This window comes from Microbacterium esteraromaticum, assembly GCF_017303215.1.
GTDB lineage: Bacteria > Actinomycetota > Actinomycetes > Actinomycetales > Microbacteriaceae > Microbacterium > Microbacterium esteraromaticum_C.
On record NZ_JAEMWU010000003.1, the window covers coordinates 1 to 114577 of the forward strand.

104 protein-coding genes, 1 tRNA gene, 1 rRNA gene and 1 riboswitch (1 of these 107 cut by a window edge) are annotated in these 114577 nt (G+C 68.4%); of the genes, 67 read left to right on the forward strand and 39 right to left on the reverse strand.

Annotated elements, in window-relative coordinates:
* Position 1 precedes the first annotated feature (1 nt).
* A 5S ribosomal RNA gene (rrf, locus tag JF543_RS12810) occupies positions 2 to 118 on the forward strand.
* A 78-nt stretch (positions 119 to 196) separates the two neighbouring features.
* Here the strand turns inward: rrf and JF543_RS12815 are convergent.
* Positions 197 to 979: an IclR family transcriptional regulator gene (locus tag JF543_RS12815; RefSeq protein WP_431522703.1), complete on the reverse strand. Its 783-nt coding sequence runs from the start codon at positions 977 to 979 to the stop codon at positions 197 to 199.
* A 57-nt stretch (positions 980 to 1036) separates the two neighbouring features.
* On the opposite strand from JF543_RS12815, the gene hutH reads away from it, so the two are divergent.
* The 4 genes from hutH to JF543_RS12835 all read left to right on the forward strand — a co-directional run bounded on the left by hutH (position 1037) and on the right by JF543_RS12835 (position 6228).
* Entirely contained in the window at positions 1037 to 2578 is a 1542-nt protein-coding gene (gene hutH, locus JF543_RS12820; RefSeq protein ID WP_206824633.1) for a histidine ammonia-lyase, read from the forward strand.
* Complete coding sequence (gene hutU / locus JF543_RS12825; protein ID WP_206824635.1) at positions 2571 to 4229, forward strand: urocanate hydratase; 1659 nt, start codon at positions 2571 to 2573, stop codon at positions 4227 to 4229. Before hutH ends, hutU begins: the two co-directional genes overlap by 8 nt.
* A gap of 133 nt (positions 4230 to 4362) precedes the next feature.
* Positions 4363 to 5541: an imidazolonepropionase gene (gene hutI / locus JF543_RS12830; RefSeq protein ID WP_206824637.1), complete on the forward strand. Its 1179-nt coding sequence runs from the start codon at positions 4363 to 4365 to the stop codon at positions 5539 to 5541.
* Between the two features lie 39 nt (positions 5542 to 5580).
* On the forward strand, positions 5581 to 6228 hold the full coding sequence (locus JF543_RS12835; RefSeq protein WP_206824639.1) for an NAD(P)H-binding protein: 648 nt from the start codon (positions 5581 to 5583) through the stop codon (positions 6226 to 6228).
* Positions 6229 to 6234: 6 nt separating this feature from the next.
* On the opposite strand, the gene JF543_RS12840 is transcribed toward JF543_RS12835, so the two are convergent.
* Together JF543_RS12840 and JF543_RS12845 are read right to left on the reverse strand one after the other, a co-directional pair.
* Positions 6235 to 7140: an agmatinase family protein gene (locus tag JF543_RS12840; protein ID WP_179410239.1), complete on the reverse strand. Its 906-nt coding sequence runs from the start codon at positions 7138 to 7140 to the stop codon at positions 6235 to 6237.
* A 4-nt stretch (positions 7141 to 7144) separates the two neighbouring features.
* A complete protein-coding gene (locus JF543_RS12845) occupies positions 7145 to 8422 on the reverse strand; it encodes a DUF445 domain-containing protein (protein WP_206824641.1) in 1278 nt (425 codons plus the stop codon).
* Positions 8423 to 8481: 59 nt separating this feature from the next.
* Between JF543_RS12845 and JF543_RS12850 the strand changes: the two genes are divergently transcribed.
* From JF543_RS12850 to JF543_RS12875, 6 genes are all read left to right on the forward strand, one after another.
* Positions 8482 to 8754, forward strand: a complete 273-nt coding sequence (locus tag JF543_RS12850; RefSeq protein WP_179410241.1) for a metal-sensitive transcriptional regulator — start codon at positions 8482 to 8484, stop codon at positions 8752 to 8754.
* Between the two features lie 135 nt (positions 8755 to 8889).
* Positions 8890 to 10050 (forward strand): ABC transporter ATP-binding protein, encoded by a 1161-nt coding sequence (locus tag JF543_RS12855; RefSeq protein WP_179410242.1) that lies wholly within the window; start codon positions 8890 to 8892, stop codon positions 10048 to 10050.
* A gap of 51 nt (positions 10051 to 10101) precedes the next feature.
* Positions 10102 to 11283, forward strand: a complete 1182-nt coding sequence (locus tag JF543_RS12860) for a polyamine ABC transporter substrate-binding protein (protein WP_206824643.1) — start codon at positions 10102 to 10104, stop codon at positions 11281 to 11283.
* Positions 11276 to 12160, forward strand: coding sequence for an ABC transporter permease (locus JF543_RS12865; RefSeq protein WP_179410244.1), 885 nt, complete (start codon positions 11276 to 11278; stop codon positions 12158 to 12160). The genes JF543_RS12860 and JF543_RS12865 overlap by 8 nt, the downstream gene beginning before the upstream one ends.
* On the forward strand, positions 12157 to 13014 hold the full coding sequence (locus tag JF543_RS12870; protein ID WP_179410245.1) for an ABC transporter permease: 858 nt from the start codon (positions 12157 to 12159) through the stop codon (positions 13012 to 13014). The genes JF543_RS12865 and JF543_RS12870 overlap by 4 nt, the downstream gene beginning before the upstream one ends.
* Before the next feature lies 1 nt (position 13015).
* A complete protein-coding gene (locus tag JF543_RS12875) occupies positions 13016 to 14671 on the forward strand; it encodes an amidohydrolase (RefSeq protein ID WP_206822044.1) in 1656 nt (551 codons plus the stop codon).
* A 15-nt stretch (positions 14672 to 14686) separates the two neighbouring features.
* On the opposite strand, the gene JF543_RS12880 is transcribed toward JF543_RS12875, so the two are convergent.
* Complete coding sequence (locus JF543_RS12880) at positions 14687 to 15550, reverse strand: helix-turn-helix domain-containing protein (protein WP_206824645.1); 864 nt, start codon at positions 15548 to 15550, stop codon at positions 14687 to 14689.
* A gap of 93 nt (positions 15551 to 15643) precedes the next feature.
* On the opposite strand from JF543_RS12880, the gene JF543_RS12885 reads away from it, so the two are divergent.
* Complete coding sequence (locus JF543_RS12885; RefSeq protein WP_206824646.1) at positions 15644 to 18949, forward strand: DUF5107 domain-containing protein; 3306 nt, start codon at positions 15644 to 15646, stop codon at positions 18947 to 18949.
* A 72-nt stretch (positions 18950 to 19021) separates the two neighbouring features.
* Here the strand turns inward: JF543_RS12885 and JF543_RS12890 are convergent, their stop codons facing one another.
* From JF543_RS12890 to JF543_RS12900, 3 genes are all read right to left on the reverse strand, one after another.
* Complete coding sequence (locus JF543_RS12890) at positions 19022 to 20392, reverse strand: aspartate aminotransferase family protein (RefSeq protein WP_179410249.1); 1371 nt, start codon at positions 20390 to 20392, stop codon at positions 19022 to 19024.
* A 105-nt stretch (positions 20393 to 20497) separates the two neighbouring features.
* Entirely contained in the window at positions 20498 to 21658 is a 1161-nt protein-coding gene (locus tag JF543_RS12895; protein ID WP_206824647.1) for an acyl-CoA dehydrogenase family protein, read from the reverse strand.
* Positions 21659 to 21681: 23 nt separating this feature from the next.
* Complete coding sequence (locus JF543_RS12900; RefSeq protein ID WP_179410251.1) at positions 21682 to 22890, reverse strand: MFS transporter; 1209 nt, start codon at positions 22888 to 22890, stop codon at positions 21682 to 21684.
* 407 nt (positions 22891 to 23297) lie between these two features.
* Here JF543_RS12900 and nrdH point away from each other — a divergent pair, with 407 nt between their 5' ends.
* From nrdH to JF543_RS12925, 5 genes are all read left to right on the forward strand, one after another.
* Positions 23298 to 23531, forward strand: coding sequence for a glutaredoxin-like protein NrdH (gene nrdH, locus JF543_RS12905; protein ID WP_179410252.1), 234 nt, complete (start codon positions 23298 to 23300; stop codon positions 23529 to 23531).
* A 36-nt stretch (positions 23532 to 23567) separates the two neighbouring features.
* Entirely contained in the window at positions 23568 to 24002 is a 435-nt protein-coding gene (nrdI, locus tag JF543_RS12910) for a class Ib ribonucleoside-diphosphate reductase assembly flavoprotein NrdI (protein ID WP_179410253.1), read from the forward strand.
* Positions 23984 to 26143 carry a class 1b ribonucleoside-diphosphate reductase subunit alpha gene (gene nrdE / locus JF543_RS12915; protein ID WP_206824648.1) on the forward strand — a complete coding sequence of 720 codons (2160 nt, stop codon included), beginning with the start codon at positions 23984 to 23986 and terminating at the stop codon, positions 26141 to 26143. The genes nrdI and nrdE overlap by 19 nt, the downstream gene beginning before the upstream one ends.
* 39 nt (positions 26144 to 26182) lie before the next feature.
* The gene (gene nrdF / locus JF543_RS12920) at positions 26183 to 27163 is read left to right on the forward strand and encodes a class 1b ribonucleoside-diphosphate reductase subunit beta (protein WP_179410255.1); all 981 of its coding nucleotides are present in this window, start codon (positions 26183 to 26185) and stop codon (positions 27161 to 27163) included.
* Between the two features lie 170 nt (positions 27164 to 27333).
* On the forward strand, positions 27334 to 27789 hold the full coding sequence (locus tag JF543_RS12925) for a hypothetical protein (RefSeq protein WP_206824649.1): 456 nt from the start codon (positions 27334 to 27336) through the stop codon (positions 27787 to 27789).
* A gap of 56 nt (positions 27790 to 27845) precedes the next feature.
* Here JF543_RS12925 and JF543_RS12930 read toward each other — a convergent pair whose 3' ends face one another.
* Positions 27846 to 29222, reverse strand: a complete 1377-nt coding sequence (locus JF543_RS12930; RefSeq protein ID WP_206824653.1) for a DHA2 family efflux MFS transporter permease subunit — start codon at positions 29220 to 29222, stop codon at positions 27846 to 27848.
* Positions 29223 to 29337: 115 nt separating this feature from the next.
* Here JF543_RS12930 and JF543_RS12935 point away from each other — a divergent pair, with 115 nt between their 5' ends.
* Complete coding sequence (locus JF543_RS12935; protein WP_179410258.1) at positions 29338 to 29895, forward strand: helix-turn-helix domain-containing protein; 558 nt, start codon at positions 29338 to 29340, stop codon at positions 29893 to 29895.
* An 83-nt stretch (positions 29896 to 29978) separates the two neighbouring features.
* On the opposite strand, the gene JF543_RS12940 is transcribed toward JF543_RS12935, so the two are convergent.
* Positions 29979 to 30647 carry a DsbA family oxidoreductase gene (locus JF543_RS12940; protein WP_206824656.1) on the reverse strand — a complete coding sequence of 223 codons (669 nt, stop codon included), beginning with the start codon at positions 30645 to 30647 and terminating at the stop codon, positions 29979 to 29981.
* Complete coding sequence (locus JF543_RS12945) at positions 30644 to 31615, reverse strand: NADP-dependent oxidoreductase (protein ID WP_206824657.1); 972 nt, start codon at positions 31613 to 31615, stop codon at positions 30644 to 30646. Before JF543_RS12945 ends, JF543_RS12940 begins: the two co-directional genes overlap by 4 nt.
* A gap of 100 nt (positions 31616 to 31715) precedes the next feature.
* Here JF543_RS12945 and JF543_RS12950 point away from each other — a divergent pair, with 100 nt between their 5' ends.
* Positions 31716 to 32294: a TetR/AcrR family transcriptional regulator gene (locus tag JF543_RS12950; protein WP_206824659.1), complete on the forward strand. Its 579-nt coding sequence runs from the start codon at positions 31716 to 31718 to the stop codon at positions 32292 to 32294.
* Between the two features lie 460 nt (positions 32295 to 32754).
* On the opposite strand, the gene JF543_RS12955 is transcribed toward JF543_RS12950, so the two are convergent.
* Positions 32755 to 33273 (reverse strand): CarD family transcriptional regulator, encoded by a 519-nt coding sequence (locus tag JF543_RS12955; RefSeq protein ID WP_206824662.1) that lies wholly within the window; start codon positions 33271 to 33273, stop codon positions 32755 to 32757.
* Positions 33274 to 33441: 168 nt separating this feature from the next.
* Entirely contained in the window at positions 33442 to 33987 is a 546-nt protein-coding gene (locus tag JF543_RS12960) for a TetR/AcrR family transcriptional regulator (protein ID WP_206824664.1), read from the reverse strand.
* 76 nt (positions 33988 to 34063) lie between these two features.
* Between JF543_RS12960 and JF543_RS14670 the strand changes: the two genes are divergently transcribed.
* Both JF543_RS14670 and JF543_RS12970 read left to right on the forward strand, forming a co-directional pair.
* Positions 34064 to 34564 (forward strand): FBP domain-containing protein, encoded by a 501-nt coding sequence (locus JF543_RS14670; protein ID WP_423494931.1) that lies wholly within the window; start codon positions 34064 to 34066, stop codon positions 34562 to 34564.
* 346 nt (positions 34565 to 34910) lie between these two features.
* Positions 34911 to 37457, forward strand: a complete 2547-nt coding sequence (locus JF543_RS12970) for an FG-GAP repeat domain-containing protein (RefSeq protein WP_206824669.1) — start codon at positions 34911 to 34913, stop codon at positions 37455 to 37457.
* 15 nt (positions 37458 to 37472) lie between these two features.
* Here JF543_RS12970 and JF543_RS12975 read toward each other — a convergent pair whose 3' ends face one another.
* Genes JF543_RS12975 through JF543_RS12995 form a run of 5 tightly spaced genes read right to left on the reverse strand, consistent with a single transcriptional unit; the run spans position 37473 to position 42040 of the window.
* On the reverse strand, positions 37473 to 38399 hold the full coding sequence (locus tag JF543_RS12975; protein WP_206824670.1) for a proline iminopeptidase-family hydrolase: 927 nt from the start codon (positions 38397 to 38399) through the stop codon (positions 37473 to 37475).
* Between the two features lies 1 nt (position 38400).
* Positions 38401 to 39204: an alpha/beta hydrolase family protein gene (locus JF543_RS12980; protein WP_206824672.1), complete on the reverse strand. Its 804-nt coding sequence runs from the start codon at positions 39202 to 39204 to the stop codon at positions 38401 to 38403.
* Positions 39201 to 40538: an aminotransferase class I/II-fold pyridoxal phosphate-dependent enzyme gene (locus JF543_RS12985; protein WP_206551651.1), complete on the reverse strand. Its 1338-nt coding sequence runs from the start codon at positions 40536 to 40538 to the stop codon at positions 39201 to 39203. Before JF543_RS12985 ends, JF543_RS12980 begins: the two co-directional genes overlap by 4 nt.
* Complete coding sequence (locus JF543_RS12990) at positions 40528 to 41361, reverse strand: carbon-nitrogen hydrolase family protein (protein ID WP_206824674.1); 834 nt, start codon at positions 41359 to 41361, stop codon at positions 40528 to 40530. The genes JF543_RS12985 and JF543_RS12990 overlap by 11 nt, the downstream gene beginning before the upstream one ends.
* Positions 41354 to 42040, reverse strand: a complete 687-nt coding sequence (locus tag JF543_RS12995; protein WP_206824676.1) for an RraA family protein — start codon at positions 42038 to 42040, stop codon at positions 41354 to 41356. Before JF543_RS12995 ends, JF543_RS12990 begins: the two co-directional genes overlap by 8 nt.
* Before the next feature lie 386 nt (positions 42041 to 42426).
* Between JF543_RS12995 and JF543_RS13000 the strand changes: the two genes are divergently transcribed.
* The 4 genes from JF543_RS13000 to JF543_RS13015 all read left to right on the forward strand — a co-directional run bounded on the left by JF543_RS13000 (position 42427) and on the right by JF543_RS13015 (position 47699).
* A complete protein-coding gene (locus JF543_RS13000) occupies positions 42427 to 44139 on the forward strand; it encodes a dipeptide ABC transporter ATP-binding protein (RefSeq protein WP_206824678.1) in 1713 nt (570 codons plus the stop codon).
* Between the two features lie 64 nt (positions 44140 to 44203).
* Entirely contained in the window at positions 44204 to 45808 is a 1605-nt protein-coding gene (locus JF543_RS13005; protein ID WP_206824680.1) for a peptide ABC transporter substrate-binding protein, read from the forward strand.
* Positions 45809 to 45870: 62 nt separating this feature from the next.
* Entirely contained in the window at positions 45871 to 46791 is a 921-nt protein-coding gene (locus tag JF543_RS13010) for an ABC transporter permease (RefSeq protein WP_206551655.1), read from the forward strand.
* The gene (locus JF543_RS13015; RefSeq protein ID WP_206551656.1) at positions 46788 to 47699 is read left to right on the forward strand and encodes an ABC transporter permease; all 912 of its coding nucleotides are present in this window, start codon (positions 46788 to 46790) and stop codon (positions 47697 to 47699) included. The genes JF543_RS13010 and JF543_RS13015 overlap by 4 nt, the downstream gene beginning before the upstream one ends.
* A 33-nt stretch (positions 47700 to 47732) precedes the next feature.
* Here the strand turns inward: JF543_RS13015 and thiC are convergent, their stop codons facing one another.
* The 4 genes from thiC to JF543_RS13035 all read right to left on the reverse strand — a co-directional run bounded on the left by thiC (position 47733) and on the right by JF543_RS13035 (position 51651).
* Complete coding sequence (gene thiC, locus JF543_RS13020; RefSeq protein WP_179410274.1) at positions 47733 to 49538, reverse strand: phosphomethylpyrimidine synthase ThiC; 1806 nt, start codon at positions 49536 to 49538, stop codon at positions 47733 to 47735.
* Positions 49535 to 49642: riboswitch (TPP riboswitch) on the reverse strand. It overlaps the preceding gene by 4 nt.
* Before the next feature lie 46 nt (positions 49643 to 49688).
* Positions 49689 to 50678, reverse strand: a complete 990-nt coding sequence (locus tag JF543_RS13025) for a M56 family metallopeptidase (RefSeq protein WP_242519755.1) — start codon at positions 50676 to 50678, stop codon at positions 49689 to 49691.
* A complete protein-coding gene (locus JF543_RS13030) occupies positions 50675 to 51064 on the reverse strand; it encodes a BlaI/MecI/CopY family transcriptional regulator (protein WP_206824682.1) in 390 nt (129 codons plus the stop codon). Before JF543_RS13030 ends, JF543_RS13025 begins: the two co-directional genes overlap by 4 nt.
* Positions 51061 to 51651 (reverse strand): hypothetical protein, encoded by a 591-nt coding sequence (locus JF543_RS13035; RefSeq protein ID WP_179410277.1) that lies wholly within the window; start codon positions 51649 to 51651, stop codon positions 51061 to 51063. Before JF543_RS13035 ends, JF543_RS13030 begins: the two co-directional genes overlap by 4 nt.
* A 139-nt stretch (positions 51652 to 51790) precedes the next feature.
* Here JF543_RS13035 and JF543_RS13040 point away from each other — a divergent pair, with 139 nt between their 5' ends.
* The 4 genes from JF543_RS13040 (at position 51791) to JF543_RS13055 (ending at position 55735) form a co-directional block, all read left to right on the forward strand.
* The gene (locus JF543_RS13040; protein ID WP_347401165.1) at positions 51791 to 52471 is read left to right on the forward strand and encodes a DsbA family protein; all 681 of its coding nucleotides are present in this window, start codon (positions 51791 to 51793) and stop codon (positions 52469 to 52471) included.
* Positions 52472 to 53359, forward strand: coding sequence for a cytochrome c biogenesis CcdA family protein (locus tag JF543_RS13045; protein WP_206824686.1), 888 nt, complete (start codon positions 52472 to 52474; stop codon positions 53357 to 53359).
* Between the two features lie 4 nt (positions 53360 to 53363).
* Complete coding sequence (locus JF543_RS13050; RefSeq protein ID WP_206824689.1) at positions 53364 to 54515, forward strand: hypothetical protein; 1152 nt, start codon at positions 53364 to 53366, stop codon at positions 54513 to 54515.
* Positions 54516 to 54706: 191 nt separating this feature from the next.
* Complete coding sequence (locus JF543_RS13055; RefSeq protein WP_206824841.1) at positions 54707 to 55735, forward strand: fatty acid desaturase family protein; 1029 nt, start codon at positions 54707 to 54709, stop codon at positions 55733 to 55735.
* On the opposite strand, the gene JF543_RS13060 is transcribed toward JF543_RS13055, so the two are convergent.
* Entirely contained in the window at positions 55710 to 56207 is a 498-nt protein-coding gene (locus JF543_RS13060; RefSeq protein ID WP_206824691.1) for a hypothetical protein, read from the reverse strand. The genes JF543_RS13055 and JF543_RS13060 overlap by 26 nt on opposite strands.
* A gap of 58 nt (positions 56208 to 56265) precedes the next feature.
* Here JF543_RS13060 and JF543_RS13065 point away from each other — a divergent pair, with 58 nt between their 5' ends.
* Positions 56266 to 57591 (forward strand): cryptochrome/photolyase family protein, encoded by a 1326-nt coding sequence (locus JF543_RS13065; RefSeq protein WP_206824693.1) that lies wholly within the window; start codon positions 56266 to 56268, stop codon positions 57589 to 57591.
* 11 nt (positions 57592 to 57602) lie between these two features.
* On the opposite strand, the gene pgi is transcribed toward JF543_RS13065, so the two are convergent.
* Positions 57603 to 59285: a glucose-6-phosphate isomerase gene (gene pgi / locus JF543_RS13070; RefSeq protein ID WP_206824698.1), complete on the reverse strand. Its 1683-nt coding sequence runs from the start codon at positions 59283 to 59285 to the stop codon at positions 57603 to 57605.
* A 62-nt stretch (positions 59286 to 59347) separates the two neighbouring features.
* Here pgi and JF543_RS13075 point away from each other — a divergent pair, with 62 nt between their 5' ends.
* A complete protein-coding gene (locus JF543_RS13075; RefSeq protein ID WP_206824699.1) occupies positions 59348 to 60190 on the forward strand; it encodes a sulfurtransferase in 843 nt (280 codons plus the stop codon).
* Positions 60191 to 60232: 42 nt separating this feature from the next.
* Complete coding sequence (locus JF543_RS13080; RefSeq protein ID WP_206551668.1) at positions 60233 to 60622, forward strand: PLDc N-terminal domain-containing protein; 390 nt, start codon at positions 60233 to 60235, stop codon at positions 60620 to 60622.
* A 4-nt stretch (positions 60623 to 60626) separates the two neighbouring features.
* Here JF543_RS13080 and JF543_RS13085 read toward each other — a convergent pair whose 3' ends face one another.
* From JF543_RS13085 to JF543_RS13105, 5 genes are read right to left on the reverse strand one after another with little or no spacing between them, the layout of a single operon-like run.
* Positions 60627 to 61580, reverse strand: a complete 954-nt coding sequence (locus JF543_RS13085) for an epimerase (RefSeq protein ID WP_206822102.1) — start codon at positions 61578 to 61580, stop codon at positions 60627 to 60629.
* Positions 61577 to 62194 (reverse strand): DUF4166 domain-containing protein, encoded by a 618-nt coding sequence (locus JF543_RS13090; protein ID WP_206824705.1) that lies wholly within the window; start codon positions 62192 to 62194, stop codon positions 61577 to 61579. The genes JF543_RS13085 and JF543_RS13090 overlap by 4 nt, the downstream gene beginning before the upstream one ends.
* Before the next feature lie 34 nt (positions 62195 to 62228).
* Positions 62229 to 63146: an NYN domain-containing protein gene (locus JF543_RS13095; RefSeq protein ID WP_206824706.1), complete on the reverse strand. Its 918-nt coding sequence runs from the start codon at positions 63144 to 63146 to the stop codon at positions 62229 to 62231.
* A 2-nt stretch (positions 63147 to 63148) separates the two neighbouring features.
* Positions 63149 to 64138 carry a Gfo/Idh/MocA family protein gene (locus JF543_RS13100; protein ID WP_206824707.1) on the reverse strand — a complete coding sequence of 330 codons (990 nt, stop codon included), beginning with the start codon at positions 64136 to 64138 and terminating at the stop codon, positions 63149 to 63151.
* Positions 64139 to 64171: 33 nt separating this feature from the next.
* Positions 64172 to 65479, reverse strand: a complete 1308-nt coding sequence (locus JF543_RS13105; RefSeq protein WP_242519756.1) for an O-acetylhomoserine aminocarboxypropyltransferase/cysteine synthase family protein — start codon at positions 65477 to 65479, stop codon at positions 64172 to 64174.
* Between the two features lie 165 nt (positions 65480 to 65644).
* On the opposite strand from JF543_RS13105, the gene JF543_RS13110 reads away from it, so the two are divergent.
* The 8 genes from JF543_RS13110 (at position 65645) to JF543_RS13145 (ending at position 74231) form a co-directional block, all read left to right on the forward strand.
* Positions 65645 to 67279, forward strand: coding sequence for a TIGR04028 family ABC transporter substrate-binding protein (locus tag JF543_RS13110; RefSeq protein WP_206824709.1), 1635 nt, complete (start codon positions 65645 to 65647; stop codon positions 67277 to 67279).
* Complete coding sequence (locus tag JF543_RS13115) at positions 67279 to 68262, forward strand: ABC transporter permease (protein ID WP_206824712.1); 984 nt, start codon at positions 67279 to 67281, stop codon at positions 68260 to 68262. Before JF543_RS13110 ends, JF543_RS13115 begins: the two co-directional genes overlap by 1 nt.
* Positions 68259 to 69179, forward strand: a complete 921-nt coding sequence (locus JF543_RS13120; RefSeq protein ID WP_206824714.1) for an ABC transporter permease — start codon at positions 68259 to 68261, stop codon at positions 69177 to 69179. The genes JF543_RS13115 and JF543_RS13120 overlap by 4 nt, the downstream gene beginning before the upstream one ends.
* Positions 69176 to 70804, forward strand: a complete 1629-nt coding sequence (locus tag JF543_RS13125; RefSeq protein ID WP_206824716.1) for a dipeptide ABC transporter ATP-binding protein — start codon at positions 69176 to 69178, stop codon at positions 70802 to 70804. The genes JF543_RS13120 and JF543_RS13125 overlap by 4 nt, the downstream gene beginning before the upstream one ends.
* Complete coding sequence (locus tag JF543_RS13130) at positions 70801 to 71838, forward strand: putative FMN-dependent luciferase-like monooxygenase (RefSeq protein ID WP_206824718.1); 1038 nt, start codon at positions 70801 to 70803, stop codon at positions 71836 to 71838. Before JF543_RS13125 ends, JF543_RS13130 begins: the two co-directional genes overlap by 4 nt.
* A complete protein-coding gene (locus JF543_RS13135) occupies positions 71835 to 72455 on the forward strand; it encodes a CMD domain protein (protein ID WP_206824720.1) in 621 nt (206 codons plus the stop codon). The genes JF543_RS13130 and JF543_RS13135 overlap by 4 nt, the downstream gene beginning before the upstream one ends.
* Positions 72452 to 73045: an alkylhydroperoxidase domain protein gene (locus JF543_RS13140; protein ID WP_206824722.1), complete on the forward strand. Its 594-nt coding sequence runs from the start codon at positions 72452 to 72454 to the stop codon at positions 73043 to 73045. Before JF543_RS13135 ends, JF543_RS13140 begins: the two co-directional genes overlap by 4 nt.
* A gap of 304 nt (positions 73046 to 73349) precedes the next feature.
* On the forward strand, positions 73350 to 74231 hold the full coding sequence (locus JF543_RS13145) for an endonuclease domain-containing protein (protein WP_206824724.1): 882 nt from the start codon (positions 73350 to 73352) through the stop codon (positions 74229 to 74231).
* A gap of 201 nt (positions 74232 to 74432) precedes the next feature.
* Here the strand turns inward: JF543_RS13145 and JF543_RS13150 are convergent, their stop codons facing one another.
* Positions 74433 to 75377: a quinone oxidoreductase family protein gene (locus tag JF543_RS13150; protein WP_206824726.1), complete on the reverse strand. Its 945-nt coding sequence runs from the start codon at positions 75375 to 75377 to the stop codon at positions 74433 to 74435.
* A gap of 38 nt (positions 75378 to 75415) precedes the next feature.
* Complete coding sequence (gene hrpA / locus JF543_RS13155) at positions 75416 to 79393, reverse strand: ATP-dependent RNA helicase HrpA (protein ID WP_206824730.1); 3978 nt, start codon at positions 79391 to 79393, stop codon at positions 75416 to 75418.
* 86 nt (positions 79394 to 79479) lie between these two features.
* On the opposite strand from hrpA, the gene JF543_RS13160 reads away from it, so the two are divergent.
* From JF543_RS13160 to JF543_RS13205, 10 genes are all read left to right on the forward strand, one after another.
* On the forward strand, positions 79480 to 80859 hold the full coding sequence (locus tag JF543_RS13160) for a hypothetical protein (RefSeq protein ID WP_206824731.1): 1380 nt from the start codon (positions 79480 to 79482) through the stop codon (positions 80857 to 80859).
* 60 nt (positions 80860 to 80919) lie between these two features.
* On the forward strand, positions 80920 to 81501 hold the full coding sequence (locus JF543_RS13165) for a heparan-alpha-glucosaminide N-acetyltransferase domain-containing protein (protein WP_206824733.1): 582 nt from the start codon (positions 80920 to 80922) through the stop codon (positions 81499 to 81501).
* Positions 81441 to 81986, forward strand: coding sequence for a hypothetical protein (locus tag JF543_RS13170; RefSeq protein WP_206824735.1), 546 nt, complete (start codon positions 81441 to 81443; stop codon positions 81984 to 81986). The genes JF543_RS13165 and JF543_RS13170 overlap by 61 nt, the downstream gene beginning before the upstream one ends.
* 57 nt (positions 81987 to 82043) lie before the next feature.
* Entirely contained in the window at positions 82044 to 82808 is a 765-nt protein-coding gene (locus JF543_RS13175) for a CPBP family intramembrane glutamic endopeptidase (RefSeq protein ID WP_206824737.1), read from the forward strand.
* Position 82809: 1 nt separating this feature from the next.
* Positions 82810 to 83496, forward strand: a complete 687-nt coding sequence (locus JF543_RS13180) for a hypothetical protein (RefSeq protein WP_206824740.1) — start codon at positions 82810 to 82812, stop codon at positions 83494 to 83496.
* Complete coding sequence (locus JF543_RS13185) at positions 83489 to 83782, forward strand: transcriptional regulator (protein ID WP_206551688.1); 294 nt, start codon at positions 83489 to 83491, stop codon at positions 83780 to 83782. The genes JF543_RS13180 and JF543_RS13185 overlap by 8 nt, the downstream gene beginning before the upstream one ends.
* Positions 83783 to 83857: 75 nt before the next feature.
* The gene (locus tag JF543_RS13190; RefSeq protein WP_206824747.1) at positions 83858 to 84694 is read left to right on the forward strand and encodes an aldo/keto reductase; all 837 of its coding nucleotides are present in this window, start codon (positions 83858 to 83860) and stop codon (positions 84692 to 84694) included.
* A 118-nt stretch (positions 84695 to 84812) separates the two neighbouring features.
* Positions 84813 to 86600, forward strand: coding sequence for a thioredoxin domain-containing protein (locus tag JF543_RS13195; protein WP_206824748.1), 1788 nt, complete (start codon positions 84813 to 84815; stop codon positions 86598 to 86600).
* Entirely contained in the window at positions 86597 to 86977 is a 381-nt protein-coding gene (locus tag JF543_RS13200; RefSeq protein ID WP_347401166.1) for a GyrI-like domain-containing protein, read from the forward strand. Before JF543_RS13195 ends, JF543_RS13200 begins: the two co-directional genes overlap by 4 nt.
* An 84-nt stretch (positions 86978 to 87061) precedes the next feature.
* Entirely contained in the window at positions 87062 to 87988 is a 927-nt protein-coding gene (locus tag JF543_RS13205; RefSeq protein ID WP_206551693.1) for a DUF808 family protein, read from the forward strand.
* A 13-nt stretch (positions 87989 to 88001) separates the two neighbouring features.
* Here JF543_RS13205 and JF543_RS13210 read toward each other — a convergent pair whose 3' ends face one another.
* A complete protein-coding gene (locus tag JF543_RS13210) occupies positions 88002 to 88220 on the reverse strand; it encodes a hypothetical protein (protein WP_206551694.1) in 219 nt (72 codons plus the stop codon).
* Between the two features lie 79 nt (positions 88221 to 88299).
* Positions 88300 to 88521, reverse strand: coding sequence for a hypothetical protein (locus JF543_RS13215; RefSeq protein ID WP_206551695.1), 222 nt, complete (start codon positions 88519 to 88521; stop codon positions 88300 to 88302).
* A gap of 584 nt (positions 88522 to 89105) precedes the next feature.
* Here JF543_RS13215 and JF543_RS13220 point away from each other — a divergent pair.
* Complete coding sequence (locus JF543_RS13220) at positions 89106 to 90026, forward strand: hypothetical protein (protein WP_206824751.1); 921 nt, start codon at positions 89106 to 89108, stop codon at positions 90024 to 90026.
* 547 nt (positions 90027 to 90573) lie between these two features.
* Here the strand turns inward: JF543_RS13220 and JF543_RS13225 are convergent.
* Complete coding sequence (locus JF543_RS13225; protein WP_347401167.1) at positions 90574 to 92118, reverse strand: dolichyl-phosphate-mannose--protein mannosyltransferase; 1545 nt, start codon at positions 92116 to 92118, stop codon at positions 90574 to 90576.
* A 35-nt stretch (positions 92119 to 92153) separates the two neighbouring features.
* Between JF543_RS13225 and rsmI the strand changes: the two genes are divergently transcribed.
* The 4 genes from rsmI to JF543_RS13245 all read left to right on the forward strand — a co-directional run bounded on the left by rsmI (position 92154) and on the right by JF543_RS13245 (position 96130).
* Complete coding sequence (rsmI, locus tag JF543_RS13230) at positions 92154 to 92969, forward strand: 16S rRNA (cytidine(1402)-2'-O)-methyltransferase (protein WP_206822137.1); 816 nt, start codon at positions 92154 to 92156, stop codon at positions 92967 to 92969.
* Positions 92966 to 93574: a class I SAM-dependent methyltransferase gene (locus JF543_RS13235; protein ID WP_179410314.1), complete on the forward strand. Its 609-nt coding sequence runs from the start codon at positions 92966 to 92968 to the stop codon at positions 93572 to 93574. The genes rsmI and JF543_RS13235 overlap by 4 nt, the downstream gene beginning before the upstream one ends.
* Positions 93575 to 93642: 68 nt before the next feature.
* Positions 93643 to 95235: a methionine--tRNA ligase gene (gene metG / locus JF543_RS13240; protein ID WP_179410315.1), complete on the forward strand. Its 1593-nt coding sequence runs from the start codon at positions 93643 to 93645 to the stop codon at positions 95233 to 95235.
* A 19-nt stretch (positions 95236 to 95254) separates the two neighbouring features.
* A complete protein-coding gene (locus JF543_RS13245) occupies positions 95255 to 96130 on the forward strand; it encodes a TatD family hydrolase (protein ID WP_206824752.1) in 876 nt (291 codons plus the stop codon).
* Positions 96131 to 96133: 3 nt separating this feature from the next.
* Here JF543_RS13245 and JF543_RS13250 read toward each other — a convergent pair whose 3' ends face one another.
* Complete coding sequence (locus JF543_RS13250) at positions 96134 to 97414, reverse strand: MFS transporter (RefSeq protein ID WP_206824753.1); 1281 nt, start codon at positions 97412 to 97414, stop codon at positions 96134 to 96136.
* Positions 97415 to 97472: 58 nt separating this feature from the next.
* Here JF543_RS13250 and rsmA point away from each other — a divergent pair, with 58 nt between their 5' ends.
* The 5 genes from rsmA to JF543_RS13275 are packed head-to-tail and all read left to right on the forward strand — an operon-like array spanning position 97473 to position 103685.
* Positions 97473 to 98354, forward strand: a complete 882-nt coding sequence (gene rsmA, locus JF543_RS13255) for a 16S rRNA (adenine(1518)-N(6)/adenine(1519)-N(6))-dimethyltransferase RsmA (protein ID WP_206824754.1) — start codon at positions 97473 to 97475, stop codon at positions 98352 to 98354.
* A complete protein-coding gene (gene mgrA / locus JF543_RS13260) occupies positions 98351 to 99415 on the forward strand; it encodes an L-glyceraldehyde 3-phosphate reductase (RefSeq protein WP_315900927.1) in 1065 nt (354 codons plus the stop codon). The genes rsmA and mgrA overlap by 4 nt, the downstream gene beginning before the upstream one ends.
* Positions 99416 to 99455: 40 nt before the next feature.
* Positions 99456 to 100388, forward strand: coding sequence for a 4-(cytidine 5'-diphospho)-2-C-methyl-D-erythritol kinase (locus tag JF543_RS13265; RefSeq protein WP_206824755.1), 933 nt, complete (start codon positions 99456 to 99458; stop codon positions 100386 to 100388).
* A 53-nt stretch (positions 100389 to 100441) separates the two neighbouring features.
* The gene (locus JF543_RS13270; protein WP_179410320.1) at positions 100442 to 101836 is read left to right on the forward strand and encodes a threonine/serine exporter family protein; all 1395 of its coding nucleotides are present in this window, start codon (positions 100442 to 100444) and stop codon (positions 101834 to 101836) included.
* A 40-nt stretch (positions 101837 to 101876) separates the two neighbouring features.
* Positions 101877 to 103685 (forward strand): ABC-F family ATP-binding cassette domain-containing protein, encoded by a 1809-nt coding sequence (locus JF543_RS13275; protein WP_206824756.1) that lies wholly within the window; start codon positions 101877 to 101879, stop codon positions 103683 to 103685.
* Between the two features lie 16 nt (positions 103686 to 103701).
* Here JF543_RS13275 and JF543_RS13280 read toward each other — a convergent pair whose 3' ends face one another.
* Both JF543_RS13280 and JF543_RS13285 read right to left on the reverse strand, forming a co-directional pair.
* Positions 103702 to 104640, reverse strand: a complete 939-nt coding sequence (locus JF543_RS13280) for a pseudouridine synthase (RefSeq protein ID WP_206822149.1) — start codon at positions 104638 to 104640, stop codon at positions 103702 to 103704.
* Between the two features lie 16 nt (positions 104641 to 104656).
* Complete coding sequence (locus JF543_RS13285; protein ID WP_179410323.1) at positions 104657 to 105151, reverse strand: MarR family winged helix-turn-helix transcriptional regulator; 495 nt, start codon at positions 105149 to 105151, stop codon at positions 104657 to 104659.
* A 99-nt stretch (positions 105152 to 105250) separates the two neighbouring features.
* Here JF543_RS13285 and JF543_RS13290 point away from each other — a divergent pair.
* The 6 genes from JF543_RS13290 (at position 105251) to JF543_RS13315 (ending at position 110766) form a co-directional block, all read left to right on the forward strand.
* A tRNA-Gln gene (locus JF543_RS13290) sits at positions 105251 to 105322 on the forward strand.
* Between the two features lies 1 nt (position 105323).
* A complete protein-coding gene (gene glmU, locus JF543_RS13295) occupies positions 105324 to 106754 on the forward strand; it encodes a bifunctional UDP-N-acetylglucosamine diphosphorylase/glucosamine-1-phosphate N-acetyltransferase GlmU (protein ID WP_179410324.1) in 1431 nt (476 codons plus the stop codon).
* A 10-nt stretch (positions 106755 to 106764) separates the two neighbouring features.
* Complete coding sequence (locus JF543_RS13300; RefSeq protein ID WP_179410325.1) at positions 106765 to 107799, forward strand: ribose-phosphate diphosphokinase; 1035 nt, start codon at positions 106765 to 106767, stop codon at positions 107797 to 107799.
* A 35-nt stretch (positions 107800 to 107834) separates the two neighbouring features.
* Positions 107835 to 108305, forward strand: coding sequence for an FMN-binding protein (locus JF543_RS13305; RefSeq protein WP_179410326.1), 471 nt, complete (start codon positions 107835 to 107837; stop codon positions 108303 to 108305).
* Between the two features lie 9 nt (positions 108306 to 108314).
* A complete protein-coding gene (locus tag JF543_RS13310; protein ID WP_179410327.1) occupies positions 108315 to 109160 on the forward strand; it encodes an FAD:protein FMN transferase in 846 nt (281 codons plus the stop codon).
* Positions 109161 to 109215: 55 nt separating this feature from the next.
* Positions 109216 to 110766, forward strand: coding sequence for a flavodoxin reductase (locus tag JF543_RS13315; protein ID WP_206824757.1), 1551 nt, complete (start codon positions 109216 to 109218; stop codon positions 110764 to 110766).
* Here JF543_RS13315 and JF543_RS13320 read toward each other — a convergent pair.
* Entirely contained in the window at positions 110760 to 112256 is a 1497-nt protein-coding gene (locus JF543_RS13320; protein ID WP_179410329.1) for a sensor histidine kinase, read from the reverse strand. The two genes, JF543_RS13315 and JF543_RS13320, sit on opposite strands and share 7 nt — an antisense overlap.
* Before the next feature lie 9 nt (positions 112257 to 112265).
* Positions 112266 to 112994 carry a response regulator transcription factor gene (locus JF543_RS13325; RefSeq protein WP_179410330.1) on the reverse strand — a complete coding sequence of 243 codons (729 nt, stop codon included), beginning with the start codon at positions 112992 to 112994 and terminating at the stop codon, positions 112266 to 112268.
* A 123-nt stretch (positions 112995 to 113117) separates the two neighbouring features.
* On the opposite strand from JF543_RS13325, the gene JF543_RS13330 reads away from it, so the two are divergent.
* A complete protein-coding gene (locus JF543_RS13330) occupies positions 113118 to 114347 on the forward strand; it encodes an FAD-binding oxidoreductase (protein ID WP_206824758.1) in 1230 nt (409 codons plus the stop codon).
* A 71-nt stretch (positions 114348 to 114418) separates the two neighbouring features.
* On the opposite strand, the gene gndA is transcribed toward JF543_RS13330, so the two are convergent.
* Positions 114419 to 114577, reverse strand: the 3' portion of a protein-coding gene (gndA, locus tag JF543_RS13335) for an NADP-dependent phosphogluconate dehydrogenase (protein WP_179410332.1). It continues 1296 nt past the right edge of the window; only the last 159 of its 1455 coding nucleotides appear in the window; its start codon lies beyond the right edge, outside the window; its stop codon occupies positions 114419 to 114421.

Consider the following 114577-nt stretch of genomic DNA (forward strand, 5'->3'; position numbering starts at 1 on the left):
TTACGGCGGCCATAGCGTGAGGGAAACGCCCGGTCACATTCCGAACCCGGAAGCTAAGCCTCACAGCGCCGATGGTACTGCAGGGGGGACCCTGTGGGAGAGTAGGACACCGCCGGACTCCTTTTAAACGAAAGAGCCACCCAACGCTGGGTGGCTCTTTCGCGTTAACACGACAACGACTCAAAGGCCGCGCGGCTCACGCGCGGCCTTTGCTGTATCCGAGGTGCTTTTCCAGCGTGCGCGCCGCGGCGCGGACAGCATCCGCCGCCTTTGGGTCTCCGCGCTGTTCCCACGTGACGGCGACGGCCGCCGCGGGCCACCCCGCGTGGTCTCGCACGGCGACGGCCACCGAACGGAACTCTGGCGTCACCTCGCCGTCCTCTGATGCGATCCCTGTGGTCCGGGCTTCTCGCAGCACCTCGCGCAACTCCGACGGTCGCGCCGGCCCGTGCCCGGTACGGTCGGTGAACGCCGCGGCATCGGGGTAGAGCGCACGTACCTGACTCTGAGGCAGCATGCTGAGCATCGCGCGCCCGGTTGCGGTGAGGTGAGCCGGGAGCCGCACGCCGACGTCGGTGACGAGAGCGGGGCGTCGAGCCGCGCGTTCCTCGACGATGTAGAGCACGTCGCGTCCACTCATCACCGCAAGGTGAGCGCTCTCGCCCACCTGGTCGGCGAGGGCCGCGATCACGGGCCTTCCCAGCCGCGCGAGCGGCTCCTGTCGCGCGTAGCCACCGGCGAGTTCGAACGCGCTCGTCCCGAGACCCCAGCGTCGCTCCTGGGGGAGGTGCACGACGAAGCCGTGCGTCTCGAGCGTCGCGAGCAGGTGATAGATGGTCGACCGCGGAATGCCGAGATCCCGGGCCAGCGACGAAGCCGCGACCGGTGCAGGCCGTCGCGCCAGATGGCGCAGGACGCGCAACGTCTGATCCGCCGCCGGCACCTGAGGTCGGTGGGCGTCGCTTTTGTCTGGGATCACAGACACAGTCTCTCACCGCAGCACCCGTTCGTGCCCCGGAGCGGGTGGAATCGATACATGCAGTCATCTTCCTCCGTGATCATCGGCGATGCGCCGCTTGCACCCGCACAGGTCGTCTCCGTCGCGCGCGGCGGCGCACCCGTTGAGATCAGTGACGGCGCGCGAGCGCGCGTCGCCGCTGCCCGTGCCGTCATCGACGACCGGGCCGCCGACCCGCATCCGCATTACGGCGTGTCCACCGGTTTCGGTGCGCTCGCGACGACCTTCATCGCCCCGGAGCGGCGTCGTCAGCTGCAGGCGAGTCTGATCCGTTCGCATGCCGCAGGTACGGGTGCCGAGGTCGAGACCGAGGTGGTGCGCGCACTGCAGCTGCTGCGGCTGCAGACACTCGCGTCCGGTCACACCGGCGTGCGCCCGGTAGTCGTCGACACGTACGCCGCGATGCTCAACGCCGGCATCACGCCGGTCGTGCGCGAGTACGGTTCGCTCGGCTGTTCCGGCGACCTCGCGCCGCTCGCGCATGTCGCGCTGGCCGCGATGGGCGAGGGCGATGTGCGGGATGCGCACGGTGAGCTGATGCCCGCGGCGGATGCCCTGTCGGCAGCATCCATCGAGCCGCTCGTGCTCGTCGAAAAAGAAGGTCTCGCCCTCATCAACGGCACTGACGGGATGCTGGGCATGCTGCTGCTGGCGCTGCACGACCTCGAGACCCTTGTGACCACCGCCGACCTCGCAGCGGCCATGTCGATCGAGTCGCAGCTGGGTACGGACGCCGTGTTCGCCGCCGACCTCATGGCACTGCGACCGCAGCTCGGGCAGGCCACCAGTGCCGCCAACCTGCGTGCGTTCCTGGGGGACTCGCCGATCGTCCACTCGCACAAGGGCCCCGAGGACGGCCGCGTGCAGGATGCATACTCGTTGCGGTGCTCGCCACAGGTGCACGGTGCCGTGCGCGACACCATGGCGCACGCCGCACTGATCGGTGAGCGCGAACTGGCATCCGTCGTCGACAACCCCGTCGTGACCACCGACGGGCGCATCGCCTCGAACGGCAACTTCCACGGCGCACCGGTCGCCGCAGTGCTCGACTTCCTGGCCATCTCGGTGGCCGACCTCGCCTCGATCTCGGAGCGGCGCACCGATCGCGCGCTCGACCCGGCGCGCAGCCACGGGCTGCCGCCCTTCCTCGCTCACGAAGTGGGCGTCGACTCGGGGCTGATGATCGCGCAGTACGCCGCTGCCGGAATCGTCTCCGAGCTGAAGAGGCTTGCCGTTCCAGCATCCGTCGACTCCATCCCGTCGTCGGCCATGCAGGAGGACCACGTCTCGATGGGCTGGGCGGGTGCGCGCAAGCTGCGCCGCGCCATCGACGGGCTCGCGCGGGTGCTCGCGATCGAGCTGATCACCGGCGCCCGCGCGCTCGATCTGCGTGCGCCCCTGAAAGCGGGGCCCGCCACGGGCGCCGTGCGGGATCTCGTGCGCACGGTCGCCGCAGGTCCCGGGCCCGACCACTTCCTCTCACCCGACATGGAGGCCGTCACCGAGCTCGTGCGCTCGGGCGCGGTCGCCCGCACTGCGAAGGAGCACGCCGATGTCTGACACCACCACCCGTACCGTCCGTGCCGCGCGCGGCAACGAGCGCACCGCCAAGACCTGGGGCGCCGAGGCCGCCAAGCGGATGCTGATGAACAACCTCGACCCCGAGGTTGCCGAGCATCCCGAGGATCTCGTCGTCTACGGCGGAACGGGACGGGCCGCCCGCAGCTGGGAGGCGTACGACGCGATCGTGCGCACCCTCGACGAGCTCGAACCCGATGAGACGCTGCTGGTGCAGTCCGGCAAGCCCGTTGGCGTGTTCCGCACACACGAGTGGGCGCCGCGGGTGCTGATCGCCAACTCGAACCTCGTCGGCGACTGGGCGACCTGGCCCGAGTTCCGTCGCCTGGAAGCACTCGGACTGACGATGTACGGGCAGATGACGGCCGGGTCGTGGATCTACATCGGCACCCAGGGCATCCTGCAAGGCACCTACGAGACCTTCGCCGCGGTTGCACGTTCGCTGGGCCGGGACTCGCTCAAGGGCACGCTCACCCTCACCGGCGGTGCCGGCGGCATGGGCGGCGCGCAGCCGCTGGCAGTCACCCTCAACGAGGGCGTGGTGCTGATCGTCGACGTCGACGAGTCGCGTCTTGAGCGTCGCGTGGCGCACGGCTATCTGGACGAGTACACCACTGATCTCGATGCGGCCATCGCGCGCGTCGTCGCCGCCAAGGGGGCCGGCGAGGCCCTCTCGGTGGGCGTGGTCGGCAATGCGGCCGAGGTGTTCCCCGAACTGCGTTCGCGCGGCGTGCCGATCGATGTCGTCACCGACCAGACCAGTGCGCACGACCCGCTTGCCTACCTGCCGCTGGGCATCGCGTTCGCTGATTGGAAGGCCGAGGCCGAACGCGACCCAGAGGCGTTCACCCGCCGCTCCCGTGAGTCGATGGCCGCGCACGTGGCCGCGATGGTCGCGTTCCAGGACGCAGGTGCGGCCGTGTTCGACTACGGCAACTCCATTCGTGCCGAGGCGAAGCTGGGCGGATTCGACCGGGCGTTCGAGTTCCCCGGGTTCGTGCCGGCGTACATCCGCCCGCAGTTCGAGGAGGGGCGCGGACCGTTCCGCTGGGCTGCGCTGTCGGGCGACCCTCAGGACATCTATAAGACCGACCGGGCGATCGCCGAGCTGTTCCCCGAAGACGCTGCGCTGCACCGCTGGCTGGACAAGGCCGGCGAGAAGGTGCACTTCGAGGGTCTGCCTGCGCGGATCTGCTGGCTCGGGTACAAGGAGCGCCACCTGGCGGGTCTGAAGTTCAACGAGATGGTCGCCTCGGGCGAGCTCTCGGCGCCGATCGTGATCGGCCGCGACCACCTCGACTCGGGATCGGTCGCGTCTCCCTACCGTGAGACCGAGGCGATGAAAGACGGATCGGATGCCATCGCCGACTGGCCCCTGCTGAATGCGCTGCTGAACACGGCGTCCGGGGCGAGCTGGGTGTCGCTGCACCACGGCGGCGGCGTCGGCATCGGCCGGTCGATCCATGCCGGGCAGGTGACCGTCGCCGACGGCAGCGAACTGGCCGCCCAGAAGCTGGAGCGCGTGCTGACCAATGACCCGGGTACCGGTGTCATGCGGCACGTGGACGCCGGGTACGAACACGCCCGTGATATCGCCCGCGAGCGCGGCCTGAACATCCCGATGGGCCTGTAGTCGCCCCGCACTCGCGTACCCTCCCCACGAGGGGTCAAGAAACGTCGTGTCACCCCGCGCGAACCCGACAGAATTTGACCCCTCGTGGGGTGGGGTGGGGAGAGGGAGACGGAGAAAGGGAGAGAGGATGCTGATGACGAGGACGCTGATCACCAACATCGGGGAGCTGACGACCAACGACCCGGCGGTCGACGGGACGGCGACCGGAACCATGCGCGACGCCGCCGTGCTCATCGACCACGGCCGCATCGAGTGGGTCGGCGCGGCCGACGCGGTTCCCACGACACCCGAGGGGTATCTGGAAGTGGATGCCCGAGGCCGGGCGCTCATCCCCGGATTCGTCGACAGCCACAGTCACATCGTGTTCGGCGGGGACCGCGCCGCCGAGTTCGAGGCGCGCATGGCCGGGCAGAAGTACGCCGCCGGGGGCATCCGATCGACGGTGGCGGCTACGCGCGCGGCATCCGACGACGATCTGCGCACGCGACTGCGCGGGTTCCTCGACGAGATGCTCGCGCAGGGCACCACCACCATCGAGATCAAGAGCGGCTACGGGCTCGACGTCGAGACCGAGGCGCGCCTGGTGCGCCTGGCCGCCGAGGTGACCGACGAGGTGACGTTCCTCGGGGCGCACGTCGTGCCGGCCGAGTACGCCGATCGCGGCGACGAATACGTCGACCTGGTCGTCGGCGACATGCTCGACGCATGCGCGCCGCACAGCAAATGGATCGACGTGTTCTGCGAGACCGGTGCGTTCACGGTGCCCCAGTCGCGTCGGGTGCTCGAAGCGGGCATCGCGCGTGGCCTGCAGCCTCGGGTGCACGCCAGTCAGCTGGGCCCGGGGGAGGGTGTGCAGCTCGCCGTCGAGCTGGGCGCAGCCTCGATCGACCACGGCACCTACCTGGCCGAGGCGGACGTGGCCGCGCTCGCCGCATCCGAGACCGTGCTCACCCTGCTGCCCGGTGTGGAGTTCTCGACCCGGCAGCCGTACCCCGATGCGCGTGCGCTGATCGACGCGGGGGTGACGGTGGCGTTGGCCTGCGACACCAACCCAGGGTCGAGCTTCACCTCGTCGATGCCGTTCTGCATCGCCGTGGCCGTGCGGGACATGGGTATGACAACGGCCGAGGCGGTTTGGGCAGCGACGGCGGGAGGTGCGCAGGCGCTGCGCCGCGATGACATCGGTGTGATCGCCGTCGGCAAACGGGCCGACCTCGTGCTGCTCGATGCTCCCACGCGCGTGCACCTGGCGTACCGGCCCGGCGTGCCCCTGATCGCGCACGTCTGGAAGGACGGTGAGCGGATCCGCTGAGACGGCCCTGCCATTGGTGGACGCGGGTAGCGTGGGGGCATGGCTCGAATCCTCATCATCGGCGGTCACGGAAAGATCGCGCTGCTGCTCGCTCCGCTCCTCGTCGCGCGTGGTGACGAGGTCTCGGCGGTGATCCGCAACCCGCAGCACGCCGAAGACGTGCGCGCGACGGGTGCGGTACCGATCGTCTTCGACGTGGAGCACGAGGGGCAGGCCGCGCTGGCGCGCGTCATCGCCGGGCACGACGCCATCGTCTGGTCGGCTGGCGCGGGCGGCGGCAACCCGCAGCGCACGAAAGCCGTCGACCACGACGCCGCGGTGCGTTCGATGGATGCCGCGGCGGATGCCGGAGTACAGCGCTACGTCATGGTCTCGTACTTCAACGCCTCACCGGATCACGGCATCGACCCTGCGGACGGGTTCTTCGCGTACGCCGAGGCCAAGGCCGCCGCGGATGCGCACCTGCGGGCATCCGCACTGGATTGGACGATCCTCGGGCCGAGCCGTCTGACGCTCGCCGCCCCGAGCGGCCGCATCGACGCGACGGCCGAGGTGTCGGGGGAGGTCTCGCGCGCGAATGTCGCCGAGGCGATCGCCGCGACCCTGCACGACCCCTCGACGATCGGTCGCACGATTCGGTTCAACGACGGGGAGACGCCGATCGCGGAGGCGATCCGCGGCCGCTGACCCGGCCTACCCCCGATCGACCAGCCCGGCGAGCAGTTCCAGCACGCACAGGGCGGCCAGGCGAACGGTGCGCCCGTCCGGGGCATCCGCGGTCGCGTCGACCTCGGCGATGTCGGCGCCGACCACCCGGGCATCCGATGCGACACGGCGCGTCAGCGCCCGCAGCTCCCACGCGGCGAGGCCGCCGGGAACGCTGGCAGGGCACCCCGGCGCCACCGAGCGGTCGCAGACGTCGACGTCGATGTCGAGGTGCACGCGGGCATCCGCCCCGGCACCCGCCACCTCGAGCGCTTCCGCCGCGACGTCGTCGATGCCGCGCCGGCGCACCTCGTCGAGAGTGATGACACGGATGCCCCAGTCGGCCGCGCGCTGCGCGTAGAACGCAGAGTTCGCGAAGTCGGCGATCCCGATCTGCACGATGCGCCGCGGATCGATCCGTTGCGCCTCGGGGGCATCCTCGACGAGTCGGCGCACGGGGGTGCCGTTGGAGACGCCGTCGCGCAGGTCGAAGTGCGCGTCGAACGTGATCAGGCCGGTCGCGGAGACACCGCGGGCGACCGAGTAGGTGAGCGAGTTGTCGCCGCCGAGGGCGATGACCCGGCGAGCGGATGCCGCCAGCTCGGCCACCCGGTCGACCGTGCGCTCGGTGCCCGCGGCGGAGTCCGGGTCGTCGATGTCGCCCGCATCGGCGATGCGCAGCGCTGCGCCGAGGTCGATCGCCGGCGGGCCCATCAGCGTCGGGCTGTATCGGGCGAGAGCGTCGCGGATGGCTCCAGGGGTGGCATGGGCCCCGGTGGGGGACAGCGAGGTGCTGTGCACCGGAACGCCGAGCAGCGCGGCATCCACGCGCTCGCCGTCGAACGCGGGCCAACTTCCGGCGCGGGGCCAGGACGGATCGTGCGAGAGTGCCATGCGTTCAGACTCCGGGGATCAGGGCGTGCGCGATCGCGAAGATCGTCACGCCGGCGAGGGCACCGACGACGGTGCCGTTCAGGCGGATGTACTGCAGGTCGCGGCCCACCATGAGCTCGATCTTCTCGGTGGTCTCGGCCGGATCCCAGCGTTCGACGGTGTCGGTGATGATCGAGGCGATGTCGTGCCGGTAACGGTCGACGAGGAACACAGCGCCCTCGGTGGCCCAGCCGTCGACGCGTCGCTGCAGGGCCGCATCCGTCGTCAGGCGTCGGCCGATGTCTTCCAGCGCCGTGGTCGCGCGCAGCCGCAGACCGCTCTGCGGGTCGGCGAGGGCCGCGAGCAGCCCGGCCTTGGCGGTGTTCCAGGCCTGAGCGGCGAGCTCGCCGACACGGGGGCTGTCGAAGACGCTCGCCTTCGCCCCCTCCAGACGTGCACGCATTGCCGGGTCGTGCTGCAGTCCGTCGGCGAGGCGGGCCAGGTAGCCGTCGACGGCGAGACGCGCCGGATGCTGCGGATCGGCCTGCACGGCGCGGATGAACTTCACGGCTTCGGCGTACGCGGTCTCGTCGACGAAGCGGTGCGCGAGGTGCGGAACCCAGGCGGGAAGACGTCGCGAGATCAACCCTTGGAACGCGGTGGAGTTGTTGTCGAGCCAGCCGGCGATGTTGTCGACGGCGAGGTCGACGGCGCCACGGTGGGCGTCGGCCTGCACGATCTTCTCGAGCCATGCCCCTGCGGGCGGGCCCCACTCCGGTTCGACCAGGTGGTCGTGGGCGAGGTCGGCGATGAGATCGCGCACATCGTCGTCGCTGAGCGCGCGCAGCACTGCTGCGGCGATCGTCGAGCCCTCGGCGGCGACGCGCTGCGCGTGCGCGGGCTGGGACAGCCAATCGCCGAGGCGATGCGCCACCGCGGTCGAGGACACCTTCTGCCGCACGACCTCGGCGGAGAGGAAGTTCGTCTCGACGAACTCTCCCAGTGACCGGCCGATCTCATCCTTGCGGTTCGGGATGATCGCGGTGTGCGGGATGGGGAGCCCGAGGGGCCGGCGGAACAGAGCGGTCACGGCGAACCAGTCGGCCAGCGCCCCGACCATGCCGCCTTCGGCCGCCGCGCGTACATAACCGAACGCGGGGTAGCGGCCCTGGAGGGCGAATGCGATCACGAAGACCACCGCCATCAGCAGCAGCGCGCCCAGCGCCACCGCCTTCATGCGGCGGAGCCCGCGGAGTCGCTCCTGGTCGGCGGGTGAGAGCAGTGCCATCGGTGTGCGCGGCATGTGGTCATCCTTTCACGCGCACCGGCGCGAGCGTGTCAGGGCGGACTACGCTCGGAGATGTGATCGAAGACATCCAGAAGCGCGCCCTGCACCGCACCAGCATCCTCGAGGGTCAGCTGCGCGGCATCACCCGGATGATCGAGAACGAGGAGTACTGCATGGACATCATCACGCAGTCGCGTGCCGTGCAGCGCTCGCTCGAGTCGCTCAACCGACTGCTGCTCGAGAACCACCTGCGCACGCACGTCACGCACATGTTCGAAGCCGGGGGCGAAGAGCGCGACCAGGCGGTCGGCGAGCTGCTCAAGGCCTTCGATTTCGATCGAAAGTAGGTTCATTTCCGTTGTCAAGCATCATTCTGACAACGGATATCGTCGCGCTATCCGGTAAATTCTTCGCTTTTCGCTGTACCTCCCCGCTGAGTTGTGGTTGACTATCGGCACGTCAGAACTCAACGTGGAGGTTCCATGGCCGATTCCGCACCGGCGGCGACCGCACCCGATACCGGCAACACGACCGGGGGTGTCGAGATCGTCGGCGTCACCAAGCGCTACGGCGACTCCATCGCCGTCGACAACCTCTCACTCTCGATCCAGCCGGGGGAGTTCCTCTCGCTGCTCGGCCCGTCCGGCTGCGGCAAGACGACGACCCTGCGCATGATCGCCGGGTTCGAGCATCCCGACAGCGGCGACATCAGCATCTCGGGACGCAGCGTGCTGGGGCTGCCGCCGTACAAGCGTGAGGTCAACACCGTCTTCCAGGCCTACGCGCTGTTCCCGCACATGTCGGTGGCCGAGAACGTCGCATACGGTCTGCAGCAGCGCGGCGTGCCCAAGGCCGAGCAGCGCCAGCGGGTCGCCGAGGCCCTCGACATGGTGCAGCTGCGCCGATTCGCTGACCGCAAACCCACGATGCTCTCGGGCGGTCAGCAACAGCGCATCGCGCTTTCGCGGGCACTGATCAACCGGCCCAGCGTCCTTCTGCTCGATGAGCCTCTGGCGGCGCTCGACCGACAGCTGCGCGAAGAGATGCAGGTCGAGTTGAAGCTGCTGCAGGCACGACTGGGAACCACCTTCGTGTTCGTCACCCACGACCAGGGCGAGGCGCTGTCGATGAGCGACCGCATCGCCGTCATGCGGGCCGGGCGCATCGAGCAGCTCGACGGCCCCGAGCAGATCTACGCGGCGCCCGCGTCGGCGTATGTGGCCTCGTTCATCGGCCAGCAGAACTTCGTGCAGGGCACCGTCGCTGCTGACGGCGCGGCCATCGACACCGACCTCGGTGTGATCGCCGGACCGTGGGGCGGAGAACGGGTATCTCCCGGCGGATCGGCCGTCGCCGCCATCCGCCCCGAGTTCATCCGCCTCGAATCCGCGGGCTCGACCGCGAACGGCGCAGACGCCCGCGTGCTCAGCGTGTCGTACCTGGGCGAGACGCTGCAGGTCGTGGTCGGCGCCGGCGAGCAGACCCTGCTCGTGCGCACGCCCGCACCGACGGCACCCTCGGTCCGCGTCGACGACGACGTGCGCTGCGTCTGGTCACCCGACGATGTGCGGCTGTTCGCCACCGATGGCGCGCCGCTGGCATCCACCCACGTCATCACCCTGCCCGACCGCTCCGGCACCTGACCGCGCGGTTCCCACCCCACGCACCTACCCGACGCACGAAGGAGTGCACTCATGAACGACAGCAACAGCATCCGCATTCTCGCCGACAGCACCATCGCGCCCCTCGTGCGCCGCCAGCTCACCCGCCGCGGCTTCATCGCCGCGGTCGCCGCCGTCGGCGCCGCCGGCGTCCTCACCGCCTGCTCACCCGGCGGATCCAGCGCGCCCGCACCGGGCGCCACCGGAGGGGCCACCGAAGACCAGTTGTCGATCTACAGCTGGGGAGAGTACGACTCTCCCGACGTCGTCGAAGCGTTCACCAACGAACACGGCGCCAAGGTCATCATGGACACCTTCGCCTCGAACGAAGAGATGATCGCCAAGCTCATCGCGGCCAAGGGCACCAGCGGGTTCGACCTGGTCGTCCCGACCGGCATCTTCATCCCGCAGATGATCGAGAACGGACTGCTCGCCAAGCTGAACCTCGACCTCATCCCCAACATCGAGTACATGGACCCCGCGTTCCTCGGCCGCGCCTGGGACCCGAACAACGAGTACTCGATCTGCAAGGCCTGGGGCACCACCGGCTTCGTCTACGACAAGACCGTCATCACCCGCGAACTGAAGACGTGGAACGACTTCATCGACGCCGCCCAGAACGAGGCCTCGGGCAAGACCTCGGTGCTCGATGACCCGGCGCCCCTCGGCGGCATCTACTACTGGGCCAACGGCATCGACTGGAACACGACCGATCCGGCCGACCACGACGCCTGCGAGAAGTTCCTCGTCGAAGAGCTCGCCCCGCACATCTCGGCCTTCGATTCGTACCCGGGCGGCGCCGCGATCCCCCAGGCCTCGCACGCACTCATGCAGGTGTGGAACGGTGACGCGCGTCTGGGCATCATGGAGTCATCCGACCCCGACCGCTGGCAGTGGGTGCTCGGTGCGCCCGACACCGAGCTGTGGATGGACAACTGGGCACTCGCCGTCGGCGCGCCCCACCCCGAGGCTGCCCACGCGTTCCTGAACTTCATCCTCACGCCCGAGAACCAGCTGCTGCAGGTCGACTACATCGGCTACGACACCGGCGCCAAGGACATCCGCGCCGCCGCCGAGGACGCCGGACTCGAGATGCTCGACATGGTGTTCTTCGACGAGGCGCAGGTGGCGACCATGCACGAGGGCAAGGTCACCGAGTCGCAGGCGCGGATCGTCGAGATCTGGAACAAGACGAAGGCCGCTGCCGGTGCGTAGTCCGCGCTTCGGGCTGGCCGTTCCCGCCTGGGCATGGCTGGCCATCTTCTTCATCGCGCCCATCGCGATGGTCGTCTGGTTCAGCTTCGGCTACAAGCCCGGAATCTTCGGCACGCACGCCAACGACGTGCTGTCGCTGGACCGATACGCCGAGGCGATGTCACCGACGTTCTTCGCGACGTTCCAGAACACCCTGTGGGTGGGCGTGATCGGCACGGTGCTGTGCCTGGCGATCGGAGCCCCGGTCGCCTACTGGATGGCCGTCAAGGCTCCGCCCTCGCGGCGCGGTCTGCTGATCGCGCTGGTGATGGTGCCGTTCTGGACCAACTTCCTGGTGCGCACCCTGGGATGGCAGGTCATCCTCGCCCCCGAGGGCTGGCTGTCGTCGGCGCTGCAGGGCATCGGGCTGCTCGACGGGCCGCTCGACATCCTGTACTCCCGCGGGGCGGTGCTCATCGGTGTCGTCTACAACTACCTGCCGCTGATGATCCTGCCGCTGTACGTCGCCTTCGACCGCGTGGGCACCCCGCTGCGCGAGGCGAGCAAAGACCTCGGCGCCAGCTCGGTGCGCACCTTCCTGCGCGTCACCGTTCCGCTGGCGCAGCCGGGCATCGTCGCCGGTGTGCTGCTGGTCTTCATCCCGCTGATGGGCGACTACATCACCGCCACCGTGCTTGGCGGGGCCCAGGGCAACATGGTCGGTCAGCTTGTGGCGAGCCAGTTCGGCACCGCGCAGAACTGGGCGCTTGGCTCGGCGATGGCGGTGCTGCTCATCCTCATCATCATGCTGACGATCGGCGTCGCCGCGGCCATCCTGTGGCTGGTCACGCTGCCGTTCCGTCGGCGCAACCGTCTCGTGCTCGGGGAGGCCTCATGACCGACGTGCGCATTCGTCGCCGCGGCACGGGCGACCGGATCCTGGGGATCTGGTCGGTGCTCGTGTACGCGTTCCTGTTCCTGCCGATCATCGTGATCGTGCTGTCGTCGTTCAACTCGGGGCGCCTGCTGGTCGCCTGGGACGGCTTCAGCCTCGAACCCTTCGCCGCCCTGTTCGAGAAGCCCGTGATCCGCGACGCCGTGATGGTGTCGCTGCGCACCGGTCTGATCGCGGCGCTGCTGGCATCGGTGCTCGGCACGCTCGCCGGAGTCGCGATGGCCAGACGCCCCGGCCGCTGGGTGTGGTGGTTCCTGATGCTGCTGCTGCTGGTCGCTGTCACGCCCGAGATCGTCGACGCGATCGCCCTGCTGCCGTGGATGGTCTTCCTGGGGCAGGACCTCGGCATCGGCATCTTCAACGACGGCACCATGCGATTGGTCGTCGGTCACTCGCTGTTCTCGGTGGCGATCGTGTCGTACATCGTCCGCTCGCGGCTGGTCGGCCTTGACGAGAAGCTCGAAGAGGCGTCGGCCGACCTGTACGCGCCACCGCTGCGCACCTTCCTGCGGGTCACCCTGCCGCTGGCCATGCCGGCCGTGCTCGCCGGGTTCTTGCTGTCGTTCACCCTCAGCCTCGACAACACGGTGGTGTCGGCGTTCGTGCAGGTCTCGGGCACCACGCCCTGGCCGGTGTACGTGCTGAGCTCGCTGCGCAGCGGACTCCGCCCCGAGATCGCCGCGGTCTCGACGGTCATGCTGCTGCTGACCCTGGTGTCGTTGGCGCTCGTGGCGCTGGTTCTCAAACGCGCCGGCGACTCGGCGACGGATATTGCTCGAACGATGGGAGGCGGCTGAGTTGGCTCACGCAGATCTGGTTTTCACCGGTGGTGCATACGGCGGGCGGGTGTTCTGTGCGGACTCCAGCCGGGGACGCGCCGATAGCGTCGCCGTCCGCGGCGGGCGCATCGTCGCGCTCGGAGCCGAGGCGACCGCGTTGATCGGTCCCGATACCGAGGTCATCGATCTCGACGGTCGGCTGCTGATCCCCGGCTTCCAGGACGCGCACGTGCATCCGCTGTGGGGCGGCCTCGACCTGCTGCGCTGCGATCTGTCTGACCTGTCGACGGCGGACGCCTACCTCGAACGCATCCGTGGCTACGCGCAGGCGAACCCAGGCGACGACTGGATCCTCGGCGGCGGCTGGCAGATGTCGGCTTTCCCCGGTGGTACCCCGACAGCGGCGGCGCTCGACGCGGTCGTCGCCGATCGCCCGGCCTTTCTGCCCAACCGCGATGGACACGGCGCCTGGGTGAACAGCCGCGCCCTGCAGCTGGCGGGCGTCACCCGCGATACCCCCGACCCGGCCGATGGGCGCATCGAGCGCGATGCCGACGGCAACCCGACGGGCACACTGCACGAGGGCGCGATGACGCTGGTGAACCGGCTGCTGCCCGAGGAACCGCACGAACGACTGCGTGAGGCGCTCGCCGTCGGCCAGGCGTACTTGCACTCGTTCGGGATCACCGCCTGGCAGGACGCCATCGTCGGCACACAGTACAGCGATGCCGGAGACCCCCTCCCGGTGTACATCGCGGCGGATGCCGCCGGTGAGCTCACCGGGCGCGTGGTGGGTTCGCTGTGGTGGGACCGCACCCGCGGGCTCGAGCAGATCGATGACCTCGTCGCGCGGCGCGAGAGCGCCCGGGGCGGGCGGTTCGCCGCGACCAGCATCAAGATCATGCAGGACGGCGTGGCCGAGAACTTCACCGCGTCGATGCTGGAACCGTACTGCGATGGGCACGGGCATCCCACCGAGAACGCGGGGATCTCGTTCGTTGAACCCGAGATCCTCAACGAGGCCGCTGCGCGTCTGGACGCTCTGGGATTCACCCTGCACTTTCACGCCATCGGCGACCGGGCGGTGCGCGAGTGCCTCGACGCCGTGGAGTCGGCGCTGCGCCGCAACGGGCCCCGTGGCAACCCGCATCACATCTCGCACATCCAGGTCGTGCACCCCGACGACGTGCCGCGGTTCCGCAGGCTCGGCGTGACGGCGAACATGCAGATGCTCTGGGCCGCTCTGGAACCCCAGATGGTCGACCTCACGCTGCCGTTCCTCGGAGAGGCGCGGTCGAGCTGGCAGTACCCGTTCGGTGACCTGCTGCGTGCGGGGGCCGCGCTCGCCGCCGGAAGCGACTGGTCGGTGTCGACACCGGATCCGATGGCGGCCATCCACACGGCCGTGAACCGGCGTTCGGCGCCCTCGGAGTGGGAGGGCGACTACCCGGCGTTCCTTCCGGAGCAGGCGATCGACCTCGGCACCGCGTTGCAGGCGTACACGGCCGGCTCGGCGCGGGTGAACTCGCTGCCCGAGACTGGCACGATCAGAGTGGGGATGCTGGCCGACCTCGCGCTGCTCGATCGGGATCCGTTCGACGGCCCCCTCGACGAGATCGGCGACACCCGGGTGATCGGCACGTGGGTCGAGGGGAAGCGGGTGTACGAGGGCTGACGGCCTCGGCGGCGGTCACCCCTTGCGGAGCCGGCGGTAGTCGCTCGGGCTCGTACCGTGCACGCGCCGGAACTGACGCGAGAAGTAGAACGGGTCGGTGTATCCGAGCCGGTCGGCGATCTCGGTGATGTTCAGCGTCGTGGTGTCGAGAAGTCGTCGCGCCCGTGCCATCTTCAGATCGCGATGGTAGGCGAGTACTCCGCCACCCGTTGCCGCTCGGAAGAGCGCCCCGAGGTGAGAGGGTGAGACGCCCACGAGCCGGGCGAGTTCAGAGACGCGGATGCTGCCTTCGGCGCGTTCGTCCAGGACGCGCATTGCCCGTTCCAGCGGTTCGCTGCGTTCGGCGAGGCGGCGATCCGCGGCGAGCTGGGTCATCAGATGCCAGGCGAGTCCGGTGGTGACGAGCAGACGGGGTGGCGAATGATCCCGTTCAAGTGCGGCGACGATCTGTTCGACCAGCGTCGTGATGCGTTCGGGGGACTGCAGCGGGAAGACGGCGGCCGGCTCTTCGGAGCCGATCGCGTGCCAGAGATGGTCCAGATCCTCGCCCTGCAGATGACACCACCAGATCGTCCAGGGATGATGAGTCTGCGCGCCGTAGGAATGCGGTGTGCCGCGAGGGATGAGGGCGGCGGTTCCAGGCTCGACCGTGATGCGGCCGTGCCCCACGTCGACCCACCCCTGCCCGTCTGTGCAGACCAGAAGTACCGTCTCAGGCGCTCCATGCGGTCTGACGCGCAGGTGATCCCGAGCCTCGGGGAACCAGCCTGCGTCGGTCACGAGCATACTGCTGGTGACCGGTCGGGTGAGGGCGTCCGTGACCACGGGACGCGGGATGACGCAGAGCCGCTGGCGTGCGAACCCCTCCCTGCGCTCCATGCAATTGAGCATGCCATAGATCAGCGAAACGTCCAGGTATGCGCCGAGAACGCCCATGGTCGTGCCGCAACCGGCGAGCCTAGCGTGGAGGACATGACCTCTTCACCTCAGTCGATCGTGCTGCCGGACCCGCCGGCGTCGGAGCGCGCCATCCTCGAAGCGGGCGGCGTCGCCTGCTGGGAACAGCCGATCACGATCGATACCTACGCCGCCGCCGAGCCCGATCGGTACCCTGCCTTTCTCGACCGCCGGGTCTATCAGGGCTCCAGCGGACGTATCTACCCGATGCCGTTCGTCGACCGCATCGAGAAAGAGGCGGCGCCGCGGACCTGGCGCGCGATCCACCTCGAGAATCAGTGGGTTCGCCTGGTCATGCTGCCCGAGCTCGGTGGGCGCATCCACGTCGGCTACGACAAGACCTGTGACTACGACTTCTTCTACCGCAACAATGTCATCAAGCCCGCACTCGTGGGCGTCGCGGGGCCGTGGGTATCGGGCGGTGTCGAGTTCAACTGGCCCCAGCATCACCGTCCCGCGACCCATCTGCCCGTCGAGACGCGTGTCGAACGGCGTCAGGACGGAACGGTCATCGTCTGGCACAGCGATCTCGACCCCCTGCAGCGCATGCGCGCCACCCATGGCATCAGCCTGCGGGGCGACTCCGCGCTGATCGGGCTCGAAGCACGCCTGGTCAACCGCACCGATGTGCCGCAGACCTTCTTGTGGTGGGCGAACGTCGCGGCACGTGCGCATGATCGGTACCAGTCGTTCTTCCCGACCGACGTCGGCTATGTCGCTGATCACGCCCGTCGTGCGATCACGGCGTTCCCGGCAGCCGATCGGCCGTACTACGGGGTCGACTACGCGGCTCTGGCACAGCAGACACCGGGGGCGGACCGTATCGATTTCTACGGCAACGTGCCGGTTCCGACCTCGTACATGATCACCGACACCGTCGACGATTTCTTCGGCGGCTACGACCACGATGCGCGCGCCGGGTTCGTGCACTGGGCGGATCGCGCGATCGCGCCGGGCAAGAAGATGTGGACGTGGGGAAACGGTCCGGTCGGCCATGCGTGGGATCGTCACCTCACCGATCACGACGGTCCGTACGTCGAGCTGATGGCGGGGGTCTTCACCGACAACCAGCCGGACTTCACGTGGTTGCGCCCCGGCGAGACACGATCGTTCGCGCAGTACTGGTACCCGATTCAGCGGATCGGTCCTGCCGTGCAGGCGACGCGTGAGGCGGCCATCGGTCTCGAGGTGGATGATCGCCGCGTGCGCGTGGGGGTCGCCACGACCGGCGTGCACTCCGCGGTGCGGATCTCCGTGCGCCGCGAGGATATGACGATCGTCGAGTGGACGTCGCCCGTCTCGCCCGGCGCGCCGTTCGTCGATGAGGTGCTGCTGACGGCGCCCGCGACCCGGGAGGACATCGAGGTCGTCGTGACCTCGGCAGACACCGGTGTGCATGAGCTCGTGCATTGGCGCGCGCACGATGCGGCTGTCGTCGAGCCGTGGGTGGCGAGCGAGCCGCCGGAGCCGGCGGGTATCGAATCGAACGACGAACTCGTCGTCACGGCACGCCACCTCGTGCAGTACCGCCACCCCACCCGCGCGGCGGAGCCCTACTTCCGCGAGGCCGTGTGCCGCGACCCCGGCGATGCGCGCGCACATGAGGGCCTCGCCCGCCTGTGCTTCTCCCGTGGGGAGTACCTGGCCGCTCTCGAGCATCTCGATGCCGCGCAGGCCCGCGAGACACGACGAAACCTTAACCCCGAGCACGGTGGCGTCAGCCTGTTGCGCGGTCTCGTGCTGGAGAGGCTGGAACGGTGGAGCGACGCCGCGGATGCCTTCGGCAAGGCGAGTTGGGACAGCGCTCTGCGCACCCCGGCGGCCCTGGGGCGCGCTCGGCTCGCTCTGCGGGCGGGCGATGCACAGCGCTCGCTCGAACTCGCCGAGCAAGCGGCAACGCACGATCCATTGAGCACGCAGCTCCTCGCGGCGCGCGTGGTCGCCCTGCGCGCCCTCGGTGCGGACCAGCGCGCCCGCGATCTGCTCGCGTCCGCCCGCGACGCCGATCCGCTGGACCCCCTGCTCGCGGCGCTCGACGATGCGCTCGACCCGCTCGATCCGCGTACCCTGCTCACGATGGCGCACGAGGTGCACCGGTACGGCGACCACGCCCGCGGCATCCGACTCGCCGAGCGGGCGGCCTCGGCGGGGCCGAGTGCCTTCGGCAACCCGGCCCCGATGGCGGCGTATGCGGTCGCCGCCTTCCTGGATGGCGCCGGAGCGCACCGCGAGGCTGCGATGGCGCGCGGGCGTGCGCGTGCTGTCGGTGCCCGACTCGCATTCCCCGCGGGGCTCGACGACCACGATGTGCTCTGCCGCGCCCTCGCCGCGGAGGCGGATGATGCGCGGGCGAACGGGATGCTCGGATGCTGGCTGCTCGACGCCGGGCGCACCGGCGCAGCGCTCGAAGCCCTCGATCGTGCGATCGAGCAGGGCGCTGAAGACCCGGTTGTCTGGCGCAACGCCGCGGTCGCCCTGGTGAACGCCGGCGGCGACCTCGATCTCGCCGACGCGCGCTATGCCTCGGCGCTCGAACGCAGCGGAGCCGCGGACGCTCGGCTCGTGTACGAGCGGGATCAGCTCGCCGGACTGCGCGGCGTCGACCCGGCCGATCGGCTGGAGGCGATCGAGCGTGCCGGAGCCGAGGTGCTGATCCGCGACGATCTCATGGTCGCCTATCTCGGCTTGTTGGTCGATCTCGACCGGGCCGAGCAGGCGCTGGAGGTGTTGCAGCGGCGGGAGTTCCAGCCGTTCGAAGGCGGCGAGGGCACGGTGCTCGCCGTGTTCGACCGGGCATCGGCTGCCGTCGCGCGCGAGGTGCTCGCACGGGATCCGGAGCGCGCCAGACGGTTGCTGCGGGCCGGGGTCGTGCCTCCGCAGAACCTCGGAGAGGGCCGTCACCCCGCTGATATCGTCGCGGAACGGTTCGTGCTCCTGGGAGACGCCGAGGCGGCGCTCGGTGATGACCGGGCCGCGGCGGTGTCCTGGTGTCGGGCGACAGCAGTTGACACGGCGTTGGCGGCTGAGGGGCATCGCATCACTGCGAGCGATGTCTGGATCGGTCGGGCGCATCTGCGTCTGGGGGAGTGGGCGCAGGCCGCGCGCGTGTGGGACGCGCTTGAGGCGCGTGCCGCGGAGCTGGAAGCGGCAGCGGATCGCAGCGATTACTTCGCCACCTCGATGCCCGAGCTGCTGCTCTTCTCTGTCGATACGGTCGAGCGTCGCCTCCAGGAGGCTCGGGCGCTGCGCGATCTCGCCGCCGAGGGACGTCGCGAGGCAGCGGCGGGCGGAGGATCCGGCACGATGCGCGCGGCCCCCTGACACCCCCACTTCGCGCCGAGACCCCCTGCTGCAGACGTCTGCAGCAGGGGGTCTCGGCGCTAGCTGGGGGTGTCAGAGGATGCGCGCCGCCTCGGTGAGCACACCGCGCAGGATGCTGCCGATCTCGCGGAACTCCGCCGGGCCGATCGTCAACGGCGGGGCGAGCTGGATGACGGGGTCGCCGCGGTCGTCGGCACGGCAGTACAGCCCCGCGTCGTAGAGCGCCTTCGAGAGGAACCCGCGCAGCAGACGCTCGGATTCGTCCTCGTCGAAGGTCTCCTTGGTGGTCTTGTCCTTGACCAGCTCGATGCCGAAGAAGTATCCGTCGCCGCGCACGTCGCCGACGATGGGCAGATCGAGCAGGGTCTCGAGCTCGGCGCGGAACAGCGGAGAGTTCTCGCGCACGTGGGCGTTCAGTCCCTCCTCATCGAAGATGGCGAGGTTCTCGAGCGCCACAGCGGCCGAGACCGGATGCCCGCCGAAGGTGTAGCCGTGCGGGAAGTACGTCTGCCCTTTCGAGAACGGCTCGTAGATGCGGTCGGAGATGATGGTGGCTCCGATGGGGGAGTATCCGCTGGTCATGCCCTTGGCACAGGTGATCATGTCGGGGACGTACCCGTACGCGTCGCACGCGAAGGTGTGGCCGATGCGGCCGAAGGCGCAGATGACCTCGTCCGACACCAGCAGCACGTCGTGGCGATCGCAGATCTCGCGGACACGCTGGAAGTAGCCCGGGGGAGGCGGGAAACAGCCGCCGGAGTTCTGCACCGGCTCGAGGAAGACCGCCGCGACCGTGTCGGGTCCTTCGAAGAGGATCATCTCTTCGATGCGGTTCGCCGCCCACCGGCCGAAGGCCTCGGGATCGTCGGCGGGCCCGCCCATCTCGGCGGCGCGGTAGAAGTTCGTGTTCGGCACGCGGAACCCGCCGGGGGTGAGTGGCTCGAACATCTCCTTCATCGCGGGGATGCCGGTGATCGCCAGGGCCCCCTGCGGGGTGCCGTGGTACGCGACCGAGCGCGAGATCACCTTGTGCTTTCCGGGGCGGCCCCGCAGCTTCCAGTAGTGCTTGGCGAGCTTGAAGGCGGTCTCGACGGCCTCACCACCGCCGGTGCTGAAGAAGACCCGGTTCAGGTCGCCGGGGGCCTCATCGGCGAGCCGGTCGGCCAACTCGATCGCCGCGGGGTGCGCGTACGACCACAGGGGGAAGAACGCCAGCTCTTCGGCCTGCTTCGCTGCAGCCTCGGCCAGCCGGCGGCGACCGTGTCCGGCATTGACGACGAACAGCCCGGCCAACCCGTCGATGTACTTGCGGCCGTCGGAGTCCCAGATGTGGTGTCCCTCGCCCTTGACGATCACCGGCACTCCAGAGGACTCCATCGTCGACTGACGAGTGAAGTGCATCCAGAGATGGTCCTTCGCTTTCTGCTGCAGTTCGGCGTTCATGTGTCGATATTGACACTGAACGTTACTGTTGGCAACAGAATTCGCAGGGAAAATGCCGCAGATGCTACGAAATCAGCATCCGCCCCTCGTGGGTGCCTCGACGCCTCAGGCGTCGAGCGGGCCCAGCCACGCGCTCGCCGCCGTCGCGTGCGCCGATTCGGGGTCGGACGGGTGGAACATGCCCGCCAGCACATCGCGGTACAGCCGCGACAACTCGTTCGACGAGAAGTACGAGCCGCCGCCGGCGACCAGCATCGCCTCATCGACCACCTGCTTGGCCATCACGACCGCGCGGTGCTTGACACCGGAGAGCAGGGTGAACCAGCGGGCGCCGTGATCCGCGCCGGCATCCACGTCTCGGGTGAGGGCTGCGATCTGCGGGGGCAGGGCGTCGTAGGCCAGTGCCATGTCGGCGATCCGCCAGCGGATGTCGGGGTCCTGGCTGTACGTCGTGCCGCTCTTCTTCGACGTGCGCTTGTGCGCGGTGGCGACGGCCAGATCGAGGCCGCGCCGGGCGATGCCCGTGTACACCGAGGCGAGCAGCAGCTCGAACACGCTGAAGATGCCGAACACGATCGGATCCGGGTTCGGGCCCGGGTCGATGCGGCGCACGATGCGCTCCGGCGGCGCGACGGCGCCGTTCAGTCGGGTCGTGCGGCTCTGCGTGCCGCGCATGCCGAGGGTGTCCCAGTCGTCTCCGGTCACGACCGCATCGGTGCGGTCGATGAAGGCGAACACCAGTTTCGGCGCGTCGGCGCTGGTCGTGTCGAGGCCGTGCAGACCCAGGCGGGTCCACACCGGCGCCAACGAGGTGAAGATCTTCGTGCCGGTAAAGGCATACCCGCCGTCCGGCTGTGGAGCGGCATCGGTGTCGCTGCCGAACAGCACGAGATCGTTGCCGCCCTCGCTGATGCCGAACGCGAAGACCTCGCCGGCGACGGCGCCGTCCTGCACGAACTCCAGGCCCGCGACGCCGCGGTCGCTGAACACCTTTGCCACGCCGGTCCAGACGAGGTGCATATTGATCGCCAGAGCGGTGGCGGGGGATGCCGTCGCGAGGCGCTGCTGCAGCAGCGCCGCCTGCTCCAGGCCCAGCCCCGCGCCGCCGCGCTCGGCGGGCACGAGGATCGACAGATAGCCGGCGTCCTGCAGCTCGTCGAGATCGTCCTGCGGGAAGGTGTTCTCGCGATCGTGGATGCCCGCGCGCTCGCGGATGCGCTCGAGCAGTGCGTCGGGCAGATACAGGGACGGGTCGAACGCGCTCATGCCTCCACAGTAGATGCGAGGCGTCAGGGCTGGGCGGTCGTGATCGGTTCGGTGTCGGGATGTGGCGAGGGATCACGGTCGCGCAGATCGGGGAAGAACCGCACGAACACCACCGAGACGAGCAGGCCCGCGGCGGCGAACAATGTGGCGGCGAGGTAGGCGCCGGTCGGGCCGTTGAGATCGATGAGGATGCCGGCGATGGCCGACCCCAGTGCGGCCCCGATCAGCTGCCCGGTGCCCGCCCACCCGAAGGCCTCGGCCGTCTCGCTGAACTTCACGCTGGCCGTGGTGATCGCGAAGAGGACGGCAAGGGCGGGCGCGACGCCGAGTCCGGCCAGCAGCAGTGTGCCGCCGAGCCAGAAGACGTTCAGCGACAGCATCGTCAGGCACAGGCCGACGGTCACGATGAGCAGGCGGCGTGCCATCGCCCACGGGCCGATCGGGATGTGCCCGAAGGCCAGTCCGCCGACCAGGCTTCCCACCGAGAAGACAGCCAGCACCAGCCCTGCCTCCAGGCCGTCGTGACCGAAGGTCGCGACGACGCCGACCTCGACAGCCGACGCGGCGCCGATGAGCAGGAAGCCGATCGCGGTGGCGAGCATCACCGGCGGTTTCAGGACGACCCGGCCGAATGCGCGTCGGCTGCGCGGGATGCGTACCCGGCCCACCTCGGGCGAGAAGATGAACCAGGCGCCGCCGAACAGCAGGATCGTGGCGACCAGCAGCAGCCCCTCGACCGTGCCGACCTGGGTGGAGACCACGGTGATCACCACGGGGGCGACGATCCAGATGATCTCCTGCAGAGAGGCGTCGAGTGAGAACAGCGGGGTGAGCTGCCCGGAGTTGACCAGCTTCGGGTAGATCGTGCGCACGGCCGCCTGCACTGGGGGCGTAGAGAGGCCCGCCAGCAGGGCGAGCGCCATGTAGCCGGGAACATTCAGCGGCAGCAGCGCGAGACAGAGCAAGGCGACGACGCAGACCAGCGCGGTGAGCGTGAGCACCCGGCGCATGCCCCAGGCGCCCATCCATCGGCTCGTGACCGGTCCGGCGACAGCCTGTCCGACCGATGCCGCCGCGAGGACGATGCCCGCCGCGCCGTACGATCCGGTCTGCTGCTCGACATGCAATAGGATCGCCAGACTCAGCATCCCGCTGGGGAAGCGCGCCACCAATTGCGCTGCGATCATGCGCGCCACTCCGGGCGTGCGAAGAAGGTCCCGGTATCCCGCCACGAGACGAGATTAGTCCCCTTTGGTATCCGCGCGCGCGTACGCGCGGCGCGACGCGCGGGGCGTGCGAACGGCGTCGTGGGCGACACGCCCGCGACACGCCGAAGCGCGCTCTCCACAGGAAATCGGATGTCGGTGGGGGCAGCTAGCGTGCCGCCTGTGGATGGATCCGCAACCGGGTCGACAGACCCGCGTGAATCCGCGGTTCGCGACCCGTCAGAGGTGCCGCCGGCCTGTGGAAGAAAGCGTGGACAAGCTGTGTTGAACCTGGGGAGGACGGTGGAAAACTACACGGATGTAACTACTACCCCTTGTGGTCACCCCCAATGTCCGTCCCCATATGTAGTATTGATACTCCCGGCGGGGGGTCTGTCGGAGAACATCGGATTAGAGGGGAATCAGTCGTCATCATGTCGATCACGGTCTACACCAAGCCTTCCTGCGTTCAGTGCAACGCCACCTACCGCGCCCTCGACGCCAAGGGCATCGAATACGAGATCCACGACCTCTCCGAAGACGCCAACGCCCTCGAGCAGGTCAAGGCTCTCGGCTACATGTCGGCACCCGTCGTCGTGACCGACGAGGGCCACTGGTCGGGCTTCCGTCCCGACAAGATCGACGAGCTCGCAGCGCGCCTGTCCTGACCTGGCGACAGGCGCAGACACCAAAGGGAGTGGATCATGAGCGCGGTCGCCACCGAGGTGCCGCTGCTGGTGTTTTTCTCGAGCGTCTCGGGTAACACCGCACGGTTCATCGAGAAGCTCGATCTGCCCGCGCGGCGCATCCCGTTGCTTCGCACCGACGAGCCGCTCATCATCGATGAGCCGTTCGTGCTGGTCACCCCCACGTACGGAGGTGGGCAGGGTCGCGGCGTCGAGAAGGGCGCCGTGCCCAAGCAGGTCATCCGGTTCCTCAACGACGAGCGCAACCGGCGAAACATCCGCGGGGTGATCTCGGCGGGAAACACGAACTTCGGCGATGCGTTCTGCCTCGCCGGTGAAGTCATCAGCCGCAAGTGCAACGTGCCGCACTTGTATCGGTTCGAGGTATTCGGCACGCAGGACGACGTCGATCGCGTGAGCGACGGATTGGAACGATGGTGGAAGCTACAGTGACAGACGCAGTCGAGTTCAAGGTGAACCCCGCCTTCGAAGGGCTCGACTACCACGCCCTCAACGCGATGCTGAACCTGTACGACGCGAACGGCAAGATCCAGTTCGACGCCGACAAGCGCGCAGCACGCGAGTACTTCCTGCAGCACGTCAACCAGAACACGGTGTTCTTCCACTCGCTCAAGGAGCGTCTGGACTACCTCGTCGAGAAGCAGTACTACGAAGGCGCGGTCATCGACCAGTACTCCTTCGAGTTCATCCAGAAGCTCAACGACTTCGCGTACTCGAAGAAGTTCCGCTTCGAGACGTTCCTCGGCGCGTTCAAGTACTACACCAGCTACACGCTCAAGACGTTCGACGGCAAGCGCTACCTCGAGCGCTTCGAGGACCGCGTCGTCATGACGGCCCTCGCCCTCGCCGAAGGTGACGAGCAGGTCGCGATCGAGCTCGTCGACGAGATCATCTCGGGCCGGTTCCAGCCGGCCACGCCCACCTTCTTGAACGCCGGCAAGGCGCAGCGCGGCGAGCTCGTCAGCTGCTTCCTGCTGCGCATCGAAGACAACATGGAGTCGATCGCCCGCGGCATCAACTCGTCGCTGCAGCTCAGCAAGCGCGGTGGCGGTGTCGCTCTGCTGCTGAGCAACATCCGTGAGTCGGGTGCTCCGATCAAGCAGATCGAGAACCAGTCCTCGGGCATCATCCCCGTCATGAAGCTGCTCGAAGACAGTTTCAGCTACGCCAACCAGCTGGGCGCGCGTCAGGGCGCCGGTGCGGTCTACCTGCACGCGCACCACCCCGACATCATGCGCTTCCTCGACACCAAGCGTGAGAACGCCGACGAGAAGATTCGCATCAAGACGCTGTCGCTGGGCGTCGTCGTGCCCGACATCACCTTCGAGCTCGCCAAGAAGGGCGAGGACATGTACCTGTTCTCGCCGTACGACGTTGAGAAGGTCTACGGGGTGCCGTTCGGTGACATCTCGGTGACCGAGAAGTACCACGAGATGGTCGACGACGCGCGCATCAAGAAGACGAAGATCAACGCGCGCGAGTTCTTCCAGACGCTCGCCGAGATCCAGTTCGAGTCGGGCTACCCGTACATCATGTTCGAAGACACGGTGAACAAGGCCAACCCGATCAAGGGTCGGATCAACATGTCGAACCTGTGCAGCGAGATCCTGCAGGTGAACACCCCGACGACGTACAACACCGACCTGTCGTACGACCAGATCGGCAAGGACATCTCGTGCAACCTCGGCTCGATGAACATCGCGCTGTCGATGGATGCCGGTGACCTCGGCAAGACCGTCGAGGCCGCGATCCGTGCGCTGACCGCGGTCAGCACCCAGAGCCACATCAGCTCGGTGCGGTCGATCGAAGACGGCAACGACCGTTCGCACGCGATCGGCCTCGGGCAGATGAACCTGCACGGGTACCTGGCTCGCGAGCGGGTGTTCTACGGCTCTGAAGAGGGCATCGACTTCACGAACATCTACTTCTACACGGTGTTGTTCCACGCGCTGAAGGCATCGAACAAGCTCGCCATCGAGCGCGGCGAGACCTTCGAGGGCTTCGCCGACTCGACCTACGCGTCGGGTGAGTTCTTCGACAAGTACATCGACCAGGTCTGGGCTCCCGAGACCGAGAAGGTCAAGGAGCTCTTCGCCGGTCACCGCATCCCGACGCAGCAGGACTGGGCCGAGCTGAAGGAGAGCGTGCAGCAGCACGGCATCTTCAACCAGAACCTGCAGGCCGTGCCGCCGACCGGTTCGATCTCGTACATCAACAACTCGACGTCGTCGATCCACCCGATCGCGTCGAAGGTGGAGATTCGCAAGGAAGGCAAGCTCGGTCGCGTGTACTACCCGGCGCCGTTCATGACGAACGACAACCTGGAGTACTACGAGGACGCCTACGAGATCGGGTACGAGAAGGTCATCGACACGTACGCCGCGGCGACGCAGCACGTCGACCAGGGACTGTCGCTGACGCTGTTCTTCAAGGACACCGCGACCACCCGTGACATCAACAAGGCGCAGATCTACGCATGGCGCAAGGGCATCAAGACGATCTACTACATCCGTCTGCGTCAGCTGGCGCTTGAGGGCACCGACATGACGGAGTGCGTCAGCTGCATGCTGTGACGCGCTGACCAGGGACTTTTTCAGAATAGGAATGGCAAGATGACTCCCTCTCCGAAGCTCACGCTGGTCGACCACGTGCAGGCGATCAACTGGAACCGCATCGAAGACGAGAAGGACCTCGAGGTCTGGAACCGTCTGACGGGCAACTTCTGGCTGCCTGAGAAGGTGCCGCTGTCGAACGACGTGCAGTCGTGGAACACGCTCACCGAGCAAGAGCAGCTGATGACCATGCGCGTGTTCACCGGCTTGACGCTGCTCGACACCATTCAGGGCACGGTGGGCGCGGTCTCGCTGATCCCCGACGCGCTGACCCCGCACGAGGAGGCTGTGTACACCAACATCGCCTTCATGGAGTCGGTGCACGCCAAGAGCTACTCGTCGATCTTCTCGACCCTCGCGTCGACGAAGGAGATCGATGAGGCCTTCCGCTGGTCGGTCGAGAACCAGAACCTGCAGAAGAAGGCGCAGATCATCGTCGACTACTACCGTGGCGATGACCCGCTCAAGCGCAAGGTCGCCTCGACCCTGCTGGAGTCGTTCCTGTTCTACTCGGGCTTCTACCTGCCGATCTACTGGTCGTCGAAGGCGAAGCTGACCAACACCGCCGACCTGATCCGGTTGATCATCCGCGACGAGGCCGTGCACGGCTACTACATCGGCTACAAGTACCAGCGCGGGCTCGAGACCGAGACGCCCGAGCGGCGTGAAGAGCTCAAGGACTACACGTTCTCGCTGCTGTACGAACTGTACGAGAACGAGGTGCAGTACACGCAGGACCTCTACGACGGTGTCGGACTGACCGAGGACGTCAAGAAGTTCTTGCACTACAACGCCAACAAGGCGCTGATGAACCTGGGCTACGAGGCGATGTTCCCCTCGACCGTCACGAACGTGAACCCGGCGATCCTCTCGGCGCTGTCGCCCAACTCAGACGAGAACCACGACTTCTTCTCGGGGTCGGGCTCTTCGTACGTCATCGGCAAGGCCGAGGCCACCGAAGACGACGACTGGGACTTCTGAGTCGGTGTGTGCGGCGTCACAGATCGTGGCGCCGCACACCATGCGTCCGAGGATCGCGCTGGATTCCGCGTTCCGCGCGCTGGTGGGCGAACGTGCGGTGGCGACATCAGCTACTTCACTGCGTCGCGGGCACCCAGTCGCGGTCGGGTGGCTTCGCTACGGTAGCGGGTATGACCGCCATCTCTGCCCTGCGATTGATCGTCCCCAGCGTCTGGATCGGGCTGATCCTGGGACTGTCCTTCATTGAGGCACCACTGAAGTTCATGGCGCCGGGCATCACCGTTCCGCTGGGGCTGGGGATCGGGCGGCTGATGTTCTGGGCGCTTGCCATCGGTGGATTTGTCTTGCTTCTCGTGCTGACGGCGAGCGCGGTGCTTCGGCCACGTGTGCCTGTGGGTGGATGGGCGTTGATCGGATGCCTGTGGGTGCTGATGCTCGTGCAGTCCTTCGCCATCCGCCCGGCGCTCAGTGCTCGTAGCGACATCGTGATCGCTGGCGGTGACCCCGGGCCGTCAGTGCTGCACTACGTGTACATCGCTACGGACGTGGCGATCCTCATCACACTTGTGCTGTGGATCGTCATCACTGTCCGGTCGAGCCGAACAGCGCCGATGCAGCACCGTTGACGAGCGGCTCACCCACACGGGCACGTCCATCCCAGCATCCGAGCGAATAGGCCGCGTCAACGGTGCTCGGGGCGCGCCGGCGCGAGGGCGGCGACGCCGAGCAGGACCGCACCGCAGGCGGTGATGATGATCCATCCCGACACGAATGACTCCGACGCGGCAATGGTGCCTGCCAGGGCGATGCCGAGGGCCGTGCCGACCTGGCGTGCGGTCGAGGTGACGCCGCCCGCGACGCCCGCCCGGTCGAGGGGCAAGCTGTTCACAGCGGTGTTGGTGATGGGCGGATTTCCGAGACCGACACCCAGGCCGATGAGCAGAAACGCCACCAGGAGCGCCGTGAGGTTCATCCCAGCGGCGAGTGTCGTCAGCAACGCCCCGCCGAGGGTGAGGAGTGCGCCCGCAACCAACAGCGGGATTCTCGGCCCGGCCCGCCCGACGAGGTAGCCGGAGAGTGGGGCGCCGACGATCGCCCCGATTGCCATCGGCAGCGTCGCTGCGCCGGCTGCCAGGGGCGTCCAGCCCTCGCCGCCTTGCAGAAGAACTGTAGTCAGCAAGAGCGTCACGCTGAACCCGACGAAGAGAGCGACGGCACCTGCGACTGCTCCGGCGAACCCGGGATGCCGGAAGAGGTGCGGGTCGATGAGCGGCTGACGGCTGCGTGACTCGGCCCAGAAGAAGCCGAGCGCTGTCAGGAGCACGGCGCCGATCCCGAGAATCACGACCGGTGAGGTCCATCCGACGTGAGGCGCCTCGATGAGCACAGCAACCATCCCGCCGATGAGAAGCACGAGCAGTACCTGGCCGCGAATGTCGAGTCTGCGTGCATGAGCAGCGCGGGACTCCGGCACCAGGACGGCTACGAGGATCAGCGCGACGAGCACGACGGGCACGTTGATCCAGAACACCGCACGCCAGTCGAACGCGGCGATGAGTGCCCCACCGGTCAGCGGACCGGCGGCCAGGCTCACCCCGAACACTGACGCCCAGATGCCGATGGCCTGTGCCCGCTCTCGCGGGTCAGTCATGACGCCCACGACGATGGCAAGGGCGACGGGCGTGAGCATCGATGCTCCCACCCCCTGGAGGGCGCGCGCCGCGATCAGCCACCCGAGTGAGGGTGCGGCGGCGCCGGCGAGGGACGCGACGGCGAACACGACCAGCCCGATCTGGAAGACCCGTCGCCGTCCGAACCGATCCGCCAGCGCGCCCGCGGTGATGAGCAGGCTCGCGAACGGCACCGTGTACGCGTCGATCACCCATGCCAGGCGATCCACATCGAGGCCGAGGCCCAGCCCGATCTGCGGCAGCCCGATGCTGACTATGGTCGTGTCCAACCCGACCAAGAACAGCGCCGATGCGCACACCGCGAGTATTGCCCATCGGCGTCGTGCGCTGAGCGCGATCGTGCCTCTCGCTGCGTCGGTAGCTGTCATGTCGGCCCGCCTTCTCTCTGCAAGACGCGGGCCGAAATGCCGCGCGCGTGTTCGATGATCCCCGGCCGCGGCGGCACCTCGCGACGTTCCTTGCGAATTCTGCAAAGATCGAGGCATGAATGCGGACGTGACGGGAATCCTCGAAGCCATCGGTCCGCGTCTGCGTCGGCTCCGCCGCGAGCGGAAACTGACGCTCGCCGCGGTCGCCGAGCGGTCTGGGCTGTCTATCAGTGGGCTATCGCGGCTGGAGACCGGGCATCGTCAACCGACGCTGGAGCTCTTGATCCCCCTCGCTCGCGTGTATGGGGTGTCGCTGGGTGTGCTGGTCGGGGCGCCAGAGACCGGCGACCCACGCGTGCACCTCGAGCCGCGGCGCTTGCGGCATGCCGGCGTCATCATTCCCCTCACCGAGTATCCCGGCCGGGTTCAGGTGTTCAAGCAGGTGCTCGGGCCGCGCCGGGTGCGCATGAGCAGCCATCGAGGCAGTGCCTGGCTGTATGTTCTTGCCGGCCAGTTGCGCCTGCTTCTCGGCGATGAGGAACGTCTGCTCGAGCCGGGTGAGACAGCACGGTTCGACCCCATGACGCCACACTGGTTCGGCCCCGCAGATGGCACCACGGTCGAGCTACTGCATCTGTTTGGGGCTGACAGCGAGCACCCTGTCGCACTGTGATCTGCGCGCGTCGCCCGACGGCATAAGGCGATCTCGGTCGCCTGCTCGTACCGTCTCCGCGGTGGTGGCATGGTTGTCGTGGGTCATGGTCGGTCGCCCGCTGCCTGCTCCAGGGCGCGCTCGAAGATGCCCGGGCTCTGCGCGCCCGACACGCCGTACTTCTCGTCGATGACGAAGAAGGGGACGCTGTTGATGCCGAGCTGACCGGCGCGGGCGATGTCCGCGTGCACGGCGGGGAGGTACTCCTCGGTGGTGAGCGCGTGGCGGATCGTGTCCGGGTCGAGGCCGATCTCGGCGGCGAGGTCGACGAGTTCGTCGAGGTTGCCGACGTCGCGGCCGTGTTCGAAGTACGCCGCGAGCAGTCGGTCGTTCATCTCGCTCTGCTTGCCGTGGGCCTTCGCGAAGTGGATGGCCTGGTGGGCGAGGAGGGTGAGCGCGGGCTGCAGCCTGTCCCAGTCGAACGTGAGCCCGAGTCCTTCGCCGACCTGGTCGATCATGGCGAACCTGTCACGAACGTGCTGTTCGGTGAGGTTCATGACGTCGGTGAGGTATTCGGCGTAGCGGCCGCCGTACTCGACGGGCGGGTTCTGGTCGAGCTGGTATGAGTGGTACTCGACTTCCACGGGGATTCCGCTGCTGCTCGTGAACCGTTCGCGGCCGGTCTCGAACTTGCGTTTGCCGATGTGGCACCACACGCAGGTGACGTCCGACCAGATGTCCACTTTGAGTGGGGTCGTCGATGGGGCGCTCATTGCGGCACCGTGACGACGAGCTTGCCGACGGGGTGCTCGCCCACGAAGTCGACGTAGGCCTGGACTGCATCATCGAGCGTGTAGACCTTCGCGATCACAGGACGGATGCCGTCGTCGAGCGCGAGCTGCGCGAGCTCGATCATGCCGCCGAGGTCGGCGTTCGCGTCGGCGACGTAGGTGACGGTGATGTCTTGGCGGGGGATCTGCTCGGGGTTCGGCGGCGGCGGCACGATTGTGAAAAGCCGTCCACCGGGCTTGACCGTGGCAATCAGGTCATCGAGCGAGTTCCCGGGAAGAGCAACGTTCAGGATCACATCGACATCGGCGGGATACTCGGCCGGGTCGAAACCGATCACATGGTCCGCACCGAGCGCGGTGATCGCGTCGGCGTCCGCCGGCATGGCGGTCGCGGTGATCTGGGCACCGGAAGAGCTGAGGATCGTCATCAGCGCGGTGCCGACCGCACCGGTCGCGCCGACCACGAGCACACGCTCGCCCGGCTGAACGTCTGCGGTGAGCGCGAGAGCGCGCGCCGTGAGACCCGTGGTCGCGAGGGCGGCGGCATCCTTGACGCTCAAGCTCGCGGGTCGGTGCGCGACGAACGGGGTGTCTGCGCGGACCGTGAGGTACTCGGCCATCGATCCGGTCCCGGTCGGTGAGTTCGGCCCACCGAACGCGGCCATGGCGGCGGAGGTCGTGTAGCCGAACACCTCATCGCCCACCGCGAAGCGGGACACACCATCGCCGACCGCGGTGACGGTGCCGGCGAAGTCCGCACCGAGCACGTGCGGCAGCGGCAGCTGTACGAACTGACTCAGATCACCGCGGGCAACCCGCAGATCGGCCATGTTCACCGCCGACGCGGCGACCCGCACCAGAATCTCGCCCGCGGCAGGTTCCGGTGCATCCACCTCGACCACCTGATAGGTGTCGGGCTGTCCATAGTCATGCGCGACAAGCGCCTTCATTCTCACGTATCCACTCCCTTTAAACGGACCATATGGTCACCTTGCGCGGGAAGACTACGCGAAACGGACCGTATGGTCAAGTTCGGCTAGGCTCGAGGGCATGACCGATGTGAGAGCTCCCCGTGCGGATGCCGTGCGCAACCGTGCCCGGCTGCTCGACGCGGCCGAGCTTGAGTTCGCCGATCGCGGGTTGGACGTGTCCGTCGCTGACATCGCCGCGCGTGCGGGCGTGGGCAAGGGAACCGTCTTCCGGCACTTCACGACCAAAGAAGACCTCCTGGCCACCGTCGTCGTGCACCGACTCGAGAGGCTCATTGCCGATGGAGAGCGGCTGGCCGACACCTCTCCCGCCGAGACCGCGCTTTTCGAGTTCGTCACCCTCGCAGCCGGCCAGCAGCAGGACGAACTGTCCGTCCTCACCGCGACCGACACCGTCAACGATCAGCTCGACGATGCGCAGTCGCGCCTGTTCGCACTCATGGAGCGGCTGGTTGCCGATGCGCGCGCCGCCGGCGTCCTCCGCCCCGACGTCACCGGCGAAGACGTCGCTCTGCTGATCTGCGCTCCCGGCCACGTCGCAGGCTTCGCGCCCGGCCGAGGCCCCGACCTCTGGCGGCGCTACCTCGGCATCATCCTGGACGGACTCCGACCCGAAGGTGCACACCCCCTGCCCCACTGAGTTCGCTGCGGCGGGCAGCATCGAGGGGTCCTCCCCATCGGAGTGACGTCGGCAGGACCCCTCAACTTAGCTCCTGAAGGTCCGTCAGCGCGCGGACGCGGGGCGGTCGGTGATGGGGCACGCGTCATGGAGGAACAACCGGTCCGAACGTTCAGTTGGTCCTCAAACGCCTCGCCCTGTGCTTGTCGCATGCGCTGGAGCGCGCAGCAACCGCGCCGTGACCGTGCCCATCGGGTTCATCGACGGATTGCCTGTCGGTGTGCAGGTCGCCGGCCCGTGGCGGTGTCTGCCAGCCCCACAAGCGCCGTGCTCAGCGCTGCGGCGGTTTGAAGAATCGCCTCGACGCCTGCGTGGGTCTCTGACAATCTTCACCCTCACGGGCTACATGAAGAGACCGTCATGGGCAAGCATCAGGCGACCACGCGCATCGCGGCCGCGGCCAAGGCGCGCGCCTCCGGCATCATGCCGTGGCGCGCTCCCGGTGCCGGGGCTCTGCGTGGATGAGTCCGTCGACGAAGGCGATCGCCTCGCCCTCGTCAGCGAACTGCGGCATCAGCGAGAGTTCGGCGATGAGGTTCGTCTGCGCGCGGGTGAGCATGCGCTTCTCGCCCGGCGAGACGCCGCGGTCCACATCGCGGCGGCTGATGTCGCGAACGACCTCGGACACCTGCACGATGCTGCCGCTCGCCACCTTCTGCTCGTAGGTCTTGAAGCGGCGAGACCAGTTCGCCGGTTCATCGGTCATCGTCTCGCCGAGCGCGGCGACGACAAGGCTGAGGGTCGCGTCGCTCATCACCGGGCGGATGCCCACATCGTCGATGCGGTCGATGGGGATCCGGATCGTCAGGCGGTTGACGAGGGAATGCAGGACGATGCACTCGGTGGGCTCTCCGCGTACCACGCGCACCTCGCGTCCGACGACAGTGACCGCCCCGTGATGGGGGTGGATGAGGGTGGCGTTCGGAGCGAGAGAGAGCATCGGGTTCCCTTTCCAGGGGCGGTGGTTGTCTGCGTTGCCCGGCGGGGCCCGGGAAGACTACAGATGCATCCGCCAAGGGGCAAACGCGAGGAGGGGCCTCCGCCGAGTCGCCGATGCTGGCGTTTGTGCGTGTTCGAAGCGGCGCGCGCTCGGTCGCTGGGCGCCCCTTCAGTCGTCGGAGGGTGTCGCGGCGTCGGCGATGATGTCGTCGACGACCTCAGGGGGGTAGCGCTCGGGCGAGATGCGCCTCATGCCAGCCAACGCCACGGCAAGAAGCATGTATCGCTGAGCCTCTATGGCCCCCAGTTCGGGCGACGAGCTTTGCAGTGCTGTGACAACGACGTCGAGGCTATCTGCATAGGTTGGCGCGAAGTCAGGCACGCGCAGAGCGTGCGCCCACGCGTCGGCCCACAAGTTGAGGTCTGGCGCTGATGGCGAGGCGCGGTGGTTGGCGAAGAACTCCAGTACGGGATTCGTCGTCGGAGTCCGCGTAGCGGTAGTGAAGCCGTCAACTTGTTCAGCCACATAGGTTCGCCACGCCGCCGCCTGCAGTTCCACCATGCTCGCGAAATGCTGATGGATCAGCCCAGGGGAGCCGCCGACCTCCTGACCGACCGTGCGTGCGGTGATGCCGGCCAGGCCGGAGCGTCGCGCGACGCGGAGTGCTGCGTCGACGATTGCGGCGCGGCGCTGTTCGCGCGGGAGATAGGCCATGGCGATTCATTCTAGGGTGCGCCGGCGTAGATCATTTGCTAATTTGTACACCTGTACAAATTGAGTGGAGGTCGTGATGCAGAAGAGAAGTCTCGGTGAGCTGCGCCGTGCCTTGCAGAACGTGAGCGAAGCAACTCGCCGAACAGTTCGGATGCCGAAGTCGTGGGAGGCGGGCTGGCAGAACCTGGACTACCTCGGGTGGAGGGACCCCAGTGCGCGCCAACGCGGCTACCTTTTCGTTGAGCGAGAAGGGCAGCTTCAGGGCATCATGCTGGAACGCGCTCGGCTTGCTTCGGCGCCCGCGCGCGCTGTCATGTGCACGTTGTGCAGGATGCCAAGGCGGTTCGAGCAGGTGATCCTGTTCACGGGGCGGTCGGCCGCGTCCGACCAGAGTCGTTCATCGCGCGGGAGTTACCTCTGTGCAGAACTGGACTGCAACAGCAGAGTGAATCGACTGCTTCCCAGCTCGATGTTGGAAGGGAGCGCGGAAGAGTTTGTCGCTGGCCGCAGGCAGGGGCTGCGTGAACGAGCGCACTCGTTCGTGGCGGAGGTGCTGCGGGGCGCTCCGAGCGCCTAGATTCGGCACGCTCTCCACGTTGTTGCTTTCGGCATCATGACGTGCCGGCGGGCCAGCCGATCGAGAAGCCCTTGCGCACTGTGTGAGGTTTCGGAATACTGGCGCCATCTTTTCTGTGGGTAGTCGAGCGCTGCCGAATACGTGCATGCGCATCTGGGGTGAGTGACGGGACCAACGGAGGTGCCGCGTGTTGCGTAGAGTCGGCGTTCTTGTCGTATCGGGCTTGGTAGTAGCAGGAGCGGCGGCGCCCCCAGCGGCAGCGGTGCAGCCCGCATCCCCACCACCCGGAGTCTCGACGGCGAAGCCCTCGGATCCGGGCGCGACCTCATCGAACGCGGAGCAACCGGTGTACGCGCAGCCGACGTGGGCGGACGGGGGATGGGGGTCATCGGAGGACTACGAGACGATCCAGACCGCTGACCTCGACGGCGACGGGGATCACGAGCTTGTGGGCCGGTCGTCCCCCGGACTCGAGGCATGGGACTTCGACGTCACATCGGGCCAATGGCTCCCGTTGGTGCCGCCCTGCCTCGGTGATGACTGCGAGATCGCCTGGACGGATGCGAAGGGCTGGCAACGGAAGGAGTTCTTCCGCACGATCGGCACCGGCGACATCACCGGCGACGGCAAGGAAGAGATCTTCAGCCGGGCACCGAACGGCATCCAGGTCGCCGAGTACATCCCCGCGGGCCCCGGAACGGGCTCCGGATGGCATGAGCTCGATCTTGTGAACTTTCCCGATGGGCAGAACGACGACATCTGGGGACAGGCAAGCAGCTACGAGACGATTCAGGCGGCCGACCTCGACGGCGATGGTAGTGCCGAGATCTTCGGGCGTAGCCCCACGGGCGTCGAGATCCTGAGCTTCGACGGCACCCGATGGAGCAATTCGGGTTTCGCCGGATTCACCGACTCCGACGGCTGGTCCTCCCGGGAGTACTACACAACGATCCAGGCGGCGGACCTCTTCGATACCGGCAGCTCTGTGATCTTCGGTCGTGGGCGCGACGGTCTGGAGGTGTGGAGCCTCGTGGGCGGCAAGTGGCAAGCACTCGATATCGCGGATGCACCGTTCACGAACGCGGAGGGCTGGACCGCTCCTGAGCACTACGAGACGATCCAGACCGCGGATCTGGACGGCGACGGCGATCTGGAGGTGTTCGGTCGAGCAAACGCGGGAATCGAGGCCTATGCCCTCTCTCTCGTGTACGCGAAGAACGGCGGAATCACCGTGGAGTGGTCGGCATGCGGCATCCTCGATGCGTTCAGCAACGCGAACGGCTGGACGACGCACGACAATTACGCCACCATCCAGGCGGCGGATGTCGACGGTGATGGCCGCGAAGAAGTCATCGGAAGACACGGGTCGGGGATGACGGTGTGGGGCCTGCAACCAGCCGTCAAGAACTGCTCGCAGCAGAAGAGTCAGGGCAAAGCGGCCTGGGTGAACGAACAAGACGTGGCGGGACCGGGATTCACCAATGCGCTGGGATGGAACAACGCGAGTCAGTACGCGACGATTCAGGTCGCTGATGTCGACGGGTACATGCCGAACGGGTCTCCCGGTGCCCAGGGTGCGACGCGCGCCGAACTGATCGGCCGCGGCCCGACCGGCATTCAGACGTACCGGTTCGATGCGAAGGCAGGGTCGTGGGGGTCGCCTTCGGCGACGTGGCCGACCTGGTCGGGGAACGCCCAGACCGCCTACGAGGAACTCAGCCAGGACGCCACACCGCAGTCGTGTCCGGGCGCCGGAGAGCCCTGCGACATCCGCAGCCTCTACGGAACCCTCAGCTCAGCATCCGCTTACCAGCTCAAGAAGAACCTGCCCAAAGCGCCAGCGGCGGGCATCCCGCCGGCGGTGTGGGACGACGTCAGGGCGCAGCTCACGCTCGAGCTGACCTGGGTGTATTGGGTGGCTCAGATGCGCGAAGCGAACTACTCGATCATTCAGGACACATTCGCCGACGAGGCCACGAACACGACGGCCAAGCATCTGTGGAAGGCCGCAACCGATGACGCCTACGACAAGACCTCTCATGCGATTGTCGCCGACGGTGTGCAATTGATCGCGGGGATCGCCGACGCCGCGTCCAACCTGGCGCCGGGGGGTGAGGAAGCGGCAATGGTGGCGTTCGGAATCATCGACGCGGCGGTGTCGTACGGAATGTCGTTGAACGACGGCGCGTCGACGTTCTCCGGAGACCTCGAGAAATTCACCGGTGATTCGAACTGGCTGGGCAAGTGGCGCCAGACCGCGCAGGATACGAACGAGAAGGTCGCCGCCCAGATCGCATCTGACTACGGACTCCTGCAAGCGGTGGGGGAAACGTACAAGAAGGAGGTGTGGACGATCCCCGATGCCAGTGCGTCAGGTCCTACGAGACTCGCCGCAGACCGCGCCTACAGCACCTGGCTGTGGCAGTCGCTGACACCGTCGATGCCTGCACCCTGCGATGTCCTGCTGAACGTGAGCTGTGGTGGGTGGGTCATCGCATCCTGCGACACCGGCCAGACCTGCCTCCCCGGCTTCTCGTATGGGCTCACCGACCTCGCCTGCCCGTCACCTGTCGGAGTCGCCTGCAGCACCCGATCAGACGTCCTTCCCGGCCCCGTGGTTCTGACATCGAGCGATGGACAGATCTACGGCGTGAACGCCGCGCCGAAATACCTCATGGACCAGATGCTCGACGAGCCGAGCCAGTCCTGTCTCACCCGGAAGTGGGACGAAGGGTGCAACCTTGGCGTCTCCGCGTTCGATGTCGCCGCCGGCTTGAACGGATGGCAGTACTCGTGCTCGCTATCGGTTCCGGACTCCTCACCGCCGAGCGACTACCCGGAGCGGGTCTGCACCGAGCTCTTCGAACTGCGCGACGCGTACGGGTCACGCTAGGAGACACGCTCAGACTCACTCGTCCCGGTCGAGGAATGCGCTGACGACCCGCATGAACTCGTTCCGCTCCTCCCAGTGGGGCATGTGGCTTGACTGGTCGAACCGCACCCATTCGGCCTGGGGGATGAACTCGACGAACGGGTGCACGACAGCATCCGTCGCCTCGTCGTACGCGCCGTTGATGACGAGGGTGGGCACGTCGATGCGATCGAGGCGGTCGATCACCGACCACTCGCGGAGCGAGCCGATGACCATGAACTCGCTCGGGCCGTTCATCGCGTGATACACCGTCGGATCCTCGGCCAGCAGATCGAATGTGCGCTGTACCGGACCGGGCAGCGGAGAGATCCGGCACACGTGGTGCGCGTAGAACACATCGGATGCTGCGGCGTACTCCGCTGACGTGAAGTCGCCCGCCGCCTCGTGCCGGGCGATGACCTCGCCCGCCGAACCCGGGAGCGCATTGCGAAGCTCGACGGCTGCCGCACGCCACTGCGGCATCGACGCGGGGGAGTCGGCGATGATCAGGCGCCGCAGTCCGCGCGGGCGCCGAACGGCATGCTCTGATCCCAGCATTCCGCCCCACGACTGACCCAGCAGGTCGTACTCGGTGATGCCGAGGTGGCGCAGCAACAGCTCGAGTTCTTCCAAGAAGAGGTCAACGGTCCAGAAGTCACTCGGCGCACCGGGAAGATGCGTCGAGCGCCCGCTGCCCAGTTGGTCGTAGTACACGACGGTGCGCTGCCCGGCGAGGTCGTCGAGGCTCAGCAGGTAGTCGTGCGTGCAGCCCGGTCCGCCGTGCACGGCGAGCAACGGCACAGCCGAGCCGTCCGCATCGGGCGACCCGCCGGAGGGGCGGGCGACGCGGTAGTACGTGCTGCCGGCATGCCACGAGAAGCGTCCTTCGGTGATCTCGACGTCTGCGGCGGTATGAGTAGTCATGTCAGTTCCCTTCCCGGGCGTCGGAGAAGCCGTCCGCCCGGCGGACGCGGTCGAAGAACGCCTGTGCCCGGGGCGCGAGAGGCGCAAGCTCGTGTGCGGCACCGGCGACGATCTCGAACGTCGCCGGCACGCCGTGGTCGTGCCAGTTCTGTGCCAGGTGGCGGGCGCGGTCGACGCGCGTGCGGCCGGCGTCGTTGGCTCCGGCCCGCCAGCGGGACTCATGCTCGCCGACGTGGATGACGCCGGAGCCGTCGTCGTCCGCGCCGACCAAGACGTGCACGGGCAACGCCTGGAGCCGGGCGTGATCGCGCTCACGCCCGAACACCGCGGCGAAGTCGCCCACGCCCGGCCACCAGGCATGCTCGGAACCCAGCAGGGTCACGTTTCCGGGGGCCGCGAACGCCGCCGCCGACCAATCCGACGGATGCACGAGAGCCAGACGATGGGCGAACTGCGCGCCACCCGAGAACCCGAACAGCTCGAGCCGGTCGACGTCCAACAGCTCCCGTTCGATGAAGGCGTCGAGCGTCCACTGCAGAACGTCATCGAAGTGCGTGTCACCCGACCGCAGCTGCTTGTACCCGTTCGCGTCGCCCGCATCGGGCACGCCGGCGGGGAACAGCGGTGCCAGCAGCGCAGTGCCGGTGCGCTCCGCCCAGTCGAGGAACTCCCGGCGCATGCCGACCGGATCGCGATCACTGCCATGGATGAGCACCGCAACCGCCCCACAGGGTGACTCCGGCACGGCGCTCCACCAGCTGAACCGCGGGTCCTTCACGAGTGCGGTGCCGGTTCCGAACCTCATCGCGTCACCTCACCGGTGCGCACCAGCGCATCGGCGATCGCGTCGGCGTCCTCGACCGGGAGGCGTGACGTGGCGATGCGCACGTGCGGCGGGTTGGGGGCCGACCAGGACGACTCGCCGCGCAGTGCGACCACGCCCTGCAGCGCGAGCGCCTCGATCGTGCGCCCTTCGTCGTGCACGGGCACCCATGCGCAGAACCCGTCGTCGGAGTCGACATCGACACCTCGCGCGCGCAATGCCTCGGTGAAGGCGTCGAGACGCGCCCCGTACTCGGCGCGCGCGCGTTGCACCTGCTGTTCTGTGGCGCCGTCGCGCAGCATCCACAGCAGGGCCGACTGCAGAATACGCGAGGTCCACTGCCGGGTGAGGCGGATCTCGGCGTGCGCGCGCTGGATGACCTCGTCGGGTCCGCCGATGACCGCCAGGCGCAGGTCGGGACCGTACGACTTCTCGTACGAGCGGATGACGACCGTGTGCGCGGGGCGCAGCTCGGCCGTCGACCAGTACTCGCGGCGCGAGAGCGGCCCGAGGTCGTCGTATTCGATCACCAGGGGCTGGTGGCGTCCGCTCATGTGCGAGACGATGCGGTCGCGGTTCTCGCGCGTCATCGAACGCCCGGTCGGCGCCTGTGAACGCGGTTGCAGGAACACTGCGGCGGGCAGCGTCTGCAGCGCATCGCGCAGCGCACGCTCGTCGAGACCGTCGGGCCCGTACGGCACCGGCACGATGCTCAGCCCGAGATCGACCATCAGGCTGATCAGCTGCGGCTGCGTGGGCATCTCGACGACGACACGGTCACCCGGGACCGAGTGTGCGTGCAGCACCGCCCAGATCGCGTCGGCGCCGCCGTTCGCCACGGCGAAGCGATGGGAGCGCACCGGCCACGTCGGGGCGATGGCCGTTTCGAGCTCGGGCAGGATCGGGGAGTCGTAGTACTCGTTGAGATTCGGTTGCTGCGCGGCCCCGATCAAGGCCTGGTCCAGGGCCGGCAGCAGCGAGACGTCCGGATGCAACAGACGCAGATCGCGTGTGCCCGGCACCGTCGACATCAGCTCGAGTCGGCGCACCTGACCGCTCGCGCTCGTGACCCGCACTCCGGACTTGCCCGTACCGGCGATCAGACCGCGCCGCTTGAGCAGACCCCAGGCCGCAGAGATCGTCGAGGGACTCACCCGCAGCTCGGCCGCGAGGTCGCGCACCGTGGGCAGGGCTTCGCCGGGGGCGATGACATCATCGCGGATGGACGTCGCGATCGACGATGCTATGCCGCGGGGCGTCACATCGGGGAAGACATCGCGCCGGGCCCAGGCCGGCATCGCACCGTTACCCGTCATGGCGGCGGACCCCGGTGACGAGCTCGGGCGAACGAGGTACGAGATCGAGGTCGAATCGACGCTGCGCGAGCAGCGGGAACGCCGTGCGGGCAGCATCCACCCGGGCGCGATCGAATTCGGTGACCAGCAGCGTCTGCTCGACCCCGGCCGAGGCCATCGTCGTGCCGTCCGGCGCCACGATCATCGAGCATCCGATCCGAGTGCCGCCGGTCTGACCCGCCCCGATCACGAAGCAGGTCGACTCCAGGGCGCGCGCTGCGCAGAACGTGCTCCAGTGCGCCTCTTTCAAAGGCCCGCGCACCCACGACGTCGGCACGGCGAGAACGTCGGCCCCCTGCAGGGCCAGCGCGCGCGCCGTCTCGGGAAAGCGGATGTCGTAGCAGGTCATCACGCCGACGCCGAAGCCGCCGACGTCGATCACCGGGGGAGCGTGCTCGCCCGGGCGGATCGCATCGGATTCGCGCATGCCGGCCGCGTCGTAGAGGTGGAGTTTTCGATAGACCGCGCGGATGCCCGTGGCATCGACGACCACGACCGTGTTGAACGGGCGATCGCCGGCCGACTCGGTGATCCCGGCGATCACTGTCAGACCGCTGCCGTCGAGCGCCGCGATCAACGACTGCACGAACGGACCGTCGAGCGGTTCGGCGACTGGTGTCTCGGCAGGGTCGTCCGTGCGGCTGGACGCCGACTCGGGCAGCACCAGAAGATCCAGAGCGGCCTTGCGTGCCGCGGCGATCCACTCACCGCACTGCACGGCGCATTCGGCGGGCGAGAGCGGGGAGTGCAGCTGGACGGCGCCGACCCGCAGACGCTCACCCATGGTTCGCCTTGTACAGGGCGCTCGCGCCGGTGATCGAACCGAGCGGAGTGCCCGCACGCACGGCATCGCGCAGACCCAGGATCACGGGGTCGGCATCGAGCTCTTCGAGGGTCTGCAGGATCCGCTGCGCGTCCGTGCGCGGAATCACACAGACACCATCGGCGTCGCCGAAGACGACATCACCGGGCAGCACGGCGACACCGCCGACGCTCACGGGGTCGTTGATGCGGCCCTCGAACCCGTGGAGCCGCGTCGTCAGCGGAGTCGCGCCGCGCGAGAACAGCGGGAAGCCGAGCTCGGCGATCTCGTCGATGTCGTTGGTACGGCCGTTGCTGATCGCGGCGACGACGCCCGCATCGGCCGCGATGCCGGCGAGCGTACCGCCGAAGGATGAGCGCGCGTCATCGCCGGACTGATCGATGACGAGCACGTCGCCCGGCTGCGCCAGGCCCAGGGCATGGTGCACGGCCGTGGAATCGGCATGGGGGATGCGCACGGTGAGCGCGCTTCCGACGAAAGACGACCGGATCGGGGCGATGGCGGTCAGTCCGCGTACGAAGCCGAGATCGGTCAGATGGCCGAGCGTCGCGGTCGACGACGCACGCAGCCGGTCGACCAGCTGCTCGTCGAGGCGGGGTGCCATCGCTCCGGTACGGAAGAAGCGTGCCCCGCGGGTCATGACTTGCTCCCGGGGGTACTGGGGGTACTGCGCATCACGGATGTCGTGCCTCTCTGCATGTCGACTTCGCCTGGAGGTGCCCGCGGGGAGCGTGATCCGTTCAGGGGAACTCGTCGGTATCGATCTGAGCGCCCAAGCTCAAGGGATCTGATGCTGACTGGTTCCCAGCATAGGAACGCGGTTTGTCGAATAACAAAGATTTATGTTCGTGAACAAAAGTTGCGAAAAGAAGCGCAGATCAAAGGGGTTTTCGCTGAGGGGGTCGGATGCTGTCGGTGCGCAGGCAGTGCTGATTTCGCGCGTTTCGTGTTTGACATGCACCGGGACGATTTCCCTATGCTGAACCCGGCGCCCAAGCTCCTCACTCAGCTCATCGAGGAGCATCCATGTCCCCCCAATGGACCACCCCGCCATCAGGAGACCCGCACCGCGAACACACGGACGGGCAGACGGTTCTCGACGTCGTCGACCTCGCCGTCTCGTACGGCGACCGCGAGGTCGTGAGCGCCGTCGACTTCCGCCTTCGGGCGGGCGAAACCGTCGCCATCGTCGGCGAATCCGGCTCGGGCAAGACGACCGTCATCAACGCCGTGCTCGGCCTGCTTCCGCGCAACGCCCGCACCTCGGGCAGCGTCGTCCTGCAGGGGCGCGAGATCCTCGGCGCCGACGAGAGCGAGATCCGTCCGCTGCGCGGCACCGCGCTCGCGTACGTTCCGCAGGACCCGATGTCGAACCTCAACCCCGTCATGCGCGTCGGCAACCAGGTGGCCGAAGCGGCCAGCGTGACCCGCGACGCCACAACCGCGGTCTACCGCGAGCGCGCGATCGATGCGCTCGGCAGGGCCGGCCTCGATGACGCGCGGGAACGCTACCGTCTCTATCCGCATCAGTTCTCGGGCGGCATGCGTCAGCGTGCGCTCATCGCGGCCGGTGTCGTCAACGCACCCACCGTGCTGATCGCCGACGAGCCGACCTCGGCGCTCGATGTGACGGTGCAGCGGGTGATCCTCGACAACCTCGCCGAGCTCACCGCCGAGTCGGGCACCGCGGTGCTGCTGATCACGCACGATCTGGGGCTCGCCGCCGAACGGGCCGACCGCGTGATCGTGATGCACCACGGGCGCATCGTCGAGCAGGGGGCCTCGCGAGACGTGCTGTTCGCGCCGCAGGCCGAGTACACGAAGGCGCTCGTCGCCGCGGCTCCGTTCGCCGTGGCCAGTCGCTTCGGCGACGGAGAACGGGCATCCGCAGCGCCGCGCGGCAACGCGACCGCGCAGCCGTCGACGGACACGGCCCCGGCGCTCCGCGTCGACGGACTGTCAAAGGTGTATCCGGCTCGCGGCTGGGGCAAGAACCGTCGCCCACCCTTCACCGCGGTCGAGGACGTGTCCTTCTCCATCCCCGCCGGTCGCACGCTCGCGATCGCCGGGGAATCAGGATCTGGCAAGAGCACCACCGCGCAGATGGTGCTGCAGCTGCTGCGCCCGACCAGCGGGGCCATCGTCTTTCAGGGACGTGACACCGGCTCGCTGTCGAAACGGCAGATGAAGGGCTTCCGTCGCGCGGTGCAGTCCATCTTCCAAGACCCCTACGCATCACTCGACCCGTTGTTCTCGATCGAACGCAGCCTGCGCGAGCCACTCGACGCGTTCGCCATCGGAACGCCGGCCGAACGCGATGCGCGCGTCCTGGAACTGCTCGACCTGGTGCAACTGCCCCGCACGGTGCGATACCGCACGGCCAGTGAGCTCTCGGGAGGGCAACGCCAGCGCGTCGCGATCGCCCGCGCGCTCGCCCCGTCACCCGAACTCGTCGTGTGCGACGAACCCGTCTCGGCGCTCGACGTGCTGGTGCAGGCGCAGATCCTCGACGTGCTCACCGAGGCGCAGCGCGAACTCGGCGTCTCCTACCTGTTCATCTCGCACGACCTGAGCGTGATCGCCGAGATCTCCCACGACCTGCTCGTCATGCGCAGAGGAGCGGTCGTCGAGCACGGCGCCACTGCCGACGTTCTCGGTGATCCGCAGCATCCGTACACCCGAGAACTGATCGATGCGATCCCCGGACGCGCGCTGTTCCGCGACGCCGTCGGCGCGTAGCGCCATCCTCTCCCGCTTTTCCCTCACCCCTCACCACCACCCACCCGAAAGGACGAGCACACCCATGTCTCGACTCTCCTCCCTCCGACGAGGGGGCCTCATTGCCGCGGCCCTCTCGATCTCGCTGATCGCCACGGGATGCACCCCGTCGCAGAGCTCCGCCGACGCCGCCGACGGCGACGCGGTGCTGCGCGTCGGCATCCAGAAGCCGACCAGCCTCATCCCCGGCAACAGCACCGGGCTGTTCGCCAACACTGTCGTCGGCGCGGTGTTCGACGGTCTCGTCGCCTTCGACCCGGTCTCGGGGCAGCCCCAGAACCTCGTGGCCGAGACGATCGAGTCCGACGACCAGCGAGTGTGGAAGATCACCCTCAAGGACGGCTGGACCTTCCACAACGGCGAAGCCGTCGACGCCGAAGCATTCGCGCGAGGATGGAACGCCGCCGTCGCGCCCGAGAACGCCTGGGTACAGGCCAAGCAGTTCGCCAACATCGTGGGATACGACGCCGTCGCCCCCGCCGAAGGCGAGCCCACGGCGGAGGTGTTGGCGGGCGTCACGGTCGACGGCCCGCTGCAGCTGACCGTCGAGCTCGTCGAACCCGACAGCCAGTTCCCGTTCCTGCTCGCCAAGTCGTACTACTCGCCGATCCCGCAGGCAGCGCTCGATGACCCCGAGGGCTTCGCGAAGCAGCCGATCGGAAACGGCGCCTACCGGGTGACCGAGCCGTGGACCGGCGGCGCCGAGATCATCACCGAGCGCTACGACGATTACGCCGGCGGCGACGTGCTCAACGGCGGCGTGGTGTTCCAGGTCTACACCGGCAACGACATCGCCTACACCGACTACGAAGCCGGTTCGGTCGACATCGTCTCGCTGAACCCGGCCGACATCCCGACCGCCGAGGCGTCCTACCCCGACCTCGTGCGCCGGGCCGCCGTCGACGACTGGCGCAACTACCTCAGCCTGCCGACCTACCTGCCGGGCTACGACGACCCGCAGATCAGGAAGGCACTGTCGCTGGCCATCGACCGCGACGCCATCATCACCTCGCTGCTCGACGGCGAGGCGCACGTCGCCACCGACGTCGACATCCCGGTTAGCGTCGGCTACCGCGACGACGCCTGCGGAGAGCTGTGCCAGTACGACCCCGAGCGCGCCAAGCAACTCTGGGACGAGGCCGGTGGCATCCCCGGAGAGCTGCGCATCGCCTCGGTGACCGGCACCGGTCGTGAGATCTGGGCAGAGGCCATCGCCCGACAGTGGAGCGACGTCTTCGGCGTCGAGGTCAAGCTCGATCAGGTCGCCTCCGAGAACACGTGGCCCGGCATCAAGAGCCGCGAGGTGCAGTCGCCCGTCACCCTGGGCGCACCGGCCGGTCACCCGTCGCCGATCGACACGCTCGGACCGTCCTACTCGTCGAGCGGAAGCGTGAACGGCTCGTTCTATCACAACGACGCATTCGACGCCCTGCTGCAGCAGGCGGCCGCTACCGGAGACGTCGAAGAGCAGAAGGCGCTCTACAACGAAGCGAAGGACCTGGTCATCGACGACATGCCCTCGATTCTGCTGTGGACCTACCCGAGCACGTACGTCGTCTCGGAACGCGCTCAGGCATACGAGCCCGACGCCTTCAACAAGGGCGAGTTCTCGCAGGTCGCGGTGAACTGACCCCGTTGGGGCCCGCCGACGACCTCGGCGGGCCCCACCCGGCCCCGAAAGGGATCCTCCTCATGACGTACTTGTTCACCCGACTCCTGCAGGGAGTCGTGGTCTTCTTCGGCACCTCGCTGCTCGTCTTCCTCGCGGTGTTCGCACTGCCCGGCGACCCCCTCGGAGCGCTGGCGGGAGACGCCGAGCTCAGCGAGACGGTCGTGCGCAACCTCGAGGCGCGCTACCACCTCGACCAACCGGTGCTCGTGCAGTACTGGTACTACATCACCGGGCTGCTGCAGGGAGACTTCGGCACCACCGTCACCGGCGAGAACGTCAGCGACATCTTCGCCCACGCCTGGCCCGTGACAATCCAGCTCGCCCTCACCGCATGGGTGCTCGAGCTGATCATCGGCGTGACGCTCGGCATCGTGGCCGCGCTGCGACCCGGCGGCATCGCCGACCGCATGGCGACGTCGGTGGCGATCCTCGCGCTCGCCATCCCCACCTTCGTGCTGGCCTTCTTCCTGCAGCAATGGTTCGGCCTGTCACTGGGATGGTTCCCCGTGGCCGGCGTCTCGGCGGGCTGGCCCCTGGCTTACCTGTTGCCCGCGTTCTGCATCGCCATGCTCGGTGTCGGTCCGATCGCGCGGCTGATGCGCACCAGCCTGCTCGAGACCGTCTCGGCCGACTACGTGCGCACCGCGAAGGCGCGGGGCATCAGCCCGCTGCGACTCAGCGGCCGCCACGTGTTCCGCAACGCCCTGGTGCCCGTCGTCACCTATCTGGGAGTCGACCTGGGGGCACTGCTGGGCGGCGCGGTCGTGGTTGAGGGCATCTTCAACCTGCCCGGGATCGGACGCGCGCTGTTCACCGCGATCAACACCCAGCAGGGTTCGGTCGTGGTCGGCATTGTCACCGCGGGCGTGCTCGTCGTGCTCGTGATGAACATCCTCGTCGACATCGCTCACAAACTCCTCGACCCCAGGATCGCGCCATGACACTCACCACCTCTCCCGACTCCACGGCCGTGATCGCGCTGGCCGAGACCCGGCCGACCATCTGGCACAAGCTGCGCCGCAACCCCGAGTTCTGGATCGGCGGAGTGCTCGTGGCCGCGTTCGTCGTGATGGCCGTGTGGCCGGCGGCGATCGCCGGGCTCTTCGGCAACGGCGACCCTGCGGCCTGCGATCTGAGCAACTCGCGCGTCGGTCCGGGCACCGAGCCCGGGCATCCGCTCGGCTTCTCGGTACAGGGCTGCGACCTGTTCACGACCGTGGTCTACGGTGCCCGCAACTCGGTGATCGTCGGCACCGTCGTCACCCTCGGCACGTCGTTGATCGCGGTCGTTCTCGGTGTGCTCGCCGGCTACTACGGCGGTTGGCTCGACGCCCTGCTCTCGCGTCTGTCCGAAGTGGTCATCTCGGTGCCGCTGCTGCTGGGAGCCGTACTGGTGCTCAACTCGGTCGAGGTGCGCAGCGTGTGGATGGTCTCTCTCGTGCTCATCCTGTTCTCGTGGCCGACCGCGATGCGCGTCATGCGCACCTCGACGATCTCGGTCGCCGGCCGTGGCTTCGTCACGTCGGCGAAATCACTCGGCCTGCCCACCTGGAAGATCCTCGGCACGCACGTCGTGCCCAACACGATCGGTCCGGTGATCGTGCTGGGCACCCTGCAGGTCGGCGCCGTGATCGCCACGGAGGCCACCCTGACCTACCTCGGCATCGGACTGCAGGCGCCGGCGTTCTCGTGGGGGCTTCAGCTCTCTCAGGCCGAACCGTACTTCGCCTCGGCGCCGCACCTGCTCTACGTTCCCGCGGTCGCGCTGACGCTGTGCGTGGCAGGGTTCGTGCTGCTGGGCGAGTCGATCAGGCAGGCCGGGTTCCAGACGACGCACGGCGCCGCCTGAGGCGGCCGCGCACCGTCTGGACCCCGTCGGGGATCAGACGGTGCGCATCGCCGGGTCGGGCAGGTAGACCTCGCCGCCCGCGGCGAGGAACTCCTGACTCTTGGCCTGCATTCCGGCGATCGCGGCCTGCGCCTCGGCGCTGCCGTACGTGTCGCGGATGTCCTGCGAGATGCGCATCGAGCAGAACTTGGGTCCGCACATCGAGCAGAAGTGCGCGGTCTTGGCCGGCTCGGCCGGCAGGGTCTCATCGTGGAACTCCTGCGCCGTGACCGGATCGAGGCCGAGCGCGAACTGGTCGTTCCAACGGAACTCGAATCGGGCCTTCGACAAGGCATCATCGCGTTCGGTCGCCCCCGGATGCCCCTTGGCGAGGTCGGCGGTGTGCGCGGCGATCTTGTACGTGATCACGCCGGTCTTGACGTCATCGCGGTTGGGAAGCCCGAGGTGCTCCTTCGGTGTGACGTAGCAGAGCATCGCCGTGCCGTAGCGGGCGATCTCGGCTGCGCCGATCGCCGAGGTGATGTGGTCGTAGCCGGGGGCGATATCGGTGGCCAGCGGTCCGAGAGTGTAGAACGGCGCGCCGTGGCACAGTTCCTGCTGGCGTTCGACGTTCTCGCGGATCTTGTGCAGCGGCACGTGACCGGGCCCCTCGACCATGACCTGCACGTCGTACTCCCAGGCCCGCTGCGTGAGCTCGGCCAGCGTGTCGAGCTCGGCGAACTGCGCGGCGTCGTTGGCGTCGGCGATCGAGCCGGGGCGCAGGCCGTCGCCGAGCGAGAACGCTACGTCGTAGGCCGCGAAGATCTCGCACAGCTCATCGAAATGGGTGTACAGGAAGTTCTCCTGGTGATGGGCGAGGCACCAGCCGGCCATGATCGATCCGCCGCGCGAGACGATGCCGGTGACGCGCTCGGCAGTCATCGGCACGTAGCGCAGCAGCACGCCGGCGTGGACGGTCATGTAGTCGACGCCCTGCTCGCACTGTTCGATCACGGTGTCGCGGTAGATCTCCCAGGTGAGGGCGTTCGCGTCACCGTCCACCTTCTCAAGGGCCTGGTAGATCGGCACGGTGCCGATGGGGATCGGCGAGTTGCGGATGATCCACTCCCGCGTGGTGTGGATGTCGTTGCCCGTCGACAGATCCATGAGAGTGTCGGCGCCCCACTTCGCGGCCCACTCGAGCTTCGCGACCTCTTCGCTGATCGAGCTGGTCACGGCGGAGTTGCCGATGTTCGCGTTGACCTTGACCAGGAACGCCTTGCCGACGATCATCGGCTCGGATTCGGGGTGGTTGACGTTGTTGGGAATGATCGCGCGGCCCGCGGCGATCTCGCTGCGCACCAGCTCGACGTCGCACTGTTCGCGCAGCGCGACGAACCGCATCTCGGGGGTGATGATGCCCCGGCGGGCGTAGTGCATCTGCGTCACGCGGTGGCCGGCCTTGGCACGGACCGGTACCGGTGTGCGCCCCTGCCATTGCTGCGAGGGTGCGCCGCGGCGCACGGCCGTGCGGCCGTCGTCTTCGAGGCGGTGCCCGCGGGCGGCGTACGTCTCGGTGTCGCCGCGCTCGGCGATCCAGGCGGACCGCCATGGTGCGAGCCCCTCCTCGGGGATGCTGCCGGGACCCATCGTGCGGTACACCTGCAGCGGGGGATTGGCCGAGCCGTCGGGCGAATCACTCTGCTGGATCTCGGTGACCGGAACGCGGATCCCGTGGGTCGCGTCTTCGAGCCAGGCGAGCCGGTGGGCGGGATGCTGCTCACTCGACTGCGGCGTCGCCGATGTCGAGGCGGCGGATGCCGAGGACGGGACTTCGGATTTCGGGGTGCGTGCAACCACGGAACTCTCTCACTTCCTACGCCGGTATCAACCGGATCAGGTTCGACGGTCTCAAGCGCGTCAGCTTGATCTCAGCCCTTCTCAGGGCACCCGTGTGGACAGTCCATGTGTACTACGGACGACGAAGGTGGGCAAATCCGGGTCGGCCACTCAGGTCGCGAGACGGCAGCCGGTGAGGATGACCGACAGATATGGTCCGTGCACCACGACGGCCATCAGGGCGAACGCGGCGGTCGCCGCGCCGAGCGCGATCGCGGGAACGAGCGACGCGCCGATGCGCGCGGGGGAGACCAGGTGCCCGATGCGATCGGGCCCTGCGGCATGCAGCACGACCCGATGGGGCGTCGGAGCGTGAGCGCCGACCGTGCCGCCGAGTTTGAGCAGTGCGCTGGCGAGGGCCGGGGTGCCCGCTCGGCGCGAAGCGGCCCGGTCGGCGGCGATCTCGAGGTACAGCGGCACGGCATTGCGGATCGCGGACATCAGCGGGAGCCGGTGCAGAGGAGCGATCACGGTCTCGAGCACGCCGAGTGCGAGGTGATGGCGTCCGTGCACATGCTCGCGCTCGTGAGCGATCACCGCGGCGAGCTCATCGGGGTGCAGGACTTCGAGAAGCCCGCGGGAGAGGACGATACCGCCGTGTCGGTGCGGCAGTGAGAACGCGGTCGGGCGCAGGTCGCGCGTGAGCATCACGCGGTGGCCGCCGACGATGCGAGAGTCGGCGCGAGCGGCGATATCGCGCGCGGTGGCCCGTGTCGCGCGGAGTCTGCGCACCCCGCGGAAGATCGCCGTCGCCACCAGAACCAGCGCCCCCGCGACAGGAAGCGCGATGAGCAGCGCGACGGGGACCACGGTGTCGACGAGGTCGACCGCGGGGAAGGGGGACGACGCGTCCAGGCACCGTTGGCACACGCCGGCCATGCCGCTCGGCAGCACGGTGGGGCCGCTGAGCACCCACGCGAGCAGCAGGCTGAGGGCGGCGGCCGCCACCAGCCAGAGTGCGCCTACCGCCAGCAGCAGCGTGACGGCGGCACGCGGTGCGCGCATGAGCGCCGGTGCCGCCGCGCGTATCACGAGCGGTCCCGCGACGGCGGTGGTCAGCAGCGCGACCGCCAGCACAGCCGGTACGAGCAGCGCTGTCATCGGTCGGGTTCTCTGCGTGCGAGGTAGTCGCGCAGCAGATCGCGTTCGCGTTCGTCGATCGCGTCGAAGAAGTGCAGGATCGCGGCGTCCCTGTCGTGGCTGGTGTCGAGCGCCTGCTCCATGAGCCGTGCAGCATGCAGCTCGCGCGTGCACCGGGCCGTGTACGTCACCGCGCGCGCTCGCCGCTCGGGGACCACCAGTTGCTTGCGCTCGAGGTTGCCCAGCACGGTGGCGATGGTCGTGTAGGCATGCTTGGCGCCGAGCCGTGTGATCACCTCGCGGATCGACAGCGGGCCGTCATCCCAGAGCGCGTCCATCACCTGCTGCTCCAACGCGCCGAGCCGCAACGGCCCACACGGCTGTGCCGCCGACCGATCCGGGCTCATGCCGTCACCGCTTGTGCACGTGGGGCGGGGAGCGGGCAGGCGACCTGGCCGCGCAGTCGCCAGACGGCGGCGACGGTGGAGAGGATCAGGGCGGCCGCGGCCAGCAGGGGCTGAGCGGGAGCGAACCATGTGAGCGCGCCGGTGTAGCCCAGGGCGATCAGGGCGATCTTGTTGCAGACGGGGCAGCCGACGGCGAACCAGGCGAGCATGCCGCCTGCGACCGCGAATCGACCGGTGCGGCGCTCCTCGCGCGATGAAGCGGCGCTCCCGGAACCCTCGTGCGATGCGTCGGGGGTGGGCGCTACGACATCGGCCGCCGAACGCTGCGGTTGGACGTAGGTGCCGATCAGCAGGCCGGTCACGGCCGAGGTGATCAGCCAGACCGGATAGTTCCACCAGACGGGTGGTATCTCGCGCGTGAACAGTCCGTTGGGAATGAGCACGGTGGCCACTCCGAGCACGATCGCGACCGCGACCGCCGACGCCGTCGCGATCAGGATCTGCCGCGTGCTCCACGACCGCAGTGCCTGCCAGGCGAGGGCGAGCGATTCTCGCAGAGCGGCGATTCGCCGACGGTTCCGGTGCATGTCTCTACTATGCCCGATAGGTTACTATCCTGCATAGTCGACTATGCAGGATAGTTGACGAGAGGAAGGGTGGCCGATGGGCGGGCATACGCAGAGATCACGACAGTCGGCACGAGGTATCCGCAGCTGGATCGCACCGGTGGGGATCCTGCTCATCGCTGGACTCCTGATCGCGCTGGTGATCCTGCAGATGCGACCGGACGCGGCGTCGGATGCCGGTGAACCGGCCACCGACGGCATCACGGTGGTGCCGGACGGGCTGCCTGACCTTACGCAGTTCGAGTACCGCGACGCCGACGACGTGCAGGCCGCCGGCCCGGTCGACGCCCCGGTCGGCCTCGTGGTGTATTCCGACTACCAGTGCCCGTTCTGCGCGAAGTGGGCGCAGAGCACGCTGCCGCGGATGATGGAGTACGCCGACGCGGGCGACCTGCGCATCGAGTGGCGCGACATCAACATGTACGGGGCGCCGTCCGAGCGTGCCTCGCTTGCCGCCCGCGCCGCGGGTCTCCAGGGCGAGTACTGGGCTTTCCACGACGCGCTCTACCCCGACGGCGAGATCCGCACCGAGGCAGAACTGAGTATCGAGGCACTCACCGGCCTCGCGGAGCAGATGGGGCTCGATGTCGATCGATTCTCGTCGGACATGGCCTCCGACGAGGTGAAGCAGATCGTCGCCGAACGGGCGCACGAGGCGCGGACCATCGGTGTGACGGGCACCCCGAGTTTTCTTCTCGACGGGCGTCCGATCGTCGGAGCGCAACCGACCGACATCTTCATCGATGCCGTCGAGAACGCACTGATCGAGGCGGACCGATAGATGGAGATCGGCTTCGTCACGGCACTGTTGGGTGGGATGCTGGCACTGCTGAGCCCGTGCAGCGCGCTGCTGCTTCCCGCGTTCTTCGCCTCGACCGTCGGTACGCGGCTGCAACTGCTGGCTCACGGCGGCGTGTTCTACCTCGGGCTCGTCCTCACACTGGTGCCTTTCGGGCTGGGGCTCGGGGCGCTCGGCTCGGTGCTGATCTCAGAACGCGGGCTGGTCATCGCGATCACCGCCGCCGTGCTGGTAGCCCTCGGCCTCATGCAGGTCTTCGGCATCGGGTTCGACCTGGCCCGGATCGTGCCGGGCATGGACCGCATGCAGCGGGGTGCCTCCACGCGCACGGGCTTCCTGCGCACGCTTCTGCTGGGAGCGGTCGGCGGGGTCGCCGGGTTCTGCGCAGGCCCGATTCTCGGCGCCATCCTCACGCTGGCGCTCGCGCAGGGCAGCCCGTGGGGTGCCGGCGCGATGCTCGCTGTCTACGGTGCGGGAATGGTCGGGCCCCTGGTGGTCATCGCCGCGCTCTGGCAGCGGATGGGCGACCGTGCGCGGCGGATGCTGCGCGGGCGCTCGTTCACCATCCTCGGACGGCAGTTCCACACCACGTCGGTGATCACCGGCACGATGATCGTCGCGGTCGGGGTGCTGTTCTGGACGACGAACGGTCTGGTCGCGATGCCCGCGCTCATCCCCACCGATGTGCAGTCCTGGATTCAGGAACGCGGCGCGTTGCTCGCCGACCCGCGGGTCGATGTCATCGCGATCGTCGTGGTGACAGGCATCGTGCTCACCGTCTGGGCGCTTCGCCATCGACGACGGTCGGAGCCTGCACACGAGCGGGACGCCGACGCGTCGCGACCGGTGCCGAGCACCAGCAAGCGGTGACGAGGTGCGCCGACCCCTGAGCATTGCGCTCACCGCCGGAGCCCTGATCGTCGCAGCGACCGCGTGCGCTGCGCCGCTCGGACCCTCGCGCCTCGAGTCGGCGCCGCGTCCGGTGGGGACGGCGGCGCCGGAACTGCCGGGTGCCCCGCTCGTGCTGCCGCCGCCGTTCGAGGGGATGCGGGTGATCGACCCCGGGTGGGATGCCCCGCCGCAGGCGGAGGACGGCATCTATCTGGCGCTGCGCGCCGAGCAGGACAGGATCGTGTTCTCTGCCGTCTCGGACCGGGGAACGGTGCTCTGGACAGCAGAGCGGCCGATGCTGTGCTCAGCGTTCGTCGTCTCTGGGGGAGCCGATCGCCCCCTCGCGATCCTGATGGACGTGGATGCCACAGAAGACGGGTTCGCCGGATCGAGCATCTCGGCGTACGACCTGCGTACCGGCGAGGAAGCTTGGGGGCCGGTCGCCGTGCCCGGGCCGCACATCGGTCCGGGGCTCGTGTTCGCCGCACCCCCGCCAGAAGCGATGGGACGCAGCGGGCCGCGAGTGGCCATCGACCCGGCAACCGGCGCGACGCTGGCCGACGAGTCCGACGAGAGCGTCAGGATCCTGGGCGAACGCGGTGGCATCGTGCTGCTCGGCGATCGCACCCGGGTCATCGCGCGCACGGCTGACGACCGTGAGCTCTGGGCCATCCCGCGGGAACAGCTCGGGTTGCCCGAGGGCCTGCAGCCCGCGTCAGCCGCCCTCGTGATCGACGGCGACACCGCGCTGCTCGGCGCGCACGAGCGCGGCCCCGACGACGGCGCCGTGCTTGTGGACCTCGAGACAGGAACCGTACTCTCGCGCACGGCACGGGCGACCGTCGTCGACGAGTCGATGGGCGTCCGCATCGTGCTCGAGCACGGGCTGCGTGCCATCGCGCCGACCGGGGAACAGCTCTGGGCGCGCGCGGCCGATGAGGGCGCAGCGCTCGTTTCCGCCGGACACGGTGCGGTGCACGTCCGCACCGACGAGGGCATCCGCGTGCTCGACACGATGTCGGGGCGGCGCCGGGCCCTGCTCGACGCCGACGCCGTCATTCCGCGGCAGATCTCCCTGTCGGGAAGCGGCGTCGTCGGCGACCACGACCGACCGCTGCTCATCATCGCGCGCTGACACAACGTATGCCGCATCGCGTATACCGCCCTGCGTAGCCTGAGACCAGCGATCGGCATCCGCCCTTGGCTTCCTGGCTCAAGGGCTCCGATCGGCAGGAGAACACCATCTCTCTCACTCAGGTCGACACGACCGAGACCATCCGTGGTCGCATCCGCCAAACCTACTCCGGCACAGCCGAGTTCCCGCCGATGGCGCGCGCCTACAAGGACGTGCTGCACGTCGTGAAAGAGACCGGGCTGCTGCATCGCACGCCGGTGTTCTACAGTCTCGTCGCCGCGGCGCTCGCCCTGGCGTTCGCCGGAGCGATCACCGGGTTCCTGCTGCTTGGCGACAGCTGGTTCCAACTGTTGATCGCGGCAGCACTCGGCATCCTGTTCACACAGGTCGCGTTCCTCGCGCACGAGGCCGCGCACCGGCAGATCCTCAGTTCGGGACCGGCGAACTTCCGACTCGCCCGCATCCTCGCCGGCATCGTCGGCATGAGCTACTCGTGGTGGGACTCCAAGCACACCCGGCATCATGGCAACCCGAACAAGGTCGGCAGCGACCCTGACATCGAGGTCGACACGATCTCGTTCCTCGACGACGACGCGGCGCGCTCGCGCGGCGTCGTGCGGTGGATCACCCAGCGCCAGGGCTGGCTGTTCTTCCCGCTGCTGACGCTCGAGGGGCTCAACCTGCACAGGCTGAGCTTCGCGCACCTGTTCTCGCGAGGCCCTGTCAAGGGGCGCTGGCTCGAGCTGAGCATCATCACCGTTCGGTTCGCCGTGCTGCTCGTGCCGCTGTTCCTGTTGCTCCCCGTCGGCATGGCCTTCGCCTTCTTCGGCGTGATGGTCGCGGTCTTCGGCGTCTACATGGGGGCCTCGTTCGCGCCCAACCACAAGGGCATGCCGATCATCGCCCGCGACGCGCGCCTGGACTTCTTCTCGAAGCAGGTGCGCACCTCGCGCAACATCTCGGGCGGCTGGTGGGCGACATGGCTGTTCGGCGGTCTCAACTACCAGGTCGAGCACCACCTGTTCCCGAGCATGTCGCGCCTGCATCTGTCGAAGGCGCGCGAGATCGTGCGCGACTACTGCTCGGCCAATGACGTGCCGTACACCGAGACGACCGTGCTGCGTTCGTACGGCATCGTCATCCGCTACCTCAACACCGTCGGCCTCGCAGCCCGCGATCCCTTCGACTGCCCGATCACGGCTCAGTACCGTCCCTCCTGAGCTCGTCGTCCCACCCGCGGGCGAGACGCCTCAGCCGTGCCACGCGCCATCGCCACATCACCCACAGCACCGGCGCCATTGGCACGGCGAACGCTCCGCCGATCCGCAGCTCATCGCACCAGCGGGCACGCCCGTCCGGTGCGTCGATGACTGTCATCTCGTGATTCCAGGTGCGCAGCAGCGCGAGCGGCCCCGACAGCGGGCATCCGGAATCGCGCATGGTGCGGCGGCCGGGCGCTGCCGGCACCAGATCGTCGACGGCGATCAGCTGCGAACCCACGGGGATCGCGCCCAGCAGACGCAACGAGACGCGCACACGGTCTCCTGAGGTGAACCGTTCGGGCGGTGCGCCATCCAACGGAACCATGCGCAGCAGCGGCGCGTACAGTCGCGCGGCAACGGCCGGGCGATGCGCGGCAGCCCACGCCGCATCGGCAGAGCAGTCCAGAGCGGTGTCGACACGAATGCGCATGACTTCATTGTCGCCGAGCGGCGATCCCCGTCGTCGGAGCGCTCGATAGCATGGGGCGATGACGACCCTGGTCTGGTTCCGCGACGATCTGAGAGTCGCCGACCACCCGGCACTGCACGCGGCCGCCGAATCGGGCGATGCGATCGTCGCCCTGTACATCCTCGAGGACGCCTCCGAGCACATCCGCGCCCACGGCGGCGCGGCGCGCTGGTGGCTGCACCACTCGCTGCGGGCGCTCGCCGACGCGCTCGCCGAGCGCGGCGTCCCGCTGATCCTGCGGCAGGGAGCGACCGAGGGCGTACTGGCGGATGTGGTCGCCGAGAGCGGCGCGCGCACCGTGCTGTGGAACCGTCGCTACGGGCAGGGCCGGCATCACGACGCCGCCCTCGTCGAGGCCCTCGGTGCGGACGGCATCCGTGTGCGCACCTTCATCGGCGACCTGCTCTTCGAACCTCACACCGTCGCCACGCAGGATGGCGGGGCCTACCGGGTGTACTCGGCCTTCTGGCGCGCCTGCACCGCCGAGCGGGAACCAGCCGGCCCGCTGCCCGCTCCGCGAGAGCTGACGCCCGCCCCTTCTCAGCCGCGCAGCGATGCGCTCGACGAATGGGCGCTGCTGCCGACATCACCCGACTGGTCGGGAGGCCTTTCCGAGCGCTGGACGCCGGGCGAGGCGGGGGCGCAGCGGCGGCTGGACGAGTTCCTGTCGCATCGTGCGGGACGCTACCGCGCTCGCGACTTTCCCGCGGAGGACAACTGCTCGGAGCTCTCGCCCCACCTGCGCTGGGGCGAGATCAGCCCGCGCTCGGTGTGGCATGCGGCGGTGGACGCGACCGGTGACATCGGCCTGTTCCTGTCAGAACTCGGCTGGCGCGAGTTCGCAAAGCACACCGCGTTCCACTTCGGACCGTTGCACGCGAGGAACCTCAACCGCCGCTTCGACGCGTTTCCCTGGGTGACCGACTCGCACGGCGAGGTCGCCGCATGGCAGCAGGGGCGCACCGGGTTCGGCCTGGTGGATGCCGGAATGCGCGAGCTCTGGCAGACGGGCTTCATGCACAACCGGGCGCGGATGGTGACCGCCTCGCTGCTGACGAAGAACCTGATGACCCACTGGCGGGTGGGAGAAGCCTGGTTCTGGGACACCCTCGTCGATGCCGATGAGGCGAGCAATCCGTTCAACTGGCAGTGGGTCGCCGGGTGCGGCGCCGACGCCGCACCGTACTTTCGGATCTTCAACCCCGAGCTGCAGCAGCAGAAGTTCGATTCGGATGGTCACTACGTGCAGCGATGGGCGCCCGACAGTGACGCCGTGCTGCGGATCATCGACCTGAAGGCGTCCAGAGCGCGAGCCCTGGACGCCTACCAGTCGCTCAGCGGCTGAGCCCGGGCGTCCTACGCCGTGCGGTGCGCGCGGTAGTAGTCCAGCAGCGCGCGCGTGGACGGGTCCTGTGCGGCCACGGCATCGGTATCGCCCGCGATCGCCGGGGCGATCTGCAGCGCCAGCTGCTTGCCGAGCTCGACACCCCACTGATCGAACGAGTTGATGCCCCACACCGTCCCCTGCGTGAAGGTGATGTGCTCGTACAACGCGATCAGCTGACCGAGCACCGCCGGGGTGAGCGCCGGGGCGAAGATCGACGTGGTCGGCCGGTTGCCCTCGAACGTGCGCGCGGCGACCAGGGCCCCGGTCGTGCCCTCGGCCTCGACCTCGGCGGCGGTCTTGCCGAACGCCAGTGCCTTGGTCTGCGCGAGGAAGTTGGCCAGGAACAGGGCGTGTACGTCCTGCCCGTCGTCGCTCAGCGGGTACGCGGGGTTCACGAACGCGATGAAGTCGGCGGGGATCAGCCGCGTGCCCTGGTGGATCAGCTGGTAGAAGGCGTGCTGGCCGTTGGTGCCGGGCTCGCCCCAGAAGACCTCGCCCGTATCGGTGGTCACCGGGGTGCCGTCCCAGCGCACCGACTTGCCGTTCGATTCCATCGTCAGCTGCTGCAGGTACGCGGGGAACCGGCTGAGCTGCTGCGCATACGGCAGCACGGCGTGGGTCTGCGCGTCAAGGAAGTTGACGTACCAGATGTTGAGCAGCCCCATCAGCACCGGTACGTTGCGCTCCAGCGGGGTGGTGCGCACGTGCTCGTCGACGGCGTGGAACCCCGCGAGCAGTTCGTCGAACGCATCCGGGCCGAGCGTGATCGCCAGTGACAGTCCGATCGCCGAGTCGACCGAGTACCGTCCGCCCACCCAGTCCCAGAAGCCGAAGGCGTTGGCCGGGTCGATACCGAACTCGGCGACCTTGTCGAGTGCGGTCGACACGGCGACGAAGTGGTGCGCGACAGCATCCGTCCGGCTCTCGTCGCTACCGTCGATCGCGTCGGATGCTGTCAGTCCCGCCCACAGCCAGTCGCGCGCGAGGCGCGCGTTGGTCAGCGTCTCGAGGGTGGTGAACGTCTTCGAGGCGACGATGAAGAGCGTGGTCTCGGGGTCGAGATCGGCGGTTTTCTGGGCGAGGTCGGTCGGGTCGATGTTCGACACGAAGCGCGCCTCGATCCCCGCGTTGGCGTAGGGCTTGAGCGCCTCGTACACCATGACGGGGCCGAGGTCGGAGCCGCCGATGCCGATGTTGACCACATGCGTCACCCGCTTGCCGGTCACACCCCGCCACTGACCCGAACGCACGCGGTCGGCGAACGCCGACAACGCACCGAGCACCTCATGCACGTCGTGGTCGATCTGTTGGCCGTCGACGACAAGGGTCGGCTCCGCACCGACCGGCCGACGCAGTGCGGTGTGCAGCACGGCGCGGTCCTCACTGGTGTTGATGTGCGCGCCGGTGAGCATCGCGGCGTAGCGGTCGGCGACACCGGTCTGCTCGGCCAGGGCGACGAGCGCGGCGAGCACATCATCGGTGACGAGGTTCTTCGACAGGTCGACATGCAGGTCGGCCAGCGGCAGCGAGAGCCGCTCGGCGCGCTCGGGGTCGTCGGCGAACCAGCCGCGCAGGTCGGGTGAGAAGCCGTCGCGGAGGGCCGCGAGGTCGGCCCAGGCGGGAGTGGTGACGGGGTCGATCGGCGCTGTCATGCTCCCCACGTTAGCGCCAGCCGTACGCCGCATCGTCGGTGTTGCACGCTAGCGTTGAGCCCATGACGCGCGCCCCCGGTACCCCGTTGATCACCGTCGACGAGCTGCGTGAGCACCTCGATGCCGTGCACGTGCTCGACGCCCGCTGGCAGCTCGGGCGCAACGACGGCCGCGAACAGTACCTGGCCGGCCACATCCCCGGCGCCGTCTTCATCGACGTCGAAGGCGATCTCTCGCGACACGGCGAGCCCCACGAGGGGCGCCACCCGCTGCCCGCGGATGCGGCGCTCGCGGCGGCGGCACAGCGCTGGGGCATCGACGAGGGCGACACTGTCGTCGTCTACGACGACCATCGGATGCTGGCGGCCTCGCGCACCTGGTGGGCACTGCGCCGTGCGGGACTGACCGATGTGCGCGTGCTCGACGGCGGATGGCCGGCCTGGCTGGCTGCCGGCGGCGCGACCGAGACCGGAGACGTGGTCGTGGCACCCGGAGACGTGCGGCTGGAGCATCCCGCCGATCGCGGAACCATCGACACCCGTTCAGTGGCCTCGTGGCCCGATGCCGGCGTGCTGATCGACGTGCGTGTCGCCGAGCGCTACCGCGGTGAAACCGAGCCGATCGACCCGATCGCCGGGCACGTACCGGGTGCGAAGAACCTGCCGATCGGCAATCTGCTCACCGGCGACGGGCGCTTCCTGCCGGCATCCGACATCGCGGACGCGTTCGACGCGGTCGGCGCCACGGGTGCCGTGCCCATCGCGTCGTACTGCGGATCGGGAATCACCGCCGCACAGTTCGCCTTGGCTGGAGCCATCATCGGCCGCGACGTCACCGTGTACCCGGGGTCGTGGAGTGCCTGGTCGAATACTCCGGGTGCGCCGGTCGCGACCGGCGACGCCTGAGAACCGATCCGATACGGCACGTCGCCGGGATACCCTGAGACCATGCCGATCCTGTTCTCGCTGATCACCATCGGACTGATGGTGTTCGCCGTCGTGGACATCATCCGCCGCGACGACTCCGACGTGCGGTACCTGCCCCGCATCGTGTGGCTGCTGCTGGTGATCCTGCTGCCGTTGCTGGGCAGCGTGCTGTGGTTCGCGCTCGGGCGGGTGTACCCCGAGGGCGGTATCCGTCTACCGCGCCGCCGGCCCAAGCCATCGCAACAGCAGGCGCCGGCTGCGCCGGCCATGCCGATCGACACGCGCACCACCGAGCAGCAGATCGCCGACCTCGACCGCGAGATCGAGGAATGGCGGCTGCGCGAGGAGATCGAGAAGCGCAAGAAGGAGCACGGCGGCTCCTCGACCGGCCCGGAGACGCAGGAGGGCTGAGCCCTCACCCCTCCGAGAACGACGCGCGCAGCGCCTCGTCGAGATCCGGATGCCGGAACGTGTACCCCGCTGCGCTGAGCTTCGCCGGCAGCGCCCAGCGGCTCTTCAGGATCAACTCGGTCTCGGTGCGGATGCCCAGGGCGCCGATCTCGAGCATCCACCGCGGCGTCGGAGGACCGAAGCGCACCCCGAGCGCGCGGCGCACAGCCGCCATGAAGGCGCGGTTGTCGACCGGCGCGGGTGAGGAGGCGTTCACGGGGCCGTCCAACTGCGGCTGCTGTTCGAGGAAGTCGATGATGCCGAGCACATCATCGACGTGGATCCAGCTGAACCGCTGACGCCCGCCGCGGGCGCCGGGATCGTGGGCCGTTCCCGCCTCTCGCCGCGCACGCGAGACCGGCCACCAACCGTCGAGCTGCGTGCCGCCGAGCCCGACGCGGGCGAGCCGGCGCAGCGGGCCCAGCACGCCCGCATCGCCCAGCACGATCGCCGTGCGCAGGGCGACGCGCCGGGTGTGCGGCAGATCCCGCTCGTACAGCGCACGCTCCCAGGCCTTGGCAACCTCGACCGAGAAGCCGGTGCCGAGCTCGCCGTCGTCCTCGGTCATCGGACGGTCCTCGGCATGACGGTAGATCGTCGCCGTCGAGGAGTTCACCCACAGGGGCGGGGGAGCGGATGCCCGGGCGATCGCTGTCCCCAGCGCAGCCGTGGTCTCCAGACGCGAGCGGAAGATCTCGGCGCGGTTGGCGGGCGTGTAGCGGCAACTCACGCTCTTGCCCGCGAGGCCGATGACCAGACCGGCACCGTCCACCGCGGCGTCGATTCCGGGCTGGTCGTCCCAGGTGAGGTCTGCGCCCGAGCGCGAGATCGTGACGACCTCTCGCCCCTCGGCTCGGTACGCGTCTTGCAGATGTCGGCCGATGAATCCTGTCGAACCGCCGATCACGACCCGGCTCATGCGACGCGCTCGATGCGATAGGTGAAGACGCCCTCGTACTCGTAGATGCGCCCGATCAGCGGCATATCGACGGTGAGCGCGACGCGTTGGTTGCCGGCCTGCTTCTCGGCGCTCTCACGCAACCGCACCACCGGGGCGATCAGACGGGGAAGACGCACACGCACGCGGCCCAGACGGATGCCCACCCTGCGGCTGCGCAGCGCCAGCGCATCCTCATCGACCGACACGTCGAACACCGCCGAGAGCGTCACGGGCTCACCGAGTTGGTCGAGCACGCGACCGTGTGCGCCGGCCGAGACCGAGTCGGTCATCGTCCAGTCGCCGTCGGGCAGATGCAGCGTGCGCTCGCTGACCACCCGGCCGGCGACGCTGAGGTTGCGGATCGTGAACGGCACATCGTGATGCCAACCGGCGTGCACGACACCGTGACGCTGCAGCATGCGCAGCACCGGCCACAGCCACCGCTTGGGCGTGCCCACGCGTGAGAAGGTGCCCTTACCGACGCCGACCTGACCGCAGGGCGTCGCCGCGAAGTACATGCGCAGAGCGGGATGCAACGCCCCGCGCTGCCCGCCCAAAGCCCGCAGGTACGGTGAATGCGGAACGTGTTCCATGCTTCGAGCGTAGCCCGGTGTCAGAGGTGACCTCTCACGCCTCGCGCAGGCGGATCATGCGCTCGTGACCTTCTTCGGACAGCTCAGAGACGTCGTTGCGCGACTTGAGGAAGTCGTTGAACGACCGGAACCCGAGCGCCTTCTCGCTGAACGAGGGATCCATCCGTCGCATCTGCGTCTTCACCGCAGACGCGTGCAGCCACTCATCGGCATCCGCCTTGTCGTGGCCGAGTCGCAGCGCCCGCTCCAGCAGCGCGGTGGCCTCGGTCTGCTCGTCGGTCTTCGCCGACGAACGGGCGCGACGTGTCTTGGCCGCGGCCTTCGTTTCTGGACGGCTCTTGGCGTCCTTGGCCGTGGCGCCGGCGGCAGCATCCGCCTTCTGCGCGGGACGCACGACGCCGGGCAGAGAATCGTACGAATCGAACTCGTCGCATGCCGCGGCGAGCGATTTCGCCGTCGACCCGGCGACCCCCACGCCGACGACGTACCGGCCCAGTCTCCGGCACCGCTGCGCCAGCGGCACGTAGTCGCTGTCACCGGCGACGATCACCACATGGGTGAGATCGGGCAGCCGGAACATGTCTTCGACGGCGTCGACCGCCAGACGGATGTCGGCGCCGTTCTTGGCGTACGCGGCCGCGGGGAAGAGCTGTACGAGGTCGACAGCCCTGGCCACCAGCTGAGAACGGTACTCGGCGTTGATCGGCGACGACCAGTCGGCGTAGGCCCTGGTCAGCACGAGCGTGCCGAACGACGAGGCGTAATCGATGATCGCACCGACCTCGATCGCCGCCTGCTTCAGCCGCTCGGCCACCTCGGGGTCGTTCGGGTTCTCGGCGATGCGCTGGCGATCCTTGCCGTAGGCGTTGCGGCCGTGCACCCGGTCGTACCAGCCGATGACGATGTTGTCGAAATCGAGGTAGACGGCGACGCGTCCGCTGCTCTCGGCCATGATCAGCGCTCGCTCGGGTAGGTCACGCCGATCTGGCGGCGGATCTCATCGAGTGTGCCCATGATGGCGACGCTCTCGGCGACGGGCAATGCCAGGATCGAACCGGCCGGTTCTCCGTGTGCGACGGCGTCCTCGGCCGCGAAGGCCTGGTACTGCATCCCGCGTCCCTCGACCTGCGAGACGTACTCCTCGATGACCGTGCCGTCCGGCGCGATGACCCGGAAGGTCGTGGGGGCGTAGAAGATCCGGTCGATCTCGATGCGGGCATCCGTGCCGACGATCGCCGCGGTGTTCGGGCCGGCCGCGCGCGAGGACGAGACGCTCGTCGATACCGCGCCCCCGGCGTGCGTCATGAGCGTGGCGACCTCGGCATCGGCGCCGGTCTCGATCAGACGCGCCGTCGCCTGGATCGACTCGGGTGCGCCCAGCACATCCCAGATGAATGAGACCGGGTAGATGCCCAGGTCGAGCAGCGCGCCGCCGCCCAGCTCGAGCGCGTTCAGGCGGTGTGCGGGGTCGGTGGGCAGCTTCTGGGTGTGGTCGGCGAACACCGTGCGGATCTCACCGAGAGTGCCCGCGGCGAGGATCTCACGGATGCGCACCATGTGGGGCAGGTAGCGGGTCCACATCGCCTCCATGACGAGCAGGCCCTTCTCAGCGGCGAGCGCCTGCAGGTCTTCGGCCTCGGCGCGGTTCACGGTGAACGCCTTCTCGACCAGGGCGTGCTTGCCGTGCTCGAGCGCGAGACGGGCGTCGGCATGGTGCATCGGATGGGGCGTTGCGACGTAGATGATGTCGACTTCGGGGTCGGCCGCGAGTGCCTCGTACGACCCGTGTGCGCGGGGGATGTCGAAGCGTGCGGCGAACGCGTCGGCCGACTCCTGACTGCGCGAGCCCACCGCGACGAGGTCGAGACCGGCGGTGCGCAGGTCGGATGCGAAAGCGGCGGCGATGCCGCCCGTGGCGAGGATGCCCCAGCGAAGTCCAGTCATGGGTTCAGCGTACCGGGGTGGGCACGCGGTGCGTCAGGCCAGCGCGAGCGCTCGATCGAGGTCGGCGATGAGGTCGGCCGGGTCTTCGAGCCCGGCCGAGACGCGGATCGTGGTCAGCGAGATACCCGCGGCGGCGCGCTGGTCGGCGGTGAGGTGGCCGTGGGTCATGGATGCCGGGTGCGCGACCAGGCTGCGGGCGTCGCCGATGTTCGCCACCAGGCGGAAGACGCGCAGCGCGCCGAAGACCTCGGCGACCCGGTCGAACGAGGTCTCATCCTGTGGCCCGGCGAGGTCGAACGAGAACACCGAGGGTACTCCGCGCGGCAGGTAGCGTTCGGCGAGCGGATGCCACGGGCTGCCCGGCAATCCGGGATGGTGCACGGCGCTGACCGCGGGGTGTGCGGCCAGGTGCTCGGCGACCCGCTGCGCGGTGGCGCTCTGACGCCCGACGCGCAGGTCGAGGGTCTCGATGCCCTGCAGGATCTGCCACGCGTTGAACGGTGAGATCGACGGGCCGAGGTCGTGCACGTACTTCGATTTGACCAGCGCCGCGAACGCCTGGCCCTGACCGAAGCGGTCCCACAGCACCATGTCGCCGAAGCGGGAATAAGGGCCGGTGAACTGCGGCCAGCGGGCAGCATCCGCACCGAAGTCGAACGTGCCCAGGTCGACCACGACACCGCCGAGCGAGCTGCCATGCCCCGAGAGGAACTTCGTCGCCGAATGCACCACGAAGTCGGCGCCGTGCTCACCCGGTCGGATCAGGTGCGGTGTGCCGACGGTGCTGTCGATCACCAGGGGCACCCCCGCCTCGTGCGCAATGTCGGCGACCGCGCGAACATCGAGCACCTGGGCGATCGGGTTGGCGACCGTCTCGGCGAACACCACCCGCGTCTGCGGCGTGATCGCGTCGCGCCACGCGTCGAGGTCGTCCTGGTCGACGAACGTGACGCCGATGCCGAAGTCGTCGAGCGTCTCCTGCAACAGGTCGATCGTGCCGCCGTACAGCTGATGCGCGGCGACGATGTGTCCACCGCGATGCGCCAAGGCCAGCAGTGTGACAGCGACGGCAGCCTGCCCCGAAGCGACCGCGACCGCGCTGACGCCGCCTTCGAGCAGAGCCACGCGCTCTTCGAGGATCTGCTGGGTGGGGTTGGCGTTGCGGCTGTAGATGATGCCCGCCTTGCGCAGCGCGAACAGATCGGCCGCCTCGGCCAGTGACGAGAACTCGTACGCCGCCGTCTGATGAATCGGCGGCACGGCGCCTACGGCAGTGGATGCCGCATAGCCGGCCTGCACCTGTGCCGTGGCGAAACCCGTCGGCGCATCGAGAGTGGTCATGGCTCCCATCATCTGTGCGCACCCGCGTATGACACGGGTCGTGTTACCCCGGGTTACCGCACATGACGGGTGGTGTCGTCACGTGACGTCATCACTCGCGCGGCGGCATCCGACTTCTCTAGCGTGATCGTCGTTCCACCCCGTCACCGCACCCAGGAGGTCTGCATGAACCGTCGCATCGTCCGCGCTACAGCCGTCGCACTGCCGCTCGTCATGATGGCTGGCCTGGCCGCATGCTCGTCGTCACCGGCCCCCGCCGACGTCGCCGCCTCCGACGGTGAACCGGTCACGGGCGGAACGCTCACCTACCTCGAGCACCAGACGTACACGAACCTGTACCCGCCGCAGGCGGGTTTCTACCCGAACGGCGGCATCGTGGGCAACATCGCCGCACGGTTGACCTGGCAGGACCCCGAGACGCTCGAGATCGAGCCGTGGGTCGCCAGTGGTTGGGAGGTGAACGCCGACGCCACCGAGTACACCTTCGACCTGCGTGATGACGTCACCTTCTCGGACGGCACGCCCGTCGACGCCGCCGCCGTGAAGAAGAACTTCGACACGTACGGCCTCGGCGACGCCGACCGCGGGCTGACCGTGTCAGAGGCGATCAACAACTACGCGAGCAGTGAGGTGATCGACGACGACACCGTCGTCTTCCGCTTCTCGGCCCCGTCGCCCGGCTTCCTGCAGGCGACGTCGACGATCAACTCGGGACTGCTCTCGCCCGAGACTCTCGACGGCACCATCGAGGACTTCGGCGCCGGCAACGCCGAAGACATCATCGGTGCCGGTCCCTTCACCATCGGCGGCGAGAAGCTCGGCACCGAGTACACCCTCACGGCCCGCGAGGACTACGACTGGGCGCCCGAGAGCGTGCCGAACCAGGGCCGCGCGTACCTCGACGCCGTCCGCGTCATCGTCACCCCCGAGGACTCCGTGCGCATCGGATCGCTGCTCTCGGGCCAGGCCGATTACGTGCGCTACGTGCAGGCCTTCGACGAGGCACGGGTCGCCCAGGCCGGAATCGAGCTGTACGCACCGCAGACCCGCGGGGTCAACAACAACCTCTCGCTGCGGTTCACCAACCCGCTGCTCTCCGACATCCGGGTGCGGCAGGCGCTCGTGGCGGCGACGGACGCCCAAGAGGTCGTCGACACGCTCTTCAGCGAGAACTACCCCGTGGCGACCTCGGCGCTGTCGTCGTCTGCGACGGGGTACAAGGACGAATCGGCGCACTACGTCCACGACGAGAAGAAGGCGGCCGAACTACTTGACGCCGCAGGGTGGGAGCCGGGCGCGGACGGCATCCGCGAGAAGGACGGCGAACGGCTGGCACTGACCATCTTCGAGTCCAAGCCGCAGCCGCAGTCCAAGCAGACGCTCGAACTGGTCGCGCAGCAGTGGCGGGCCGTCGGCGTCGAGCTCAACGTCAAGCCCGGCGACGCCGGCAGCCGCGCCGCCGACATCCTCGACCCGCTCAAGACGCCTGTATCGCAGGACATGGTCGGCCGAAGCGACCTCGACGTGATCAAGAGCGAGTACCACACCGAGAACCGCAACGTGCTGCTCTCGAACGACGCCGAACTCGACCGGCTGCTGGAGGTGGTGGCCTCCGAAGCCGACACCGACAAGCGCATCGCCGCTTCGCAGGCGGTACAGGACTACCTCGCCGAGCAGGCCTACGTGATCCCGCTGTTCGAAGAGCCCCAGGTCTACGGTGCGGCACCCCACGTGCGTGGCATCGACTACGAATCGGTCGGGCGCCCCTCGTTCTTCGGCGTGTGGCTCCAGGAGCACTGATGCCCTTCCTGCTTCGGCGGGCCGGACAGGCGGCGATCGTTCTGATCGCCGCCTTCACGGCCACGTTCTTCCTGCTGCAGCTCCTGCCCGGCGATGCCGTGCTGATCAAGTTCACCGACCCGAGCCTCGGGTTGTCCGCGGCGCAGATCGACGACATCCGGGCCACGTACGGCGCGGACCTGCCGTGGTGGCAGCAGTACCTGCACGCGCTCGGCGGGTTCCTCGTCGGCGACTTCGGGTACTCGACCCAGTACGGCACCCCCGTTGCGGCGATGCTCGCCGAAGCGCTGCCGCAGACGCTGCTGCTGGCGGGCCTCGGTCTGGTGCTCGCGGTTCTGCTGGCGGTCGCCATCGCGGCGCTGTCGACGCTTGCACCGTTCGGCTGGCTGCGTAACGCGATCCGACAGGCGCCGGCGCTGTTCGTCGCCGTACCGGTGTTCTGGCTCGGCATCCTGCTCATCCAGGTGTTCTCGTTCGGACTCGGCTGGGTGCCCGTGATCGGCGCCGACCCGGCCGCCGCCCTCATCCTGCCCGTGCTCACCCTGGCGGTGCCGATCTCCGCACCCCTTGCACAGGTGCTGGTGCGCTCGATCGATCAGGTGCAGTCCGCGCCGTTCATCGCCGTGGTGCGCGCCAAGGGCGCCTCGCCTGTGTGGGTGCTCACCCGGTCGGTCGCACGCAACGCGAGTCTGCCCGCACTGACCATCGCCGGCGTGCTGTTCGGTGAGTTGATCGGTGGTGCCGTGGTCACCGAGACGGTGTTCGGGCGCACCGGCATCGGGCGACTGACCGAACAGGCCGTCACCAACCAGGACATCCCGGTGCTGCAGGCGATCGTGCTGCTGTCGGCACTCGGCTTCGTGATCGTCAGCCTCGCCGTCGACCTCATCGCCCCCGTGATCGACCCGCGCCTGCGCCCGCCCGCGCGGCGCGCGTCGCCGGCCGCAGCGGTGACGGCGCGCACCCAGGAGGTGATCGCATGAGCGCCCCCGTGCTGCACACGTCCGAGAGCGCGGAACCGAACGCGACCCGCGGCCGCAACGAGCAGGCGGATGCCACCGTGAACGCCGCGTCCGTAGCATCCGATGCGCCCCGCCGGCGGCGCCGGGTGCCGTCGCCGACGTTGGTCCTCGCGATCGCCGTCGTCTCGATCGCCGTGCTGTGGGCGATCGTGCCGGGTGTCTTCGCCCCCGGGGACCCCCTCAGCGGGGTGCCGGCGCAGAAACTGCTGCCGCCGAGCGCCGAACACTGGTTCGGCACCGACATCCTCGGGCGAGACCTGTACGGCCGCGTCGTCCACGGTGCCGTGCAGTCGCTCTCGGGCGCACTGATCGCCGTGACCGTCGGCCTGACTCTCGGCGGCATCATCGGCCTGCTCGCCGGCACCATCGGCGGACTCCTCGACGACATCCTCATGCGCATCGTCGACGTGCTGCTCGCGATCCCCGGCCTTCTGCTGTCGCTGTCGGTGATCATCCTGCTCGGGTTCGGCACCGTGAACGCCGCGCTCGCCGTGGGCCTCGGCAGCGTGGCGGTGTTTGCACGGCTGATGAGATCCGAGGTCGTCAGGGTGCGTCGCACAGACTACGTCGAAGCCGCCCTCGGCAGCGGCGCCACACTCCTCACCGTGCTGCGCCGGCACGTGCTGCCCAACTCGCTCACACCGGTGCTGGCCCTGGCCGCACTGCAGTTCGGCACGGCGATCCTCGCGATCGCCACGCTGGGCTTCCTCGGCTACGGCGCCCCGCCGCCGACCCCCGAATGGGGGCTGCTCATCGCCGAGGGACGCAACTACGTCGCCACCTCGTGGTGGCTCACCGCGCTGCCGGGACTTGTCGTGGTGGCCGTCGTGCTCAGTGCCAATCGGATCAGCCACGGCCTGGGAAGGAACGCCTCATGAGCGTGCTCACCATCGATGGGCTCCGGGTGTCGTACGCGGCCCCCGAAGGACGACGTGCGGTCGTGCACGGTGTCTCGCTCGAGATCGGCGAGGGAGAGACCCTCGCCCTCGTCGGCGAATCCGGGTCGGGCAAGTCGACCACCGCGCAGGCCGTGCTCGGCCTGCTACCGCACGGCGGACGGACGGACAGCGGCCGGGTGCTGCTGGGCGGGCTCGATATCTCGGGCTGGTCCGAACGGGCCCTGCGCACGATCCGCGGCACCCAGGTGGGCTTCGTGCCCCAGGACCCCGTGACCTCGCTCGATCCCGTGCGCACGATCGGCGCGCAGGTCGGCGAGGCGCTGCGGCTGCACGGCCACCGTGACCGCAGGGCACGTCAGGCCCGCGTGATCGAACTGCTCGACCGCGTGGGCATCGACGACCCCGACCTGCGCGCCAGGCAGTACCCGCACGAGCTGTCGGGCGGCATGCGGCAACGCGTGCTCATCGCCAGCGCCGTCGCGCTGCGCCCACGGCTGCTGATCGCCGACGAGCCCACCAGTGCGCTCGACGCGACCGTGCAGCGCCGCGTGCTCGACCTGATGGACGAGCTGCGGACGCAGGAGGGCACCAGCATCCTGCTCGTGACCCACGACCTCGGTGTCGCCGCCGACCACGCGCAGCACCTCGTCGTGCTGCAGGGCGGTCGTGTCGTCGAGCAGGGGAGGAGCGCCGAGGTGCTCAGCGCCCCGGCCGACGGCTACACGCGTCAGCTGCTCGCCGACGCCCCGGCGTTCGCCAGTGGATTCCGCAACGCGCAGGCGCCGAACTTCCTGCGCGACGCGGCCGTGGCCGCGGCAGAGAACCCGAATGCGATCACCGCGACGGGGCTCGTGAAGAGCTTCGAGAGCCGCGGGCGAGCGCCTTTCCGCGCCGTCGACGACGTGTCGTTCCGCGTGCGCAAGGGCACCACGCACGCGCTGGTCGGGGAGTCCGGTTCGGGCAAGACGACTACGGCGCGACTGATCACCCGCTTCCAGCATCCGGATGCCGGTGCCATCACGATTGACGGGACCGACGTCACCCACGCCGCGGGCAAGGACCTGCGCGCGCTCCGCCGCCGCATCCAACTCGTCTACCAGAACCCGTTCGCCTCACTGGATCCGCGCCAGCGGATCGAGGACATCGTGGCCGAGCCGCTGGTCAACTTCCGCATCGGCACGAAGGCGGAACGGCGCGACCGCGCCGTCGACCTGCTCGAGCGGGTCGCGCTGCCCTCCGATGTCGCGCGGCGCACGCCCCGCGAGCTCTCGGGAGGGCAACGACAGCGCGTCGCCATCGCCCGCGCGCTCGCGATCGATCCCGACATCATCGTGCTCGACGAAGCGGTGTCGGCGTTGGACGTGACCGTGCAGGCACGCATCCTCGAACTGCTCGCCTCGCTGCAGTCCGAACTCGGCCTCACCTACCTGTTCATCTCGCACGACCTCGCCGTCGTGCGCGGCATCAGTTACACCGTCTCGGTGATGCGGCACGGACGCATCGTCGAGGACGGCCCCACTCAGCGGATCTTCGAAGACCCGCAGCACGACTACACCCGGGAACTGCTCGCGGCGGTTCCCGGCCGATCGGAGGTACACGCATGACCGCCCCCACACTCGGGTTCTTCACGCGGCTGCTCGACGACGCCGCGCCACGACAGCGCTACACCTACGCGCTGGAGCAGATCCAGCGCGCCGAACGACACGGCATCGGCCGCGCCTGGGTGGCGCAGCACCACTTCCACGCGGCCGAAGGCGGACTGCCGTCGCCGTTGGTGTTCCTCGCCCACGCCGCAGCGCACACCTCGCGCATCCGCCTGGGTACCGGCATCATCACGCTGCCGATCGAAGACCCGGTGCGCGTCGCCGAGGACGCCGTGGTCGCCGACCTGCTCTCGGACGGACGCCTCGACCTGGGACTCGGCAGCGGGGGAACGCCCACGTCATTCCCACCCTTCGGGCAGGACGTGCGCGACAAGACCGCCGTCTACGACGGCAAGCTCGCCGCGCTGCTGAACGCGCTGCGCGGTGGTGACGTCGGCGCCGGCAACGCCCTGTATCCGGATGCCGCAGAGCTAGCCGACCGCATCTGGCAGGCCACCTTCTCGTCGTTCGGCGGACACCGCGCCGGCGAACACGGGCACGGACTGCTGCTCTCGCGCACCCAGCCCCGCCGCGGTGTCGACCCCTACACCCCGCTCGCGCAGGTGCAGGATCCGATCATCGACGAGTACCTCGCGGCGCTGCCGGAAGGGGCGACGCCCCGCATCACCGCGTCACGCACCGTGTTCGTCGCCGACGACCGCGCCGAGGCCCTGCGCTTCGCCGAGGTCGGCCTACGGCGCGGAGCTGAGAGCCTGCGCCGGCAAGGTCAGGAGTTCCCCGACGACTCGCTCGAAGCGCTCATCACGCTCACCGACACGCACTTGGGCACCCCCGACGAAGTGGCAGCCTCGCTCGCCCAGGACCGCACCCTCGACCGCGCCACCGAGGTGGCCTTCCAGGTGCACTCCGTCGACGCCCCGCATGAGCACGTGCTGCGGTCGATCGAACTGATCGCCGACGAGGTTGCGCCCGCACTCGGGTGGAGCACCGGGCTGCAGACCGTGGGCGCACACGATGAGGAGGCCGGCGCATGACACTCGATGTGGTCGACACCATCGCGGGCACCTCACCCGCCGTCGTCGCGCTGCGCGCCCGCCGTCCGCAGACCCGCGCGCAGCTGCAGGCGAGTTTCGACGCCCTGTTCTCACCGGTGTCGACGGCGCATGTCACGCAGCTCGAGCGCGAGCTCGTGGCCGCGTTCGCCACGCGCCTGACCGGTGTGGATCGCACCTCGTCGTTCTACGCCGCGCGAGCGCTCGCCGCCGATGCCGCCGTCGCCAGGATCGTGATCGACCAGGCGGTTCACGCGACGACCACGGGGCCGTTCGGCTCGTACATCGAGGTCGGTCTGCAGGGGGAGAACACCGACGGAGAACGGTACGCACCGGGCCCGGACGTCGTGCACGCGCTTGGCGGTCGGCTGGCCGCCGCGCTCGCGCACACGCACCTGCTGGTGTACCGCCCGCGCGAAGCCGGCGCCGACGATCTCGATCGGCTGCTGCAGGCCGGTTGGGACGAGAACGGCATCGTCACGCTGTCGCAGCTCGTGGCATTCCTGGCGTTTCAGCAGCGGGTGGTGTCGGGACTGCGGGCACTCGACGCCGTCGGTGTCGGCATCGTCACCGATTCAGACGAGGAGGATGCCGCATGACCGGCACACTGACCGACGACCGTCCGCACCCCGAACGGTTCACCCGCGCCGAGGTCGGCTGGACGCCGCACATCGCGCCGCTGGCCGAGGACGAGCTGACCGAGCGGCACCTCGACGGTCTGGTCGATGCCGCGCGCGCCAAGAACGAGTACTTCCGGTTGCTCGCGCGTGACCCCGAGGTTCTGAGGGCGCGCACGCTGGTCGACAAGGACATCTTCTACAACACCGCCGAGGGGCTGCCGCGTGCCGACCGAGAACTCTCGGCCACGGCGGCGTCGCGTCACAACGGCTGCGTGTTCTGCGCGTCGGTGCACGCTCGGTTCGCCGCGCACTTCTCGAAGCGTGCCGACGATGTTGACCGGCTTCTCGATGAGGGGGTCACGGCCGATCCCGGTGAGCGGTGGGAGGCCGTCGTCTCAGCATCCGCTGCTCTCACAGACACCCCGAGCGCGTTCGGGGAACTCGACATCGCGCGTCTGCGCGAGGCGGGCCTTGATGATCTGGAGATCGCCGACGTCGTGCACGGCGCCGCGTTCTTCAACTGGGCGAACCGCCTGATGCTCTCGCTCGGACGGGCCGTCGCCCCCTGACCGGTGCTCGCGCTGCCTCTGCCTCCCTCCACGAGGGGTCAAAACATGTCGCATCCAACGCCCCACATGCCTCATTTCTTGACCCCTCGTGGAGGAAGGCGCTGCGCCCCTTCTCAAGAGGGGTCAGGAAATGTCGGGTTGAGGGGTGGGAACTGCGCGTTTCTTGACCCCTCGTGGGGCGGGGGAGGTCGTGGGGTGCGGGCGCGGGGCTCACTCGTCGTGCACAACGAAGGAGTTCGCGCGGACTGGCCCGCGGGCTGTGGAAAGCGGGCGCGGGAAGAGAATCGGATGCCAGCATCGGGCGATGCACCCCGCTCCGCTTCCGCCCGGTACCCCGCGTACATTCACCGTTGACGAAGCAGCCGCGCGCGGCATCACGCCCGGCAGGTTGCGTGCCAAGGACCTGTCGAGCCCGTTCCACGGGGCCCGAGCGCGCGTACCCCTCGAGAAGCGCGAAGCGTTGGAGCTATTGCTGAAGGTCATCCCCGACCGGGCGTTCTTGTGCGGAATCACCGCGGGTGCCGTGCTCGGCCTGCCTCTGGCGCGTGACGACGAACACGATGCCTGGGGCAGACCTCGGATCGGTGTGCCGCATGACAGCACGCGCATCCGTCGTCCACAGGTGCGTCCGCACCGGCTTGTCGTCGTCGACGAGGACATCGTCATGGTCGACGGCCTGCCGACCTTGTCGCCGCAGCGCGCCTGGATCGACCTGTCGCGCTCGCAGCCGCTCGGCCGATTCGTGGCGATCACCGACGCCCTGTTGCGCGCCTACCCGTTCGTCACCGGCGAAGAGCTCGCCGAACTCTCGGCGAGATTCGTGCGGGGCCGGGGAGCACGCCTGAGAACAAGAGCGCTGGATCTCAGCGACGTTCGTGCGGAGTCACCACGCGAGTCGATGGTGCGAGTGATCCTCGTCGAAGCCGGACTGCCACGCCCGGAGTGCAATGTCGACATCTTCGACAACGGCCGGTTCGTCGCCCGTGTGGACATGCTGTTCCCCGAGGCGAAACTGATCGTCGAGTACGACGGCGACTACCACCGCGATCCGGATCAGTGGAGTAAGGACCAGATACGCCGCGCCGAACTGGAGGCGCTCGGCTACCGGGTGACGGTCGTCACCCGTCGTGACTTCGACGATCCGACGGCGCTCGTCACTCGCATCCGACGCCTGCTGCGCGCCTGAGCGCGCCCCCTCCCACGACGCCCCCGCTCGCCCCGCCCGCGCACCCCGCGGGCGCCCCCACGCCCATGCACCCCCGCACACCCCCACGAGGGGTCAAGAACTGTCGGGTGCGGGGGCGTGAACACGACAGAATTTGACCCCTCGTGAGGAGAGGAGGTGGGGCGGGAGAGGGGAGCGGAAGAGCGCGTGAAAGCGAGAACGTCAGGGCACGAGGACGATCTTGCCGCGGGCGGCGTGCTGCTCGATCAGTTCGTGCGCGCGCGACGCCTCGGCGAGCGGCAGCTCGGGCCCCAGCTCGACCTGCAAGTCGCCGGCCTCGATGAGATTCACCGCCAGCGGCACAGCCTCGTCGCGCCACGCGAGCTCCTGCTCGGTCAACGGCACCGGGCTGCCGCCCGAGAACGCGCGGATGCCGAAGTCTGCGGCATCCGGTCCGCGCACGATCGTGGCGATGCGGTCGCGGTCGGCGACCAGCTGCAGCGAGGCCTGGATCGCCTCGTCGGTGCCGATGCAGTCCAACGCGACCGTGATGCCGTCCGGCGCCGCCTCGCGCACCCGCTCGACCAGCCCTTCGCCGTATGCGACGGGGATGGCGCCGAGGGCGCGCAGCTGCTCGAAGCGCGCGGGGCTACCGGTCGCGATCACCGTCGCGCCCCACAGTGCGGCGAACTGCACAGCGGCCTGCCCGACGGCGCCCGAGCCGGCGTGCACGAGCAGAGTGTCGCCCTGGCCGACGCCGAGCGAGCGCAGGCACTGGTAGGCCGTGCCGATCGGGATGCCAAGACTCGCGCCCTCGGCCATCGTGACGCCGTCGCTCAGCCGCACCAGCCGCGAGACCGGAACGGACAACGCGGTGGAGTAGGTACCGAGAACGTTGTTGATGGCGACGCGGTCGCCGACGGCAAAGCCGGTCACCCCGTCGCCGAGAGCGGCTACGACTCCGGCACCGTCGAAGCCCACCCGGCGCGGCTCGACGATCGGCGGCGAGGGGCGCGCGCCGCGGCGCAGTTTGGCATCGAGCGGGTTCACCCCCGCGGCCTCGATGCGCACGACGACCTCGCCCGGCGCGGCTACCGGGTCGGGGATATCGACGAGGTGAAGAACGTCAGGGGTACCGATCTCGGTGTAGACGATTGCGCGAGCCATGCCGCCAGGCTACCGATGTGGCACAGATCGGCAACTTCTCAGCGTCCGGCGGTCAGCGCTTTCATGATGCGCTGCGGCGACACCGGCTGTGCGGTGCCGAGGCGCTGGGCGAACACGCTGATGCGGTACTCCTCGAGCAGCCAGCGCACCTCGACCAGCGCGGCGGGTGCGTCGGCCGGCAGCGGGATCGTGCCGCCCGCGTCTTCGAAGACCTTCTGCATGCGTTCGTACTCGGTCATGCGCGTGCGGTCCTTGCCCGGCTCGTTCGACAGCGTCTTGAGCCGGTCTAGCATGCCGTCGAGGTAGCGCGGCAGGTGGCTGAGCCGCTCGACTCCGGTCGACGAGATGAAGCCGGGCCGGATCAACCCCGCCAGCTGGGTGCGGATGTCGTTCAGCGGACCGAGCAGAGCCAGCGAATTCTGTGCTTTGATGCCGCGTTCGACGTCGCGACTCTTGGTGAGGATGCGGGCGACCAGCGATACGCAGGCGAACAGGCTGTCGACCAGTTCGGCGTTCACCGCATCGCGGACGCGCGTGTACTCGGCCTGGTTGCGTGTCACACCGCCCGGCAGGTGCTGCTCGATCAGGGCGCGCACGACCGCAACGCGGGAGTCTTCGATCAACGCCGCAACCGACGCATACGGTGACGCGGCCAGTGCCAGCTTCTCGGGTGCGGTGAGGTGGCTCTGCACGTACGACGCGGGGGAGGGCAGGTTCAGCAGCACCAGGCGCAGCACGCCCTCGCGGGTGGCTGCTGTCGCAGCATCCGCCGTCGCCTCGACCCGCACCGACACGGATGCGCCGCGGTCGATGACCGCGGGGTACCCGCGCACGGTGCCGCCGGCGACTTTCGTGTCGAGTACGTCGGGCAGGTCGCCGAAGGTCCAGTCGGTGAGGTCGTCGCGCTCGATCGGAGCGCGGACGGATGCTGCCGCGACGGCCTTCGCATCGTGCGCGGAGCCCGCACGCGGCGCGGGCCGCTGCAGCGACCGTGTGACGCTCTGCCGTGAGCGGTCGGACAGCTTCTGCTGCAACTCACCCAGGTCACGGGCCGAGCCCGCTACCCGCCCGCGTTCGTCGACGGCGCGGAAGTTCATCTGCAGGTGCCCGGGCACACGGGTGTCATCGAAGTCGGCGGCGCTGACGGGCTGGTTCGCGAGGGGCTGAATGAGTCGCGCAAGAGCCTCTTTCAGCGACCGCGTCGGCGTGCCCAGGTGGTGTTCGGGTGCCTCGGCGGCGAGCTCGGCGCCGAACTTCTCGGCCCAGTCGGCCGCGGGCACGACGTGCCGCCGGATGGCCTTCGGCAGCGCGCGCAGCAGCGCGGTGATCAGCTCGGCGCGCAGTCCTGGCACCTGCCAGTCGAAGCCGGTGTCGCGGATCTGTTGCAGCAGTGCCAGGGGCACGACGACGCTCACGCCGTCATCGGCGGCGCCGGGCTCGAAGCGGTACGCGAGTCCGAGCACCTGATCGCCCTGCGTCCACCGCGTGGGGAACTCGCCCTGGTCGGTCCGCCCGTCATCGTCGAGCAGGTCGCTCTCGCGCATCACCAGTAGCTTCGGGGTGGATGCCAGCGCTTCGCGCCACCACTTCTCGAAGGAGCGCACGTCGAACACGTCGCGGGGAATGCGCTCGTCGTAGAAGGCGTACACCGCCTCGTCTCCGGCCAGGATATCGCGGCGCCGTTCGCGCTCTTCGAGCTTCTCCAGACGTCGCCGCAGCTCGGTGTTCGCCCGCCAGAACGCGCTGACCCGCTTGTCGATTCGGCTCGGATCCCATTCGCCCTCGACCAGGGCGTGACGCAGGAAGAGCTCACGTGCGCCGGCGCGGTCGATCCGCGCGAACTGCACGCGGCGACGCGGGATGATCTCGACTCCGAACAGCGTCACCTTCTCGAACGCGACGGCAGCACCGGCATCCTTCGACCAATGCGGTTCCGAGACCTGGCGCTTGGCGAGGTCGCCGGCGAGCGACTCCGCCCAGGCGGGGTCGATCGCGGCGACGGTGCGGGCGAAGGTGCGCGAGGTCTCGACGATCTCGGCGGCCATCACCGCCTGCGGGGACTTCTTGCGCAGACCAGAACCGGGGAAGATCGATAAGCGGATGCCACGGGATCCGCGGTACTCGGTGATGCGGCGCTTTTGCTCCTTCGACGGAGTCTTGTTCACGCCCTTCGCCGCGGTGCGCTCGTCGAGGATGCCGATCTGTGAGAGCAGGCCCGAGAGAATCGCACGATGCACGGCATCCGGATCGGCGGCCGCCTCACCCCGGTCCTGGGGCTTTGCCGTCTTCACCAGCGTGCGCAGCTGCCGGTGCACGTCGAACCACTCGCGCACGCGCACGTAGTTGAGATGCTCGGTGCGGCACATGCGGCGGAATGCGCTCGATCCCAGTTCCTTTTGCTGCTCGCGCAGGTGGTTCCACAGGTTCAGCAAGGTGAGGAAGTCGCTGGTCGGGTCGATGAAACGCGCGTGTGCGCGCTCGGCGGCCTCACGCGCCGACGGCGGCGCATCGGCGCTCGGTCGCTCACGCACATCCTGGATCGACAGGCCGGCGACGATCGGCATGACCTCGTCGATCACGCCGGTGCGGCCGGCCTCGACCAGCATCCGCGCGAATCGGGGATCCATCGGCATCCGCGAGATGTCGCGTCCGATCCGGGTCAGACGCGGTTCGGCTCCGCGGGTCGTCTCGACGGCCCCGATCTCGGTGAGCAGGTCGAACGCGGCCTTCACGCCGCGCGAGTCCGGGGGAGTGAGGAACGGGAAGGCTGCGATGTCGCCGAATCCGAGCGACAGCATCTGCAGCACGACCGAGGCCAGCGAGGTGCGCAGCACCTCGGGCTCGGTGAACTCCGGGCGGCGCTCGAAATCCTCTTCGCTGTACAGGCGGATGGCGATGCCGGAGCTGGTGCGGCCCGCGCGACCCGAGCGTTGGTTGGCGGATGCCTGCGACACGGCCTCGATGGGCAGCCGCTGCACCTTCGAGCGGGCGCTGTAGCGCGAGATGCGGGCCGTGCCGGTATCGATGACGTACTTGATGCCGGGCACTGTGAGGCTGGTCTCGGCCACGTTCGTGGCCAGGATCACTCGCCGGCGTACTCCGGCGACCTTCGACGGCTCGAACACGCGGTGCTGCTCGGTGGCAGACAGTCTGCCGAACAGCGGCAGCACCTCGATGGGCGCGGTCGCCGAGCGGTAGGCGCCGCGCACCGCGTCGGCGGCGTCGCGGATCTCGGCTTCGCCGGGCAGGAACACCAGCACGTCACCGGCCGGTTCGCGGTCGAGTTCGCGCAGTGCGGTGACGATCGCCGAGACCTCGTCGTCGGGCTCGGACTGTTCGGAACTCCGGAGATTTCTGCCCGACCGGGCCGGATTCGCGGGGGTGGGCCCGTCTTCGGCGGATTCTTCCGGAGTTGTGAGCGCGCGGTAGCGCACCTCGACCGGATATGTGCGTCCGGAGACCTCGATGATCGGTGCCGGTTCGCCGTCGGCATCCGCGAAATGGGCGGCGAAGCTCTCGGGATCGATGGTGGCCGAGGTGATGATCACCTTCAGATCCGGGCGCTCCGGCAGGATCCGGCGCAGGTACCCGAGCAGAAAGTCGACATTCAGCGAGCGTTCGTGCGCCTCATCGATGATGATCGTGTCGTAGCGGCTCAGCAGCCGGTCGCGGTGGATCTCGTTGAGCAGGATGCCGTCGGTCATCAGCGCGATGCGCGTGGACTTCGAGACCTGGTCGGTGAAGCGCACCTTGTAGCCCACGAGGTCGCCGAGCTCGACGTGCAGTTCTTCGGCGACGCGTTCTGCGATGGTGCGGGCGGCGAGGCGCCGGGGCTGGGTGTGCGCGATGTGCTCGCGGCCGAGCTCCAGGCAGATCTTCGGCAACTGGGTCGTCTTGCCCGAGCCGGTCGCGCCGGCGACGATGACGACCTGATGGTCGCGGATGGCGTCGGCGATCTCGTGCCGAGCGGCGCTGACGGGCAGCTCGGACGGATACGCGATCACCGGTGTGGACATGACCCTTCATCGTATTCCGCTTCGGCGGCGCATGTCGGTTCGTGGCGTACGCGGGTTCGGCGCCGGGAGCTGAGTACGATCTATCGGTGACCAGCACTGATCTCTCCGCCGCCGTTCCCGCTCCCGTGCGGTGGTGGCGCACATTCGGGCGCCTTCCGCGCATCATGGGCCTTGACGTGGCGCGCGCTCTGGCCCTGCTGGGAATGGTCGGTGCGCACCTCGGCGTCGGCGGCCTTGTGGACGGTCGTTCCTCGATCCTGTTCGCGGTGCTCGCGGGCGTCTCGGTCGCGCTGATGACCGGCCGCACCCAGGTGCCCGAACCGCACATGCTGCCGGTGCTGCGGCTGCGGCTTCTCGGGCGGGGTGCGGCGATCTTCGTGATCGGTGTGGCGCTTGAGGCGCTCGGCACGCCGATCGCGGTGATCCTCACGGTGTACGGCCTGCTCTACGTCGCGGCGATCCCATTCCTGCGCTGGGGCGCCACCCGGCTGCTCATCGCCGCAGGCGTGCTCGCCGTCGCGGCACCGCCCCTGCTGGCTGGACTGCACGCGGTGAATCTGTCAGCCAGCGCCCCGGGGCTGGATCTGGTGCTGTTCGGCACGTATCCGATCACGGTGTGGCTCGCGCTCATGCTGGGGGGAATGGCCCTGGGCCGTCTGCGGCTCGACCGTGTGCGCACCGCGGTGTGGATGCTGGTGGTCGGCGTTGTGCTCGCGGCCATCGGGTACGGCGTGGGGGCGCTGGCCGAGAGCCAGGGCGGGGATGACACGGCGACGGACTCGTACTCGTCGTATTCGTCGTTCTTGTACGCCGATGACGCGGATGCTGGAATGTACGGCGTCCCCGCCGAGGAGTTCGACTTTAGCGGCAAGGTCTGCGACGACTGGGGTGGCGGTGAGATCTACTGCTATGCCGACGGTGGAGACGAGATTCTCGTCGATGACGAAGGGGAACTCGGCGTCGATGAGGAACAGTCGGGGTGGGCGACCTACCCGACGCAGCTGGCCGAGATGCAGCCCGGAGTCATGATGTTCGACGCCCTCGTGGCTGTGTATCCGCACAGCGGTGGCACCGCCGAGATCGTCGGTTCGGGAGGGTTCGCGGTCGTTGTGATCGCGCTGTGCCTGCTGGTCACTCGCTGGCTGCGTTGGGTGTTGCTGCCCCTGGCCGCACTCGGCTCAATGCCCCTGACGGGTTATTCGGCACACATTCTGGTCTTCCTTGTCGTGGCGGGACCGATGGCGATGCCGTTCGACACCTCTGAATGGTGGGGGTGGTTCAGCCTGGCGATGGTCACGGCGGCGACAGCGTGGTCGATGTTCTTCGGACAGGGCCCGTTGGAGCGTCTGGTCGCACGGGCCGCGTCGGCGATGGCATCCGGTGCCCGCGCATCGCAGGGCGACACCTCGGGGGTCTCCGCACCTGCGAGTGACGCGTCCGAGGCGGCGGGCGCGCCCCGGCCGTAGGACGGCGCGACACGGTCATCCCGTGGTGACAGCGCGCGCTGTGCTCAGTACCGTCGAGGCATGACCGGTACACGGGCGCCCGCGGCGCCTGGAGTCGCGCACTGGTGGCGCTCGTTCGGCCGGCCGCAGCGCGTGATGGGTCTCGACGTGGCGCGTGCGCTCGCCATCATCGGAATGATGGGCGCGCACGTCGCCGGGATCGATGATGCGTTCGCGTTGTTCGAACCGCGCAGCTGGGCCGGTATCGTCAACGGCTACCCGTCGCTGCTGTTCGCGCTGCTCGCCGGATTCTCGATTGCGCTGATGACCCAGTGTGGCCAGGTTTCCGACGCGGAGATCGCGTCGGCGCGTCTTCGGATGCTGGGGCGCGGCGTGACGATCTTCGTGATCGGCCTGCTGCTGGAGGCCTTCGATACCGCGATCGCCATCGTGCTCACGCTGTACGGCGTGCTGTACCTGGTGCTGATCCCCGCGCTGCGCTGGCGAACGCTCTCGCTCGCGCTCTGCGCGGCGGTTCTCGGTCTGCTCGGGCCCGTATGGCTTGCCGTGCTCGCGGGGCTGCCCGAGGATGCGATGGGCCGGTGTGGGAGTTCTTGCTGCGCGGCTCGTACCCGATCACGGTGTGGCTGTTCCTCGCGCTGATCGGGATGGCGCTGGGCCGTTTGTCGCTGCACAGGTCTGCGACGGCCTGGGGTTTCGTCCTGGCAGGTTCGGTGCTGCTGGTCGCGGCGCATCTGGTGGCGCTCGTGCCGGTGTCCGACCGGCTGCTGCAGGCGGCCGTGTTCGATATCTCGCCGCATTCCGGGGCGATGGTCGAGCTCGTGGCCGCTCTGGGACTCGGGCTGCTGGTGGTCGGGGTCTGCCTGGGGGCGTCTCATCCGCTGCGTTGGCAGCTGCTGCCGGTGGCGGCTCTCGGGTCTATGCCGCTGACTGCATACACGCCCCATGTGGTGTCGTACTTCGTGATGGCGCGGCCGGATGGTCGGCTCGCCGAGTCACAGATCCTGCTCTGGTCGACAGCCATCCTGCTCGTCGCGTGCGCGCTGTGGTCGGCGCTGATCGGGCGCGGACCGCTGGAGACGCTGGCCGCGCGCGCCGGCGACGCCGCGGCGATGCTGCGCCCTTGAGAGGGTGCGCGCACACAGAGCGTTGATTCGCAAAGTACTTTGCGTTACAAAGTAGACATGACGACGACGCAAGCGCGAACCGCCGACAGGTGGACGATCGGCCTGCCGCTGCTGCGGATCGGGCTCGTCGCGGTCGCCTCGACCATCGTCTGGCTGCTGGCCGGCGCACAGCCCGAGGCGTTCCCGCCGTCGCCGTTGCTGTCATCGGTGGCGATGCTGCCGGTCAACATCGTCTGCCTCGCCGTCGTCGACCGCCTGGTACGACGGGACGGCGGCAGCCTGCGCGAGATGCTCGGCTGGCGCCGCGATCGGGTATGGCGAGATCTCGCCTGGGGTGTGCTGTGGCTGACAGTGATGTATCTGCCGTTCGTCGCGGTGATGATTGGCCTGATGGCGCTGAGGTTCGGAGCCGACGTCTTCGAGTCGTTCGAGACGGTCTTCGTCAGTGGCACGCTGCCCGAGCTGCCCGCCGCGGTCTGGGGCGTGCTCGGAGTCGTCGCCGCGCTGACGTTCGCGCCGCTGAACGCCCCGGCTGAGGAACTCGTGTACCGCGGCTACGTGCAGGGAGGGCTCGCCAAGCGGATGCCCGTGGCGCTGGCGATCACCATCCCCGCGGTCCTGTTCGGTGTGCAGCACATCTGGTACGCACCGACCCCCGACGCGGTGGTGATCTTCGTGTGCTGTTTCACCGTGTGGGGGCTCATCTCGGGGCTGATCTACCGGTGGCAGGGGCGCCTGATGCCGCTCGTGTTCGCGCACGGGCTCGTGAACCTCTTCTTCACCCTGCCCGCCCTGTTCATCCCGTTCATGATCGGAGCCTGAGTTGACCACGCCTGATGACACTTCCGATGACGATGCCGCGCTGAGCCCCGAACGGATGCTGTCGCTCGTGCACCGGCAACAGCAGCAGGTGGCCGCCCGCACCGCGGCCTTCACGCCGTGGATCCTCGCAGCGTGGGGCGTCGCCTGGCTCGCCGGTTTCCTCGTGCTGTGGGCGGATGCCCGACAGCATCCCGACGAGCCGCTGCCGTCTCTCGCAGCCGGCGTCACCTTCGCTGCCCTCCTCATCGCCGCGGGCGTGCTCTCGACGGTGCTCGGTGCGCTCTCGGGGCGAGGGCTGCGTGGCACGCACCAGGCCGCCTTCGTCGGGATCGTGTACGGCAACACCTGGTGGGTCGGCGGCATCGTGCTGTTCGTGATCGGGCAGGCGCTTGCCGCGCACGGAATGTCCGATGCGCTGCTGGTGGTCTTCTACCCGAGCGTGTTCATCTTCTTCAGCGGCATCATGTACCTGATGGCCGGGGTGATCTGGAACGCCGCCCCGATGCTGGCGCTCGGCATCTGGTCGGTCATTCTCGCGGCCGTGGGTGCCAGTCTTCAGCATCCGACAGCATTCCTCGTCTACGCGATCGCCGGAGGTGGTGCGTTCCTCGTTGTCGCCGCGTGGAGCGCCTGGTGGCGCCGCGGCGCGCGGCGCAGTCTCGCGCAGGCGGGGGCACACGGTGCCTGACCTCGACCCGGTGATACACGCACAGGCGCGGCTGCGCATCGTCGCGGCGCTGGCGACGCTCGCCGCGAGCGACTACGTCACCTTCCCGCGGCTGCAGGAACTGCTCGACATGACGGCGGGCAACCTCGCCACCCACCTGCGCAAACTCGAGGATGCCGGGTACATCGTCATCGAGAAGACACACCGGGGTCGAACGCCGGTGACGTATCTTGCACTGAGCGTGACCGGACGCCGCGCGTTCGAGGACTACACGGCGCAACTGCGCGCTCTGCTGGGCTCGAGCTGACGGTGCAACGCAGAGTTACGAAGCAGAGCTACGAAACAGTGCCGACCTGTCATGACAACCCCTAGGCTGGGGGACATGACCATCCCCACTCTCGAACTCAATGACGGACACACGATTCCCCAGCTCGGCTACGGCGTCTTCCTGGTGCCGGCAGACGACGCCGAGCGCGCGGTCAGTGACGCACTCGAGGTCGGCTACCGCCACATCGACACGGCGGCGATCTACGGCAATGAAGCCGGTGTCGGTGCGGCAATCGCCAAGAGCGGCATCCCGCGCGACGAGCTGTACGTCACCACGAAGCTGTGGAACGACCGGCACGACGGCGACGAGCCGCGCAAGGCCATCGCCGAGAGCCTCGACAAGCTCGGGCTCGACCAGGTCGATCTCTACCTGGTGCACTGGCCCACTCCGGCGCACGACAACTACGTGCACGCGTTCGCGAAACTGATCGAACTGCGCGAGGCGGGCCTGACCAAGAGCATCGGCGTCTCGAACCACCTCGTCGAGCACCTCGAGCGCGTCGTTGCCGAGACCGGCGTCGTGCCCGCCGTGAACCAGATCGAGCTGCATCCCGCCTATCAGCAGCGCGAGGTCGTCGCGTGGGGTGCTCAGCACGGCATCCGCACCGAGTCGTGGGGTCCGCTCGGGCAGGGCAAGTACGACCTGTTCGGAACCGCCCCGGTGGCGGGGGCCGCCTCTGCGCACGGTAAGTCGCCCGCCCAGGTCGTGCTGCGCTGGCACCTGCAGAAGGACTTCATCGTCTTCCCGAAGTCGGTGCGTCTCGAGCGCCTGCGTGAGAACCTCGACGTGTTCGACTTCACGCTGACCGATGCCGAGATGGCGGCGATTGATGCCCTCGACCCGCTCGACGGTTCCGGCCGGGTGGGCACGCACCCGAACGAGTTCAACTGAGCACACCGCCGACACCCCCACGTCGCGCCGACACCCCCAGGTGCGGACGCGTGCACGTGGGGGTGTCGGCGGCATCCGGGGGTGTCGGCGGGCCGGAACCGGCGCGTAGCGTGGGGGCATGAGCAACCGGCTGGCCGAGACCCGCAGTCCGTACCTGCGCGCCCACGCCGAGAATCCGGTCGACTGGTATCCCTGGGGGCCCGAGGCGTTCGCCGAGGCGCAGCGGCGCGACGTGCCCCTACTGATCTCGATCGGATACTCGACCTGCCACTGGTGCCACGTGATGGCGCGCGAATCGTTCGCCGACGCGGCGACCGCCGAACACATGAACCGCGACTACGTGTCGGTCAAGGTCGACCGTGAGGAGCATCCCGACGTCGATGGCGCCTACCTGTCGGCGGCCTCGGCGTTCACTCAGAGCTTGGGCTGGCCGCTCACCGTCTTCGCCACGCCCGCGGGGCGCACCTTCTATGCGGGCACCTATTTCCCACCCGCCGCACGAGGCGGCGTGCCCGCCTTCGGTGACGTGCTGACCGCGGTCACCGAGGCATGGACCGAGCGTCGGGGTGAGGTTCTCGCCTCATCGGATGCTGTCGCCGACGCCCTGCGCGATGCCGCCACCCGCACGCCGTCCCCGCCGCCGGATGCCGAGGCACTGCGCGCCGTTGCCGCGACGATCCTCGATCGGGAGGATCGCGTGTTCGGCGGCTTCGGTGGCGCACCGAAGTTCCCGATGGCCACCACACTGCGCTTCCTGCAGCATCCGCTGATCGGCGGCGACAAGGCGGTGCGGCGAGCGCTCACCGCCATGTCGGGGTCGGAGCTGCGCGATCCCGACGGCGGGTTCTTCCGCTACGCGACCGGGCGTGACTGGACCGTGCCGCACTACGAGCGGATGCTGACCGACAACGCCCAGCTGATGCAGGTGGCGCTCGATGCGGGGCGTGACGATATCGTGCGCGGTATCGCCGACTTCCTGCTGCGGGTGCTGCGCCGGGGTGACGGCGCGTTCGGTGCGGCGCAGGATTCCGAGTCGTGGATCGACGGTGAGCGCAGTGAGGGCGGCTTCTACCGTCGCGATGCCGCGGAGCGCGCCTCGCTGGAGCCCCCGGCGGTCGACGGCAAGGTGCTGACGGGGTGGAACGGGCTGGCGATCGGCGCGCTGTCGCGGGCCGGGGCCGTGCTCGGCGAGCAGGAATGGGTGGATGCTGCCGCGGCGGCGGCAGCCGTCGTACTCGCGATCAACCGCGGGCCGCGCGGTGAACTCGTGCGCTCGTCCCTCGACGGGGTCGCGGCTCGTGCGGTGGCGACGGCGAGCGATCTGGGGCTGTTGGCCGACGGGCTCTTCGCTCTCGCGCTGGCGACCGGTGATGCGGACTGGGCGACGATCGCACTCGACGTGCTGAGCGACAATGCGGCCCCTGATCCTGTGCTCGCGGCGCACGACATCCCGGCGGGCGCGGATGAGAGCGATGGTGATCTGCCGTCGGGTACGGCGGCGGTGGCATCCGCCCACCTCACCGCATGGTGGCTCGGCGCCGGTGAGTCGCACCGCGAGCGCGCCGAGCAGATGGTTGCCGGCCTGGTGGCCAGGGCGCTGCAGCAGCCGCTCGCGTTTGGTGCACTGCTGCGCGTCGTGAGCGGGCTGCAGGAGTCGCCGAGGCATATCGTGGCGGTGGCATCCGATCGTCGCGGCGCGCTGGCATCCGCCGCGCTCGATGCCGACGCCGACGTGATCGCGGTGGTCTCGCCCTCGCAGGCCCGCGCATTCTCGGATGCCGGGTTCGCCCTGTTCGATGAGAAGGATGCCGCAGACGGGGTCGTCTACGACTGCCTGGCGTTCGCATGCCGGTTGCCGGTGTCGGATCCCGCCACGGTGCATCGCGAGAGGGGATCCGCAGCGTGACGAAAGTCGACTTCAAGAAGAAACTCGACCGGTACCGCAGTGCGCCCGGTGAGTTCCGGGTGCTTGAGGTGCCCGCGACGCGCTACCTGATGATCGACGGTGAGGGCGACCCGAAGAAGGCGCCGCCGGCGCGGCTGGACGAGGATCGGCTCGAGACGCTGACTGAGGGGCTCTGCGTGCATACTCTGCACGTCGGCGCGTTCGACGACGAGGGGCCGCTGCTGGCGCGGATGCACGACGAGTTCGTCCCCGGCGCCGGGCTGCGGATGACGGGCAGGCATCACGAGATCTATCTCTCGGATCCCCGCCGCACGGCACCTGAGCGGCTCAGAACGCTGCTGCGGCAGCCGGTGCGTGCCGCATCCGACACCGCGTGAGGCTGCACGCGCGTCACCACCGCCCAGTAGTCTTGTCGCCTGCGGTGCGCTTCGTCTGTTCACGGGCCGCGGGGAGGAACCCACATGTCGGTTGGTCTGCTGGCGGTCGTCGACGACATTCTCAGCGCTGCTCTGAAGGCGTCGTCGAAGGCGGCCGGTGTCGTGATCGACGACGCCGCAGTGACGCCGCAGTACGTGCAGGGCCTCACGCCTGCACGCGAACTGCCCGTTGTCGGCAAGATCGCTCTCGGCTCGATCGGCAACAAGTTCCTGATCATCATTCCGATCGCCCTGCTGCTGACCGCGTTCGCCCCGTGGGTGCTGCCGTACCTGCTGATCATCGGCGGCACGTATCTGTGCTTCGAAGGCGCCGAGAAGGTGCTGGAGTGGTTCGGATTCGCGCATGGACACGCCGACAAGGGCGAGCGCAACGAGAACCGGCTGATCTGGGGCGCCATCCGCACTGACCTGATCCTCTCGACCGAGATCATGCTCATCTCGCTCGCCAGCCTCGACAAGGGCATGGGCCTGTGGCAGACGCTGGGCGTACTCGCGGTGATCGCCGTGCTGATGACCGTCGTGGTGTACGGCGCCGTCGCACTGCTGGTCAAGATCGACGATGTCGGCCTCAAGATGGCGAAGAACCCGGTGCGTCGCGTGCGGCACACCGGCACACGCATCGTGCGCTCGATGCCAGCAGTGTTCCGGGTGATCAGCGTGATCGGCACCGTCGCGATGCTGTGGGTCGGCGGTCACCTCGTCGTCGTCAACCTCGGCGAGGTCGGGCTGCACTGGCTCGCTGACCTGCTGCACGGCGTGGAAGAGCTGCTCGCCGGCTTTGGCGGATTCGTCGTGTGGCTCGGTGGCACCGCACTGTCGGCCGTGGTCGGGCTCATCGTGGGACTGGTGGTTGTAGGCGTGGTGCTCGGCATTGGTCGGATGCTGGGCAAAAAGCCCAGCTTCGATGAAGGTCACCGCATGCCGAAGGCGACGGCCGGCGCGCAGCACTGAGGCCGCGAGAGATTCAGCGCTTGTTGCGGGGATGCTGGCGGGCGGTGCGCTCGTTGCCGCGGCGATAGTTGCCCGTGAGGCGCGCCATGAGCAGCTGCGGATCCTCGGTTTCGACACGATCGAGGAAGTCCGCAGCCTTCGCCCCGCGAAGAGTCGCGGCTCGGATGCCATGGTGCAGGATCACCACGTCGTCTCCTCTGACGATGTGCTCGAAGCCGTGGGGAGCGGGCATGCGTCCATTCTGATGTGTCGTGACGGCATTCTGTGCCTAGTTCGCCTCGCTGGTTGCCGAGGGCGCAGCGGGTGGACTGCTATCGGTGCGCGTGCGTCTCGGTGATCTCGTCGACCGAGACCGTTCCTTCCACAGCAGCCACAACGCAGCCGACGTTGTCGCCGTACCCGCCACCGCCACGGATGCGGTTGCCGACCTCGACGATTCCGAATTGCTCGTTCTGGACCGATGTCTCATCGCCGCCGAGGGTGGTGCCAAACGGCCACTCGATGAGCCAGTTGCCCGTAGCGGAGACCAGCACGAAGCAACCATCTCGAAGTTCTACGACGCCGTCGACTTCTGCTTCTCGGAATGCTGACGGGGGCGTGTCAGGAACGAGAACGACGGGCTTCCCGTCGTCGGGCGAAGTAACCGTCCTGTCGCTATCTGTCGTGCAGGCGGCAAGAAGGAGCGTGAGCACAGCCGCTGCACCAAGGACAGAGAATATCTTCCTCATGCGCTGATGATTGCACGCCGCTTGGCCAGAGGCTAGGCTCTGGCCACTTTGTACTAAACGGTGAGGAGGAATCAATGATGATTGCACGATACAGATCCCTTGCTCTTGGCGCATGCGTCGCCCTTGCGGCAGCGCTTGTGGTCGGTGTCGGCCCGGCGACAGCCGACGATTCGGCCGGTGAAGACGGCGTCACGGTGGTAACTTGAGGCGCACTAGAAGCGTCCGCCTCAAGCCTGCTGCCTGAGGACGCACGCGCACTCGCTGACGATCTGAGCATCAGTGAAGACGAGGCTCAGCGTCGATTCGCGGGCCAGCAAGAGTTCCTCGAAGCGCTGACGAAAGCCATCGACGGAGTGCCGCACCGATACTCAAGCTCGGAATGGGGGCCCGTGGGTGAAAGCGCCGCATGGGTCTCGTTCACCGGCGCAGAGGACAGCAAGATCGTTGACCTCTTCGCTGATCTTCCCATCAAGGTTGAGGTCCGGTTTGGCGCGGAGCTTTCGGAGTCCGAGGCGGAGGATATTCGCCACGACGCAATGTCAGATCTGATGGCCACGGGCGCGTTCTCGCAGCTTGTTGGCGAGGCAGACCCGACTGCAGGCACCGTAAGTATTCGGTATCAGGTCGAGCCTGGGCAGGAAATTGACTCCTATGTGGCCGGAGCTGTTAGTGCGGTTATGAAGTCCAACGGTAGAGCCGACATCGATGTCATCGAGGCGACGGAAGACATCTCGATTGACCCGGAGCTCATCCGCGGCGGTGCGAGTATTTCTGGCTGCACAGCAGGCTTCAACGTTCGTATCCTCGGAAGTCCTCAGTACAAGGGTTTCGTCACTGCGGCCCACTGCCCCAATGCCGCCGGAACGCCGTCAGGAAGTACGTACGGCACTGTTTATCGGGGGCAGCACGCGGGTGCGTATGGGGAGGTTCAGAAGCACTCTTCGTCCGACCCGTTGATCGGAAACACGATCATCATCGCTCCCTCCACGTATCGCTCAATCACAACCGTCGTCTACCCCACCGCGGGGCAGTCGGTCTGCAACTATGGGAAGACCCGCTCGGCCCATAGTTGCACAACCGTTCGGAAGGTCGGACTCGCCTTCTACGCTGACGTCGATGGGACGGACCTGTACATCAGTAGGATGGTGCAGTCCAACGGGACGTTCACGAACGGCGGAGACAGCGGTGGCCCCTGGTTCATCAACAACTCGGCCGTGGGGATCCACTTTGGGAAGTCGGGTGGCTACTCAACCTTTAGCCAGGCAGGATTTGCGCAATCCATCCTTAACATCGCGATCATCACGAGTTAGGTGCGCGGATAGTGTCGACGGCTTGAATGAGAGCGATGCGTCCCTGCATTCCCCGGCTTCTTCGTCATCGCCCGTCGCCGCAGGTGCGAGCGCTCCCGTGTGGCGGCACTGCAACAGAAACCCTCCCGTGGCGTTAAACATCAACGTGAGCGCATGGGCGCAAAGACCCACGTACGAAGTCGCCGGCGAAGAGCGCACGACAACGGCCAGAGTTTCACTGAGAGCCTCGCCGCTCCCTGACAGAACTTCGCCTTACGTGCCGAGAACGCGTTCCGCGGCAATGGTCTGAAGACGGACGCCGAGCTGTGATTACTGCGCAGTAAAGCGGTGTGGTCATGACGGTAGGCGACGTGTGCCTCCCGATGATGCTGGTACCGTGCTCATCAAGTGATGTGCTCGGGTGTTGCGTGGCGTGAAAACTCGCTGCGTTCGCGCAGTCCATGGCTCAGCATCTTCCCGAGGTGTCGAGCCACAGCGACCGGGGACACGGTAGCGGGAGCCGATCCGCTCTGGGTGCGGAACGGATCCGTGTTCGTTGCGGGCATGATCAGATCCACCCGGGCAGCCAATTGTGGATCAGCCAGAAGTCGTATGGCACGCTCACGCCGGTCCAGACAGGGTAGAAGAAGGCCGAGACCAGCACGGTGACGACGAGGAATACGGCGACGGTGCGCTGCCCGGCCTGGCGTCGGTGCAGGGGATCGTCGGCGCGGCCGGCCAACTCGCGCAGCGCGACGGCGAGGGCGAGCACGAGGAACGGCACCATCACCACCGTGTAGAACTGGAAGATCGTGCGGTTCGGCACCAGCAGCCAGGGCACGTAGGTGGCCAGCAGTCCCACGAGCGGATAGGTGAGCCGCGGGCCGACGGGGGAGCGCTCGATGAGTCCCCGCACGAATCGGTACAGCAGATACAGGCACGCGGCCACCCCGCCGTACCAGATCAGCGGATTCGGCACCGACGAGATCACCGCGATGCAGTGGTCGGTGCCGCACGGAGCCGGATCGTCCGCCACCCAGATGGCCGTCGGGCGCAGCAGCAGTGGCCACTGCCACGCCGGGCTCGCGTACGGATGTGGGCTGGCGAGAGCCACGTGGAAGCCCAGCATCGACGCGTGATAGTCCCACAGCGCCATCAGCGGATGGGCATCCGTCGTTCGCCCGTACCCGCCCGCGGTGACCAGCCAACCCGTCCACGACGCGAGGTAGACGACCAGCGCCGGACCCACCAGCAACACGAACGACGCCGGACCTTGCCGGAAGACCGCATCGGTCGGCCACAGCACGATGCCCGCGCGGCGTCGGGCCAGTGCGTCGGTGAACACCGTGTACAGGCCCAGCACCGCCATCGCATACAGGCCTGACCACTTCACGGCCGAGGCGGCACCCAGCGCGATGCCCGCGGCGATCAGCCACGGCCGTGCCCACAGCACCCGCCCGATCATCCGCTGCGTGGTGGCGGGCCTTTCGGTGCGGGGGATGGTGCGCTGTCGATCGATCAGTACGAACAGCACCCCCAGCGTGATGAAGAAGGTGAGGATGCCGTCGAGCAGGGCGATGCGGCTCATCACGATCGCGACGCCGTCGATGGCCAGCAGGCCGCCGGCGATGGTCGCCACGGTGTGCGAACGTGTCAGCCGTAGGGCGATCAGGTAGACCACCAGCACCGTGAGCGCTCCGAGAACGGCGGTGGTCACCCGCCAGCCGAAGCTCGATCCGGGACCCCACAGGGCCATGCCGAGGGCGATGATCCACTTGCCGAGCGGCGGATGCACGACATACGAGCCCTCGGGCTGCAGCGCGGAGGCATCGCCCTGGGGCAACTGCTCGTTCGCGCCCTCGCCCCAGGTGCCCTCATAGCCCAGCGTCCACAGTGACCACGCGTCCTTGACGTAGTACGTCTCGTCGAACATGATCTCGTGCGGGTGGGCGAGATTGACCAGGCGCAGCACCGCCGCGAGCAGCGTGACCAGCGTGGGGGCGAGCCAGGCGAGCATCCGAGCCCGCGCCGGTTCCGCGCGCAGGCCGTCGCGCAGTCTCTCCCAGCGCGTCGTCGCCCGCGGATGCTGCGGCAGCGCGTCGCTCGAGGTCACCCGAACAGCCTAGTTGCGGCGCCTAAGCTGGTCGGATGATCATCCTCGCCGCGACTCCCATCGGCAACCTCGGTGATGCGTCGCGGCGCTTGATCGAGGTGCTTGAGAACGCCGAGATCGTCGCGGCTGAAGACACCCGCACCACCCAGCGCCTGCTCAAGGCACTGCAGATCGACAACCGTCCGCGGCTGATCGCCCTGCACGACCACAACGAGAAGCACAAGGCCGTCGAGTTGGCCGAGATCGCCGCCGATCAGGACGTCGTCGTCGTCAGCGACGCCGGGATGCCCGCGATCAGCGACCCCGGCTACGGGCTGGTCGCCGCGGCGGTCGAACGCGGAGTGACCGTCACCGCAGTGCCGGGGCCCAGCGCCGCGCTGATGGCGCTCGCGATCTCGGGAATGCCCACCGACCGGTTCACGTTCGAGGGCTTCCTGCCCCGCAAACCGGGGGAGCGCAGGCAGACGCTTCGGATGCTGGCATCCGAGCCCCGCACGATGATCTTCTTCGAGTCGCCCGCGCGGCTCGCCACGTCGCTCGCCGACATGGGAGAGGCCTTCGGCGCCGACCGTCGTATCGCGGTCTGCCGTGAGTTGACGAAGCTGTACGAAGAGGTGCGCCGCGGCACCGCCGACGAACTCGTCGCCTGGGCTGAGGCCGGTGTGAAGGGCGAGATCGTCGTCGTCGTCGAGGGCGCCGTGCCCGTTGCCGTATCGGCCGAGAACGCGCTCGCGCAGGTGCAGGCTCTCGTCGCCTCGGGGCTCCGCCTCAAAGAGGCCTGCGCCGAGGTCGCCGCCGCCACCGGGTTGAGCTCACGCGACCTGTACCAGGCGGCGCTCGCCGCCCGATGAGCGCACACGTCGCCGACGCCTACGATCGGCGCTCCGCCGAGTACATCGCCGTGCTCGGCGAGATCACTCAGATGGACGCTGCCGACCTCGACCTGATCGGTGCATGGCGGGATGCCACTCCGGGACGGCTGCTGGATGCCGGGTGCGGGCCGGGGCACTGGGCCCAGTTTCTGCGCAGCGGTGGGCGCGAGGTTCTCGGTGTCGACCTTTCCGCACAGTTCATTGCGCACGCACGCTCGACGTATCCGAAGATCGAGTTCGTCGCGGGCTCATTCACGGATCTGCCGGCGTCGGACGCGTCGCTGGGCGGCATCCTCGCCTGGTACTCGCTGATCCACATGCCACCCGAAGAGCTGCCCGTCGCCCTGGCCGAGTTCGCCCGGGTGCTTGCCCCCGGCGGCAGCATCCTGATCGGGTTCTTCGACGGTTCGCCCGGCGAGCCCTTCGACCACGCCGTCGCGCCCGCCTACTACTGGAGCGCGGATGCCCTCGGGGAGTTGCTTGATCGTGCGGGCCTCACCGCGACAGCATCCGAATCCCGCGCGCGTGCGGAAGGCGAGATCAGCGCCCGCCCGCATGCATCGTTGATGGCTACCCGGCGCTGAGGGACCGCCTGCCCCGAGCCCCGGTCACGCGGCCAACGCGCGGGCCTTTCCCGCCTAGAATCGAGAGCATGCCCGCAGGCGAATCGTTCTACATCACCACGCCCATCTACTACCCCTCCGATGTGCCTCACATCGGCCACGGGTACACGACGGTCGCCGTCGACACCCTGTCGCGCTGGCACCGCCAGGCGGGCGATGACACGTGGATGCTCACGGGCACCGATGAGCACGGCCAGAAGATGCTGCGCGCGGCCGCGGCCAATAACGTCACGCCGCAGGAATGGGTCGACCGTCTGGTCGGCGAGAGCTGGTTCCCGCTGCTGAAGACCCTCGACGTGGCCAATGACGACTTCATTCGCACGACGCAGGAGCGTCACGAGCGCAACGTGCAGACGTTCTTCCAGAAGCTGTACGACGCGGGCTACATCTACGCCGGCGAGTACGAGGCGCTGTACTGCGTGGGGTGTGAGGAGTTCAAGCCCGACAGTGAGATCGTCGAAGGCACTGGCCCGTTCGAGGGGCTCAAGGTCTGCGCGATCCACTCCAAGCCGCTGGAGCTGCTGCAGGAGAAGAACTACTTCTTCAAGCTCAGCGAGTTCCAGGACCGCCTGCTCGAGCTCTACAAGACCGAGCCCGACTTCGTGCGCCCTCACTCGGCGCGCAACGAGGTCGTGTCGTTCGTCAGCCAGGGCCTGAAGGACCTGTCGATCTCGCGCTCCACGTTCGACTGGGGCATCCCGCTGCCGTGGGACGAGTCGCACGTCATCTACGTGTGGGTCGACGCGCTGCTCAACTACGCCACCGCGATCGGCTACGGCTCCGACCAGCAGAACTTCGACCGCCGCTGGCCCGGCTACCACGTCGTCGGCAAGGACATCCTGCGCTTCCACGCGGTGATCTGGCCGGCGATGCTGATGGCCGCCGGTGTCGACGTGCCCAAGGGCGTCTTCGCGCACGGCTGGCTGCTGGTCGGCGGCGAGAAGATGTCGAAGTCGAAGCTCACCGGTATCGCACCGACCGAGATCACCGATGTCTTCGGCTCGGACGCCTACCGCTACTACTTCTTGTCGGCGATCGCGTTCGGACAGGACGGCTCGTTCTCGTGGGAGGACCTCTCGGCCCGCTACCAGGCCGAGCTCGCCAACGGCTTCGGCAACCTCGCCTCGCGCACGATCGCGATGATCCAAAAGTACTTCGATGGCGTCGTGCCGACCGCGGCCGAGTACACCGAGCGCGATCTCGAGATCCAGAAGACGGTGGCGGATGCTGCGACTGGCGCGGATGCCGCCATGGAGCAGTTCCGGATCGACGAGGCGATCGACGCGATCTGGACGATCGTCGACCAGCTCAACCACTACATCACCGAGAACGAGCCGTGGGCGCTCGCCAAGCAGGCGGATGCGGGCGACGAGGCGCAGCGCGACCGTCTGGCCACCGTGTTGTACACCTGTGCCGAGGGTCTGCGTGCACTGGCTGTACTGCTGTCGCCGGTGATGCCGCAGTCCACGGCGAAGCTGTGGGATGCCCTCGGCGTCACCGACGCGCTGGGTGAGCTGACGGCGCAGCCGATCCGTGAGGCAGGCGCGTGGGGTGCGCTGCAGCCCGGCACCAAGGTCGGTGCACTGGCGCCGTTGTTCCCGCGTGTGGAGCAGACCGCCTGAGCGACGAGTCGACCGAGCCATGACCGAGACATACGTGCGCGAGCGCTCCTCCGAGGGGCGCAAGGATTTGCGGTACCCGGCGGCGCCTGAGCCGCTGGCCGTTCCGGTGTACGACAACCATGCGCACCTCGAGATCGTCGACGGAGTCGAGCCCCTTGCGCTCGCCGAGCAGCTCGATCGCGCCGCCGACGTGGGCGTCGCTGGCGTGGTGCAGGCCTCGGGTGACATCGAGTCGTCCCGCTGGGCGGTCGAGGCGGCGGCATCCGATCCCCGCGTGCTCGCGGCGGTGGCGATCCACCCCAACGACGCCCCCGTGTACGCGCAGGCGGGGCGCCTCGCCGAAGCCCTCGACGTGATCGACGAGCTCGCCGCGCACCCGCGCACGCGCGCCATCGGCGAGACCGGGCTCGACTACTTCCGCACCCGCGAGGAGGGGCGTCCCGCCCAGCACGAGTCGTTCGAGGCACACATCGCCTTGGCCAAGAAGCACGGCATCGCGATGCAGATCCACGACCGTGACGCTCATGACGATGTGCTGGCGGTGCTCGATCGCGTTGGCGCGCCCGAGCGCACCGTGTTCCACTGTTTCTCGGGCGACGAGCAGATGGCGCGCATCGCGGCGGATGCCGGCTACTACCTCTCGTTCGCGGGCAATGTCACGTTCAAGAACGCGCAGAACCTGCGCGACGCGCTGGCGGTCACCCCGCTGGAGCGGATCCTCGTCGAGACGGATGCCCCGTTCTTGACCCCGGTGCCGCTGCGAGGCCGCCCCAACGCGCCGTACCTCGTGCCGATCACCGTGCGGTTCCTGGCCGCCGAACTCGGCATCGACGTGGATGAGCTGAGCGCTCGGCTCGCCGCGAACACCCTGGCGGTCTACGGCTCGTTCGACTGAGTCTCAGTTCGCGGGCGCCGGGCTCGTCGGATCGGCGTCATCCAGCGCCGGCTTGGCGTTGACGATGTGCGAGATCGGGCGCCAGACCACCAGCAGGGTCAGTGCGGCACCGGCGAAGGCGAACCACCACGGTGCGGTCAGCCCCCACACCTGGGCGATCACGCCGCCCAACGCCTGCCCGATGACCATGCCGCCGAACACGCCCACCATGTTCACCGACGCCACGCGCCCCTGCAGCTCGGGTGGCACCAACCTCTGGCGGACGGTGGTCGAGATCGTGCCCCAGACGAAGGCGTAGAAGCCGAAGAACAGCATGATCACCAGCGCCACCCACCCGGTGCTGGTCAGCGCGAACGCGAGGTGCATGACGACCTCCATCGACAGGCACACACGCATCAGTGTCGCGAACGAGATGTGCCGCTCCAGCCAGCCGAAACTGAAGGTGGCGAGCAGACCTCCGGCCGCGGACGCTGTGGTGAGCGCGCCGAACCCGACCGCGCCCATGTTCAGGTGCTCGGTCGCGTACAGCACGAGCACGCCCCAGGGGGCCGCCCAGGTGATGTTGAACAGCAGGATGATGAGCACCAGCATCCGCACCGGGGGATTGCGCCACAGCCATTTGATGCCCTCGGCGATGTCCGTGTGCACCGGGGCGCGCGCCGCGTCGGGGCCGCCCTCACGCGGCGGAACCGGCGTCGCCGCCATCCGCGAGACGAGCACGATCGCCAGCACGATGCACAGCCCTTCCAGCAGGAACGGCCACGCCGAACCGGCGGCGAACAAGAAGGCTCCAAGCGGAGGGCCGGCGAACTGGTTCGCCACCAGGTACCCGGCCTGCAGGCGGGCATTGCCGATGCCGAGGTCGACGGGTCGCACCAGCATCGGCAGCAGCGTGCTCGCCGTCGTGTCGACGAACACCTCGGCGGTGCCGTACAGGAACGCCACCGCGAGCACGATCCAGATGTTCGCGGTCCCGGTCAGCAGAAAGACGCACAGCGCCGCGATCACGATCGCGCGGGCGGCGTTGGCGAACATCACCAGGCGGCGGCGGTCGAAGCGGTCGGCGATGGCTCCCGCATGCAGCCCGAACAGCAGCCAGGGCAAGAACTGCAGCACGGCGCCCGAGGCGACCAGGATCGGCGACGAGGTCATCGAGGCGATCAGCAGGGGAGCGGCGGCCAACGCGACGCCGTCGCCGATGTTGCTGGTCCACGACGACGCCAGCAGCCAGCGGAAATCGCGGCCCAGACGGCGCGGTGCGATGAGCTCTCCGAGTGCGGTCACCCGGTTGATCTTAGGGTCGTTTCCCGCGGCACGTGACGGAATGCGGAACAATGTGAGGATGACCGTCTCACTGCTCGGCGCCACCGAGATCCGCAGACTCGCCGCCGAGCTCGACGTCACCCCCACCAAGAAGCTGGGGCAGAACTTCGTCGTCGACGCCAACACCGTGCGCAAGATCGTGCACGCCGCGGGCGTGCAGCCCGGCGAACGGGTCGTCGAGATCGGCCCGGGCCTCGGCTCACTGACCCTGGCGATCCTCGAAGCGGGCGCGACGGTGACCGCCGTCGAGATCGACCACCGCCTGGCCGAGCGCCTGCCGCGCACCGCCGCCGAACGCGGCGTCGAGGACGGCGCACTCACCGTGGTGGACGCGGATGCCATGCAGGTCACCGATCTACCCGGAGACCCCACGATCCTTGTCGCCAACCTGCCGTACAACGTCTCGGTGCCGGTGCTGCTGCACTTTCTGGAGACCTTCCCGGCGCTGCAGCGCGGGGTCGTGATGGTGCAGGCCGAAGTCGCCGAGCGGCTGGCCGCGCGGCCCGGCTCGAAGATCTACGGCGCCCCGAGCGTGAAGGCCGCGTGGTACGGCCCCTGGCAGCTGCGGGGCACCGTCTCGCGGCAGGTGTTCTGGCCCGTGCCGAACGTCGACAGCCTGCTGGTCGGCTTCGTGCGCGATGACGAACCCCGCGGCAGCGAGGACGAGCGCCGTCGCACGTTCCAGATCGTGGACGCCGCGTTCAACCAGCGTCGCAAGATGCTCCGTCAGGCGCTGTCGGGGCTGTTCGGCAGCTCTGCGGCAGCATCCGCCGTTCTGGAATCCGCCGGTGTCGCACCCACCGCACGCGGCGAGGACCTCACGGTCGACGACTACCACCGCATCGCACGCACGGCTCCGACAGGCACCGCATCGGCTGATGCGGATACTCTGGCACCGTGACCGAACCGCGCTTTCAGCCCCACGTTCCCGAGATCCACCGCCCGTACGTCGCGGCTCCGGATCGCTATCAGCGCTTCGCCTACCGTCAGGTGGGCACCTCTGGCCTGTACCTGCCGCCGATCTCGCTCGGCCTGTGGTGGAACTTCGGCGACAACATCCCGCTCGACAACCAGCGCGCGCTGCTGCGCCACGCATTCGACAACGGCATCACCCACTTCGACCTGGCGAACAACTACGGCCCGCCATACGGTTCGGCCGAGAAGAACTTCGGGCGCATCTTCGCCGAAGACCTGGCGCCCTACCGTGATGAGCTGATCATCTCGTCGAAGGCGGGCTGGGACATGTGGCCGGGGCCCTACGGCGACCTCGGCAGCCGCAAGTACATCCTCGCCAGCGCCGAGCAGTCGCTGACCCGCATGGGTCTCGACTACGTCGACATCTTCTACTCGCACCGCGTCGACCCGGTCACCCCGATCGAAGAGACCATCGGGGCGCTCGACACCCTGGTGCGGCAGGGCAAGGCCCTCTACGTCGGCATCTCATCGTACAGCCCCGAGCGCACCGAGGCCGCACTGGCCGTGGCACGCGACCTGGGCACGCCGTTGATCATCCACCAGCCCTCGTACTCGATCCTCAACCGCTGGGTCGAGGATGGCCTGACCGATGTGCTGCGCGCCGAGGGCGTCGGTGCGATCGCCTTCACGCCGCTCGCGCAGGGACTGCTCACCGGCAAGTACCTCGGCGACGGCACGGCCGATCGTGCGCAGAAGCGCGGGTCACTGTCGGACCGGCCGCTCTCAGACGAAGGACTCGCCCTGCTGCGCGGGCTCAACGACATCGCCGCCGACCGCGGGCAGAGCCTTGCGCAGATGGCCCTGCAGTGGACGCTGCGCGACCCGGTGGTCGTCTCGGCGCTGATCGGCGCCTCGCGTCCGGAGCAGCTCGATGAGAACATCGCCGCGGTAGATGGTCCCGCGTTCACCGACGAAGAACTCACGGCGATCGACGCACTCTCGCACGGCATCGACGTCAACCTGTGGTCGGTGTCGTCCGAGTTGTGAACCGTGCGCGCGAGGCGCGCCGTGACAGAAGGGAGCCGAGATGAGCACAGCGCAGCGCACCGAAGCCGTGCACGTACGCGCCCCCGGCAAGATCAACCTCTACCTGGGGGTCGGGCTACCGCACGATGATGGCTATCACGCCCTGGCTACGGTGTTCCAGGCCGTATCGCTGTACGAGGACGTCACGGCCTACCCCGCCGACGGGTTCTCGCTAGAGGTGCACGGCGACGTCGACATCGACGACGTGCCCACCGACGACCGCAACCTCGCCATGCGCGCGGCCAAGCTGCTCGCTCAGGCCACCGGGGTCACGGCCGGCGTGCACCTGGTGATCCGCAAGGGCGTGCCCGTCGCCGGGGGAATGGGCGGTGGCTCGGCAGATGCCGCGGCCGCGCTGGTCGCGTGCGATGCGCTGTGGGGCACCGATCTCGGTGCTCACCGGCTGCACGAGCTGGCGGCACGGCTCGGGGCCGATGTGCCGTTCGCGCTGCACGGCGGAACCGCGATCGGCGCGGGTCGAGGCGACGAGCTGACGCCCGCTCTGGCGCGCGGACGCTTCGACTGGGTGCTGATCATGAGCGCACAGGGACTGTCGACCCCCGAGATCTACGGGCGCCTCGACACGATGCGCGCCCACGGCGAGGCGCTCGCCGACGACCCGCAGCCGTCCTTGGACGTGCCGGTGGCGGTACTGCAGGCGTTGCGGGCGGGGGAAGCCGCAGCCCTCGCCCCCGTGATGTTCAACGACCTGGAGCGCGCGGCTCTGGACGGTCGTCCTGATCTCGAGCATGCGCTCGCCGACGGTGTACGCCTTGGGGCGTTGTCGGGAATCATCTCGGGCTCGGGCCCCACGGTCGCGTTGCTGTGCGGCGGCCCCGAAGCCGCGCGTGCGGTGCAGCAGGAACTGCAGGCGGCCGGCCATACGGCGCTGCACGTGCACGGGCCCGTCGCCGGCGCACGCATCGTGGTCTGAGTGCGAACGCGTCAGGGTTGAGCGGCACCTCGTGCGACTGTGAGGATGGGACGATGGGTGCAGCAGGAAAGAACTGGCGCGCGCGACTGGTCCACGCGATCCACGTCGATGCGGCCTCGCGCCCCGAGACCCAGGCGATGCTCTCGATCGACGAGATGCATGCGCGTCGCGTCATCGAGCTGGCGATGCGCATCGCCGAGTCTCTGATCGCCGTCGGCGCCGCGGCCAACGAAGTCGTGCTGTCGATCACGAGAGTGACGGCGGCATGGGGCATCCGTCCGGTGCACGTCGACATCACGTTCAACTCGATCGCGGTGTCGTATCACGGCGGTGAGTCCGACCTGCCGTTCACCCTGATCCGGGTCGTCCGCGCGCCCGTGCCCGATCACTCCAAACTCCAGCAGCTGCAGGCGCTCGTCGCGCAGATTCAGGCGGGTCTCGACCTCGACGAGGCGCGCATCCGCTTCCACGTGATCCGCCGCACACCCTTCCGGTACCGTCCCGCCGTCATCGTGCTGGCACAGGGACTGCTCGCCGTCGGCGTCTGCCTGCTCTTCGGTGCGGGCTGGATGACCACCCTTGTCGCGCTGCTCGCCGCGTGCGGCGCGGCGCTGACTCAGCGCTGGATGGCGCGGATGCATGTGCCGTTCTTCTTCTCGCAGGCCGCCGGTGCGCTCGTGGTCACCGCGTTCGCCGCGGTGACCAATGCCCTGCGTGTCCACGAAGTGCCCCTGTTCGAAGGCGCCAGCCCCGGTATCATCGTCGCGGCCGGTATCGTGCTGATGCTGGCGGGGATGTCGGTCGTGGCTGCGGCGCAGGATGCCATCGACGGCTTTGCGCTCACGGCGGGCGGGCGCATCCTCGACCTGGCGTTGCTCACGCTCGGGGTCGTGGTCGGCATCGTCGGCGGCGTCTCATTCGCCCAGCGACTCGGGGTGGGCTTCCCGCTCTCCACCGACCCGCCCGAGCTCGGGCCGGTAACCATGCAGCTCGTCGGCGTCGTGCTCATCGCCGTGACGGTGGCCGTGTGGAACGGTGCCACCGCGCGCACGATCCTCGTCTCGGCACTCTTGGGGAGCATCGCCTGGGGTGGGTACAGTGCCGCCGTCGCCGGCGGCATCGGCGTCGCACTCGCGAGTGCGATCGGGGCGCTGGTCGCCAGCTTCATCGGCACGCTGATCGCGCACCGTCTGCACGTGCCATCGATCGCCGTCACGACCGCCGCCATCGTGCCGATGGTGCCCGGTTCCGTGGTCTACCGCGGGCTACTCGGCATCGTCGAGGCAGAAGGCGAGGCGATGGGGCTGATCCTCGGGTTCGCGGACTTGTTCCAGGCGGCTGCCATCGGCCTCGCCCTCGCCTCGGGCGCATCGCTCGGACTCGTGCTCGGTGCACCGGTGCGCGACACGCTGCAGAGCGTCGTGCGCCGACGCGGTCGCATCCGCTGACCGGCGGGCGCACAGCGGTACCGGATAGCCTGGGTACGACATGGCACATCTGCTCGGAGCCGAAGGGCTCCACCTCGAATACCCCACCCGCGTCGTCTTCGACTCCGTCACCCTCGGCATCGAGGAGGGCGACCGCATCGGCATCGTCGGACGCAACGGCGACGGCAAGTCGAGTCTGCTCGCGATGCTCGCGGGCCGCAAGGAGCCCGACGCCGGCCGCGTCACGGTGCGCGGCGGAACACGCATCGGCGTGCTCGACCAGGCCGACACGCTCGACGACGCACTGACCGTGGGAACCGCCGTCGTCGGCGACACCCCCGAGCACGAGTGGGCGGGGGATGCCCGCATCCGCGACGTCATCGCCGGGCTGGTCGGCGACCTCGACTGGGAGGCCTCGGTGGCCTCGCTCAGCGGCGGTCAGCGCCGCCGTGTCTCACTGGCGCGACTGCTGACCGGCGACTGGGACATCATCGCGCTCGACGAGCCCACGAACCACCTCGACGTCGAGGCGATCACGTGGTTGGCGGGGCATCTGAAGACCCGCTGGGCCCGCAACGCCGGGGCACTCATGGTCGTCACCCACGACCGGTGGTTCCTCGACGAGATCTGCACGGCCACCTGGGAGGTGCACGACCGCATCGTCGAGCCCTTCGAGGGCGGATACGCCGCGTACATCCTGCAGCGCGTGGAGCGCGACCGAATGGCCGCCGCGACCGAGGCCAAGCGCCAGAACCTCGCCCGCAAAGAGCTGGCCTGGCTGCGTCGTGGCGCGCCCGCGCGCACGAGCAAGCCGAAGTTCCGCATCGACGCCGCCAACGCACTCATCGCCGATGTGCCGCCGATCCGAGACACCGTATCGTTGCAGTCGCTCGCCGTGGCGCGGCTGGGCAAAGACGTTGTCGACCTGCTCGACGCCGGTGTCGCCTACGGCGACCGCCAGGTGCTCAAGGACGTCGAGTGGCGCATCGCGCCGGGCGAGCGCACTGGCATCCTCGGCGTCAACGGTGCGGGCAAGTCGACGCTGCTGGGCCTGGTGGCCGGCACCGTCGAACCGACCAGCGGTCGCGTCAAGCGCGGCAAGACCGTGCAGGTGCGCACCCTGACCCAGCGGATCGACGAGCTCGAACAACACTGGACCGACCCCGTGCGCACGGTGATCAACGGGCTGCGCACGTCGTACACCTTCGGCAGTGGGTCGAAGGCGCAGGACCTCACCCCGGGGCAGCTGCTCGAGCGGCTCGGATTCACCTCGGCGCAGTTGTCGACCCCGGTGAAGGATCTATCGGGTGGACAGCAGCGCCGACTGCAACTGCTGCTCGTGCTGCTCGACCAGCCCAACGTGCTGATCCTCGATGAGCCGACCAACGACATGGACACCGACATGCTCGCCGCGATCGAGGACCTGCTCGACTCGTGGCCGGGCACACTGCTCGTGGTCAGCCACGACCGCTACTTCCTCGAGCGCGTCACCGATCAGCAGTACGCCGTGCTGCCGGGCCCCGACGGCTCAGGGCGCCTGCGGCACCTGCCCGGCGGGATCGACGAGTATCTGCGCCTGCGTGCGGCGATGCCCACCGGCGCGCGGACGGCGCACGATGCCGCACCCGCTCCTGCCGCGTCGTCGCTGTCTGGGGCCGAGCTGCGCGCCGCCGAGAAGGAGGCGTCGATGCTCGAGCGCAAGATGCAGAAGCTGAACGATCAGATCGACAAGGCCAAGCACGCTCTCGCCGACCATGACCAGTCCGACTACGAGGGTCTGGGCGAGAAGATGCGCGCGATCCAAGCCCAGCAGGACGAGGTCGAAGAGCTCGAGCTGCGCTGGTTCGAGGTCACCGAGCAGATCGGCTGAGTTCAGGCTCCGCCGGTCACGCAGCCGGTGCGTCCTGCAGCATCCTGCGGGTGATGAACTCGCGCGGCGCCCCGCTCAGCGGGTCGGTGAAGCGCAGCTCACGGGCCAGCAACTGCATCGGTTTCTCGAAGTCGTCGGGCGTCTCGGGTAGCAGCTCGGGGTAGAAACCGTCGTTCAGGATGCCGGCGCCGAGCGCCGACAGATGAACGCGTAGCTGGTGCATCTTGCCGCTGTGCGGACGCAGCCGCGTGTGCACGACGCGGTCGTCCGCATTGATCAGTTCGATCAGCGTCTCGGAGTTCGGCTCGCGTTCGGCATCCACCCGCACGCAGACGTTGCCCCGCAGCTTCTCGATGTGGTTGCGGTACACGATCGGCAACGGATGCCCGCCCAGGGCGGGGGATGCCGGATCCCAGCCTTCCGGCAGAGCGGAGACGGCTTCGTAGACCTTCTCGACCCGCCGGTTCTCGAACAGCAGCTGGTAGGCGCCGCGAGTCTCGGGGCGCACCGAGAACATCAGTAGCCCGGCCGTGGCCCGGTCGAGGCGGTGGATCGGGGTGAGCTCGGGAATCGCGAGCAGGTTGCGCAACCGTACGAGGGCGGAGTTCTGCAGGTACTTGCCGCCGGGGGTGGTGGGCAGGAAGTGCGGCTTGTCGGCAACGACCAGGTCGCCGTCCTGGTGCAGCACCTCGACCTCGAACGGGATCTCGCGCTCCACCGGCGGTTCGCGGTAGTACCAGACGAACTCGTGCGCGCCCAGCGGCGCCTCGCGGGTGAGCGCGGTGCCGTCGCGGGCGACGATCTCACCGCGGTCGAAGCGGGCCAGGAGACGTTCGGGGTCGAGATGGAAGAAGCGCTCGGCCATGTACGCGCCGATCGTCGGCCACGGCCCGTGCATCGGCAGATGCAGACGGGTCGCACCGACGCCGTCGCGCACCGGCAGGGGAGAAGCCATCGCCATCAGCGGGCGCTCACGTGTCGAAGCTCAGACTGAGTTTGCGCAGCAGGCCGGCGAGGCGTTCGCGCTCTGCGCGCGGCAGAGCGCTCAGCAGCTCGGCCTCGGCATCCACCAGGCGGGTGATCGCGGCATCCACACGCACCCTGCCGTCGTCGGTGAGCGTGACCAGCACGCTGCGGCCGTCGGCGGGGTCGGCCTGCCGTCGCACGAAGCGCCGACCGACCAAGCGGTCGATGCGGTTGGTCATGGTTCCGCTCGAGACCAGGGTCTGTTGCAGCAGCTGTTTCGGCGAGAGCTGGAAGGGAGAACCTGCGCGGCGCAGCGCCGAGAGCACATCCCACTCCCACGGTTCGATGTCGCTGCGGTGGAATACATCGCGACGTGCGCGATCGAGATGCCGCGAGAGCCGATCCACGCGCGAGAGCACTTCGAGCGGCGAGAAGTCCAGGTCGGGGCGCTGAGTGTTCCACGCACCGACGATGCGATCCACCTCATCCGCCTCATTCATCTGTCCATTATCGCGCGCTCCTCGGGCACGTCCGGACGTCGGACACAGGTGGAACGTGGCAGACTTGTCACGCGGCCCTGCTTGCGCGGACGGCCGTGGTCCGCCGTAGTGTAACGGCAGCACGACAGCCTTTGGAGCTGTGAGGTTCAGGTTCGAATCCTGGCGGCGGAGCATGACGCAGAACCCACTCGCCATCATCGTTCTCGCCGCAGGGCAGGGAACGCGCATGAAGTCCCGTCGGCCCAAGGTGCTGCACGAGATCGGCGGGCGGCCCCTGGTGGGTCACGTCCTGACCACCGCGCGTGCGCTCGGGGCCGAGCACATCGAGGTCGTCGTCCGTCACGAGCGCGACCAGGTCGTCGCCGCGATCGTCGAGCAGTACCCCGAGGCGATCGTCGTCGATCAGGACGACATTCCCGGTACGGGACGCGCCGTGCAGGTCGCTCTCGACGCGCTGCCCGCCGACTTCGACGGCGATGTGCTCGTGCTCTCGGGCGACGTGCCGCTGTTGCAGGCCGACACGCTCGAAGCCCTCGTCGCCGGCCACCGGGCGGCATCCGCCGCCGCCACGCTGCTGAGCGCGCACCTCGACGACCCCACCGGGTACGGTCGCATCATCCGCGGCGCGGACGGCATCGTCGAGCGGATCGTCGAGCAGAAGGACGCCAGCGCCGACGAGGCCGCAGTCACCGAGATCAACGCCGGCGTGTACGTGTTCCGTGCCCCGGCGCTGCGCACCTACCTGGCCCGCGTCGACCAGAACAACGCGCAGGGCGAGATGTACCTGACCGACGTGATCGGTCTGCTGCGCGGCGCCGCCGAGAAGGTCGCCGCCGAACTCGCCGATGACGTCACCTCGACGTTCGGCATCAACGACCGCGCCCAGCTCGCCGAGGCCGGCCGGGTGCTGAACCAGCGCATCGTGCGGCACTGGCAGCGCGAGGGCGTCACGATCGTCGACCCGGCGACCACCTGGATCGACGACGACGCCACGCTGGCCCCCGACGTGACGATCCTGCCGAACACCCAGATCCTGCGTGCGACGGTCATCGCCGCCGGCGCCACCATCGGTCCCGACACGACGCTGGTCGACTGCGAGGTGGGCGAGGATGCCGTTGTGCGCCGCAGCGACGCCAACCTTGCCGTGATCGGTGCGAACGCCACAGTCGGCCCCTACTCGTTCCTACGCCCCGGCACCGTGTTGGGTGCGAGCGGCAAGATCGGCGCCTACGTCGAGACCAAGAACGCCCAGATCGGCGAGGGAAGCAAGGTTCCGCACCTGTCGTACGTGGGCGATGCCACCATCGGCCGCGGCGTCAACCTGGGCGCGAGCACGATCACCGCCAACTACGACGACGTCAACAAGCACCGCACCGAGATCGGCGACGAGGTGCACACCGGATCTCACACGGTGCTCGTCGCGCCCATTAGGCTGGGAGCAGGTGCAAAGACCGGCGCCGGCGCCGTCGTCCGCAAGGACGTGCCCGCCGGTGCGCTGGCCATGAGCATCGCCCCCCAGCGCAACATCGTCGGGTGGGTCGAGAAGAACAGAGCAGGCACGGGTGCAGCCGATGCGGCGGCCCGCGAACGAGCGGCGGAGTAGGGCGACAGCCATGGGCCAGAAGAAGAAGCGCGTAGCACTGGATGTCCAGAACGGGGTCGCCCCCGGACTGATCGCGAAGACCAAGAAGCGGCTCGTCGTCGCCGGCGGTCGCTCGCACCCCGAACTGACGGCTGCCGTCGCCGCCGCACTCGGTCAGGAGGTCGCTCCGGTCGAGCACCGCACCTTCGCCTCGGGCGAGATCTACGCCCGCTTCGAGGTCTCGATCCGCGGCTGCGACCTGTTCATCGTGCAGTCGTTCGGCCAGCCGGTCAACGAGTGGCTGATGGAGACGCTGATCATGCTGGATGCCGCGAAGCGGGCATCCGCCAAGCGCGTCACCGTCGTCGCCCCGTACTACCCCTACTCGCGTCAGGACAAGAAGGGTCGCGGCCGCGAGCCGATCTCGGCGCGTCTGGTCGCCGACATGCTCAAGGTCGCGGGCGCGGACCGCGTCATGAGCGTCGACCTGCACGCCGCGCAGATCCAGGGCTTCTTCGACGGCCCGGTCGACCACCTCTTCGCCAAGCCCGTTCTGCTCGAGCACTTCGAGAGCACGCTGACGCCCGAGGACCGTGAGACGCTCACGATCGTGTCGCCCGACATGGGGCGCGTCCGCGTGGCCGACACGTGGTCGGACAGCCTCGGCGCACCGCTGGCGATCATCCACAAGCGTCGCGACCCGAAGGTCGCCAACCAGGTGTCGGTGCACGAGATCGTCGGCACCGTCGAGGGACGCACCTGCCTGCTCGTCGACGACATGATCGACACCGGCGGCACGATCGTCAAGGCCGCGCAGGCGCTGAAGGCGAACGGCGCTCGTCGGGTGATCGTCGCCGCCACTCACGCGGTGTTCAGCGATCCGGCATCCGAGCGTCTGCAGGACGACGCGATCGACGAGGTCGTCGTCACCGACACGATTCCGCTGACCGAGTCGCGCCAGTGGGACGGGCTCACGATCCTGCCGATCGCGCCGCTGCTGGCGGCGGCGATCAAGCAGGTCTTCGAGGACGGCTCGGTCACGAGCATGTTCGGCGGCGACGCCTGAGAAGGGCACATAGTCGGATGCCCGAGGCTGGGCGTATGAACGCACACCACGCCGCTCGTACCGGAACCGCGCTGCTCGGGGCGGCCGGGGTCCTGCTGCTGTCCGGCTGCGCCGGTGGAGGGGCCGCCGATGCCGGCGATCCCTCTCCGGTCTCGACCGATGCCACCGCACCGTACGCCGATGGCACCTACACCGCCGAGGGTGCTTATCAGACGCCCGAGACGGTCGAGAACATCTCGGTGACGCTCACCCTGAGCGACGACGTCGTGACCGATGTCGAGGTGGTCGGCGATCCGACCGCGCCCGAGAGCACGCGCTATCAGGGCCAGTTCATCGACGGCATCGCCGCCGAGGTGGTGGGCAAGAAACTCGACGAACTCGACGTCGACCGCGTTGCCGGTTCGTCGCTGACCAGCGGCGGTTTCAACCAGGCCCTCGTGCGGATCAAGGAAGAGGCCGTGATCTCCGCCGCCGACAACGGCGACGCAGACACGGAGACCGAGTAGGCGGATGCCATGACCTGGCGGTTCGACGCGATCGGCACACGCTGGGAGATCGAGACCGACCAGCCGCTCTCGTCACAGCTTCAGGGGCGGGTCACGGCGACGGTCGAGCGGTTCGACCGGGAGTGGTCGCGGTTCCGCGCCGACTCGGTGGTCTCATCGCTGCGTCGCGGTGGGACCGTTGATGCGCCACCGGACGCCGGCGTCATGCTCGACGGATTCCGTGAGCTCAGCCGCGTGACCGACGGTGCCGTCAATCCGTTGATCGGTCTGGGCCTGGAGGCACTCGGCTATGACGCGGCGATGTCGTTGCAGTCCGGTCGCCCAGAGAGCGCCCCGGCCGACTGGGAGAGCATCCTCACCTGGACGCCGACGACGCTCACGATGCACCGACCCGGTGTGATCGACGTGGGCGCGCTCGGCAAGGGACGCCTGGTCGACCTCGTCGCCGCAGAGCTGCGGGATCTGCCGGGACGCACGATCATCGACGCCTCGGGAGATCTGCTCGTGCGCGGCGGAGCAGCGCTCGTCGCGTTGGAGCACCCCTACGACCCCACCAGCGCGATCGGTGTGGTCGAGGTCGCAGGCCGGGCTCTGTGCGCGTCGGCGGTGAACCGGCGGGTGTGGGGCGATGGGCTGCACCATGTGCTGGATGCCCGCACCGGGATGCCCGTGCGCACCTGGGCCGCCACGTGGGCCATCGCCGACGACGCCATGCGGGCCGACGCCGTCGCGACCGCCCTGTTCTTCGATGGGGGCCCGGGCCTTGCCGGTGCATGGGGTGTGGACTGGGTGCGCATGACCACCGACGGCCGCGTCGAACGCTCAGCGGCCTTCGCCGGTGAGCTGTTCACGTAGCGAAACAGGGCGACCCGGCGAGCCCCGGGGGCAGAACATGCGCGAGAGTAGAGGTGTGATCACCTCTCTCACGGCGCTGCGGCAGCGGACCCTCGCGCTCCTCGGCGCCCTCTCGATGTACCGGCTCGTGCTCTTCGCCCTGCTCGCTCTGGGGGTCATCGCCCTCGGACTGTCGCTGGCGGGGCTCGTCGCCCCGTCGGCGCTCGAAATCCTGGCATCCTTCGCGGTACTGGTCGTCGCGATTTCGGCCGTCGACGCCGCGGCGCAGCGCTTGCTGCACCTGCCCTGGCGCATCGAGTCGTCGCTGGTGACGGCGCTGATCCTGCTGTTCGTGCTGCAACCGTCGCTCACGGTGCCGGGACTCGCCGGCAACGCTCTCGGCGGCGCACTCGCCGCGGCGTCGAAGTACGTCATCGCGTGGCGAGGCCGTCACATCCTGAACCCCGCGGCGTTCGGTGCCGCTGTGGTCACCATCGCCGGAATCGGTACGTTCTCGTCGTGGTGGGTGGGCACCCCCGCACTCGCGCTGCCGGTCGCCGTGCTCGGACTGATCGTGCTGTGGCGCACCGAGAAGGTGCGCGTCGTCCTCGTCTTCCTGCTCGTCGCGGTCGGCGTCGCCGTGGTACGGCAGGCAGCCCTCGCGCAGAACGCGGGGCTGTCGTTCGCACTGTCGGATGCCATCGGCTTTGCGCTGCTGCAGTCGCCGTACCTGTTCCTCGGTATCTTCATGCTGTCTGAGCCGCTCACGCTGCCCCCGCGCCGCTGGCAGCAGTTCAGTGTCGCCGTACTCGTCGGCATCCTGGCAGGGTGGCCGATCGCGATCGGCGGGCTGTTCACACTCGGGCAGGAGCGCGCCCTGCTGATCGGCAACCTGCTCGCTTTCGCCTTCGCCGTGCGCACATCCGTGCGGCTCGTCCTCACCCGGCGCGAGTTCATCACGCCGACCGCACAGGAACTCACGTTCCGCGCGAAGGGGCGCCTGTCGTTCATCGCCGGACAGTACGTCGAGCTCGAGGTGCCGCACCGCAATCCGGATGCCCGCGGCACCCGGCGCGAGTTCAGCATCGTCTCGGCTCCCGCCGACCTGCCGACTCTGCGCATCGCCTACAAGGACGGCGATCAGAAGCATCCGTCCAGCTACAAGCGCGCGCTGAAGGCCGCCGAACCGGGCGCGGTGCTGGGTGTCACGGGCACCTGGGGCGACTTCGTGCTGCCCCGGGGTGGCGCACCCGTGCTGATGGTCGCGGCAGGTATCGGTGTGACGCCGTTCGTTTCACAGCTACGGCAATTGCAGGCGACCGGCGTTGAACGCGACATCGTGCTGGTGTACGTCGCCTCCTCGGCCGCCGAGCTCGCCTTCCGCGCGGAGCTGGAGGCGACCGGGGTGCCGACGATCGTCTTCACGCGCGACGCGCCGGCCGACCTGCCCGCGCACTGGTCCTGGCCGCGCGGCGTACGCCTCGACGCCGAGGGTCTCGAGCGCGTGGTTCCCGACCTCGCCGCACGGCACGCGTTCATCTCGGGCCCGCCCCGTTTGATCGCCGACCTGGCGCCGGCGCTGCACAAGGCGCACGGACTGACGACCGACGCCTTCGCGGGTTACTGAGCCGGCGTCTCCGACGAAGCGGTGCGTGCCGCAGGCAGGTGCACGGTGAACGACGTATCGCCCGGCTCACTGGTGACGGTGATCGACCCGCCGTGTCCCTCGACGATCGCCTTCGCGATGGCGAGGCCCAGGCCGGTGCCGCCGCTCTGGCGTGCGCGCGACACGTCGCCGCGAGCGAAGCGGGCGAACAGCTCGTCGCGCACCTGGGGATCGATACCCGGGCCGTCATCGTGCACGCGCAGCTCGGCGCCGCCGTCGACCGCCGCCACGCTCAGCGTGATCGTGGTGCCGGGTGGCGTGTGCGTCCGGGCGTTCGCAAGCAGGTTCCCGACCACCTGATGCAGTCGCCCGGTGTCACCCGGCACGAGCACCGGCTCTTCGGGGGCCTCCAGCTTCCACACGTGCTCAGGACCGGTGGGCTGCGCATCGGCAACCGCCTCGACGGCCAGTTGCGACAGATCCACGGTGCCGTGCACGAGTTCGGTGCCCTCATCGAGGCGCGCCAGCAGCAGCAGGTCTTCGACCAGACGGGTCATCCGCAGAGACTGCGCCTGGATGCGCTCCAGCGCCGAGGTCGTGTGCTGCAGGGCATCCGGTCCGTCCCCCTGGCTCAGGGCGCGCAGCGAGAGCTCCGAGTACCCGCGGATCGACGCCAGCGGCGTGCGCAGCTCATGGCTGGCATCCGCGACGAAACGTCGCATCCGATCCTCGTTGCGCTGCCGCGCGGCGAGCGACTCATCCACGTGATCGAGCAACGTGTTCAGGGCGACGCCCACCCGTCCCACCTCGGTGCGCGCGTCGGCCTCGTACTCGGGCACGCGCTCGGTGATCGTCACCTCACCACGGTCCAGCGGCTGACTTGCGACGCGCGTCGCCGTGGCGGCGACGGCGCGCAGCGGACGCAAGCCCATACTGATCGTCAGTGCGGTGGTGATCGCGAGCAGTATGAGGCCGCCGAGCGTCGCCAGCGCGATGGTCGTGAACAGCGAGGTCATGGTGTGCTGGACGTCTGCCCGCGGGAGCCCCGTGATCACCAGCACGCCGTTGTCGGTCTGATCGACCGTCACGCGGTACGACCCGAAGTCCGGCAGGGTCACCGTCGCGTTGCGCGAGTGCTGCAGAGCCGAGGTCAACGTCAGCAGATCCGCCCCGGAGAGCACCGTGCGGTCGTCGGGGGTGACGATGATGCCTGAGGGGGCCGTGCTCGGGGGCGCGACCATCAGCAACAGGCTGTTGGCGGGGACGCGCTGTCCCTCCATTGCATACTCGGCGGTGAGCGGTTCGCCGAGGATCGATGCGGTCTGGGCGCGGCTGGTCACCAGCGGTACGGTCTCGGCGGCAGCACCGTTGACCTGCTCTTGCAGCCGGATCTCGAGCGTGTTGCCGAGCGTGGCACTGGTGATGATCGCGACGATCACCAGGATGAGACTGACGAACCCGATCACCGCGGCCATCAGCCGGGCCTGCAGGCTCAGCGGAGCGGCGAGCATGGCGATGTCCTACTGGGGCGCTTTGATCATGTAGCCGACGCCGCGCACCGTGTGCAGCAGGGGAGTGCGCCCGGCATCGATCTTCTTGCGCAGATACGAGATGTACAGCTCGACCACCGATGACTTGCCGCCGAAGTCGTAGCTCCATACGCGGTCGAGGATCTGCGCCTTCGACAGCACTCGGCGTTCGTTGCGCATCAGAAAGCGCAGCAGCTCGAACTCGGTTGCGGTCAGCTCGATCTCGTCGTCACCGCGCATGACCTCATGGCTGTCCTCGTTCAGAGACAGGTCTGCGACCCGCAGGATGGCCTGTTCGTCCTCGGCCTGCCCCTGCCCAGAGCGCCGGATCACGGCGCGCAGACGGGCGATCACCTCTTCGAGGCTGAAGGGCTTCGTGACGTAGTCGTCGCCGCCGGCCGTGAGTCCCGCGATGCGGTCGGCCACGGCGTCCTTCGCCGTGAGGAACACCACGGGTACGAGGTTGCCCGACTCGCGCAGCCGGCGCAGCACGCTCATGCCGTCGAGGTCGGGCATCATGACATCCAGCACCAGGGCATCCGGTTCGAACTCCTGCGCGACCTGCAGCGCTTCGAGGCCCGAGCCCGCGGTGCGGACCTCCCAGCCCTCCATGCGCAGGGCCATCGCGAGCAGATCGGTGAGCATGGCCTCGTCGTCGACGGCGAGGATGCGCAGCGGCGATCCGTCAGGGCGGCGGAGTTCGGGGTGCTCGGTGCTCATGCGCCTATTCTGCGACCTGGATCATCGAATATCCATAGGTTCCGCTGTGTGCCGCCTGTGAGTCGGCCGTGGCGACGCGGGCACGGTTTCGGATGTCCGTGCCGAGGTCTATCGTCAAGCGTCATGACCCAGCAATCCGTGTTCACCCCGACCGACGTCGCCGGCGTCGTCAACGCCGTGCAGCATGCGCGGCACCACGATCTTCCCGTCTCCGTCGTCGCCGGTGGGCATGGGCCGTGGGCACTGGTAGAGCAACCGGGTGTGCGGATCGAGCTCGCGTCGCTCTCCGGTGTCTCCGTCGACGGCACGACGGTGAGCATCGGGGGAGGAGCGACGTGGGGCGAGGTGGCCGCGAGGCTCGCCGAAGACGGACTGGCCATCAGCTCGGGTGACACGACGACCGTGGGGGTCGGCGGCCTCACGCTCGGCGGCGGCATCGGCTGGATGACCCGGTGCTGGGGCTTGGCGGTCGACCAGCTGGTCGGTGCGCAGGTCGTCACGGCTGACGGGACGGTGATCGAGACCTCGCCACAGGCACATCCCGAGTTGTTCTGGGCGCTGCGCGGCGGCGGTGGCAACTTCGGGGTCGTGACGCGTTTCGACTTCGCCGCGCACCGTTTGCCGACAGTCGTCCGTGCGCAGTACGCCGGGGCGACGGATGCCGGTGCGGTGCTTCGGGCGGCGCGTGACGCGATGATCGACGCGCCGCATGCGCTGACCACGACGTACCTCGATGTTCCGCCGATGGATCCCAGCGCGCCACCCGGTGCCGCGCTGGTGGCCGTCTGGGCAGGGGACGATGAGGCCGCCCTGCGCGAAGCACTTGCCGGCGTCGAAGCCGTCGACGGAATCACCGTAGAAGTCGCGACCTGCGCCTATCGCGACGTGCTGGATGAGCCGCCCGGGTTCGCCGACCCCGAGCAGGCGCCGCCGGCCTTCATCGGAGGCAACGGGCTGTTCGCCTCGCTGGATGACGATCTCATCGACGAGTTGGTCGCGCTGCGTGCGACGTATCCGACATCCGTGGTCCTGATGCGCTCGCTGGGCGGGGCGTATGGAGCCGTTCCGCAACACAGCACTCCCTTCCCGGCCCGGGACGCCACCTGGTTCATCATGGCCGGTGGTTTCGACGTGCCCGGCGTCGTCGACGATGCCGAGCGGACCTCGCTCGTGGCCGATACTGCGCGCATTCAGGAACGACGCGTCGCGCAGTACAGCAACTTCACGCACGAGCCATCGCCCGAGGCCGTTCCGGAGATGTTCACTCCCGATGCGTACGCACGTCTGCGCGCTTCGAAGGCGCAATGGGATCCGCGCAACATGTTCCGCAGCAACCACAACATCGTTGTCTGAGTGAGCGAGACCTCGTCAGAGCACGAAGAGGGGCGAACGCGCGATGCGTTCGCCCCTCTTCACACTTGGTGTCAGTGGGTGTCTTCGGCTTCGATTTCGGTGCGGTCACCAGACCACTGGGTGTGGAAGGTGCCGGGCTTGTCGGTGCGGCGGTAGGTGTGCGCGCCGAAGAAGTCGCGCTGTCCCTGTACGAGGGCGGCGGGGAGGCGGTCGGCGCGGATGCCGTCGTA

Bases quoted from the DNA above. Each gene is read 5' to 3' on its own strand.
- glmU (WP_179410324.1), top strand. From the start codon at position 105,324: ATGACGCAGAACCCACTCGCCATCATCGTTCTCGCCGCAGGGCAGGGA.
- JF543_RS12925 (WP_206824649.1), top strand. From the start codon at position 27,334: ATGACCGCCATCTCTGCCCTGCGATTGATCGTCCCCAGCGTCTGGATC.
- JF543_RS13175 (WP_206824737.1), top strand. From the start codon at position 82,044: ATGACGACGACGCAAGCGCGAACCGCCGACAGGTGGACGATCGGCCTG.
- JF543_RS13235 (WP_179410314.1), top strand. From the start codon at position 92,966: ATGAGCGCACACGTCGCCGACGCCTACGATCGGCGCTCCGCCGAGTAC.
- JF543_RS13110 (WP_206824709.1), top strand. From the start codon at position 65,645: ATGAACCGTCGCATCGTCCGCGCTACAGCCGTCGCACTGCCGCTCGTC.
- hutI (WP_206824637.1), top strand. From the start codon at position 4,363: ATGACGAGGACGCTGATCACCAACATCGGGGAGCTGACGACCAACGAC.
- JF543_RS13000 (WP_206824678.1), top strand. From the start codon at position 42,427: ATGTCCCCCCAATGGACCACCCCGCCATCAGGAGACCCGCACCGCGAA.
- JF543_RS12980 (WP_206824672.1), bottom strand. From the start codon at position 39,204: ATGAGGTTCGGAACCGGCACCGCACTCGTGAAGGACCCGCGGTTCAGC.
- JF543_RS12880 (WP_206824645.1), bottom strand. From the start codon at position 15,550: ATGGAGCGCAGGGAGGGGTTCGCACGCCAGCGGCTCTGCGTCATCCCG.
- JF543_RS12990 (WP_206824674.1), bottom strand. From the start codon at position 41,361: ATGGGTGAGCGTCTGCGGGTCGGCGCCGTCCAGCTGCACTCCCCGCTC.
- JF543_RS13030 (WP_206824682.1), bottom strand. From the start codon at position 51,064: ATGAGCCCGGATCGGTCGGCGGCACAGCCGTGTGGGCCGTTGCGGCTC.
- JF543_RS12870 (WP_179410245.1), top strand. From the start codon at position 12,157: ATGACCGACGTGCGCATTCGTCGCCGCGGCACGGGCGACCGGATCCTG.
- JF543_RS12940 (WP_206824656.1), bottom strand. From the start codon at position 30,647: ATGAGCGCCCCATCGACGACCCCACTCAAAGTGGACATCTGGTCGGAC.
- JF543_RS13325 (WP_179410330.1), bottom strand. From the start codon at position 112,994: ATGAGCACCGAGCACCCCGAACTCCGCCGCCCTGACGGATCGCCGCTG.
- JF543_RS13060 (WP_206824691.1), bottom strand. From the start codon at position 56,207: ATGCGCATTCGTGTCGACACCGCTCTGGACTGCTCTGCCGATGCGGCG.
- JF543_RS13265 (WP_206824755.1), top strand. From the start codon at position 99,456: ATGAGCACAGCGCAGCGCACCGAAGCCGTGCACGTACGCGCCCCCGGC.
- JF543_RS12960 (WP_206824664.1), bottom strand. From the start codon at position 33,987: ATGGCCTATCTCCCGCGCGAACAGCGCCGCGCCGCAATCGTCGACGCA.
- JF543_RS12855 (WP_179410242.1), top strand. From the start codon at position 8,890: ATGGCCGATTCCGCACCGGCGGCGACCGCACCCGATACCGGCAACACG.
- nrdE (WP_206824648.1), top strand. From the start codon at position 23,984: ATGGTGGAAGCTACAGTGACAGACGCAGTCGAGTTCAAGGTGAACCCC.
- nrdF (WP_179410255.1), top strand. From the start codon at position 26,183: ATGACTCCCTCTCCGAAGCTCACGCTGGTCGACCACGTGCAGGCGATC.
- JF543_RS13095 (WP_206824706.1), bottom strand. From the start codon at position 63,146: ATGGCCGAGAGCAGCGGACGCGTCGCCGTCTACCTCGATTTCGACAAC.
- nrdI (WP_179410253.1), top strand. From the start codon at position 23,568: ATGAGCGCGGTCGCCACCGAGGTGCCGCTGCTGGTGTTTTTCTCGAGC.
- JF543_RS14670 (WP_423494931.1), top strand. From the start codon at position 34,064: ATGCAGAAGAGAAGTCTCGGTGAGCTGCGCCGTGCCTTGCAGAACGTG.
- rsmA (WP_206824754.1), top strand. From the start codon at position 97,473: ATGACCGTCTCACTGCTCGGCGCCACCGAGATCCGCAGACTCGCCGCC.
- JF543_RS13190 (WP_206824747.1), top strand. From the start codon at position 83,858: ATGACCATCCCCACTCTCGAACTCAATGACGGACACACGATTCCCCAG.
- JF543_RS13080 (WP_206551668.1), top strand. From the start codon at position 60,233: ATGCCGATCCTGTTCTCGCTGATCACCATCGGACTGATGGTGTTCGCC.
- JF543_RS12845 (WP_206824641.1), bottom strand. From the start codon at position 8,422: ATGCCGCGCACACCGATGGCACTGCTCTCACCCGCCGACCAGGAGCGA.
- JF543_RS13145 (WP_206824724.1), top strand. From the start codon at position 73,350: ATGCACCCCGCTCCGCTTCCGCCCGGTACCCCGCGTACATTCACCGTT.
- JF543_RS12955 (WP_206824662.1), bottom strand. From the start codon at position 33,273: ATGCTCTCTCTCGCTCCGAACGCCACCCTCATCCACCCCCATCACGGG.
- JF543_RS13135 (WP_206824720.1), top strand. From the start codon at position 71,835: ATGACACTCGATGTGGTCGACACCATCGCGGGCACCTCACCCGCCGTC.
- JF543_RS13105 (WP_242519756.1), bottom strand. From the start codon at position 65,479: ATGACCACTCTCGATGCGCCGACGGGTTTCGCCACGGCACAGGTGCAG.
- JF543_RS13010 (WP_206551655.1), top strand. From the start codon at position 45,871: ATGACGTACTTGTTCACCCGACTCCTGCAGGGAGTCGTGGTCTTCTTC.
- rsmI (WP_206822137.1), top strand. From the start codon at position 92,154: ATGATCATCCTCGCCGCGACTCCCATCGGCAACCTCGGTGATGCGTCG.
- JF543_RS13320 (WP_179410329.1), bottom strand. From the start codon at position 112,256: ATGCTCGCCGCTCCGCTGAGCCTGCAGGCCCGGCTGATGGCCGCGGTG.
- JF543_RS13085 (WP_206822102.1), bottom strand. From the start codon at position 61,580: ATGAGCCGGGTCGTGATCGGCGGTTCGACAGGATTCATCGGCCGACAT.
- JF543_RS12975 (WP_206824670.1), bottom strand. From the start codon at position 38,399: ATGACTACTCATACCGCCGCAGACGTCGAGATCACCGAAGGACGCTTC.
- JF543_RS13090 (WP_206824705.1), bottom strand. From the start codon at position 62,194: ATGGAACACGTTCCGCATTCACCGTACCTGCGGGCTTTGGGCGGGCAG.
- JF543_RS12995 (WP_206824676.1), bottom strand. From the start codon at position 42,040: ATGACCCGCGGGGCACGCTTCTTCCGTACCGGAGCGATGGCACCCCGC.
- hutU (WP_206824635.1), top strand. From the start codon at position 2,571: ATGTCTGACACCACCACCCGTACCGTCCGTGCCGCGCGCGGCAACGAG.
- JF543_RS13305 (WP_179410326.1), top strand. From the start codon at position 107,835: ATGAACGCACACCACGCCGCTCGTACCGGAACCGCGCTGCTCGGGGCG.
- JF543_RS13165 (WP_206824733.1), top strand. From the start codon at position 80,920: ATGACCGGTACACGGGCGCCCGCGGCGCCTGGAGTCGCGCACTGGTGG.
- JF543_RS13330 (WP_206824758.1), top strand. From the start codon at position 113,118: ATGACCCAGCAATCCGTGTTCACCCCGACCGACGTCGCCGGCGTCGTC.
- JF543_RS13150 (WP_206824726.1), bottom strand. From the start codon at position 75,377: ATGGCTCGCGCAATCGTCTACACCGAGATCGGTACCCCTGACGTTCTT.
- JF543_RS13275 (WP_206824756.1), top strand. From the start codon at position 101,877: ATGGCACATCTGCTCGGAGCCGAAGGGCTCCACCTCGAATACCCCACC.
- JF543_RS13005 (WP_206824680.1), top strand. From the start codon at position 44,204: ATGTCTCGACTCTCCTCCCTCCGACGAGGGGGCCTCATTGCCGCGGCC.
- JF543_RS13035 (WP_179410277.1), bottom strand. From the start codon at position 51,651: ATGCACCGGAACCGTCGGCGAATCGCCGCTCTGCGAGAATCGCTCGCC.
- JF543_RS12935 (WP_179410258.1), top strand. From the start codon at position 29,338: ATGAATGCGGACGTGACGGGAATCCTCGAAGCCATCGGTCCGCGTCTG.
- JF543_RS13140 (WP_206824722.1), top strand. From the start codon at position 72,452: ATGACCGGCACACTGACCGACGACCGTCCGCACCCCGAACGGTTCACC.
- JF543_RS13245 (WP_206824752.1), top strand. From the start codon at position 95,255: ATGACCGAGACATACGTGCGCGAGCGCTCCTCCGAGGGGCGCAAGGAT.
- JF543_RS13075 (WP_206824699.1), top strand. From the start codon at position 59,348: ATGACGCGCGCCCCCGGTACCCCGTTGATCACCGTCGACGAGCTGCGT.
- JF543_RS13025 (WP_242519755.1), bottom strand. From the start codon at position 50,678: ATGACAGCGCTGCTCGTACCGGCTGTGCTGGCGGTCGCGCTGCTGACC.
- JF543_RS12835 (WP_206824639.1), top strand. From the start codon at position 5,581: ATGGCTCGAATCCTCATCATCGGCGGTCACGGAAAGATCGCGCTGCTG.
- JF543_RS12945 (WP_206824657.1), bottom strand. From the start codon at position 31,615: ATGAAGGCGCTTGTCGCGCATGACTATGGACAGCCCGACACCTATCAG.
- JF543_RS12885 (WP_206824646.1), top strand. From the start codon at position 15,644: ATGACCTCTTCACCTCAGTCGATCGTGCTGCCGGACCCGCCGGCGTCG.
- JF543_RS13045 (WP_206824686.1), top strand. From the start codon at position 52,472: ATGGAGATCGGCTTCGTCACGGCACTGTTGGGTGGGATGCTGGCACTG.
- JF543_RS13130 (WP_206824718.1), top strand. From the start codon at position 70,801: ATGACCGCCCCCACACTCGGGTTCTTCACGCGGCTGCTCGACGACGCC.
- JF543_RS13015 (WP_206551656.1), top strand. From the start codon at position 46,788: ATGACACTCACCACCTCTCCCGACTCCACGGCCGTGATCGCGCTGGCC.
- JF543_RS13065 (WP_206824693.1), top strand. From the start codon at position 56,266: ATGACGACCCTGGTCTGGTTCCGCGACGATCTGAGAGTCGCCGACCAC.
- JF543_RS13120 (WP_206824714.1), top strand. From the start codon at position 68,259: ATGAGCGCCCCCGTGCTGCACACGTCCGAGAGCGCGGAACCGAACGCG.
- JF543_RS13195 (WP_206824748.1), top strand. From the start codon at position 84,813: ATGAGCAACCGGCTGGCCGAGACCCGCAGTCCGTACCTGCGCGCCCAC.
- JF543_RS13205 (WP_206551693.1), top strand. From the start codon at position 87,062: ATGTCGGTTGGTCTGCTGGCGGTCGTCGACGACATTCTCAGCGCTGCT.
- JF543_RS12985 (WP_206551651.1), bottom strand. From the start codon at position 40,538: ATGACGGGTAACGGTGCGATGCCGGCCTGGGCCCGGCGCGATGTCTTC.
- JF543_RS12840 (WP_179410239.1), bottom strand. From the start codon at position 7,140: ATGGCACTCTCGCACGATCCGTCCTGGCCCCGCGCCGGAAGTTGGCCC.
- metG (WP_179410315.1), top strand. From the start codon at position 93,643: ATGCCCGCAGGCGAATCGTTCTACATCACCACGCCCATCTACTACCCC.
- hrpA (WP_206824730.1), bottom strand. From the start codon at position 79,393: ATGTCCACACCGGTGATCGCGTATCCGTCCGAGCTGCCCGTCAGCGCC.
- JF543_RS13115 (WP_206824712.1), top strand. From the start codon at position 67,279: ATGCCCTTCCTGCTTCGGCGGGCCGGACAGGCGGCGATCGTTCTGATC.
- JF543_RS13310 (WP_179410327.1), top strand. From the start codon at position 108,315: ATGACCTGGCGGTTCGACGCGATCGGCACACGCTGGGAGATCGAGACC.
- JF543_RS13270 (WP_179410320.1), top strand. From the start codon at position 100,442: ATGGGTGCAGCAGGAAAGAACTGGCGCGCGCGACTGGTCCACGCGATC.
- pgi (WP_206824698.1), bottom strand. From the start codon at position 59,285: ATGACAGCGCCGATCGACCCCGTCACCACTCCCGCCTGGGCCGACCTC.
- JF543_RS13100 (WP_206824707.1), bottom strand. From the start codon at position 64,138: ATGACTGGACTTCGCTGGGGCATCCTCGCCACGGGCGGCATCGCCGCC.
- JF543_RS12860 (WP_206824643.1), top strand. From the start codon at position 10,102: ATGAACGACAGCAACAGCATCCGCATTCTCGCCGACAGCACCATCGCG.
- JF543_RS13210 (WP_206551694.1), bottom strand. From the start codon at position 88,220: ATGCCCGCTCCCCACGGCTTCGAGCACATCGTCAGAGGAGACGACGTG.
- JF543_RS12950 (WP_206824659.1), top strand. From the start codon at position 31,716: ATGACCGATGTGAGAGCTCCCCGTGCGGATGCCGTGCGCAACCGTGCC.
- hutH (WP_206824633.1), top strand. From the start codon at position 1,037: ATGCAGTCATCTTCCTCCGTGATCATCGGCGATGCGCCGCTTGCACCC.
- JF543_RS13285 (WP_179410323.1), bottom strand. From the start codon at position 105,151: ATGAATGAGGCGGATGAGGTGGATCGCATCGTCGGTGCGTGGAACACT.
- JF543_RS13280 (WP_206822149.1), bottom strand. From the start codon at position 104,640: ATGGCTTCTCCCCTGCCGGTGCGCGACGGCGTCGGTGCGACCCGTCTG.
- nrdH (WP_179410252.1), top strand. From the start codon at position 23,298: ATGTCGATCACGGTCTACACCAAGCCTTCCTGCGTTCAGTGCAACGCC.
- JF543_RS13055 (WP_206824841.1), top strand. From the start codon at position 54,707: ATGGCGCGCGCCTACAAGGACGTGCTGCACGTCGTGAAAGAGACCGGG.
- JF543_RS12890 (WP_179410249.1), bottom strand. From the start codon at position 20,392: ATGAACGCCGAACTGCAGCAGAAAGCGAAGGACCATCTCTGGATGCAC.
- JF543_RS12930 (WP_206824653.1), bottom strand. From the start codon at position 29,222: ATGACAGCTACCGACGCAGCGAGAGGCACGATCGCGCTCAGCGCACGA.
- JF543_RS13125 (WP_206824716.1), top strand. From the start codon at position 69,176: ATGAGCGTGCTCACCATCGATGGGCTCCGGGTGTCGTACGCGGCCCCC.
- JF543_RS12895 (WP_206824647.1), bottom strand. From the start codon at position 21,658: ATGAGCGCGTTCGACCCGTCCCTGTATCTGCCCGACGCACTGCTCGAG.
- JF543_RS13300 (WP_179410325.1), top strand. From the start codon at position 106,765: ATGGGCCAGAAGAAGAAGCGCGTAGCACTGGATGTCCAGAACGGGGTC.